This is a genomic window from Pseudozobellia thermophila (assembly GCF_900141855.1).
GTDB classification, from domain to species: domain Bacteria; phylum Bacteroidota; class Bacteroidia; order Flavobacteriales; family Flavobacteriaceae; genus Pseudozobellia; species Pseudozobellia thermophila.
Window position 1 is genome coordinate 57,672 of record NZ_FQYU01000006.1, and the last position, 115,343, is coordinate 173,014.

General features: G+C 48.5%; 86 protein-coding genes, 2 tRNA genes and 1 pseudogene (2 of these 89 cut by a window edge). 56 read left to right on the forward strand and 33 right to left on the reverse strand.

The genetic code is table 11. The annotated features are described in order from the left end of the window. The 6 genes from BUB37_RS14755 to pyrH all read right to left on the reverse strand — a co-directional run. Positions 1–122 carry the 5' end (the start) of a hypothetical protein gene (locus tag BUB37_RS14755; RefSeq protein WP_072994595.1) on the reverse strand. 484 nt of this gene lie to the left of the window's left edge, so 122 of the gene's 606 nt are visible here — the first part of the coding sequence; the start codon lies at positions 120–122; the stop codon falls past the left edge of the window. Continuing rightward, entirely contained in the window at positions 122–1,582 is a 1,461-nt protein-coding gene (gene rpoN, locus BUB37_RS14760; RefSeq protein WP_072994596.1) for an RNA polymerase factor sigma-54, read from the reverse strand. The genes BUB37_RS14755 and rpoN overlap by 1 nt, the downstream gene beginning before the upstream one ends. A gap of 45 nt (positions 1,583–1,627) precedes the next feature. After that, the gene (gene asnS, locus BUB37_RS14765; RefSeq protein WP_072994597.1) at positions 1,628–3,061 is read right to left on the reverse strand and encodes an asparagine--tRNA ligase; all 1,434 of its coding nucleotides are present in this window, start codon (positions 3,059–3,061) and stop codon (positions 1,628–1,630) included. An 89-nt stretch (positions 3,062–3,150) separates the two neighbouring features. Continuing rightward, a complete protein-coding gene (locus BUB37_RS14770) occupies positions 3,151–5,538 on the reverse strand; it encodes an efflux RND transporter permease subunit (protein ID WP_072994598.1) in 2,388 nt (795 codons plus the stop codon). Between the two features lie 153 nt (positions 5,539–5,691). Continuing rightward, a complete protein-coding gene (frr, locus tag BUB37_RS14775; RefSeq protein ID WP_072994599.1) occupies positions 5,692–6,246 on the reverse strand; it encodes a ribosome recycling factor in 555 nt (184 codons plus the stop codon). A gap of 41 nt (positions 6,247–6,287) precedes the next feature. Further along, a complete protein-coding gene (gene pyrH / locus BUB37_RS14780) occupies positions 6,288–6,995 on the reverse strand; it encodes a UMP kinase (RefSeq protein WP_072994600.1) in 708 nt (235 codons plus the stop codon). 175 nt (positions 6,996–7,170) lie between these two features. Here pyrH and BUB37_RS14785 point away from each other — a divergent pair, with 175 nt between their 5' ends. Further along, positions 7,171–9,045, forward strand: a complete 1,875-nt coding sequence (locus BUB37_RS14785) for a M61 family metallopeptidase (RefSeq protein WP_072994601.1) — start codon at positions 7,171–7,173, stop codon at positions 9,043–9,045. A 110-nt stretch (positions 9,046–9,155) separates the two neighbouring features. Here the strand turns inward: BUB37_RS14785 and tsf are convergent, their stop codons facing one another. The 8 genes from tsf to BUB37_RS14825 all read right to left on the reverse strand — a co-directional run bounded on the left by tsf (position 9,156) and on the right by BUB37_RS14825 (position 18,337). Continuing rightward, complete coding sequence (tsf, locus tag BUB37_RS14790) at positions 9,156–9,980, reverse strand: translation elongation factor Ts (protein ID WP_072994602.1); 825 nt, start codon at positions 9,978–9,980, stop codon at positions 9,156–9,158. Between the two features lie 98 nt (positions 9,981–10,078). Next, a complete protein-coding gene (gene rpsB / locus BUB37_RS14795; protein WP_072994603.1) occupies positions 10,079–11,194 on the reverse strand; it encodes a 30S ribosomal protein S2 in 1,116 nt (371 codons plus the stop codon). A gap of 265 nt (positions 11,195–11,459) precedes the next feature. After that, a complete protein-coding gene (gene rpsI / locus BUB37_RS14800) occupies positions 11,460–11,846 on the reverse strand; it encodes a 30S ribosomal protein S9 (protein WP_072994604.1) in 387 nt (128 codons plus the stop codon). Next, complete coding sequence (rplM, locus tag BUB37_RS14805; protein WP_072994605.1) at positions 11,846–12,301, reverse strand: 50S ribosomal protein L13; 456 nt, start codon at positions 12,299–12,301, stop codon at positions 11,846–11,848. The genes rpsI and rplM overlap by 1 nt, the downstream gene beginning before the upstream one ends. A gap of 262 nt (positions 12,302–12,563) precedes the next feature. Then, the gene (locus tag BUB37_RS14810; protein ID WP_072994606.1) at positions 12,564–12,899 is read right to left on the reverse strand and encodes a T9SS type A sorting domain-containing protein; all 336 of its coding nucleotides are present in this window, start codon (positions 12,897–12,899) and stop codon (positions 12,564–12,566) included. 117 nt (positions 12,900–13,016) lie between these two features. Further along, positions 13,017–14,345, reverse strand: coding sequence for a dicarboxylate/amino acid:cation symporter (locus BUB37_RS14815; protein ID WP_072994607.1), 1,329 nt, complete (start codon positions 14,343–14,345; stop codon positions 13,017–13,019). Positions 14,346–14,379: 34 nt separating this feature from the next. Next, a complete protein-coding gene (gene polA, locus BUB37_RS14820) occupies positions 14,380–17,214 on the reverse strand; it encodes a DNA polymerase I (protein WP_072994608.1) in 2,835 nt (944 codons plus the stop codon). Between the two features lie 127 nt (positions 17,215–17,341). After that, positions 17,342–18,337 carry an isoaspartyl peptidase/L-asparaginase family protein gene (locus tag BUB37_RS14825; protein WP_072994609.1) on the reverse strand — a complete coding sequence of 332 codons (996 nt, stop codon included), beginning with the start codon at positions 18,335–18,337 and terminating at the stop codon, positions 17,342–17,344. Positions 18,338–18,374: 37 nt separating this feature from the next. Between BUB37_RS14825 and BUB37_RS14830 the strand changes: the two genes are divergently transcribed. The 3 genes from BUB37_RS14830 (at position 18,375) to BUB37_RS14840 (ending at position 20,764) form a co-directional block, all read left to right on the forward strand. Further along, positions 18,375–19,097 carry a copper homeostasis protein CutC gene (locus tag BUB37_RS14830; protein WP_072994610.1) on the forward strand — a complete coding sequence of 241 codons (723 nt, stop codon included), beginning with the start codon at positions 18,375–18,377 and terminating at the stop codon, positions 19,095–19,097. 48 nt (positions 19,098–19,145) lie between these two features. Further along, a complete protein-coding gene (locus BUB37_RS14835; protein WP_072994611.1) occupies positions 19,146–20,375 on the forward strand; it encodes a metallophosphoesterase in 1,230 nt (409 codons plus the stop codon). Between the two features lie 92 nt (positions 20,376–20,467). After that, on the forward strand, positions 20,468–20,764 hold the full coding sequence (locus BUB37_RS14840; RefSeq protein WP_072994612.1) for a thioredoxin family protein: 297 nt from the start codon (positions 20,468–20,470) through the stop codon (positions 20,762–20,764). Positions 20,765–20,926: 162 nt separating this feature from the next. Here BUB37_RS14840 and BUB37_RS14845 read toward each other — a convergent pair whose 3' ends face one another. Then, positions 20,927–24,307, reverse strand: a complete 3,381-nt coding sequence (locus BUB37_RS14845; RefSeq protein WP_072994613.1) for a glycosyltransferase family 117 protein — start codon at positions 24,305–24,307, stop codon at positions 20,927–20,929. A 306-nt stretch (positions 24,308–24,613) separates the two neighbouring features. On the opposite strand from BUB37_RS14845, the gene BUB37_RS14850 reads away from it, so the two are divergent. Then, positions 24,614–24,685: transfer RNA gene (locus tag BUB37_RS14850), tRNA-Gln, on the forward strand. A gap of 48 nt (positions 24,686–24,733) precedes the next feature. Here the strand turns inward: BUB37_RS14850 and BUB37_RS14855 are convergent. After that, positions 24,734–26,068 carry a cation:proton antiporter domain-containing protein gene (locus tag BUB37_RS14855; RefSeq protein ID WP_072994614.1) on the reverse strand — a complete coding sequence of 445 codons (1,335 nt, stop codon included), beginning with the start codon at positions 26,066–26,068 and terminating at the stop codon, positions 24,734–24,736. 176 nt (positions 26,069–26,244) lie between these two features. Between BUB37_RS14855 and rimP the strand changes: the two genes are divergently transcribed. From rimP to infB, 3 genes are read left to right on the forward strand one after another with little or no spacing between them, the layout of a single operon-like run. Further along, complete coding sequence (gene rimP / locus BUB37_RS14860) at positions 26,245–26,706, forward strand: ribosome assembly cofactor RimP (RefSeq protein ID WP_072994615.1); 462 nt, start codon at positions 26,245–26,247, stop codon at positions 26,704–26,706. Between the two features lie 13 nt (positions 26,707–26,719). After that, positions 26,720–27,952, forward strand: coding sequence for a transcription termination factor NusA (gene nusA / locus BUB37_RS14865; RefSeq protein ID WP_072994616.1), 1,233 nt, complete (start codon positions 26,720–26,722; stop codon positions 27,950–27,952). 43 nt (positions 27,953–27,995) lie between these two features. Next, on the forward strand, positions 27,996–30,758 hold the full coding sequence (infB, locus tag BUB37_RS14870; protein WP_072994617.1) for a translation initiation factor IF-2: 2,763 nt from the start codon (positions 27,996–27,998) through the stop codon (positions 30,756–30,758). Positions 30,759–30,804: 46 nt separating this feature from the next. Here infB and BUB37_RS14875 read toward each other — a convergent pair whose 3' ends face one another. Next, positions 30,805–31,176 (reverse strand): SPOR domain-containing protein, encoded by a 372-nt coding sequence (locus tag BUB37_RS14875; RefSeq protein WP_072994618.1) that lies wholly within the window; start codon positions 31,174–31,176, stop codon positions 30,805–30,807. Between the two features lie 234 nt (positions 31,177–31,410). Here BUB37_RS14875 and BUB37_RS14880 point away from each other — a divergent pair, with 234 nt between their 5' ends. The 9 genes from BUB37_RS14880 (at position 31,411) to BUB37_RS14920 (ending at position 44,187) form a co-directional block, all read left to right on the forward strand. Beyond that, positions 31,411–32,781, forward strand: a complete 1,371-nt coding sequence (locus BUB37_RS14880; RefSeq protein WP_072994619.1) for a c-type cytochrome — start codon at positions 31,411–31,413, stop codon at positions 32,779–32,781. A 36-nt stretch (positions 32,782–32,817) separates the two neighbouring features. Continuing rightward, positions 32,818–35,973: a TAT-variant-translocated molybdopterin oxidoreductase gene (locus BUB37_RS14885; protein ID WP_072994620.1), complete on the forward strand. Its 3,156-nt coding sequence runs from the start codon at positions 32,818–32,820 to the stop codon at positions 35,971–35,973. Between the two features lie 37 nt (positions 35,974–36,010). Then, positions 36,011–37,756, forward strand: coding sequence for an NrfD/PsrC family molybdoenzyme membrane anchor subunit (nrfD, locus tag BUB37_RS14890; protein ID WP_072994621.1), 1,746 nt, complete (start codon positions 36,011–36,013; stop codon positions 37,754–37,756). A gap of 2 nt (positions 37,757–37,758) precedes the next feature. After that, entirely contained in the window at positions 37,759–38,289 is a 531-nt protein-coding gene (locus BUB37_RS14895; protein WP_072994622.1) for a DUF3341 domain-containing protein, read from the forward strand. A gap of 2 nt (positions 38,290–38,291) precedes the next feature. Next, positions 38,292–38,855 (forward strand): c-type cytochrome, encoded by a 564-nt coding sequence (locus tag BUB37_RS14900; RefSeq protein ID WP_072994623.1) that lies wholly within the window; start codon positions 38,292–38,294, stop codon positions 38,853–38,855. Positions 38,856–38,871: 16 nt separating this feature from the next. After that, positions 38,872–40,185 (forward strand): quinol:cytochrome C oxidoreductase, encoded by a 1,314-nt coding sequence (locus BUB37_RS14905; RefSeq protein WP_072994624.1) that lies wholly within the window; start codon positions 38,872–38,874, stop codon positions 40,183–40,185. Between the two features lie 32 nt (positions 40,186–40,217). After that, positions 40,218–41,306, forward strand: a complete 1,089-nt coding sequence (locus BUB37_RS14910; protein ID WP_072994625.1) for a cytochrome c oxidase subunit II — start codon at positions 40,218–40,220, stop codon at positions 41,304–41,306. A gap of 72 nt (positions 41,307–41,378) precedes the next feature. After that, a complete protein-coding gene (locus tag BUB37_RS14915; protein WP_072994626.1) occupies positions 41,379–43,205 on the forward strand; it encodes a cytochrome c oxidase subunit I in 1,827 nt (608 codons plus the stop codon). A gap of 151 nt (positions 43,206–43,356) precedes the next feature. After that, complete coding sequence (locus BUB37_RS14920; RefSeq protein WP_072994627.1) at positions 43,357–44,187, forward strand: GIN domain-containing protein; 831 nt, start codon at positions 43,357–43,359, stop codon at positions 44,185–44,187. 8 nt (positions 44,188–44,195) lie between these two features. On the opposite strand, the gene BUB37_RS14925 is transcribed toward BUB37_RS14920, so the two are convergent. After that, entirely contained in the window at positions 44,196–46,460 is a 2,265-nt protein-coding gene (locus BUB37_RS14925; RefSeq protein WP_072994628.1) for an acyl-CoA dehydrogenase family protein, read from the reverse strand. Between the two features lie 139 nt (positions 46,461–46,599). On the opposite strand from BUB37_RS14925, the gene ruvB reads away from it, so the two are divergent. From ruvB to tsaB, 28 genes are all read left to right on the forward strand, one after another. Further along, positions 46,600–47,622, forward strand: coding sequence for a Holliday junction branch migration DNA helicase RuvB (gene ruvB, locus BUB37_RS14930; protein WP_072994629.1), 1,023 nt, complete (start codon positions 46,600–46,602; stop codon positions 47,620–47,622). A gap of 37 nt (positions 47,623–47,659) precedes the next feature. After that, positions 47,660–48,994 (forward strand): cytochrome P450, encoded by a 1,335-nt coding sequence (locus tag BUB37_RS14935; RefSeq protein WP_072994630.1) that lies wholly within the window; start codon positions 47,660–47,662, stop codon positions 48,992–48,994. Positions 48,995–49,075: 81 nt separating this feature from the next. Next, positions 49,076–49,996 (forward strand): tRNA epoxyqueuosine(34) reductase QueG, encoded by a 921-nt coding sequence (queG, locus tag BUB37_RS14940; protein WP_072994631.1) that lies wholly within the window; start codon positions 49,076–49,078, stop codon positions 49,994–49,996. A gap of 219 nt (positions 49,997–50,215) precedes the next feature. Then, positions 50,216–51,676: a sucrose phosphorylase gene (gene gtfA, locus BUB37_RS14945; RefSeq protein ID WP_072994632.1), complete on the forward strand. Its 1,461-nt coding sequence runs from the start codon at positions 50,216–50,218 to the stop codon at positions 51,674–51,676. A 106-nt stretch (positions 51,677–51,782) separates the two neighbouring features. Next, positions 51,783–53,234 (forward strand): MFS transporter, encoded by a 1,452-nt coding sequence (locus BUB37_RS14950; protein WP_072994633.1) that lies wholly within the window; start codon positions 51,783–51,785, stop codon positions 53,232–53,234. A gap of 186 nt (positions 53,235–53,420) precedes the next feature. Then, on the forward strand, positions 53,421–55,715 hold the full coding sequence (locus BUB37_RS14955) for an NADP-dependent malic enzyme (RefSeq protein ID WP_072994634.1): 2,295 nt from the start codon (positions 53,421–53,423) through the stop codon (positions 55,713–55,715). Positions 55,716–55,738: 23 nt separating this feature from the next. Beyond that, positions 55,739–56,320 (forward strand): Holliday junction branch migration protein RuvA, encoded by a 582-nt coding sequence (gene ruvA / locus BUB37_RS14960; protein WP_072994635.1) that lies wholly within the window; start codon positions 55,739–55,741, stop codon positions 56,318–56,320. Between the two features lie 5 nt (positions 56,321–56,325). Further along, positions 56,326–63,522: a T9SS outer membrane translocon Sov/SprA gene (gene sov / locus BUB37_RS14965; protein ID WP_072994636.1), complete on the forward strand. Its 7,197-nt coding sequence runs from the start codon at positions 56,326–56,328 to the stop codon at positions 63,520–63,522. Between the two features lie 89 nt (positions 63,523–63,611). Next, positions 63,612–63,992 carry a glycine cleavage system protein GcvH gene (gcvH, locus tag BUB37_RS14970; RefSeq protein WP_072994749.1) on the forward strand — a complete coding sequence of 127 codons (381 nt, stop codon included), beginning with the start codon at positions 63,612–63,614 and terminating at the stop codon, positions 63,990–63,992. Between the two features lie 16 nt (positions 63,993–64,008). Continuing rightward, entirely contained in the window at positions 64,009–64,386 is a 378-nt protein-coding gene (locus BUB37_RS14975) for a VanZ family protein (RefSeq protein WP_072994637.1), read from the forward strand. A gap of 54 nt (positions 64,387–64,440) precedes the next feature. Beyond that, complete coding sequence (locus tag BUB37_RS14980; RefSeq protein ID WP_072994638.1) at positions 64,441–65,145, forward strand: energy transducer TonB; 705 nt, start codon at positions 64,441–64,443, stop codon at positions 65,143–65,145. Between the two features lie 183 nt (positions 65,146–65,328). Next, the gene (gene cyoE / locus BUB37_RS14985) at positions 65,329–66,228 is read left to right on the forward strand and encodes a heme o synthase (RefSeq protein ID WP_072994639.1); all 900 of its coding nucleotides are present in this window, start codon (positions 65,329–65,331) and stop codon (positions 66,226–66,228) included. Between the two features lie 4 nt (positions 66,229–66,232). Beyond that, positions 66,233–66,814: a cytochrome c oxidase subunit 3 gene (locus BUB37_RS14990; RefSeq protein ID WP_072994640.1), complete on the forward strand. Its 582-nt coding sequence runs from the start codon at positions 66,233–66,235 to the stop codon at positions 66,812–66,814. A gap of 96 nt (positions 66,815–66,910) precedes the next feature. Then, positions 66,911–67,900 (forward strand): cytochrome c oxidase subunit 3, encoded by a 990-nt coding sequence (locus BUB37_RS14995; RefSeq protein WP_072994641.1) that lies wholly within the window; start codon positions 66,911–66,913, stop codon positions 67,898–67,900. A 32-nt stretch (positions 67,901–67,932) separates the two neighbouring features. Next, the gene (locus BUB37_RS15000; RefSeq protein ID WP_072994642.1) at positions 67,933–68,316 is read left to right on the forward strand and encodes a cytochrome C oxidase subunit IV family protein; all 384 of its coding nucleotides are present in this window, start codon (positions 67,933–67,935) and stop codon (positions 68,314–68,316) included. Between the two features lie 109 nt (positions 68,317–68,425). After that, entirely contained in the window at positions 68,426–69,052 is a 627-nt protein-coding gene (locus BUB37_RS15005; protein WP_072994643.1) for a hypothetical protein, read from the forward strand. 47 nt (positions 69,053–69,099) lie between these two features. Further along, the gene (locus tag BUB37_RS15010; protein ID WP_072994644.1) at positions 69,100–69,828 is read left to right on the forward strand and encodes an SCO family protein; all 729 of its coding nucleotides are present in this window, start codon (positions 69,100–69,102) and stop codon (positions 69,826–69,828) included. Continuing rightward, positions 69,828–70,361: a DUF420 domain-containing protein gene (locus BUB37_RS15015; protein WP_072994645.1), complete on the forward strand. Its 534-nt coding sequence runs from the start codon at positions 69,828–69,830 to the stop codon at positions 70,359–70,361. The genes BUB37_RS15010 and BUB37_RS15015 overlap by 1 nt, the downstream gene beginning before the upstream one ends. 14 nt (positions 70,362–70,375) lie before the next feature. Further along, on the forward strand, positions 70,376–70,603 hold the full coding sequence (locus tag BUB37_RS15020; protein WP_072994646.1) for a hypothetical protein: 228 nt from the start codon (positions 70,376–70,378) through the stop codon (positions 70,601–70,603). Positions 70,604–70,709: 106 nt separating this feature from the next. Next, the gene (locus BUB37_RS15025) at positions 70,710–71,954 is read left to right on the forward strand and encodes an ABC transporter permease (RefSeq protein ID WP_072994647.1); all 1,245 of its coding nucleotides are present in this window, start codon (positions 70,710–70,712) and stop codon (positions 71,952–71,954) included. A gap of 34 nt (positions 71,955–71,988) precedes the next feature. Continuing rightward, a complete protein-coding gene (locus BUB37_RS15030; RefSeq protein WP_072994648.1) occupies positions 71,989–73,248 on the forward strand; it encodes an ABC transporter permease in 1,260 nt (419 codons plus the stop codon). Between the two features lie 60 nt (positions 73,249–73,308). Further along, complete coding sequence (locus BUB37_RS15035; RefSeq protein ID WP_072994649.1) at positions 73,309–74,418, forward strand: efflux RND transporter periplasmic adaptor subunit; 1,110 nt, start codon at positions 73,309–73,311, stop codon at positions 74,416–74,418. 112 nt (positions 74,419–74,530) lie between these two features. Continuing rightward, positions 74,531–75,232, forward strand: coding sequence for an ABC transporter ATP-binding protein (locus BUB37_RS15040; RefSeq protein ID WP_072994650.1), 702 nt, complete (start codon positions 74,531–74,533; stop codon positions 75,230–75,232). Continuing rightward, entirely contained in the window at positions 75,225–76,454 is a 1,230-nt protein-coding gene (locus BUB37_RS15045; protein ID WP_072994651.1) for an ABC transporter permease, read from the forward strand. The genes BUB37_RS15040 and BUB37_RS15045 overlap by 8 nt, the downstream gene beginning before the upstream one ends. A gap of 1 nt (position 76,455) precedes the next feature. Then, positions 76,456–77,718: an ABC transporter permease gene (locus BUB37_RS15050; protein WP_072994652.1), complete on the forward strand. Its 1,263-nt coding sequence runs from the start codon at positions 76,456–76,458 to the stop codon at positions 77,716–77,718. 58 nt (positions 77,719–77,776) lie between these two features. Further along, positions 77,777–78,916: an efflux RND transporter periplasmic adaptor subunit gene (locus tag BUB37_RS15055; protein WP_072994653.1), complete on the forward strand. Its 1,140-nt coding sequence runs from the start codon at positions 77,777–77,779 to the stop codon at positions 78,914–78,916. A gap of 31 nt (positions 78,917–78,947) precedes the next feature. Then, on the forward strand, positions 78,948–80,300 hold the full coding sequence (locus BUB37_RS15060; protein WP_072994654.1) for a TolC family protein: 1,353 nt from the start codon (positions 78,948–78,950) through the stop codon (positions 80,298–80,300). An 87-nt stretch (positions 80,301–80,387) separates the two neighbouring features. Beyond that, positions 80,388–81,062, forward strand: coding sequence for a tRNA (adenosine(37)-N6)-threonylcarbamoyltransferase complex dimerization subunit type 1 TsaB (gene tsaB, locus BUB37_RS15065; RefSeq protein ID WP_072994655.1), 675 nt, complete (start codon positions 80,388–80,390; stop codon positions 81,060–81,062). A 105-nt stretch (positions 81,063–81,167) separates the two neighbouring features. On the opposite strand, the gene BUB37_RS15070 is transcribed toward tsaB, so the two are convergent. From BUB37_RS15070 to BUB37_RS15085, 4 genes and pseudogenes are all read right to left on the reverse strand, one after another. Then, positions 81,168–82,007, reverse strand: coding sequence for a mechanosensitive ion channel family protein (locus BUB37_RS15070; protein ID WP_072994656.1), 840 nt, complete (start codon positions 82,005–82,007; stop codon positions 81,168–81,170). Between the two features lie 571 nt (positions 82,008–82,578). Then, positions 82,579–84,132: pseudogene (locus BUB37_RS15075) on the reverse strand (thioredoxin domain-containing protein); the annotation flags it as partial. 102 nt (positions 84,133–84,234) lie between these two features. After that, positions 84,235–84,435 (reverse strand): dodecin family protein, encoded by a 201-nt coding sequence (locus tag BUB37_RS15080; protein ID WP_072994658.1) that lies wholly within the window; start codon positions 84,433–84,435, stop codon positions 84,235–84,237. Positions 84,436–84,515: 80 nt separating this feature from the next. Beyond that, complete coding sequence (locus BUB37_RS15085; RefSeq protein WP_072994659.1) at positions 84,516–85,424, reverse strand: NifU family protein; 909 nt, start codon at positions 85,422–85,424, stop codon at positions 84,516–84,518. A gap of 205 nt (positions 85,425–85,629) precedes the next feature. Here BUB37_RS15085 and BUB37_RS15090 point away from each other — a divergent pair, with 205 nt between their 5' ends. Beyond that, complete coding sequence (locus BUB37_RS15090; protein WP_072994660.1) at positions 85,630–86,643, forward strand: PorP/SprF family type IX secretion system membrane protein; 1,014 nt, start codon at positions 85,630–85,632, stop codon at positions 86,641–86,643. 57 nt (positions 86,644–86,700) lie between these two features. Here the strand turns inward: BUB37_RS15090 and BUB37_RS15095 are convergent, their stop codons facing one another. Next, positions 86,701–87,885 carry a vWA domain-containing protein gene (locus BUB37_RS15095; protein WP_072994661.1) on the reverse strand — a complete coding sequence of 395 codons (1,185 nt, stop codon included), beginning with the start codon at positions 87,883–87,885 and terminating at the stop codon, positions 86,701–86,703. 260 nt (positions 87,886–88,145) lie between these two features. Here BUB37_RS15095 and BUB37_RS15100 point away from each other — a divergent pair, with 260 nt between their 5' ends. The 7 genes from BUB37_RS15100 to BUB37_RS15130 all read left to right on the forward strand — a co-directional run bounded on the left by BUB37_RS15100 (position 88,146) and on the right by BUB37_RS15130 (position 99,130). Further along, positions 88,146–90,068, forward strand: coding sequence for a histidine kinase (locus BUB37_RS15100; protein ID WP_244526850.1), 1,923 nt, complete (start codon positions 88,146–88,148; stop codon positions 90,066–90,068). Between the two features lie 20 nt (positions 90,069–90,088). Then, on the forward strand, positions 90,089–90,817 hold the full coding sequence (locus BUB37_RS15105) for a LytR/AlgR family response regulator transcription factor (RefSeq protein ID WP_072994663.1): 729 nt from the start codon (positions 90,089–90,091) through the stop codon (positions 90,815–90,817). A gap of 26 nt (positions 90,818–90,843) precedes the next feature. Further along, entirely contained in the window at positions 90,844–91,353 is a 510-nt protein-coding gene (locus tag BUB37_RS15110) for a gamma carbonic anhydrase family protein (protein WP_072994664.1), read from the forward strand. Positions 91,354–91,454: 101 nt separating this feature from the next. After that, positions 91,455–92,342 (forward strand): ACP S-malonyltransferase, encoded by an 888-nt coding sequence (gene fabD / locus BUB37_RS15115; RefSeq protein WP_072994665.1) that lies wholly within the window; start codon positions 91,455–91,457, stop codon positions 92,340–92,342. Positions 92,343–92,497: 155 nt separating this feature from the next. After that, complete coding sequence (locus BUB37_RS15120; RefSeq protein WP_072994666.1) at positions 92,498–96,190, forward strand: T9SS type B sorting domain-containing protein; 3,693 nt, start codon at positions 92,498–92,500, stop codon at positions 96,188–96,190. An 8-nt stretch (positions 96,191–96,198) separates the two neighbouring features. Continuing rightward, the gene (locus BUB37_RS15125; RefSeq protein WP_244526852.1) at positions 96,199–97,182 is read left to right on the forward strand and encodes a PorP/SprF family type IX secretion system membrane protein; all 984 of its coding nucleotides are present in this window, start codon (positions 96,199–96,201) and stop codon (positions 97,180–97,182) included. Positions 97,183–97,192: 10 nt separating this feature from the next. Continuing rightward, the gene (locus tag BUB37_RS15130; protein WP_072994668.1) at positions 97,193–99,130 is read left to right on the forward strand and encodes an OmpA family protein; all 1,938 of its coding nucleotides are present in this window, start codon (positions 97,193–97,195) and stop codon (positions 99,128–99,130) included. Positions 99,131–99,254: 124 nt separating this feature from the next. On the opposite strand, the gene BUB37_RS15135 is transcribed toward BUB37_RS15130, so the two are convergent. From BUB37_RS15135 to BUB37_RS15180, 10 genes are all read right to left on the reverse strand, one after another. Then, entirely contained in the window at positions 99,255–100,508 is a 1,254-nt protein-coding gene (locus BUB37_RS15135; RefSeq protein WP_072994669.1) for an NRAMP family divalent metal transporter, read from the reverse strand. Between the two features lie 52 nt (positions 100,509–100,560). Continuing rightward, the gene (locus BUB37_RS15140; protein ID WP_072994670.1) at positions 100,561–101,196 is read right to left on the reverse strand and encodes a SanA/YdcF family protein; all 636 of its coding nucleotides are present in this window, start codon (positions 101,194–101,196) and stop codon (positions 100,561–100,563) included. Between the two features lie 53 nt (positions 101,197–101,249). Then, positions 101,250–101,555 carry a hypothetical protein gene (locus tag BUB37_RS15145; protein WP_072994671.1) on the reverse strand — a complete coding sequence of 102 codons (306 nt, stop codon included), beginning with the start codon at positions 101,553–101,555 and terminating at the stop codon, positions 101,250–101,252. A gap of 263 nt (positions 101,556–101,818) precedes the next feature. Continuing rightward, entirely contained in the window at positions 101,819–103,048 is a 1,230-nt protein-coding gene (locus BUB37_RS15150) for a hypothetical protein (RefSeq protein WP_139278120.1), read from the reverse strand. 122 nt (positions 103,049–103,170) lie between these two features. Beyond that, on the reverse strand, positions 103,171–103,920 hold the full coding sequence (locus BUB37_RS15155) for a LytR/AlgR family response regulator transcription factor (protein WP_072994673.1): 750 nt from the start codon (positions 103,918–103,920) through the stop codon (positions 103,171–103,173). Between the two features lie 11 nt (positions 103,921–103,931). Continuing rightward, entirely contained in the window at positions 103,932–105,920 is a 1,989-nt protein-coding gene (locus tag BUB37_RS15160; protein ID WP_094766745.1) for a tetratricopeptide repeat-containing sensor histidine kinase, read from the reverse strand. Between the two features lie 219 nt (positions 105,921–106,139). Continuing rightward, on the reverse strand, positions 106,140–106,502 hold the full coding sequence (locus BUB37_RS15165) for a hypothetical protein (RefSeq protein ID WP_072994675.1): 363 nt from the start codon (positions 106,500–106,502) through the stop codon (positions 106,140–106,142). 72 nt (positions 106,503–106,574) lie between these two features. After that, a tRNA-Arg gene (locus BUB37_RS15170) sits at positions 106,575–106,648 on the reverse strand. A 190-nt stretch (positions 106,649–106,838) separates the two neighbouring features. Then, on the reverse strand, positions 106,839–108,920 hold the full coding sequence (gene scpA, locus BUB37_RS15175; RefSeq protein WP_244526855.1) for a methylmalonyl-CoA mutase: 2,082 nt from the start codon (positions 108,918–108,920) through the stop codon (positions 106,839–106,841). Between the two features lie 58 nt (positions 108,921–108,978). Continuing rightward, the gene (locus BUB37_RS15180; RefSeq protein ID WP_072994677.1) at positions 108,979–110,343 is read right to left on the reverse strand and encodes a methylmalonyl-CoA mutase subunit beta; all 1,365 of its coding nucleotides are present in this window, start codon (positions 110,341–110,343) and stop codon (positions 108,979–108,981) included. A gap of 647 nt (positions 110,344–110,990) precedes the next feature. Here BUB37_RS15180 and BUB37_RS15185 point away from each other — a divergent pair. The 3 genes from BUB37_RS15185 to BUB37_RS15195 form a co-directional block, all read left to right on the forward strand. Continuing rightward, positions 110,991–112,382: an exopolysaccharide biosynthesis polyprenyl glycosylphosphotransferase gene (locus BUB37_RS15185; RefSeq protein ID WP_072994678.1), complete on the forward strand. Its 1,392-nt coding sequence runs from the start codon at positions 110,991–110,993 to the stop codon at positions 112,380–112,382. Between the two features lie 56 nt (positions 112,383–112,438). Beyond that, positions 112,439–113,260, forward strand: coding sequence for a polysaccharide biosynthesis/export family protein (locus BUB37_RS15190; protein ID WP_094766746.1), 822 nt, complete (start codon positions 112,439–112,441; stop codon positions 113,258–113,260). 97 nt (positions 113,261–113,357) lie between these two features. Further along, positions 113,358–115,343: the 5' portion of a GumC family protein gene (locus BUB37_RS15195; protein WP_170863172.1), read on the forward strand. Its footprint extends 420 nt past the window's final position; 1,986 of the gene's 2,406 nt are visible here — the first part of the coding sequence; it begins with the start codon at positions 113,358–113,360; the stop codon falls past the right edge of the window.

A 115,343-nucleotide genomic window follows, 5' to 3' on the forward strand; every position in this document is an offset into this window, starting at 1 on the left:
ATGACATTCTGTATGTCGCTCGAGCTGTATTTGGGGGTGGTGATAAAATAGGCGGCGGTGCCGGCCATGGGAATGAACAGCGGGTGGAATATATAGGAAATAAGTTTTAAGAAAAACCTCATCAAATTTGTTTGCGCAATCGGGCAACCGGTATGTCGAGTTGCTCCCTGTATTTTGCAACGGTACGTCTCGCAATGGGATAGCCCTTCTCCTTGAGTATCGCCGCCAACTTGTCGTCGGTGAGGGGTTTCTTTTTCGATTCTTCGCCGATTACCGTCTCCAGGATCTTTTTGATTTCCTTGGTGGAAACGTCTTCCCCTTGGTCGTTTTTCATCGACTCCGAAAAGTATTCCTTGATCAGTTTTGTGCCGTAAGGGGTATCTACGTATTTGCTGTTCGCCACCCGCGAAACGGTCGATACGTCCATGTCTATTTCATCGGCAATGTCCTTTAGGATCATCGGGCGCAGATTGCGCTCGTCACCGGTAAGAAAATACTCCTTCTGGTAGTTCATGATCGCGTTCATGGTAATGAACAGGGTCTGTTGCCTCTGGCGAATCGCATCGATAAACCATTTGGCGGCATCGAGTTTTTGCTTGATAAAAAGAATGGTGTCCTTTTGCGATTTCGACTTGGTCTTGGCGTCCTTATACCCCTTGAGCATATTGGAGTATTCTTTGGATACGTGCAGCTCGGGGGCATTGCGGCCGTTTAACGACAGTTCCAGTTCGCCATCGACGATACGGATGGAAAAATCGGGTACCACGTGCTCTATCATTCTGTTGTTGCCCGAATAGGAGCCGCCGGGTTTCGGGTTCAACTTTTCGATTTCCGAAATGGCCCCCTTTAGCTGTTCTTCCGTGATGTCGTGCCTTTGCAGGAGTTTTTTAAAGTGCTTTTTGGTGAACTGTTCGAACGACTTTTCCAATATGGAAATAGCCAATTCTATGGTCGGAGAAGCTTCTTTTCTTTTGAGCTGTATGATTAGGCATTCTTCGAGAGAACGTGCGGCTACGCCCGGCGGATCGAGTTTTTGGACGATCTTGAGCACCTTTTCGATGGTTTCCTCATCGGTGTAAATGTTTTGGGTAAAGGCCAGGTCGTCCAAAATGTCGCTAAGTGGCCTGCGTATATAGCCACTTTCGTCAACACTGCCTACAAGAAATTCGGCGATGTTCCACTCTTCATCGCTTAGGTAGACGGTGTTGAGCTGGTTCAAAAGGTATTGGTTGAACGATATGCCGGCCGCATAGGGTACGTTCTTTTCCTCGTCGTCGGCACTATAGTTGTTGGCCTTGGTGCGGTATTCGGGTATTTCGTCATCACTGAGGTAGTCGTCTATATTGATGTCCTCGGTGTTGATGGTCTCCCCTTCGCCCTCCTCGTTTTCATAGGGGTCGGCAAACTCGTCCTCGAAATTGTCCGATTCTTCCTTGCCGCTCTCCAATGCGGGGTTTTCTTCCAATTCTTGCTTCAGTCGTTGTTCGAATGCCTGGGTGGGCAGTTGGATCAACTTCATCAGCTGTATCTGCTGAGGCGATAGCTTCTGCGATAATTTGAACTGTAAGTGTTGTTTTAGCATTGGGGTCTTTTGTTGAACAGGCTTTATAAAGTTAACGAATTCTGGTTAAAACTCCGCGTTTTGGGGTGTTCTGGGAAAAGGGATCACATCCCTGATATTGCCCATGCCCGTGGCGAAAAGCACCAGTCTCTCAAAACCGAGCCCGAAACCGCTATGCACCGCCGTACCGAATTTTCTTAGGTCGAGGTACCACCAAAGTTCTTCCTCGGGGATGTTGAGGTCGGCCATCTTTTGCTTGAGCACGTCGAGTCGTTCCTCGCGCTGCGAACCTCCCACGATTTCCCCGATTCCCGGAAAGAGGATGTCCATGGCACGCACGGTTTTTCCGTCCTCGTTCAGTCGCATGTAGAACGCCTTGATCTTTGCCGGATAGTCAAACAGGATGACGGGACATTTAAAGTGTTTCTCGACCAAGAAGCGCTCGTGTTCGCTTTGCAGGTCGGCGCCCCACTCGTCAATGGGGTATTGGAATTTTTTCTTTTTATTGGGTTTGCTGTTCCGCAAAATGTCAATGGCCTCGGTATAGCTGACCCTTTTAAAACTGTTCTCCGAAACGAATTTCAGCTTTTCGATCAGGGCCATATCGCTGCGCTGTGCCTGGGGCTTCGTTTTTTCTTCGTCCAACAACCGTTTTTCGAGAAACTGAAGATCTTCTTGGCAATGCTCCAAGACGTAGCCGATAACACTTTTGATGAAGTCCTCGGCCAGGTCCATGTTGGCATCCAGGTCGTAAAAGGCCATCTCGGGCTCTATCATCCAAAATTCGGCCAGGTGCCTTGAGGTGTTCGAGTTTTCGGCGCGGAAGGTGGGCCCAAAGGTATATACCTTGCCCAATGCCATGGCGTAGGCCTCGGCTTCCAATTGGCCCGATACGGTGAGGTTGGTCTCTTTTCCGAAGAAATCCTCTTTGTAATCGACCTCCCCTTCTTCGGTTAACTTGGGGTTTTTGTCGCTTAGGGTCGTAACCCTGAACATTTCACCGGCGCCTTCGGCATCGGAACCTGTAATGATAGGGGCGTGGAAGTAGTAAAACCCGTTCTCGCGAAAATACTTGTGTATGGCGAATGCCAGTGCCGAGCGAACCCTCATTACGGCCGCGAAGGTATTCGTCCTTACGCGCAGGTGCGCCTTTTCGCGCAGGAATTCCAAAGAGTGTTTTTTGGGCTGTATGGGATATTCTTCGGGATCGGCCTCGCCGTGTATTTTTATTTCGTTTGCCTGGATCTCCACATTTTGGCCCTTGCCCAGGCTCTCTACCAAGGTGCCCGTTACCTTAATGGCCGCCCCGGTGTTGATTTTTTTGAGAAGTTTTTCGTCAAATTTTTCAAAGTCTACCACACATTGGATGTTCGTCAAGGTCGAACCGTCGTTAAGGGCGATAAAACGATTGCTTCTAAATGTCTTTACCCAGCCGTTCACGGCTACCTCCTGTAATAAATGATTTCCTTTGAGCAGTTCCTTTACGCTGTAAGCTTTCATGTTAGGTCACTTGAAAATTGAAGCGCAAAGATAACTTTTTGGTTAAAAACAAACCGATTCGCGACCAGTTAAATCGGTGAAGTTTTGGCTTATCGGTCCAAGTCCTTTTTGGGCAGAATGTCGATTTGGGGTTTCTTGAGTATTTTTTTACTGGCTATCGTCCTTTCCAATGAGAGCAAGAGCGATGGCAACAAGATCAGGTTGGCCAGCATGGCGAACAACAAAGTGGCCGAGACCAGTGCGCCCAGGGCCACCGTACCGCCAAAACTGGAGATGATGAAGACCGAAAAACCGAAAAACAAAACTATGGAGGTATAGAACATACTCACCCCTGTCTCGCGCAAGGCCGCATAAACCGACTTTTTTATGTGCCACTTGTTGGCGATCAGCTCTTGACGGTACTTGGCCAAAAAGTGGATCGTATCGTCGACCGAAATACCAAAAGCGATACTGAAGACCAAAATGGTCGACGGTTTTATGGGTACCCCCGCATAGCCCATGACGCCGGCCGTAATCACCAAGGGCAATAAGTTGGGGATCAACGAGATGACGATCATTCGAAACGAGCGGAACAGATAGGCCATGAACATGGCGATAAGAAATATGGCGAAGGCCAACGACAGGATAAGGTTCTTGACCAAATACTTCGTACCCTTCAAAAAGATAAGGGCGCTGCCCGTCATATAAACGTCGAAGCGATCGGCCGGAAAGAACTTGTCGATGTTCTCCAAAAGCCTTTCCTCTATTTGCTCCATGCGTTCGGTTTTTACATCGCGCATAAAGGTGGTGATCCGGGCGGTCTGTCCGGTACTGTCGACAAAATTCTTTAATAGGTTCTCGTTGCCCGACGAATTTTGGGCCACTTTCATTATAAAGTTGTTCTCCTGCGAAGTGGGCAGTTGGTAGTACTTGGGAATGCCATTGTAGAAGGCCTGTTTCGAATATTTTACCAAGTTCACTATCGAAATGGGACTTGAGAGTTCGGGAATTTCCGTAATGACCTCGCTTAACTGGTCCATACGTCTCAGGTTGGCAGGTTTAAGAACGCCTTTGGGCCTTTTGGTGTCGACTACTATTTCCACCGGCATGATCCCGTCAAATTCCTGTTCAAAGAAGCGGATGTCCTTGAAGAACTGGGCGTTTTTCGGCATGTCTTCTATGGGGCTTCCCGAAATCTCTATTTGGTAGATGCCGATTATACTGGTTATCAAAAGGATCAGTGATACGGTGTAGACCGTAATCCTGCGATGGCGAACTATGCCTTCCATCCAATTGACGAAACCATCGATCCATTTTTTGTTCAAGTGCTTGAGGTGCCTTGTTTTGGGAAGCGATAAAAAGCTGTAAATGATAGGGATGATCAGAAGGGAAAGGATAAAGATACCTATGATGTTTATCGAGGCTACTATGCCGAACTCCTTCAACAATTGGCTATCGGTTATGATAAAGGTGGCAAAACCGGAAGCCGTTGTCATATTGGTCATCAATGTGGCGTTGCCGATTTTTGAAATGACCCGTTGTAGCGACAAGGCCTGGTTGCCGTGTTTTTTTACCTCTTGCTGGTACTTGTTGATCAAAAAGATACAATTCGGTATTCCTATTACTATGATCAAGGGAGGTATTAGGGCGGTCAAAACCGTTATTTCGTACTGTAGCAGTCCGAGTATACCGAAAGCCCACATTACACCAATGATAACGATGCACATCGATATAAGGGTGGCCCGAAAGCTTCTAAAGAAAAAGAAGAATATCAACGAGGTTACGCCCAGGGCGGCCAGAATGAACTTGCCGATCTCGTCGATAATGTTCTGGGAGTTCATCGTACGGATGTAGGGCATGCCCGAAACATGGACGTTCAAGCCCGTTTCCTCTTCGAAATCTTCGACGAGGTTGGTAAGGTCTTGTAGTATAAAGTCTTTTCTTACCGTGGTGTTGACGATATCCTTGTCGAGGTTCGCCACGGTCCTTATCGTCGAACTTTCCTTGTTGAAAAGGAGTTTGTCGTAAAAGGGGAGGTCGTCGAAAAGATGGTTCTTGATGCTGTCGACCTCTTTTTTTGTACTGACCTTTCCGTTGATCAGGGGGCGTAGTTCAAATTCTTGGTTTTCGTTGTCTTTTTTGAGTTCTTGCAGGTTGTCCAAAGACAGGACGAAGTCTATCTCCGGGAAAGCCACGAGCTGCTTGCTGAACTTGTTCCAACGGTTGATGTTCTCGGGTGTGAACAGGGCGGAATCGCGAATGGCGAATACAATGGCATTGCCCTCTTCACCGAACTGTTCCAAAAATTCTTGGTACTTTAGGTTGACCGGGTGATGGTCGGGGAGGAGGTTGGCCTGCGAGCTGCTAAAGCGCATGTTCTCCCATTGCATGCCCAGGAAAACGGTAAGGGCCGCGATCAGGCAAAGTATCAAAATTCGGTTGCGAAGAATGATACGCGCCGTCCTTTCCCAAAAATTTTTCGTGAATTTAGCTGCCATGGTAGGTTTTTACCGTGCGCAAAGGTATTGAATGATCGTGTGTGTTCCTAAAAATGATGACTTGAAATATTGACGGTAGGGGTAAATTTACAGGGCTACCGGTAGAAATGGGAACAATGTAAAAAAAGCGACCCCAAAAAGTCGCTTTTTTCGTTAAACGGTCATGATCTCTTTCTCCTTTAGCGCCAAAAAGTCATCGGTTTTCTTAATGTACTCGTTGGTAAGTTCCTGTACGTCTACCGTGGCATTCTTTTGGAGGTCTTCGGAGGCGTCCAACTCCTTGATTTCCTTGTTCGCTTCTTGGCGGGCACTTCTGATACTGACCTTGCAGTCCTCCGCTTCCGCCTTGGCCTGTTTGGTCAATTGAATTCGACGTTCCTCGGTCAATGGGGGTACGTTTATGATTACCAATTCCCCGTTGTTCATGGGGTTGAAGCCCAAGTTGGAGTTGATAATGGCCTTTTCTATCTCGGGCAGCATGCTCTTTTCCCAAGGTTGTACCGAAATGGTACGTCCGTCGGGGGTATTGATATTGGCAACTTGTGAGAGCGGGGTCTGCGACCCGTAGTATTCGACCATTACGGAAGACAGCATGGCTGGACTTGCCTTGCCGGCCCTTATCTTTACAAATTCCTTCTCTAGGTGCTTTAAAGCGGCTTCCATGCTTTCCTTTGCGGAATCGAGTATAAACTGTACCTCTTCATTCATAGTTCAAATAGTATTTAAGCGTATATCACAAATTAGTACTGTCAGAGGTTAACGACAGTTCCTATGTTCTCTCCTTCGACCAACTTGGTCAGATTGCCTTTTTTGTTCATGTCGAAAACAACGATGGGCAGTTCGTTTTCCTGGCTTAGGGTAAAGGCCGTAGTGTCCATCACCTTTAGTCCTTTCAAGAGAACGTCTGCGAAGGAAATCGAATCGAATTTAGTGGCATTTTTGTCTTTTTCGGGGTCGGAGGTGTAAATTCCATCGACACGGGTACCCTTTAAGATAACATCGGCCTCTATTTCAATGGCACGGAGTACGGCTGCCGAATCGGTGGTAAAATAAGGGTTTCCCGTACCCCCACCGAAAATGACCACCCTGCCTTTTTCCAAATGCCTCATGGCCCTTCTTCGAATAAAGGGCTCGGCCACCTCGTTGATGTGTATGGCCGATTGTAGGCGGGTCTGTATGCCTTTGGCCTCCAAGGCGCTCTGTAGGGCCAGGCCATTGATTACGGTGGCCAACATGCCCATGTGGTCGCCTTGAACACGGTCCATTCCCATTGCAGCTCCTGTAAGGCCCCTAAAAATGTTGCCGCCGCCGATGACTATGGCGATCTCCACTCCCTTTTCGGCCACATTTTTGATTTCTTCGGCATATTCCGCAAGGCGATCGGAGTCTATCCCGTATTGTTTTTTGCCCATTAGCGCTTCGCCGCTAAGTTTTAAAAGAATCCTTTTGTACTGCATCGATTCGAATTTCGTTGCAGCAAAAATAATCAAAAAATGTTAGGGCGGGCAGTTGATGTGCGAGATAAGGTCAACCTTAATTATTTCCTAATAATAGTGGGCCATTCTACTAAATTTTATAATCTTGTGCGATTTTACCGATAAAACACCTTTAAAACGATTAACCCAATTATTTATGAAGCGATTTTATATCTTTTTCTTGACCGTTGCGCTGCTTTACGGTTGTGGCTCGTCAAAGGCCTTGCTTACAGCCGATAAGGCTCCTGTTCTAGTGGCTTTGGATTTGAATGATGTGGTAGACGACAAGGTCAAGGTCTCCGTAGATCCGGGAGCCTTTTCTACCGATGAGGTGGTTTTCCATATTCCGAAAACGGTACCGGGCACCTATAGCGAAGACAATTATGGGAAGTACATAGAAGGCTTTAAGGCCTTTGATTATGAAGGAAGGGAACTGGTTTTCTCCAGGGAGGACGATAATACCTGGAAAATCGAAAACGGAAGGAGTTTGGACAAGCTTACCTATTGGGTAAACGATACCTACGATACCGAAAACGAGGTCGAAGACAAGGTGTTTTCGCCTGCCGGCACCAATATTTTGGCCGGCGAGAACTTTATGCTGAACCTTCATGGTTTTGTGGGCTATTTCAAAGGGTTGAAGGAAGTGCCCTATGAGCTTGTCGTCTCGCATCCGGACAGTTTGGAGGCCACTACTTCCCTGCAGCGGAAAGTAATGGCCGATGCTTCGCCGGAAGGGACCGACATTTTTGTTGCCGACCGGTATTTTGAGGTGATCGATAATCCCATTCAATACACCAAGCCCAATACGGAAACCTTTCAGATCAATGATATAGAGGTTACGATAAGCGTGTATTCGCCGAATGGGGTGTATACCGCGGCCGACCTTAGAGACCGTATGGAACAAATGATGGGGGCTCAAAAGGCCTTTTTGGGAGAAATCGATGGAACAAGAAAATATAACATACTGCTTTATCTATCTACCTATGGCCCGGACGATGCTTCGGGTTTCGGGGCTTTGGAGCACCATACGTCTACAGTCGTGGTCTTGCCGGAAGCCCTGCCCAAGGATCGCTTGGAGGAGGCCATGGTCGATGTTGTTTCGCATGAGTTCTTTCATATTGTGACCCCGTTGAACGTGCATTCGAAAGAGGTGCAGTACTTCGATTTTAACGACCCGAAAATGTCTATGCACTTGTGGATGTACGAGGGTACCACCGAATATTTTGCCAACCTCTTTCAGGTTCAGCAAGGCTTGATCGACGAAAACGGGTTTTATGGGCGGCTCGTTGACAAAATCGAGAATGCCAAGTCTTATGACGACCAAATGTCGTTTACGGTCATGAGCAAGAATATTTTGGAGGAGCCTTACAAGAAAAATTACGCCAATGTCTATGAGAAAGGGGCCTTGATCAATATGGCCTTGGATATTGAACTGAGGAGCTTGAGCAATGGTGAAAAAGGCGTGTTGTGGTTGATGAAGGAACTTTCCAAAAAGTACGGCAACAATACCCCCTTTGACGATGAGCGGTTGATCGATGAGATAGTGGCCATGACCTATCCTGAAATCAGGGACTTTTTCGATACCCATGTGATAGGGGATACGCCCATTGATTACAACGCGTATTTTGCCAAGGTCGGATTGAAAATCGAAACGGTCGAAAGACAGACCGGGTATTTTCTCGATGGCGAAATTCCCTTTATAGATATCGATCCCGACAACAACGATGCGGTATTTATTCGGACCGGTATAGCGCAGAACAGTTTTTTCAATGACCTGGGGGCCCAGGGCGGCGATATCATCAAAAGCATTAACGGCACCCCGATCGACCTGAATGGCATAAGGGCCGTTATAGGGCAAAGTTTTACCTGGTCTCCCGATACCGACATTACGATGGTGGTCGAACGCGGGGGAGAGGAGCTTACCTTGGAGGGAAAAGCCGGTGTGCCTACCTTGCAGGTCAAGACCATAGTTCCCGTTGAGGGTGTAAGTGACCTGCAGGCCCGATTGAGGGAAGCTTGGTTGAAAGGATGATCGGCCCTGTGTCCGAATAAGTGCGTTGGGAGGCAATTTCCAAGGGCCATAAAATTAAAAAACCCGCTATTTGATAGCGGGTTTTTTTGTAATCTATTGTTTCAAGGGGCTTAGCCCAATGCTACTCTTTTGAATCCTGTAACCTCTAGGTTCGGATCGACCGATTTCAAGTATTGGGCAACGCTCTGCTTGTTGTCTTTGATAAAAGCTTGGTTGACCAAGGTGTTGTCTTTAAAGAAACGCTTCAGTTTTCCTTTGGCGATATTGTCCAACATGGCTTCGGGTTTCCCTTCTTGGCGAAGTTGATCCTTGGCAATCTCGATTTCCTTGTCGATAACCGATTGGTCAACGCCATCTTCGTTCAAGGCAACGGGGTTCATGGCTGCAGCTTGCATGGCAACATCCTTGGCGGCAGTTTCGGCACCGTCAACGGCAGCTGACAATCCGGTAAGAACGGCTATTTTGTTTCCTGCATGTATGTAGGAGCCAACAAAGGGGGCGCTTAATTTTTCAAAACCGCCGATCTCTATTTTCTCGCCGATAACACCGGTTTGCTCGGTTAGCTTGTCCTGTACGGTCATACCGTTAAAGTCGGCCGCCAAAAAAGCTTCCTTGTTGTCGTAGTTAAGGGCCAAATCGGCCAAATCGTTCGCCAAGGTAACGAAAGTATCGTTTTTGGCAACGAAGTCCGTTTCGCAATTTAGCGAGATGATCACGCCTTCGGTCTTGTCTGCGTTCACCTTGGCGATGGCGGCACCTTCCGAAGAGTCCCTGTCGGCTCTTTTGGCGGCCACCTTTTGACCCTTTTTGCGTAGGATCTCGATTGCCTTGTCAAAATCGCCTTCGGCTTCTACCAAGGCTTTTTTGCAGTCCATCATACCTGCGCCTGTGGTCTTTCTAAGTTTATTTACTTCTGCGGCTGTAATTTTTGCCATTTTATTTCCTGTTTTGCAATTGGCCTGAAGGTAGAAACGTTTTTTCTATAAAGTTTCAGGTCAATGTTATGTTATATTTAATTCTCTGGGATAATAGATTATTCGACGCCTCCCTTAACGCTGTCTTGCCATTCCTTAAGCTCGTCCCACTTGCCATCGGCTGCCATCTGGGCTTGCTTTGGCCAGGATGTGGGGTCTAGGTGGGCCATTCTGGAACTTGCCTCTGTCAAGATTTCCTTGATTTTCTCGGGGTCGCCCTTTGCCAAGTCTGCATAAGTGGCCATGCCTGCATTGGCCAATGCCTCTGCGGCTTTTGGCCCAACGCCTTCTATTTTGGTCAGGTCGTCGCCTGCGGCATCTGATTTTGCTACCTCTTCCTTGGTGGCCTCTACATCGACCTTGGGTTCTGGGGTTTTTTCCACAACGGGAGGGGCCTTGGTTTCCACGGTTTCGGGAGTGGGCTCAACGGCTGCCTTTTTTTCTTTTTTGGGCTCGTCGGCACCTTCCTTGTCCGACTGTTTTTCAGATTTGCGTTCGGCAAGGCCTTCGGCTATGGCCTCGGTTACTTGGGTCATGATGATGTCGATGGATTTCGAGGCATCGTCATTGGATGGGATCAAGTAATCGACGTCCCTGGGATCCGAGTTGGTATCGACCATGGCAAAGATAGGGATGTTCAATTTTTGGGCCTCCTTGACGGCGATGTGCTCGCGCATGGTATCAACGACGAACAAAGCGCCCGGCAAACGGGTCATATCGGAAATGGAACCTAGGTTTTTTTCCAATTTGGCACGCAAACGGTCTACTTGTAGGCGTTCTTTTTTAGATAGCGTATTGAACGTACCGTCTTTTTTCATTCGGTCGATGGAAGCCATTTTCTTTACCGCCTTTCTAATGGTAACGAAATTGGTCAGCATCCCGCCGGGCCATCTTTCCGTAATGTAGGGCATGTTTACGTTTGAAACCTTTTCGGCAACAATGTCCTTGGCTTGCTTTTTTGTGGCGACGAAAAGAATTTTTCGTCCAGAAGCTGCAATTTTCTTTAGGGCCTCTTTCGACTCCTCCAGTTTTGCAACGGTTTTGTAAAGGTTGATTACGTGGATTCCATTGCGCTCCATGTAGATGTAGGGCGCCATGTTAGGGTTCCACTTTCGTGTTAGGTGGCCAAAATGCACACCGGCTTCCAATAATTGTTTTACTTCGACTTTCGCCATTTTAAATTTAGTTTACGTTCTGTTGAATAGGCAATGATAGAGTGGTACCCCAATTGTTATGGAACAATCGGAGAGCCTCTGACATTTAGATGCTAAACTAACGGTGCCCGGCCGACTTGGGTGTCTTTAGGGTCTCCCGATAACCATTCCCCTCAAAGGAAATAGCCTTAATTTATTCGCCAAGCGGCGAACTTTCAATGAACTTGGGTTAAAAATATAATAAGCATCCTCCCAAATAAGGAGGACGCCTTGTATGCTGTTCTTCTTAACGTTTGGAGAACTGGAATTTCTTACGGGCTTTCTTCTGACCGAATTTCTTACGCTCCACCATTCTCGGGTCGCGGGTAAGAAGGCCTTCGGGCTTAAGGATCGAACGGTTTTCGGCATCTACTTCGCAAATGGCCCTCGACAAGGCAAGGCGAATCGCCTCGGCCTGGCCGGTAATTCCACCGCCGTATACATTTACCTTTACATCGTAGGCATCTTCATTTTCGGTCAAAGCAAAAGGTTGCTTTACTTTGTATTGAAGTGTAGCGGTTGGAAAGTAGTCGTTCAAATCCCTTTGGTTTACCGTAATGTTTCCTGTACCTGGGGAAACATAGACACGGGCAACAGCCGTTTTTCTTCTTCCAATTTTGTGAATAGTCTCCATTACTTGAATTCTTTTAAGTTGATAACCGTTGGTTTTTGTGCTTCGTGGTTGTGCTCGGCACCAACATACACCTTAAGGTTTCTAAAAAGCTCGGCACCCAATCTGTTTTTGGGAAGCATTCCTTTGACCGCTTTTTCCACAATTCGGGCAGGGTCTTTGGCCAAAAGTTCCTTGGCGGAAGTAGATCGCTGTCCTCCAGGGTAACCTGTGTACCTCAAATAGACTTTATCTTGCCATTTGTTGCCTGTCATATCGACCTTTTCGGCATTGATGATGATTACGTTGTCACCACAATCTACGTGTGGTGTAAAGCTCGGCTTATGTTTTCCCCTTAGCATTTTGGCCACTTTTGAAGCCATGCGGCCCAAAGTTTCCCCTTCGGCATCAACCAATAGCCACTGCTTTTCAACAGTCGATTTATTGGCTGAAACGGTCTTATAACTTAATGTATCCACTACGGTTACTTTTTAATTAAACACTTCAATCCCGATAAACGGGCTGCAAATGTACACTAATTCTATTGAATTACAAATGGTTATTCAATAATATTTTTTGATGTTTTTTACCGGTGCTTTTGTGGTCTTCCGGCAAGGAACTTGAGGTCTGGATGCCAAGGTTGGGGTTTCGAGGGCGTAGGGGATTTATCGATGGACCGGCTACGTATCGCCGTGTGGATGTGTAATGTGGAATAGGGGGCGGGGACTGTTCCTTAAGCGTTTATTTCTTGTAGAACTTGGTGCGTATTTGTTGTTCGTCGGAACGAATGGTAATGATGTAGGCTCCCGGTGCTAGGGTGTTAACGGGTATGTTAACGGCGTTGCGCCTAATTTCCCATTGTCGCGATAGGGCCAAATTGCCATAGATGTCGAAAATGGAAATAGCGGCCTTGCGGCTGTTTTTGAGTCCGAGAATGTTGACGACGTTCGTGGCGGGATTGGGAAAGACCTTTACGTTTTCAAAGGTGGCGGTGTCGGAAGGCTTTGGGGTCGATTGCCCATGGCCCATGGCGATTGCACCCATCGTTAAAACCCATAAGACCAGTATCTTTTTCATTCCTTTGTCAGCCGTACCTAGTAACGTATATCACACAACGTAGTATATGTCCGTTTTAGTCTAACATTAGGAGCGATTTAACAGTTTTTCTATAAAATTGACAACGGTGCACCAGACTCACTCTTGTTTTTTCAAGGGGACTTGGTTCGATGTGTTTCCGTAGAACCTGTTAAAGATGAGGCAGGCGGTCAGGTCCCCGGTTACGTTTACCGAAGTTCTGAACATGCCCAAAATGCGGTCTATGCCTATGATGACGATCAGGCCGTCCAAGGGTATCCCCGAACCCTGTAGTACCGAGGCAAGGACGATGACCCCGCCACCCGGAATGGCGGGCGTTCCGATAGAGGCCGCCACAACGGTAAACGTGATCAGCAATAGGTTCATGATGGTCAGTTCCATGCCATAGGCCTGGGCCATGAACAAAGTGGTTACACATTGAAACAGGGCCGTTCCGTCCATATTGATCGTAGCCCCGACGGGAATTACAAAATCACGGATATAGGAGGAAATTCCTAATTTTTCATCCGCCGTCTTCATCGATAAAGGCATCACGGCAGCCGAACTGGCGGTAGAGAAGGCCAATAATTGCGGTTCCTTAATGGCTTTAAGGAATTTTAGGGGACTTTTTTTGCCGACTACCAAGACCATGAGCAAATAGAAGGCCAGCAAGAGTATCAGCCCCAAGATCACGACCCCCATGTAGTAGCCGAGCCCCAAGAATATTTCGAATCCCGTTCTGGACAGTAAGGCGGCTATGAGGCCGAAAACGGCATAAGGTACCAGGGCCATGGCCCACGATACCACGATCATGCATATTTTCTGCACCGCTTCGGAAAAACGGATAATGGGCCTTGCGATCTCGTCCTGGAGTTGGGTAATGGCCACACCTATTATTATGGTAAAGATCACAACGCCGAGCATCTCTCCCGTTAGAATGGACTCCAATGGATTGTTGGGTATGAGATTGGAGATTGTATTCGGAATATTGTCCATAAGGTCGGTCTCTTCCACCGGTATGCTTTGGCTGTCATCGCTATGGGGAAATCCGCCCAACGACAATACGTATTGGCCAGGTTTAAAGATGAGGGTTACGATTAAGCCTAGGACTATGGCGACGACGGTGGTAAAAATAAAATAGAGTAATAGGCGGAGGCCAAAAGATTTCAGGTTCTCCGAGGTGTTGCTTACGATTCCGGTCAATATCGAGGTAAATATCAGGGGAATCATGATCATTTGGACGAGGCGCATAAAAATCTGGCCGGGCAGATCTAGCCAATCGGCCAACCGTAGGCTTATTTCTTCCGATAAAAGTCCCGTGGATGGATTGAGCAAAACGCCGGCCCCGGCCCCCAATACGAGTCCTACGATTACCTTGAGCCATAGCTGCCCCTTGATGAGGCGGTCTAAGTGGGTGGATAAATGGTTGATAGGTCTAAATTCTATCATGGCACTTGCACTGTTTGACGGCTCGGGGGTCTAATCAATGCGCCTCGAGCCAATTTTGGCCTATGCCTACCTCTACGTCCAAGGGAACCGGTAGTTCAAAGGCATTTTGCATTTCGGACTGTATCATGGTCTTAAGTTCGTCCAGTTCGGGCTTATAGATGTCAAAGACCAATTCATCGTGTACCTGCAAGAGCATTTTAGATTTAAAATTGCCCTCCGCAAGCTTTTTGTGGATGTTGATCATGGCTATTTTTATAATATCGGCGGCACTTCCTTGAATAGGGGCGTTGACGGCATTTCGTTCGGCCGCCCCGCGTACAATGGCATTGCTGCCGTTGATGTCCTTTAAATACCTGCGTCTGCCCAAAACGGTTTGCACATAGCCGTGTTCGCGGGCAAAATCGATTTGCTCGCTGATGTAGTTTCTCAGTTTCGGGTAGGTTTTGTAATAGGTATCTATGAGTTCCTTGGCTTCCGAACGCGAGAGGTCCGTTTGGTTGCTGAGGCCAAAGGCCGAAACGCCATAAATGATTCCGAAATTGACGGTTTTGGCGTTGCTACGCTGTTCACGGGTCACTTCCTCAAGAGGTACGTTGAATACTTTTGAAGCGGTGGAGGCGTGGATGTCCTCACCGTTTTTAAAGGCTTCGATCATCGTGGTCTCCTCACTTAGGGCGGCAATGATCCGCAATTCGATCTGCGAGTAATCCGCGGCCAATAGAACGTAGTTTTCGTCCCTGGGTACAAAGGCCTTGCGCACCTGTCTACCGCGTTCGGTCCGTATCGGAATGTTTTGGAGGTTGGGGTTGTTACTACTTAAGCGGCCCGTGGCGGCAACGGTCTGCATGTAGTCGGTGTGTATGCGGCCGGTGGCGGGCTGTACTTGCTCGGGCAATGCGTCGACATAGGTGCTTTTAAGTTTTGCCAGCCCACGGTATTCCAATACGTCCCTGATGATCTGGTGGTCTTTGGCCAAATAGGAAAGTACGTCCTCCGAGGTGGAATATTGTCCTGTCTTGGTCTTCTTGGGCTTGTCCACCAATTTCATTTTGTTGAAGAGGATCTCTCCCAATTGCTTTGGTGATCCGATGTTGAACTCCTCACCGGCGGCCTCGTAAATTTTTCCTTCAAGGTCTTTAATATCGTTGTTTAGGTCTTCGGACAGGGAGTTCAGGAATTTTTCGTCGAGCCTGATTCCTTCCAGTTCCATATCCGCCAGAACCCTCAGTAGTGGAATCTCTATATTGTTAAAAAGGTCTTCCGTTTTGGCTTCGGCCAGTTCGGGCCTAAAATGAGCTGCCAACTGAAGCGTAATGTCGGCATCCTCTACGGCATATTCCGTTTGTTGCTCCAAGGGAACATCGCGCATGTTCAACTGGTTCTTGCCCTTTTTGCCTATCAGCTCGGTGATGGATACAGGCGTGTAGTTGAGATAGGTTTCCGATAACACATCCATATTATGGCGCATATCGGGGTTGATCAGGTAGTGGGCCAACATGGTATCGAAAAGTTTTCCCTTGACCTGTATGTTGTATTTGTGCAGCACCTTGATGTCGTACTTCAGGTTCTGTCCGACTTTTTCGATACCTTCCGATTCAAAGAAGGGCCGTAGTTGTTCTATAAGCTGTTGGGCTTCCTCTTTGTCTTCAGGAAAAGGAATGTAAAAACCTTTGGTAGCTTCCCATGAAAAGGCGATACCGACCAAGTGGGCTTCCAAGGGGTTGATCGAGGTGGTTTCCGTATCAAAACATACCGAGGTCTGCTTCATCAAATTTTGGAGAAAGAGTTTCATGGCCATCCCCGGGGTCACACTTTGATAGGCGTGCGCCACGTCTTTAATGGTTTTTCGGCTCGAGCTGTCTTTGATGGTGGCCGGTGATGCCCCGTCGCCTCCAAACAGGGAAAACTGGCCGCTGCCTGCCGATGAAGATGCTTTTTTTGTGGTAGGGGTGCCATTTTCTTGTGATGGGTCGGCTGCTTCTTCTTGGGAAAATAATTTTATGAATTGGTCCTTGAGCCTTCTAAATTCGAGCTCCTCAAAAATTTCCTGTACTTTTTCGGCATCGGGTACCGACAATTCATAGTCCTTGGCATCAAAGGTAACATCGCAATCGGTACAGATGGTGGCCAGTTTTTTGGAAAGCAGGCCGAGCTCTTTGTGCTCTTCCACTTTTTCCTTCATTTTGCCCTTTAGCTGGTCGGTATTTTCAAGAAGTCCTTCCATGGAGCCAAACTGGGCAATGAATTTTTTGGCGGTCTTGTCGCCCACACCGGGTAACCCGGGAATGTTGTCACTGGCGTCTCCCATCATGCCCAAGTAATCGATCACCTGTTCGGGGCGTTCGACGCCAAAACGTTTCTGGACTTCGGGAATGCCCCAAATTTCGATGCCGTTGCCCATTCTGGCAGGGCGGTACATAAAGATGTTTTCGGATACCAATTGCCCAAAATCCTTATCGGGGGTTACCATATATACCTTATAGTCTTCCTTTTCGGCCTGTTTGGCCAAAGTACCTATGATATCATCGGCTTCCCAGCCTTCCAGAACGACCGAGGGAATATGCATGGCCTTAAGAATGTCTTGAATATAGGGCACCGCAATGCGGATGGCATCGGGGGTTTCGTCCCTGTTGGCCTTGTATTCAGGGAAAAGTTCGGTACGCTCGGCACTTCCGCCCTTGTCGAAACAAACGGCGAGGTGGTCGGGTTTTTCACGTCTGATCACATCAAAAAGAGAATTCATAAAACCCATAATGGCACTGGTGTCCATTCCTTTGGAATTGATCCTGGGGTTCTTTATAAGGGCGTAATATCCACGGAAAATCAGCGCATATGCGTCTAATAGAAAAAGTCTTTTTTGATCGGACATGTGTTCTGTGTTTATAGTGCGAAGTTAGAAATACAAAATAGGAAAACCTGTAAAAAAATACGGTACTTCTCGAAAAGAAAACAAAAAGAGCAGGTTGTGCCCGCTCTTTTTGAGGTTGTTTTGCGGCCTAGTTTTTCTGATAAAAACTGTTGACCGGAACATTTTCGTGTCCGGCCTCGGTGTACTGTCGGTAGGTGAAGCCGGGGTGTACGCAATATCCGCCCGTCTCGCCTTGTTTGTTGATGGCCAAAAAGCCGATTTGGAAGTCCTTTCTGTCCTTGTTCTTTTTCATGATGCGCTTGACGCCTTCTTCACAGGCTTTTTGCGGACTCATACCTTGGCGCATCAACTCGACGATCAAGAAACTGCCTACGGTGCGGATCACTTCTTCGCCCACGCCCGTGGCGGTAGCCCCGCCCACTTCGTTGTCTACAAAAAGGCCGGCACCGATAATGGGGGAGTCGCCCACTCTTCCGGCCACTTTATAGGCCATGCCGCTGGTCGTGCAGGCGCCGGCAATGTCCCCGTTTTTGTCAATGGCCAGCATGCCTATGGTATCGTGGTTTTCGATATTGATGGTGGTTTCGTATTTAGAGGTTTTTTTCCACTCTTCGTATTGCTTACGGGTACTCTCGGTAAGCAGGTCCTCTTTCTTAAAGCCTTGTTCGTAGGCGAATTTTTCGGCGCCCCTTCCTGCCAGTATGATGTGGGGGGTCTCTTCCATTACCTTTCTGGCCACCGATACCGGATGTGCGATGTTCTGCAGGTAAACCACCGAGCCACAGTTACCGTCCTTGTCCATGATACAGGCGTCAAGGGTAACGTTGCCGTCGCGGTCGGGCCTTCCTCCCTTGCCGACCGTTTCATTGGTAACATCGGCCTCCTCCACGCGAACGCCCTGTTCGACGGCATCCAATGAAGAGCCTCCGGCTTGCAAGACCTCCCACGATTTGGCCGTGGCGTTTTTAAAGTTCCAGGTGCAAACGGTAATGGGGCGAACGGCTGCTTTTTTAACGTCTTTGTTGCTTTCCTCCATTTCATTGCTGTACGACGAGAGAATAGGTGCGGAAAGGGCCCCGGCAGCGGTGAGGCCTGAATTTTTTAAGAATTTTCTCCTTTTCATTCGAGGTTGTTTAATTTAGTGCCCTAAATATACATATATGTTGGTAGAAGTATGTGCCAATTCACTGCAATCTGCCCTCAATGCGGAAAGGGGGAATGCCGACCGCATAGAGCTTTGTTCGGAGCTGGCCGTAGGGGGGGTTACGCCTTCCTATGGCTTGTTGAAGGCCGTGAGGGAGCAGGTCTCGATTCCCGTACATGTCTTGATACGCCCTAGAAGCGGCGATTTTACCTATTCCGATGTTGAGTTCGATATCATGCTGGAGGATATCAGGCTCTGCGTCGACTTGGGTTTTGACGGTATCGTTTCAGGGGCCTTGCACAAGGATTTTCAAGTAGACCGGGAACGTACCGGACGCTTGGTCGAAGCGGCCGGAAAGCTCCGTTTTACCTTTCACCGTGCCTTTGATTGGGTGGTCGATCCCATCGAGGCCCTGAAGGAGCTCGAAGGGCTCGGGGTAGACACCATCCTTAGCTCAGGGCAGCGTCAATCGGCCCTGGAGGGCATGCCCCTCTTGCGGGCGCTTCACGAAAATGCCGTCAACTGCACGATCATGCCCGGGGGAGGTATTAGGGTCGAAAACGCCGAAAACTTTAAAAATGCAGGGTTTGCGGCAGTGCACCTATCCGGCACCTCATTTTTGCCGACCTTGGGGAGGGCTCCGAAGGTGTCGATGAATTCGCCGGCCTTTCTTAGGGATGGCGAGATAGCCGTTTCCGATGATGCTGCCATAGCGCAAATAGTGAAAGTGGTTAAATAATATGTAAAGGGGCCGCGCCCTTTGATTTTTCCCAATACCTTTGTTGTTATGCTACGTTGGATTCTATTCATTATTATTTATACGGTTTTGGGCCTGTATACCTTACAGGCGCTGCGAACGGTAACCAGACACCCGTGGGTGCACTACCTCTTTATCGCCATTTCGGTATTGGTGTTGGGCAATTTTATCTACCAATTCACCTTTGGCGAGGCCGAGGGCCGGGTGTTGAGCCGGCCGAAGAGTTATGCCTTCGGACTCCTGTTGACCGTTTTGGTGTTTCAATTGGTAACCATTCTGTTTTTGTTTTCCGAGGATATTTTTAGGCTGGTGGCCGCATGGTACCAGAAACTGTCCGGTAGCGAAAAGAGCTTTACCCTGCCCGAAAGACGGCGGTTCATAAGCCTTTTGGGTCTGGGGCTGGCAGCTGTTCCCTTTGGGGCCCTGCTCTATGGGATGTACCGTGGGAAATACAATTTTCAGGTGCTGAGGTACAGTCTCGAGTTCGATGACCTGCCCGATGGGTTTGATGGCTACCAGATCACGCAGATTTCCGACATACACAGTGGAAGCTTCGACAATAGAAAGAAAATAGAATACGCGGTCGACCTGGTCAACCGTCAGAAAAGCGATGTTATTCTTTTTACGGGCGACATGGTCAACAACAAGACCGAGGAGATGTTGCCCTGGGCGGAGCTTTTCTCGTCCCTTGAGGCCAAGGACGGTAAGTTTTCGGTACTCGGAAACCACGATTATGGCGACTATATCGAATGGGATACGGAAGAGTCGAAGCGCCAAAACCTGGAAGATTTAAAAAGCTTGCAGCGCCAAATGGGCTTTGATCTTTTGCTGAACGAAAACCGCTACCTAAAGAAAGGGGCAGACAAAATAGCCTTGATAGGCGTCGAAAATTGGGGCCGGGGCGGTTTTAAGAAGGCCGGTGACCTGAAAAAGGCCACCTCGCAGGTCGCTGAGGACGATTTTAAGATTTTAATGAGCCACGATCCCTCGCATTGGGAAGATGTTGTGCTGAAAGACGGGCTTCACTATCATTTGACCTTGAGCGGACATACCCATGGGATGCAGTTTGGGATCGAGATACCCGGATGGGTCAAGTGGAGTCCCGTCAAATGGCGTTACAAGTACTGGGCGGGTATCTACAAGGAAATGGGCCAGTATATCAACGTCAACCGGGGATTCGGCTTTTTGGGCTATCCGGGTCGGGTAGGAATTTGGCCCGAAATAACCGTCATAACCCTAAAAAAGAAGTCCTTAACATGATTTTAACTAGGCTTGGGGGCCACAATACTAAGCACTTAGATGGTATTTTGGCATTTTTTACTACATTTGGCGAATAACGTAAAGCCGATTATATGTCTAAATTTGGTGAACTTATAGATTTGAAAGTCCCTGTTCTATTGGATTTCTATGCCGAATGGAGCGAACAGTCTACCGCCATGCACCCTGTTCTTAGAGACGTTGCGGCTGCCTTGGGCGATAAGGGAAAGGTTATCAAAATTGATGTGGACAAAAACAAGGAGCTTTCGCAGGCATTGCGGGTGAAAGGACTTCCTACCTTGATGATATACAAGAAAGGCGAAATGGTCTGGCGCCAAAGTGGCGAGCAAGACGCCAATACGCTGATAGGCATCCTTAACGAATACATCTAGTAGTTCGCCATGCCGCCGATTCCCTTCGGCCGGCCCTTCCAACAAAACACAACGGTATTGGGTACATCCACTGCGGCGTGTACGCTTTGCATTTTGATGGTTGCCATATGGCCTGCCCGAGGGTTCTGACTTGGGCAGGCCGATTATTTTTAAATGTGTGTTTTATTCCCCTTGCTCGGTGTCCGCTACCGGCTTGGCGGTAGTGGTCCCATCCTTGGCGCTCGTGTCCGAAATGGGCGTGCTGTCCGAAAGGTCGGGGTCGCTTTCGGGGCTGGGGATGTCCTCTTCCTCTAGGAGGTTGTCCCTGTAGAAATGTTCGAATTTTTCGATGTATTCATTGAAGATCAAGGTTTCTTTTTCGGCTTTTTCGCGGTCGTTGTTGCCGATAAGGATATCGATGTTCCTTCGGTAGCCTTCCATGTCGGCAATGATCTCGTCTATGTTCTCGTATTGTTCGGCCAGGGGTATGCCGGCGTAGTACTCCAATCGATCTTGGTAGATGTATTTCAACTTTTCGAACAGTTCCCTGGCCTTGGTGGTTTCGCCCACCTTGTAGTAGCCGTCGACGAAGGGCTCGACAAAGGTGTAGTATTTAAAGTATTCGACCGGTAGGTTTTCCATGGCCAGGTCGATGATGTCCTTGGCCTTTTCGATTTTTCCTTCCGACAGCAGGGCCTCCACCAATCGGGCCAAATTGCTTCGGTACGACAGGCCTTGGATCCTGGTTTGGGGGTCGTGGTAGATATCGGGGCTTCCCGAGTTGCCCCAATACCAATTGGTGACGATGTCGTACATCAGGTCGCTGTCGATGCGGCCCATCTCGTAGGCGCTTTTGCGTTCGGTCCTTATCGGTACCAGCTTATAGGCCATACCGTCGAGCTGCAGGTATTCCTTCATCCAAATAAACTCGGCATCGTCAAAACTTCCTCCTGAGAAATAGATGGGGCGCTTCCAGTCGTTGTTGGCAATGATGTCGAGCATCATCATGCTCTTTTTGGTGATGGCGCTTTTGGGGAGGTCGATGTCGATGTAGTCGACGATCAAGGCAGAGTCTTTTGGCTTCACCAGGCCTGTCTCCAGAACATTTTTCTTGTTGACCGGTATCCGGATTTTGTTGGTGGGGTAGTAGACGATGTTTTGGCTGCTTTCCGAATAGGCGTCCATATCGATGTTTTCCTGTCTTTCAAGAATAAACTTCAGCTTGGTCTTCGGTTCGTCGCTATCTACCCATTTGATAAAGTCTTGAATCGTCCATCGGCTTTCGGATATCTTTTTGTTGAACAGGGCATCGACCGTTTGGTAGTACAGTACGTCGCGCGAGCCCCAACGGTATTTGTCGTGTTCTATCTGCGAGGGTATGGCCTCCGATTCATAGGCCTTGCGCTTCATCTGGTCGATGTACCAATCCGTTTCGAAAAGGCTGGTACAGATGATGCGTACGTCGGTCCTGTAGCCCTCGATTTCTTGGGCATACCAAAGCGGGAAGGTGTCGTTGTCGCCAATGGTAAACAGAATGGCCCCCGCATCCTTTTGGCACGAATCGAGATAGGCCTTTGCCGAGGCATTGGCCGTATAGCGGTTGGAGCGATCGTGGTCGTCCCAGTTTTGAACGGCCATGACCGTAGGTACCGCCAATAGGCAGACCACCGTAATGACCGGGGCCAATATTTTCGGGGCCAGAAACTTTTTGAACTCCTCGAAAAGCCCGTAAACGCCCAGGCCGATCCATATGGCGAAAATATAGAACGAACCTACCAGCGAATAGTCCCTTTCCCTAGGTTGAAAGATGTAGGGGTTGGTATAGAACTGAATGGCCAGGCCGGTAAACAGGAAGAATACCAAAAGCACCCAGAACTGTTTCGGGTTCTTCGATATTTGAAAGAGTATACCGATGATGCCGAGTATGAGCGGTAAAAAGAAATAGGTGTTTCGGGCCTTGTCGTTCTTTACCTCGTCGGGCAGGTTGTCTTGGCTGCCCAGGCGCAAACTGTCGATAAAGCCGATACCGCTCAACCATTCGCCGTTGCCGTTGTACCGCCCTTGTACGTCGTTGTTCTTTCCGGTAAAGTTCCACATAAAATAACGCCAGTACATATAACCGAACTGAAACTGCACCATGTATTTGATGTTTTGCCAGACCGAGGGGGGCTCGACCTCGATATAGTCGCTGAACCTTCGAAGGAAGCTTATGTACTGCTCCGCATCGATATCGCCGTTGGCATAGCCTTCCTTGACTTGGTTGGCGGCCCTGCGGAGTTCTTGGTTCGATTGCTTCAACCTAAAGTCCAACGGCCCGAAATAGCGCATATAGTTTTCGGCGTGCTGTCCGCTCCACATTCGGGGCAAAAAACCTCTGTGCTTGGGGTCGTCGCCGGGTACGGCGCCCTTGTAGTGGTTTACGATGACGTACTTGCCCAGTTCCTCGTCCTTTTCGTATTTAGGGGCCTCGTCCTTGTCCTCTCCCTGTTCGCCGAAAATACTCGAATAGTAGGTGCCGTATATGGGGCTGTCGACACCGGGGTACTGTTCGCGGTTGTAATAGGCCAATAGGGCGCGGGCGTCCTCGGGGTTGTTTTCATTGATGACCACCCGGGCATTGGCCCGTATGGGCAGCATGAGCCAGGTGGAAAAGCCCAAAAACAGGAACATAAGGCATAGTACGACGGTGTTTGCCGTTTTAAAGTTGTTCTTTCGCGTGTAGCTCAGGCCGAAATAGAAGGCCGCTATAAACAGGAGGCCCATGATAATGGATCCCGAATTGAAGGGCAGGCCGATGCTGTTGATGAAGAAAATCTCGCTCCATCCGAAAAGTTTGAGCACATAGGTCAGCGAAAATTTATAGACCAGCATGAGGATGGCGATTACCGCGATGTTGGCGATCAAGAAGTTTTTTACCGTAGTGGTCTTGTAGGTCTTGAAATAATAGAGCAGTCCGATGGAAGGGATGGCCAGGAAGCCCATGAACTGCACCCCGAACGTTAGTCCGATTACGAAAAATATAAGTACAAGCCAACGATTGCCGCGGGGTTCGTGAAGGTGGTCCGTCCATTTGAGGCCGAGCCATAGTTGTAGGGCCATGATCAAACTGGCCGTGGCGTATACTTCCGTTTCAACGGCATTGAACCAAAAACTGTCGGAGTAGGTAAAGGCCAATGATCCAACAAGGGCGCTTCCGAATATGGCAATGGCCTTGCTGTTCGAAATGGCCTCGTCTTTCTTGTTGACCAATTTCCGCACAAGGTTGGTGATCGTCCAGAACATGAACAGAATGGTAAAGGCGCTGGAAACACCGGATACGTAGTTGACCATACGGGCCACTTGTTCGGGTTCGAGGGCGAACATGGCAAAAAAAGCGCCGATCATTTGCAAGAGGGGTGCCCCGGGAGGGTGGCCGACCTGAAGCTTCGCCGAGGTGGCAATGTACTCGCCGGCATCCCAAAAACTATTGGTGGGCTCTACGGTAATGGCATAGGTGATAAGGGCTATTGAAAATACGGTCCACCCCAGTAGGGTGTCCCATTTTTGGAAATTCTTTGCGAACATTTACTTAAGGGTTTAACCAACTGCGGCGAATTTACTAATTTAAATAGATATCTGGCTTCCTTTTTCATAAACGTTTAACAGGGCTCCGGCGTATTGGCCGACGCGTTTTGGTTCGCTTAAAGTGCTTGGCAATGTTGGCTTTAGGTCTCTTTTTGGGGGCAAGGGGCCAAGGGGGCGGCGTCGCGACGCAGCAAGGCGGAATTTTATTTTTTGTGATTATTGAGGTGTAAAATATTTGTGCAAACCAAACTTTGTTTTAAATTTGCACGCTCTAATACGAAACTGGTTTCTTTTAGAGAACGGTATTGGCCTATGGTGTAATTGGCAACACAGCTGGTTTTGGTCCAGTCGTTCTAGGTTCGAGTCCTAGTAGGCCAACAGGAAGTAAGGATCCCGATATGATAAGTATCGGGATTTTTTTTGTGCCTATGCCTGGGGGGCTTGTTTGTCGCTTTCTTCAACCGGCCCTTTCCTTAGAACGGCCATGCGGGGCTCCAGGGGGTGTGCGTCTTCGGTCCCGTGGCAGGCCGCCGGCCCTTCGTCGGCTTCATCGGGTAGGGTTTCCGTTTGCTTCTTGTCCTTGATCATGGCCCAGGTCATCACCAAGCTGGTGGCGATGATGACGAACAAAAGAATGCCCGATTCGAAATGACGGACCTGGGCTTCGGCGGGGATCGCGTAAAAAAGGAGGATGGTGATCAAGCCCCTGGGTGCGATAAAGACCTGGGGCAGGATGTCCTTTCCGATAAAAATTCTCAGTATAAGATAACGGATGCCGTAAATCGACCCTATGATAAGCAGGCTCACCAAGGCCACGTTAAGGCTTAAAAGGGAGGATAGGACTATGGTGATCCCGAAGATCACAAAGAAAAAAGTGCGTACCACAAAAGCGGTCTCCAGGGTTATGATGTGTAGTTCGTGGTAGATCTGTTGTATTTTTTCCTCTTGGAGGAAAACGGATGTCTTTCCCCGAAAGAACAGCTTTACGTTGGCGATGACGAGGCCGAAGACCAATATTATGATAAGCGATGAAAGGTGCATTTTTTTGCCGATGGCGTAAAGCAGCAAGAGTACGGCGATTAACAAAAATTGCTTCGCTTGGCTCTTGATCTTTTGAAAAATGAGCACGAGGGTATAACTGGCAACAATCGCGATGGCAATGGTCAAGACCAGGTTGCCGGCAAAGCCTATCGCCCCGGAATCGGTTTTGGGGTCTAGGCTTCCGGTCAAAAAATAGAACATCATGATGCCCATGATGTCGGAAAAGGTGCTTTCGTAAATATGGAATTCTTTCTTGTCGTCCCTTAGGCCGCTAACGCTGGGTATGATGATCGCACTCGACAGGATGGATAAGGGGGTGGCGTAGAGCCAGGCGCTTTGCATGTCCATGCCCTCAATGAATTGGTGCAAGATCAGGGCGGCGACCCAGGCCGATCCCACAAGGCCGATAAGGGCTATGGCCATCGATTTAAGGATGGGGATCAGTTTTTCGCGCTTCAGTTCAAGCTCCAAGGCCGCCTCGAGCACGATCATGATCAAACCGACCGTACCGATGATCTCCAAGGTGCCCCTAAGTTTTTTTTCGAAATCCATTCCGTCCCCTAGCACAAACTTAAGGCCGAACTGTAAGGCAAGGCCCAAAACGATAAGCATGAGCACCGAGGGAATGTTGGTTTTTTTTGAAATGCCGTTGAACCAAAAGGAGATGATTACGATGGAGGCGGCACCGATTATTAGGTTGTAAGACGAGATGTTTTCCATGGCGGTCTTAAAAAATTGAGGCTTTGTTCGTGCGATTCGGCTAAGGCCGTCATTTAAAACGGGATAAGCCCAATACCTATTGTGGGAACCAAAAAAAATGTATATTTGCAGTACTGAAAGGATATAAAAGTATTCATGAGGGGACAATATAGTCCTCTTTTTTATTTCTAAAGGGTATGTTTAAGGAGAAGGTAGCGACACTTTTGGAAGATGTGCTGGAAGAAAATAAATCATTATTTTTAATTGATTTTTCCGTTGCTTCCGACAACTCCATCAAGGTGGTGTTGGACGGGGATCACGGGGTTACTTTGCAGGATTGCATGAAGGTCAGTAGGGCAATTGAGCACAACTTGGACCGTGAGGAGCAGGATTTTTCGCTGGAAGTTACCTCTGCGGGGGCCACTTCGCCGATAGTATTGCCGAGGCAATACGCCAAGAACATCGGGAGAAAACTAAAAGTGCGTACGGAAACCGGCACTTTTGAGGGAAATTTGACGGCTACCACCGATAAGGGCATAGTTTTGGAGTGGAAAGCACGGGAGCCCAAACCCGTAGGAAAAGGGAAAGTAACGGTTCAAAAAAAAGAAGAAATCGATTTTTCCGATATAAAAGAAGCAAAGGTCATAATAACATTTTAACGGTAAGAGAGTAATGGAAAATATTGCGTTAATTGAGTCTTTTTCAGAATTCAAAGACGATAAGTTCATAGACAGGGTAACGCTTATGGCTATTTTGGAGGACGTTTTTAGAAATGCCCTCAAAAAGAAATTTGGATCCGACGACAATTTTGATATCATCATCAACCCCGACAAGGGGGATTTGGAGATATGGAGAAACCGGGTAGTGGTCGAAGATGGGCAGGTAGTAGAGCCCAACGAGGAGATTTCCTTGTCCGACGCCCGTAAGATCGAGCCCGATTTTGAGGTAGGCGAGGATGTGTCGGAAGAGGTGAAGTTGATCGATTTGGGCCGCAGGGCCATATTGGCTTTGAGGCAGAACCTTATATCGAAGATCCACGAGCACGACAATACGACCATCTACAAGCAGTTTAAAGACCTCGAGGGGGAAATTTATACCGCAGAGGTGCACCATATTCGTCATAAGGCCATAATTTTGTTGGATGACGAAGGCAATGAGATCATTCTGCCGAAAGATCGTCAGATTCCGTCCGATTTCTTTCGTAAGGGAGATAATGTGCGGGGTATCATCGAAAGTGTGGAACTTAAGGGGAGCAAGCCGACCATAATCATGTCGCGAAGCTCGCCCAAGTTTTTGGAACAGTTGTTCTTTCAAGAGATCCCCGAGGTGTACGACGGTTTGATCACCATTAAGAAGGCGGTCCGTATACCTGGCGAAAAGGCCAAGGTGGCCGTTGATTCCTACGACGATCGTATTGATCCCGTAGGGGCCTGTGTGGGCATGAAGGGTTCGCGTATCCACGGCATTGTCCGTGAGTTGGGCAACGAGAACATCGATGTGATCAACTGGACGGCCAATCCACAGTTGATGGTGACCCGGGCCTTGAGTCCGGCAAGGGTGTCGTCGGTAAAACTGAACGACGAGAAGATGACGGCACAGGTTTACCTGAGGCCCGAGGAGGTGTCAAAGGCGATCGGCCGTGGCGGGCATAACATTCGTTTGGCGGGGCAGTTGACCGGCTACGAGATAGACGTGTTCCGCGAAGGGGTCGAAGAAGATGTGGAGTTGACCGAGTTTGTCGATGAGATCGATGCTTGGATCATTGAGGAATTTAAGAAAATAGGTCTCGATACGGCTCGAAGTATACTTGAGCAAGATGTCGACGATCTTGTAAAACGTACCGATTTGGAAGAGGAAACAATTTTGGAAGTTGTGCGTATACTCAAAGAAGAATTGGAAGATTAGCTATATATTAGCAGCGATTAAATAGAATTAGCAGAAGATATTTATGGCAGACATTGCAAAAATAAGACTCAATAAGGTCCTCAAGGAGTTTAATATTTCTTTGGATAGGGCGGTGGATTTCTTGGCCTCAAAGGGACATGAGATCGAGGCGCGCCCTACTACCAAGATTTCCGATGAGGTCTATGAGGTGCTTCAGGAGGAGTTCCAAACCGATAAAAGCAAGAAGGTTGCTTCGAAAAAGGTCGGTGAGGAAAAGCGTGAGGAAAAAGAAGCTTTGCGTCTGCAATTGGAGCAAGAACAAGAAGAAAGGCGCTTGGCCCGCGAAAAACGGGCCGCTGCCGCCGAAAGGGAAAAGCCCCTGCTCGGCAAGGTGGAGCTTACCGGGCCCAAAACGGTCGGTAAAATTGACCTGGAGCCCAAGAAAAAGCCCAAAGTAGAGGAAAAACCCCCCAAGCCGGAAACTCCGGCCGAAAAAGCGCCCGAGCCCGTCAAGGAGCCGGTTCCCGAAGAAAAGGCGCCCGAACCTGCCAAGCAGGCGGAGCCCGTAAAGGAGGAACCCAAGGTCGAGGCCGGGGCCAAAAAGGAGGAAGGAAAGAAACCCGAGGAAGAGAAAAAGCCGGAGGCCCAGGAAGGCGGCGACGTTTTGGCTACCCAGTACAAGAAGCTTACAGGGCCCAAGATCACGGCCAAAATCGACCTTTCACAGTTCAATAAGCCCAAGAAGAAGAAAGAAGAATCAAAATCGGCTTCCGATAGTTCGGGCGATCGCAAAAAACGCAGAAAGCGTATTGTATCTAAGCCCGGAGGCAATACCGGCGGGGCGGCACGTGGCCGAGGACCCGGTGGTGGAACGCGAAAAGGAGGAAATCGCTTCGGTGCACCTAAGGTGGAGCCGAGTGAGGAAGATGTACAAAAGCAGATTCGGGAGACCCTTGAAAAACTTCAGGGGAAATCGAAAAAAGGCAAGGGGGCCAAGTACAGAAGGGATAAAAGGGATCAGCACCGCCAACAGACGGAAAAAGATCTCGAGCAGCAAGAACTGGAAAGCAAGGTGCTCAAGGTGACCGAGTTTGTGACCGTCGGGGAGGTGGCCACTATGATGGACGTCTCGACAACGGAGATTATCTCGGCCTGTATGTCCCTCGGTATCATGGTTACCATGAACCAGCGCCTCGATGCCGAAACCCTGTCCATAGTTGCCGACGAATTCGGCTATGAGGTGGAGTTTGTTACGGCCGAGCTCGAAGAGGCGATAGAGATCGAGGAGGATGCGCCCGAAGACTTGAAGCCCAGGGCCCCGATTGTGACGGTCATGGGACATGTCGATCACGGTAAGACCTCATTGCTCGATTACATCCGCGAAGCGAACGTAATAGCCGGTGAAAGTGGGGGTATAACCCAGCACATCGGTGCTTATGGGGTAACCTTGGAAGATGGGCAGAAGATTACCTTTTTGGATACGCCCGGTCACGAGGCCTTTACCGCCATGCGTGCCAGGGGTGCCCAGGTTACCGATATAGCGGTCATTGTAATAGCGGCCGATGATGATATCATGCCCCAGACGAAGGAGGCCATCAGCCATGCGCAGGCCGCAGGGGTGCCCATAGTCTTTGCCATCAACAAAATAGACAGGCCTACCGCCAATCCGGATAAGATCAAGGAGGGCTTGGCCCAGATGAACCTGTTGGTCGAAGACTGGGGAGGTAAGATCCAGTCGCACGACATTTCCGCGAAGACCGGGGAAGGGGTTAAGGAATTATTGGAAAAAGTATTGCTGGAGGCCGAGTTGTTGGAGCTTAAGGCCAATCCCGATAAAATGGCCAACGGTACGGTGGTCGAAGCCTTCCTGGACAAGGGCCGTGGCTATGTCTCCACCATATTGGTGCAGGGCGGAACCTTGAAGATCGGCGACTACGTATTGGCCGGAACCCATAGTGGCAAGGTCAAGGCCATGCACGACGAACGGGGAAAAATAGTCAAGACCGCAGGTCCCGCCACCCCGGTTTCCATTTTGGGACTCGACGGCGCGCCACAGGCCGGCGATAAATTCCACGTGCTCGAAGATGAGCGCGAGGCCAAGCAGATCGCAACCAAGCGTTCGCAACTCCAACGCGAACAGTCGGTGCGTACACAGCGCCATATAACACTGGACGAAATCGGAAGAAGGATCGCACTGGGCGACTTCAAGGAATTGAACATTATTCTCAAGGGTGATGTTGACGGTTCCGTAGAGGCCTTGACCGACTCCTTCCAGAAATTGTCCACCGAAGAAATACAGGTCAATATCATCCATAAGGGGGTAGGGGCCATTACCGAATCCGACGTCCTGTTGGCCTCGGCATCGGACGCAATTATTATCGGCTTTAACGTTAGGCCGATGGGCAACGCAAGGGATGTGGCCGATAAGGAGGAGATCGATATCAGAATGTACTCCATCATCTACGATGCCATCAACGACCTGAAGGATGCGATGGAAGGAATGCTCTCTCCGGAAATCAAGGAAGAGATCACCGGTACGGCCGAGATCAGGGAGACCTTTAAGATTTCGAAAGTGGGTACCATTGCCGGATGTATGGTGACCAACGGAAAAATCATGAGAAACAGCGGCATACGCCTAATTCGCGACGGCGTTGTGGTCTATACGGGCGAATTGGCCTCCTTAAAGCGATTTAAGGATGATGTGAAGGAAGTTTCCAAAGGGTACGACTGCGGTCTTCAGGTGAAAAATTACAACGATATCAAGGAAGGGGATATCATTGAGGCCTTCCAAGAGGTAGCCGTTAAGAAGAAGCTAAAGACCAAGTAGGGAGAACATACGGAAGCTTAAATAGCTATAGCAAAAAAAAATCGACCTATCGGGTCGATTTTTTTGGTTGTAGCAACATCGCATCGGGATATTTTTTCCGCACTTCGGCAAATTTTCGCTCCGCTGTCAATTTGTCCTTAAAGCGCCCGACCCTGACCCGGTAGGTGGGTGAGTCGAAATCTATTTTTGAAAACAGTTCGGGAAAATCTTCCTGAACCTTGGCCTGGATGTTCTGCGCCGTCGCATAGGAACCGAATCCTACTTGAATGCGATAGTAGTCGGAACTTTCGTTCGCCGTCTTGTAAATTTTCAACAATTCCGTAATTTTTTGGTCCTGCACAATATTGACATTGCCTTGTTGTGCAGAAATTGCCGCAACCGAAAAAAAGCTGATTATGGAAATAAAAGTCGTTTTCATTTGAGGGAAATTATTGGGTCTTACCGTTTTATGCAAAAGTAGATTTTTATCGAACAAACAATGGTGTTCGCAAGTTATTTAGAATAATTATAAATTATCAATTATCAATCCTTTAACATTTTCAAAATAAAGTCAATGTCGTATTTTTGCCATCAATTTTAGCACCGATAAAATAAAGGATATTCAGATGTACCTGAAATTATCGTGCCAAAATGTGATAGAAATAAAATCCATATGAAAAAGGTTCCGTACCGCCATCCAATTTCTAAGATTCTAGGTATAACTGTATTATTTTTCCTACTGCTTTCCACTTCTATCTTTGCTCAGGAAGAGGCTTCGTCAGAAGGAGGCTCTGAACAAACCGAGGCAGCTGCCGCGACTGGTGGCGATCCGGCTGCCGGAAAGGCGCTTTTTAATCAAAACTGCGCCGCTTGTCACTCCTTGACCCGTAAGATGACCGGTCCCGCCTTGGCCAATGTCGAATCGCGGCTGGCGGAAGACGAAGGTTTGGACCGTGAGTGGTTGTACAGCTGGATAAAGAACAGTCCGGGTCTGATCGCTTCCGGTGACGCATATGCCAATAAGATCTATAATGAATACAACCAGGCGGCCATGACGCCGTTCCCGACTTTGTCGAATGAGGATATAGATAATATTTTGGCCTATACCGCAGCTCCGCCACCGGCTCCGGCCGCTACTGCGACGGCGACCGATGCTGCAGCAGGTGGTCAAGGTTCCGGCGATGGTTCCGGAATATCCAATGAGCTTGTCCTAGGGGCCTTGGTCCTGGTCTTCGGTCTGTTGGTGGTGATGTTGCTTTTGGTGAACAGGACACTGCGCCGTATTGCCGAGGCGAACGGGGTGGTTCTCGAAAAGGAATTGTCCGAAAAGCGCAAGCCCTTGTGGAAGGCGTTTGCCGATAACCAGTTTTTGGTATTGGTCACGGTGGTCATATTGCTTTTGGGCAGTGCTTACTTCGTGTACGGTTGGATGATGCAGGTGGGTGTGGATCAAGGTTATCAGCCTGTTCAGCCCATACATTATTCGCATAGGATCCATGCTGGGGACAATAAGATAGAGTGTAAGTATTGCCACTCTTCCGCACGGGTTTCCAAGACTTCCGGAATTCCTTCCCTTAACGTTTGTATGAACTGTCATAAGTCGATCTATCAGGTTTCCGACGAGACCTTGGCCGAAGGAAAGGCCGAGTACGGGGTCGATTACAATAAGGAAATCCAAAAACTATACGCCGCAGTGGGTTGGGACGAAGAGAACCAAAGGTATACGGGGGAGACCCAGCCGGTCGAGTGGGTGCGGATCCACAACCTTCCCGATTTTGCATACTTTAACCATTCGCAGCACGTGAGTGTGGCCGGAATCGAGTGTCAGCAATGTCATGGGCCTGTCGAGGAAATGGAGGTCATGTACCAGTACGCTCCTTTGACCATGGGATGGTGTGTCAATTGTCACAGGGAAACCAATGTGAAGATCGAAGGTAACGAGTACTATGAGAAAATCCATGCCGAGCTTTCCAAAAAGTACGGTGTAGAGCAGTTGACCGCTGCGCAAATGGGTGGACTTGAATGTGGAAAATGCCACTATTAATCGAATAAGAAAGAGTAGCTAATTACATAGAGACGTATGGCATCAAACAAAAGATATTGGAAAAGCGAGGCGGAGTTAAATCCCGACGATTCCATTGTTGAGGCGCTAAGGCAAGACGAGTTCGTGGAAGAGATTCCGGTCGATGACTTCTTGGGTGATAAGGAGAACTTGTCGGAAACCACTACCAATAGGAGGGATTTTCTCAAGTATGTTGGTTTCAGTACCGCAGCGGCTTCCTTGGCGGCTTGCCAAGGACCGGTGAACAAGTCTATTCCTTACGTAGTGCAACCGGAAAACATTGTGCCGGGGGTGGCAAATTATTATGCTACTTCCATTGCCGATGGATTTGACTTTGCGAGTATTTTGATAAAAACCCGTGAGGGTAGGCCTATCAAGGTCGAGAACAATAAGGATGCCGTAGTCGGCGCCGCCGCCAATGCGCGCGTGCAGGCTTCCGTACTTTCTTTGTACGATAGCACCCGACTGCAGGGTCCCCTGGCCAATGGGGAGCCCGTCGAGTGGAGTGCCATCGATGCGGCCGTCAAGGCCAAACTGGGAAGTTTGAGGGACTCGGGTCAGCAGATCGCTTTGTTGACGCAGACCTATGCAAGTCCGTCAACGGCCCGTCTAATCGCCGAGTTCAAGGCGGCCTACGGTAACGTAAACCATGTGGTTTACGATGCTATCTCCGAGAGTTCTGCATTGGATGCCTTTGAGGCGAAGTATGGTGAACGTGCCTTGGCCGATTACGATTTTGGGAAGGCAGGATTGATTGTTTCCTTCGGGGCCGATTTCCTTGGGGATTGGCAAGGAGGGGGCTATGATGCCGGTTATGCCAAGGGCCGGGTGCCCAAAAACGGAAAGATGTCCCGACATGTTCAGTTCGAGGCCAATATGACGCTTTCCGGGGCAAATGCCGACAAGCGTATTCGCCTGACCCCGATGCAGCAAAAGATTGCCTTGGCCCAATTGTATGCCAAGCTGAACAATACAAGCGTCGGCGGAGAGCTTCCTAATGAAGTGCAGGCCGCAATAGATGCTGTTGTCAAGCAGATAAAAAGTAATGAAAGCAATGCGGTGGTGGTAACGGGTCTTGACGACGTCGATGCCCAAACCGTGGTCTTGGCCATTAACGAGATGTTGGGTAGTAAGGCTTTCGATCCCGCTTCGCCCCGTTACGTTAGACAGGGCAAGGCCGAGGCTGTAAAAACCCTTATTGCCGATATGAATGCCGGTAAGGTAGGTGCCTTGATCATGGATGGTGTTAATCCGATGTATACCCTGCCCAATGCCGCCGAGTTTAAGGCCGGAATCGAAAAGGTCGGTCTTTCGCTTGCCTTTTCTACAAACTGGAACGAAACGACGGAGGTCGTACAATATACCGCCGCGGCCAACCACTATTTGGAGTCTTGGGGCGACCTGCAGATCAAAAAGGGACAATTTAGTTTGATGCAGCCAACCATTAGGGAGCTGTTCGATACACGACAGTTTCAAGCTTCCTTGTTGAAATGGTTGGGCTCCGACAAAACGTACTACGAGTATATAAAGGACACTTGGAATACCGATGTCTTGAACGGAGGTGACTGGAACAAGGCCCTTCATGACGGGGTGTTTGTCGCAGGTTCGGGCGCCGTGGCCCCTGAGACCGATGCCGATCCGCAAGATGCCAGCCCCGAGGCAGGGGACAAGGAAGGACAGGAGTCGGCCGGGGAAAGCGCCGTAGGTGTGGTTTCTATTGCAAGTGCGATTAAAAACCTGACCAATGCCACCAGTGGGGGCGGTATGGAACTGACCTTGTACCCTAAGACGGGTATGGGCGATGGTCGTCAGGCCAGCAACCCTTGGTTGCAAGAGTTTCCCGATCCGATTACCAGGGTTTCATGGGATAACTATGTGACCGTTTCCAAGGCCGATGCCGAACGTATCGGTTTGGAGAACTACCACGTGGCCAACGGTGGCCTGAACGGTAGTTATGCGAATATTACCGTGAACGGGGTTACGTTGAGCAATGTGCCCGTGATTATACAGCCGGGTCAAGCGGTGGGTTCTATCGGACTTTCATTTGGCTATGGCAAGAAAGTGGGCATGAAACCCGAGATGCAGACCGGTGTAAATGCCTATCAGCTGTATCAGGATTTTAAAAGTGTCCAGGCGGCCACAATAGAGAAGGCGTCCGGTACCCACGAATTTGCTTGTCTGCAGCTTCACAAGACATTGATGGGTAGGGGTGACATCATTAAGGAAACTACCCTTGAAATATTCAACACCAAAGACCATGCGGAATGGAACCCCGTTCCACAGGTTTCTTTGGACCACCAGGAAGTGCCGGCCACCTCGGTCGACCTATGGGATAGTTTCGACCGCTCCATAGGGCATCACTTCAACCTGTCAATAGACCTTAATGCCTGTACCGGTTGTGGTGCATGTGTTATTGCCTGTCATGCCGAGAACAACGTTCCCGTTGTAGGAAAGCAGGAAGTGAGAAAGAGTAGGGATATGCACTGGTTGCGTATCGATAGGTACTATTCGTCCGAAGATACTTTCGAGGAAGACAATATCAAAAAGGACGGATTCGAAGGTCTTAGTGGCGATAATGGTTCCTTGGGCGGATTTGGCCAATTGGAAGATCCCGCCGATAATCCCCAAGTGGCTTTTCAGCCGGTAATGTGCCAGCACTGTAACCACGCTCCGTGTGAGACGGTTTGTCCTGTTGCCGCAACCTCACATAGCCGTCAGGGGCAGAACCATATGGCGTACAACAGGTGTGTGGGTACAAGGTATTGTGCCAACAACTGCCCGTACAAAGTTCGTCGCTTCAACTGGTTCTTGTACAACAATAACGATGAGTTCGATTTTCATATGAACAACGACCTGGGTAAAATGGTATTGAACCCCGACGTCAATGTTCGGTCGCGCGGTGTTATCGAGAAATGTTCGATGTGTATCCAGAAAACACAGAAGACCATACTCGACGCCAAGCGGGATGGTAGGACGGTCAAGGATGGCGAATTCCAAACCGCATGTTCCGCGGCCTGTAGCACTGGGGCAATGGTTTTCGGAGACGTTAACGACAAGGAAAGCAAGGTTGCCGAATTGGCAGGGAGCGATCGCATGTACCATTTGTTGGAGCATGTGGGTACTCAACCAAATGTGTTCTATCACGTAAAAGTGAGAAATACGAACGAAGCATAACAACCCGTATTTAAGTAAACAACTATAACAGAATTATATGGCGTCGCATTACGAAGCACCTATACGAAAACCCTTAGTGATCGGGGACAAAGGCTACCATGATGTAAGTGTGGACATTTCCGCTCCGGTTGAAGGAAGGGCCAATAAGCACTGGTGGATAGTTTTTTCCATTGCATTCGTGGCATTTTTGTGGGGTATTGGTTGCATAATCTATACTATATCTACCGGTATCGGTACATGGGGTCTTAACAAGACCGTCAACTGGGCTTGGGATATTACCAACTTCGTATGGTGGGTTGGTATCGGTCATGCCGGTACCTTGATTTCTGCCGTACTATTGTTGTTCCGTCAAAAATGGAGAATGGCCATCAACCGTTCGGCGGAGGCGATGACGATTTTCTCGGTGGTTCAGGCTGGTTTGTTCCCAATCATTCACATGGGGCGCCCCTGGTTGGCGTACTGGGTATTGCCCATACCCAACCAATTCGGTTCGTTGTGGGTGAACTTTAACTCGCCCTTGCTTTGGGACGTGTTCGCGATATCGACCTACCTATCGGTGTCGTTGGTGTTCTGGTGGACAGGCCTCTTGCCCGATTTCGCCATGATCCGTGACCGTGCGGTGCTTCCCTTTCAAAAGAAGATATACAGTTTGTTGAGCTTTGGATGGAGCGGTCGTGCAAAAGATTGGCAACGTTTTGAAGAGGTGTCTTTGGTATTGGCCGGTTTGGCTACGCCACTGGTACTTTCGGTACACACCATCGTATCCTTTGACTTTGCTACCTCGGTAATACCCGGTTGGCATACGACCATTTTCCCTCCCTACTTTGTGGCGGGTGCGATTTTCTCCGGATTCGCCATGGTGAACACGCTGCTGATCATCATGAGAAAGGTGTGTAGCCTGGAGGCCTATATTACCCTACAGCACATAGAACTGATGAACATTGTGATCATGATTACGGGGTCTATTGTAGGATGTGCCTACATTACCGAGCTCTTCGTGGCTTGGTACTCCGGAGTCGAATACGAGCAGTATGCGTTCTTGAACAGGGCGACCGGACCTTATTGGTGGGCCTATTGGTCGATGATGACCTGTAACGTGTTCTCTCCACAGTTTATGTGGTTCAAGAAGTTGAGAACCAGTATTATGTTCTCTTTCTTTATCTCCATCGTGGTGAACATAGGGATGTGGTTCGAGCGGTTCGTGATCATCGTAACCTCGCTTCACAGGGATTACCTACCGTCTTCTTGGACGATGTTCTCCCCAACCTTTGTCGATATCGGAATATTTATTGGTACCATAGGATTCTTCTTTGTGTTGTTCCTTCTATATTCACGTACCTTCCCGGTTATCGCACAGGCAGAGGTGAAGTCTATCTTGAAATCCTCCGGAGACCGATATAAGAAGTTGAGGGATGCCGGTGAGCCCTTGTACAAGATCGAAAGAACCCCGGCTTCGGCTGTCAAGGTTGTGGCTGCCCATGATGCGGCAAGCGATGAAGTTCCTCCCGTGGTGGTCGATAAATCCGGTGTAAACGATTTGTTGAGCTCCATCGGTACCTTTGATGCGGCAACGGAAACCCCTGACGACCTTAAGAAAATAAAGGGAATAGGCCCCCAAATGGAAGCCACCCTTAACGAAATAGGGATATATACCTTCGCCCAAGTGGGTAGAATGACCGAAAAGGAATACGATCTATTGGATTCGATAACGGGTTCCTTCCCAGGAAGGGCACAACGCGATGATTGGGCCGGTCAGGCCATATTGTTAAACAATAAGAAATAGCTATGGCGTCTAAAATGATACATGCATATTACAACGATGATGATGTATTGATGCATGCAGTTAAAAAAGTAAAAGCAGCTAAGCATCACATCGAGGAGGTCTATTGTCCCTTTCCGGTACACGGCTTGGACAAGGCCATGGGGCTTGCCCCGACGAGAATTGCGATTACATCCTTCCTGTACGGCTGTGTTGGTTTGACCGTTGCGATTACGATGATGAACTACATCATGATCGAGGATTGGCCACAGGATATCGGGGGTAAACCGAGCTTTAGCTATTTGGAGAACTTGCCGGCATTCGTGCCTATTATGTTCGAGTTGACCGTATTTTTTGCGGCGCACTTAATGGTGATCACCTTCTATTTGAGAAGTAGGCTTTGGCCCTTCAAAAAGGCCGAAAATCCGGATGTGCGTACTACCGACGATCACTTTTTGATGGAAATCGAGGTACACGGTAGCGAAAAGGAATTAACCGAATTGTTGATGGATACCGGAGCAGTTGAGATCAACGTAATGGAAAAAAACAGTCATTGAGTATGAACAGTTTTAGTAAAATAGCGCTTGCTTTTGCCAGTTTATTCTTATTGGTATCCTGCTGGAGCGATAAACAAGAGCCGAACTTTCAATATATGCCCAACATGTATGAAGCGGTTGGCTACGAACCATACGCCAAGGTAGATTTTTTGCCAAATAGCCAAGAGGCCATGCTTCCCCCTGATCATACGATTCCCAGGGGATGGATGCCCTATCCGTATGAAAATACCTTGGAAGGCAAGGAACTGGCCCGTTTGGCCACAAGTCCGCTCGACTCCTTGAAGCGCGACGAGAATTTGGCAAAGGGAGCCGAGTTGTACACCATTTATTGTGCCATCTGCCACGGTGACAAAGGCGACGGCCAGGGTACTTTGGTAAAACGCGAAAAGATTTTGGGTGTTCCCAGCTACGCGGATGCGGCCAGGAACATTACCGTTGGAACCGCCATGCACACCGTTCAATACGGCTTGAATTCCATGGGCTCGTATGCCTCGCAATTGAGCACCGAGGAAATGTGGCAGGTTTCCGAGTATGTAATGGAATTGAAAGGAGAATTAACGAAATAATACCTAGAAAGACGATATGTATACGTTTTCAAACAGATTAAAGATAGGTTCCTTTATTTTAATGGCAGTGGGCTTTTTGGGAATTGCCATAGGCTTTATCAGTGCACCCACTACCGTCGAAGAGGCAAAGGCCATAGTGGCCAGTCATGACGATGGCCATGGTGGCCACGGCGCCGAAGCGGGACACGGGGATGCGGCCGCTGCACATGGCGGGGAGCACGATGCCTCTCACGACGAGCACCTGTTGCACCAGTTGATGAACAAGCCTTGGGCCGCACTGTACGTGGGCGCCTTCTTTTTCTTTATGATCGCCTTGGGGGTATTGGCCTTTTATGCCATTCAACGGGCCGCACAGGCCGGATGGTCTCCCTTGTTGTTCAGGGTTATGGAAGGTATAACGGCTTATCTGGTGCCGGGCGGCATCATAGTGTTCGTCATCTTGGTGCTTTCCGTGTTGCACATGAACCATCTTTTTGTTTGGATGGATCCCGATGTCGTTGCACACGATGAGCTGATCCAGGGCAAGGTGGGCTACCTTAACCCTACCTTCTTCCTGATCAGGGCTGCATTGTTCCTGGGCGGATGGATATTTTACCGCGAATACTCGCGAAAGTTGTCATTGCGTCAGGATGAGTCGGACGACAATACCAATTTTAAACTGAATTTTAGGTGGTCTGCAGGTTTCTTGGTCTTCTATTTGGTGACCGAGTCGATGATGTCGTGGGATTGGATCATGAGCGTCGATCCACACTGGTTCAGTACGCTCTTCGGTTGGTACGTGTTCGCAAGTATGTTCGTGTCGGGCATTACCGTTATCGCCATGGTGACCATTTACTTGAAGTCAAAGGGCTTGTTGCCCGATGTTAACGATAGCCATATCCACGACTTGGCCAAGTTTATGTTCGGTATCAGTATCTTCTGGACCTACCTGTGGTTCTCGCAGTTTATGTTGATCTGGTATTCCAACATTCCGGAAGAGGTAACGTATTACGTTACTAGAATAGCCGATTACCGATTGCCTTTCTTCGGCATGGTGGCCATGAACTTCGTATTCCCGCTATTGTTGCTTATGAACAGCGATTACAAGCGTATTAACTGGTTCGTGGTTTTGGCAGGAATCGTTATCCTTGCAGGACATTATTTGGATATTTTCAATATGATTATGCCGGCGACCGTAGGGGACCAATGGTCGATCGGTATTTCGGAATTGGGTGCCATATTGTTCTTTGCCGGTCTGTTTATCTTTTGGGTATTCAGGGCACTTGCTTCGGCACCGTTACAGCCTAAACGTAATCCGTTTATCGAAGAGAGCAGGCATTTTCATTATTAAAGTAATTTTAACGTATAATAGTAGAGCATACGATGACTACAGTATTGATTTTAGCGGTTTTGGCATTAGTGGCAATTGCGATTTGGCAAATGACCAAAATTTTCGAATTGTCTCAACTTAAGGCCGAATCCTCCCAAATTGCCAACGATTCCGATAACAAGACCAATGGTTATCTGTTGTTTGCTTTCTTGATATTCATTTACGGGATTACCATCTTCAGCTTTTGGAATTATTCCAAGTTTTTGTTGCCCGAAGCGGCTTCGGAACACGGACAGGATTACGATGGACTCTTGTTGGTATCCATGGTCATTATCTTTATAGTACAGACCATTACCCAGGCCCTGTTGCACTATTTCGGCTTCAAATACCGCGGTAAGGAAGGAAGAAAGGCCTTGTTCTACGCCGATAATGATCGTTTGGAGTTTATCTGGACCATTATTCCCGTAATCGTACTGGCCGGACTTATCCTTTGGGGACTCTACACATGGACCACCATTATGGATATTAATGACGAGGACGATCCGATCGTGGTCGAATTGTACGCACAGCAGTTTAGTTGGACGGCAAGGTATGCGGGCAACGATAATGTCTTGGGCGATGCCAACGTTAGAATGATCGATATCGACAAGGCCAACGTACTGGGTGTCGACGAATCCGATACCTATGCAGCCGATGATATCATTGTAAAGGAAATACATCTGCCCGTAGGTAGAAAGGTCAATTTCAAGATGCGTTCGCAAGACGTGCTCCACTCGGCCTATATGCCACACTTTAGGGCACAGATGAACTGTGTTCCGGGTATGATTACGGAGTTCTCCTTTACCCCGATCTACACCACCGAAGAGATGCGCCAGAATCCCGACGTGCGCGATAAGGTGAAACGCACCAACGAGATCAGGGCCGAAAGGGCGGCCAACGGGGAAGATAATTCCGACCCATGGGAATTTGATTATATTTTGTTGTGTAACAAGATTTGCGGTAAATCGCACTACAATATGCAAATGAAGATTATAGTTGAAACACAAGAGGAATACGACGCCTGGATGGCCGAACAAAAGACCTTTGCGGAAACGGTTTTAAAACAAAACACGGCCCAAACCGCAATGAATACGGTTGACTAATTGAAATTGTTGAAGTAGAGTAGGTTCCTATTGGTAGTTAAGCTATAAAAGAAAATTAATAAAATAGAGATTATGTCCGTTACAGCACATGCACACGTAGATGACCATGCACATGATGACCATGCGCACCATCACAAACAAACCTTTGTGACCAAATATATTTTCAGCCAGGATCATAAAATGATTTCTAGACAGTTTTTGATTACTGGTTTGATAATGGGGGTCGTGGGTATTGCAATGTCTATTTTGTTCCGCATGCAATTGGCATGGCCGGGAGAATCCTTTGGTGTGTTCGAGGCCCTATTGGGTAAATGGGCACCGGAAGGGGTTATGGATGCCGATGTGTATCTCGCCTTGGTCACCATTCACGGTACCTTAATGGTTTTCTTCGTTCTTACACAGGGTTTGAGCGGTACCTTCAGTAACTTGTTGATTCCGTTGCAGATCGGTGCGCGCGATATGGCTTCCGGATTTTTGAACATGGTCTCGTATTGGCTGTTCTTTATCTCCTCGGTCATTATGGTGTGTTCCCTGTTCGTTGAGGCGGGTCCGGCCGCCGCTGGATGGACGATTTATCCACCTTTGAGCGCCCTGCCCATGGCCCAGCCGGGTTCGGGTATGGGTATGACCCTTTGGTTGGTGTCGATGGCCATATTCATCGCTTCGTCCTTATTGGGGTCGTTGAACTACATTGTAACGGTACTTAACCTCAGGACCAAGGGAATGTCGATGACAAGGTTGCCCTTGACCATTTGGGCATTTTTCGTTACGGCCATTATCGGTGTGGTTTCCTTCCCGGTTCTTTTGTCGGCCGCCTTGTTGTTGATCATGGATAGAAGTTTCGGTACATCGTTCTTCCTTTCCGATATATTTATTCAAGGCGAAGTACTTCACTATCAGGGAGGTTCTCCGGTATTGTACGAGCACCTGTTCTGGTTCTTGGGCCACCCAGAGGTATATATTGTAATCTTGCCGGCGATGGGTATCGTTTCCGAAGTAATGGCTGTTAATGCCAGAAAACCCATATTCGGTTACCGTGCCATGATCGCCTCGATTTTGGCCATTGCCTTCCTGTCTACCATTGTTTGGGGTCACCACATGTTTGTTTCGGGTATGAATCCGTTTTTGGGATCTGTGTTTACCTTTACTACCTTGTTGATCGCCATACCTTCAGCGGTAAAGGCCTTTAACTGGATTACCACGCTTTGGAAGGGTAACCTGCAAATGAACCCCGCAATGCTGTTCTCCATCGGTATGGTATCTACATTTATTACCGGAGGTCTTACGGGTATCATCTTGGGTGATAGTACCCTCGATATCAACGTGCACGATACGTATTTCGTAATTGCACACTTCCACTTGGTAATGGGTATCTCCGCCCTTTATGGAATGTTTGCGGGCATCTATCACTGGTTCCCTAAAATGTTCGAGGGTAAGATGATGAACAAGAATTTGGGCTATGTCCACTTTTGGGTCACTGCAATCGGCTCCTACGGGGTATTCTTCCCGATGCACTTCGTGGGTATGGCAGGGGTGCCGAGACGTTATTACGAAAACACGGCGTTCCCGATGTTTGACGAGTTGACCGATATTCAGGTTTTAATGACGGTATTTGCCATTATTACGGCCTTGGTACAACTGGTATTCGCCTTTAACTTTGTAAGAAGTATTTTTTACGGTAAGGTCGGTCCGAAAAACCCATGGAAAGCCAACTCCCTGGAATGGACGACCCCACAGGAACACATTCACGGTAACTGGCCCGGTGCCATACCCGAGGTTCATCGTTGGGCCTACGATTACAGTAAGGTCGATGAGAACGGGGAATACGTAATTGCGGGACAGGACTTTATTCCACAGACCGTTCCGCTTCAGGAAGGTGAAGAGGAATTGCAACATTAGAAATTCACTAACTCAAATAATAATGTCCAGCTTTAACAGTTGGGCATTTTTTTTGATATCTTAGTTTGTCCGCGCTACGATGGGCAATGGGTCTAAGGGGGCAGGCTGCCGTTGGTGCGATGCTCAACGGCTTTACAATACGATATACGCTATGAAAATGATGAGATATTTGGTTTTGGGTATGGCTTTGGCCCTTTGCCTGCAGGCAAGCGCCCAGCGTAAACCCAAGATAAAGGGTAATAAAAATGTAATGGATTATCAGGTAGACCTGCCGCCCTTCAACGCTATCGAGCTAAAGGACGACCTCGAGATCCGCTTGCAGGACGGTGCCCGGGAGGGGTATGCGGTTACCGCCGACGACAACCTTATCGATGTGCTCAAGTTCAGTGTAGAGGACAGTACCTTGGTAATTAGCGCCTACTACAAAATCACTCGTAAAAAGAAACTCGATATTACCGTATACTATAATTATCTGGAGGCGATTACCCTTTACGACGGACGTGTCGTCATGGAGGGGACCATCAATTCGGACGAACTTTATGTCAATACCTATGATTCGGCGAAACTTCAACTCAATGCCGACGCCCAAATTGTCAACATAAACATGGAGGGCAACAGCTCGGGGGAGTTTAACCTGGACGCCGGGGAAACGAACCTTGTATTAAAAGATAGAATCGATGTTAAAATCTATTCGGTGAGCGATGTAAGCAGTGTGAAAATGTATAAGAATGCATCGGTCAAAATGGAAGGCACGACTGATGAACTTCATCTCAACCTTTTTGAAAGTTCCAGTTTTAAGGGAGAAAAACTCGAGGGCAACAGGGTCTATCTGAATTTACAGGACGGTTCCAAGGCCTATGTCAACGCCCAAGAAGAACTTGAATTGAGTTCGAAGGGTTCTTCCGAAACCCATCTGTACGGAAGCCCGGCGATTACGATACATGGGTTTGGCGATACATCAAAACTGCTCAAGGAGAAATAACGGCCCTTTCAACGGGCTATCGGGGCGCTCATACAGTGTTCGGGTATGCCAAAGCCATCTACCAACACTTCGATATGGGGGCGAAGTTCGGTACATAGGCGCTCTACCCGCTGACGGATCGCCTTCGATTTGTTCCCGCCCAAATAACCCTGCTCGAGAAACCATTCGGCATCTTTTCTAATTTCGTGCAAGGCGTAGAGGGTGCCCAATTTTTCAAATAGGTTTCTGTACTTGCCCTCGGGCATTTGGCCCACGTAATCGGTGAAGGTGTTGTAGGCCAGTTCTACACTATAGGCCTTGCCAAGGGCCAGCAAATGCGTCTGCACCTTTAAGAAGGCCTGGTAAGAGGGCATGCCCTGTTTGATGTAGTTGCGTATGCGCATGGCCAAGGTATAGGTCAGTCGCTTGGTGCGATAGTTAAAGGCGTGTTTGTGGAACTTCGGGTTGTACAGATGCTCCTTGTCGACCTTGTTTGTGTAAACGGGGTTGATCGTGGTCAGGGTGTCGTTCAGTTGCATGCCCAAAATTTTGAGCACCGATGTAAAACCGGCACTGTTGAATTCTGCCTTGAAATCAGATAGCACCCCCTTGGCCGCCAACAAGAGCAGTACGGTATTGTCGCCCTCGAAGGTGGTAAAGATGTCAACATCGCCCTTGAGGTCGGCTATGCGGTTCTCTAAAAGATAACCCTTGCCACCACAGGCTTCACGGCACTCCTGAATGCTTTGGTTGGCATACCAGGTGATGATCGACTTGAGTCCGGCGACCTGGGTCTCGACCACCCGCTTGTCGGGTTGTCCCTCGTCGCAATACAATTCCATCATTTTGTCCAATGTGAAGTGGTAGACGTACGCGCTGGCCACCAGGGGGGTAAGGCGCAGTTGATGCGAAGGGTAGTCCATCAGCAGGTCTTCCTGTATCTTGATGCTGTCGTTGAACTGTCGTCGTCTCAGGGCGTGCTTTACCGCCACGCCCAAGGCGAATTTTGCACCGCCCAATCCTGCGCGTGCTACACAAATTCGCCCGCCTACCAAAGTGCCCAACATGGTGAAGAACCTTTTGTTCGGATTTTTTATATGGGAGTGGTAGTTACCTTCTTTATCAATATCGCCATAGTTGTTCAAAAGGTTTTCCCGGGGTACGGCGACCTGGTCGAACCAGATCTTGCCATTGTCGACCCCGTTGAGTCCCAATTTGTATCCATTGTCCTCAACGGTAATCCCGGGTAAAAGCTCATGGGCCTCATTCCTTAAAGGAACGAGGATGGCATGGACGCCTTGGTTCTTTCCGTTGACGATCAATTGGGCAAAGACCGATGCCATCTTCGAGTGAAGCGCGTTGCCGATGTATTCTTTGTTGTCGTTCTTACCGGGGGTGTGGATCACGATGCTGTCGGTCGCGGGGTCGTACGTGGCCGTGGTCCTTATACCGCGTACGTTCGAACCGTGCCCGGTTTCCGTCATGGCAAAGCAGCCTAGAAGCTCGGCTTTTCCGGCCTCGTTCAAATACTTGTCGTGATGTTTTTTGGTGCCCAGTTTTTGAATGCTGCCACCAAAAAGGCCGAACTGTACCCCGAACTTGATGGTAAGGCTTCCGTCGACGTACATCAAGTTTTCGAACATATGGGCATAGCCTTCCATATCGTACGTGCCCCCGTACGCTTCGGGGTAGGCCAGGGCCCCATAGTCTCTACGGGCCAAAAATTTTACTTGGTCCAGTACCACCTCCCTGAAATCTTCCTTGTCCCGGTGTATGTCCCATTCGAAAATAGGGTCGTTCAAGGTCGCCCTAAAGCCGTCGATAAGTTTGGCGTGCTTCCCCTTGAGCAAGGTATCGATCTCGCGGGCACTGTAATAATCGGAATTAGGGTTGTGCGCTACCTCGACATCGAATAAATGCTTGTAGTGGTTGGGCTGTATGCCGAGGTGGATTTCTATTTGCTTTAGGTGTTCGTTAAAGGGATGCTCGTGGTAGTAATGCGCTGTCAGCCGCTGACTGAAAATGGCCAGTGGAAAATTGACGCTTTCGACCAATTTTACCCGTGAGCTTGAAATGGTCTGCTTCCAATTTTTCATTTCGGCGGCTTTCGGCGGCCTTTCCGGATCTAACCAACCCAACAGTTGGTCTTTTTGTTCCTTTGATAAGGATGGATCTTTCTTTAGGGCATTTTGAACCACGTTGATTTCGGAAGCGGTTACCAGGTCGTCGGACCAGATGACATAAAAGAAAGGGATGTATTGTAAAAGTTGGGCGGAGTAGGTTTTCTTTTGCATAAATTGAAATTACGATTTTTTGTCTAATTTCAAACAAGCCCACCGATCCAACCGATAAGGGTGCCCTTGGTATACCTAGGTTTTGATTTGATGGTAGTTTGTGTAAACTATGCTTCCTTTCTGTTATCTTTGTTAGCGTATGAACGAGTATTTAGACCCCACTGGCGATAATTTTTCCCCTGAGGAAATCGATATTGAAAAGGCGCTCAGGCCCATAAGTTTTGACGATTTTACGGGGCAGCAGCAGGTTTTGGAAAACCTCAAGATATTTGTTCAGGCTGCCAATCAACGGGGCGAGGCGCTGGACCATACCCTTTTTCACGGCCCTCCGGGATTGGGTAAGACGACCTTGGCCCATATTCTCGCCAATGAGCTCGGGGTAGGTATCAAGGTGACCTCGGGACCCGTTTTGGACAAGCCCGGCGACCTGGCCGGACTACTGACCAACCTCGATGAGCGCGATGTGCTCTTTATTGACGAAATACACCGGTTGAGTCCCATCGTCGAAGAGTACCTCTACTCGGCCATGGAAGACTACAAGATCGATATCATGATCGAAACGGGGCCGAATGCCCGGTCGGTACAGATCAACCTGAACCCCTTTACCCTGATAGGCGCCACTACCCGATCGGGATTGTTGACGGCCCCCATGAGGGCACGGTTCGGAATTTCGAGCCGCTTGCAGTATTACGATACCGAGCTGCTTTCGACCATAGTACAGCGCAGTGCCGAAATCTTGAAGGTGCCGATTACCAATGAGGCGGCCATTGAAATTGCCGGACGTAGCCGGGGTACACCGCGAATCTCCAATGCCCTGCTTCGTCGGGTACGCGATTTTGCGCAGATCAAGGGCAACGGTAGTATCGATATCGAGATTTCGAGGTTCGGGCTGCAGGCCTTGAACGTAGATGCCCACGGATTGGACGAAATGGACAACAAGATATTGACCACGATCATCGATAAGTTCAAGGGCGGCCCCGTGGGGATCACCACTTTGGCGACCGCCGTATCGGAAAGCGCAGAAACCATTGAAGAGGTATACGAACCTTTTTTGATACAGCAAGGCTTTATCATGAGAACGCCGCGTGGACGCGAAGTCACCGAACTTGCCTATAGGCATTTGGGAAAGACCCGTCCCGGTACCCAGCCAGGCTTGTTTTAATTCACACGGGCAATAGCCTGCTTTATAGTTACCGTCAATGGCCGAAAAGAAAAAAACCTTGGTTACCGTTTCCCAATGGGAGGTTTTTAAAAATCGCCGGCGGATACTTCAGAACCCCCTTCCCTTTCATAAGGAGAATTTCGAAAAGCACGGCGATACCTTTTTGGTCAATATCGGTATGGGCGGCAAGGTGGTCTTTACACGGGATGCCGAAACCATAAAGTACATCCTCCAACAAAACCATAAGAATTATTACAAATCGTCTTTGCAGACCAAGGACCTGGCCAAATATATAGGCCATGGTATACTCACGGCCAACGGTGATTTTTGGCGGGTTCACCGCCGCATGGTGCAACCGGCCTTTCACAAGAAGAAGTTGGAAGGGCTCCTGCAGATTATGTACAAGGGTATCGAAGGGGAGCTACAGCGCATCGAGGCAGGCCGAACCTTTGATGTTTTTCCCTTGATGGGCGACCTGGCTTTTCAAGTGGTGGCCCGATCCCTGTTTAGTGCCGATGATATCAGGGACCGTATGCGCAGGCTACAGCATATAACCGGGACAAACCAAGAGATGCTGATCAAAGAGATGAGGCAGCCTTTTAAAAAGTGGTGGTTTTACCTCTCCGGGCAGGTTGGAAGGCATCTCGGTCTGGCCAAGGAGGCCCGCGAAATACTGAATGCCATTATTCAGGAAAGGGTAGACTCGGGCGACGATAAAGACGATCTTTTGGATATGCTCTTAAAGGCCAGGTACGAAAATGGAGGGGCCATGTCGCGAAAACAACTGATCGACGAAGTCTTGATCCTGTTTACCGCCGGCCATGAGACCACGGCCAATGCCCTTAGTTTTACCCTGTTTTTATTGGCCGGGCACAAGGCGGTGCAGGAACGGCTCTACGAAGAGGTCGGGAAAATCGATTTCAATGGGGACATGATGGCATTCTTAAACGGATTGCGCTATACAAGGCAGTGTGTCGAGGAAGCCATGCGCCTCTATCCTCCGGTCTATGTAATAGATCGGGTAGCCCTCGAAACCGACACCGTTGCCGGCCATGGGTACAAGAAGGGAACGGTGTGGTTGATGAGCATATACGAGCTGCACCGCCATAAAGGGTTTTGGAAGAACCCCGGGGAGTTCGTTCCCGAACGCTTTGATGCCACGAACAAGAAAGACTGTTCCAACTACTACTATCCCTTTGGGGCCGGTCCGCGGATGTGCGTGGGCAACAATTTCGCCATGTACGAAATGTTGATGGTCGTAGCGCTGGTGGTAAGGCGCTACAGGCTGGCGACGCCCCTGGAAAACATAGAGCTGAACCCATTGATTTCGTTGAAGCCCGTACAGGTACCGATAAAATTCGAACCCCGCTAGTTTTTTGAAGAATGGACCGGGCCTAGTTTTTTGCCCACCCACATTAATCGTAACTTCACCCCGTGTTAAATTGGGAGCATCTTGAATAAAAAAGCCGACTACAGCAAGTTGATAAAGGACGAGGCCAAACGCCTTGGCTTTCTGTCGTGCGGTATATCCAAGGCCGATTTTTTGGAAGAGGAGGCTCCCCGGTTGGAAACCTGGCTCAAAAAGGGGATGCACGGTGAAATGGGGTATATGGAGAACCATTTTGATAAGCGGTTGGATCCCCGTTTATTGGTCGATGGCGCCCAATCGGTCATATCGCTCCTGCTCAACTACTATCCTGAAAAAAAGCAGGACGAGGGCAGCTACAAAATTTCAAAATATGCCTACGGGCAAGATTACCACCATGTCATCAAGTCGAAATTAAGGCAGTTGCAAGAATTTATTTCGAGCGAAATCGGTGAGGTGAACGGCCGGGCCTTTGTCGATTCGGCCCCGGTTCTCGACAAGGCCTGGGCCGCCAAAAGCGGTTTGGGCTGGGTGGGCAAGAACAGCAACCTAATCACCCAAAAAGTGGGGTCGTTTTATTTTATAGCGGAACTTATCGTCGATTTGGAATTGGCCTATGACACCCCGGTCACCGACCATTGCGGTACATGTACCGCCTGCATCGATGCCTGCCCGACCCAGGCCATTGTCGAACCTTATGTGGTCGATGGCAGCAAGTGTATCTCTTATTTTACCATAGAGCTCAAGAACGAGATTCCGGAGGACTACCGGGGTAAGTTCGACGATTGGGCCTTTGGTTGTGATGTATGCCAGGATGTTTGTCCGTGGAACCGATTTTCCAAACCGCACAGCGAACCCTTGTTCGACCCGCATCCGGATCTGCTCGATATGACAAGGCAGGATTGGGAGGAAATAACCGAAGAGGTGTTTCGCAAGGTCTTTAAAAAGTCGGCCGTTAAACGTACTAAATATACGGGTCTTAAGCGAAATATCGATTTCCTAAAATAGCTCCCCCGTCCCTTTTTCCTTATCGTTCCGTCTCCGGTTCTTTGCTCAAACGAAGCCGTGAAACACCTTTTTTTCACCTCTAACGTTTTCGGTTGATATCTTTTTTTTTGTCGCTGAGGATTGGTGTCCGAGTTTTCTATCTTGCCCCGAAGATGTCGGTAAATGCCCGTGTCGGGTTTTTTTGGACACGGCCCGAATCAAGTATTATTTCTTTGGCCTATGCAAAACAAAGTACAGCTGATCACTTACGTTGACCGTTTGGGCTGCGACAATATTTCAGAACTAAATGCATTGTTGCAAACCGAGCTCAAGGGACTTTTCGGAGGGGTTCACATCCTTCCTTTTTTTACCCCCATTGATGGGCAAGACGCGGGATTTGACCCCATTGACCATACACGGATAGATCCGCGAATCGGGGATTGGGACGATTTAAGGCAAGTTAGTGGGCATACCGATATTATGGCCGATATGATCGTCAACCATATTTCGGCGGAATCGGTCCAGTTTCAAGACTATTTGCAAAGAGGAAAGGCCTCGGAGTTCTACGACCTGATCCTTACCGAAGATAAGGTGTTTCCCCATGGCCCTACCCAAGAGGAGCTGGCCAAGATATACCGGCCTAGGCCGGGGCTGCCGTTTACGAGGTTTACGTTGAGCGATGGCACCGAGAAAAATGTCTGGACGACCTTTACCCCAAACCAAATCGATATCGATGTGCGTTCCGAACAAGGGAAAAAGTATCTCGACGCCATATTACGGGTTTTTCAAGGAGCAGGGGTCTCCATGGTCCGCTTGGATGCTGTCGGCTATGCCATCAAAAAGGCGGGTACCTCTTGCTTTATGATCGACGAGACCTTTGATTTTATCGCTTCGATTGGCGAGAAGGCACGGCGCATGGGCATTTCGGTATTGGTAGAGATCCATTCGCACTACAAAACGCAAATAGAAATAGCGAAACGCGTAGATTATGTTTACGATTTTGCCCTGCCGGTGCTAGTCCTAGACACCCTGTTCAACCGCAATGCCTCCAATCTTAAGAAATGGCTCCACGTGGCCCCGCGCAATGTGATTACCGTGCTCGATACCCACGACGGCATAGGTATTGTCGACGTGGCTTCGGAAGGAGGGAAAGCCGGTCTTATCGAAGATGGTGCATTAGGCCGGATAGTCGATAAGATACATGGGAACAGCAAGGGCACTAGCCGAAGGGCCACGGGCGGATCGGCCTCCAATCTCGACCTGTACCAGGTAAATTGCACGTACTTTGAGGCTTTGGGTCGGAGCGAAAAAAGCTATTTGATGGCCAGGGCCATACAATTTTTTGTTCCTGGGGTGCCCCAGGTGTATTATGTAGGCCTTTTTGGGGTCGGGAACGATATGGAGCTGCTTGAAAAGACCAATGTTGGAAGGGATATCAACAGGCACTACTTTACCAAAAGGGAAATATCGGAAAGGGTTGACAGCGAATTTTTTGATAGGTTTAGGAAACTTATGCTGTTGCGAAACGACCATCCCGCCTTCGACGGGGTATTTGAAATGATGGAGACACCGTCTTATACCCTTCACCTTAAATGGAGCAATTCGGGGGATTGGGCCGAGCTCTTCATCGATCTGGAAGCTATGGAAATGCGAATACGTTTCTCCCGTAAGGGGAAGGCCGCCGAATTGAAACTGTGGTAAGTCGGCAAGGGGACTTTTTGAATTTTGCCCCTACTAACCCTAGGTAAATGGCTTAAAATAAAATAGTATCTTGTTGAGGTAAATAGAGCCATCAAACCTTTAAAAGATGAAAATAGGGAAGCCATCCTTGAGCTTTTGGCAAATTTGGAACATGAACGTGGGTTTTTTCGGGATCCAGTTCAGTTTCGGCCTGCAACAAACGGCGATCAACCCTATTTTTTCCTTTCTTGGGGCGCACCACGAAGAATTGCCCTTGCTCAATCTCGCCGGACCCGTTACCGGGCTGTTGGTCCAACCGATTATAGGGGCCATTTCCGATAAGACCTGGTCGCCTCGATGGGGCAGGAGAAAACCCTTTTTCTTGATAGGGGCCATAGTGGCCAGCCTATGCCTGTTCGCCTTTCCCTTTAGTTCGCATCTGTGGTTTGCCGTGGGGCTCTTGTGGATTTTGGATGCGGCCAACAACACGGCCATGGAACCCTACAGGGCCTTTGTCGGCGACAAGCTGCCCGACAGGCAGTTGACCTACGGTTTTCAGATGCAGAGCCTGTTCGTGGGGGCGGGCATTACCTTGGCCAATTTTTCCCTCTTCCTCTTCCAAGACTGGTTCAGTGTGCCCAATGAGGGTTCGGGCTTGTGCTCTACGGCCACCGAGGTGGTGTCGGCCATACCCGTTTGGGTATACTACTCCTTTTTTCTGGGGGGCATGGCCTCACTGGGTACCATCTTGTGGTCCGTTTGGAAAACTCCCGAAATCCCGCCCACGCCCAATGAACTGGAACATATTAACGAACATGCGGGCCAACCCTTGGCGAAAAGGGTCCTTGTCCCGTTTGTGGAAATCTACAAGGCCATCGGCCAGATGCCCAAGCTGATGTGGCGATTGGCCGGCGTTTATCTGTTCCAATGGTACGCCCTTTTCGTGTATTGGCAGTTTATTACCCCCATGCTAAGATCGAGTATGTTCGGTATTGACGGGGCCGATACCGAAAGGTTCGATTCGATAATGGCCGCGTGCAACGCAGGTAGCCCCATAGGGAGCGACGATATGGCCTTTGCCCAGAATATCCAGGCCCTATCGGAACAAGCTTTGGCGCAAACCGGACTCATGAACGGTACCTATAACCTGGTGACCATGGTAGTGGCCCTGGCCCTGGTGCCCCTCGCTGGCAGGCACGGTTCAAAAAGGGTGTATGTACTTAGTCTGGCCCTGACCGGTATGGCCATGTTGAGCATGCCCTACATCGACGATCCCTATGTCTTACTGTTGCCCATGGTTTTGTTCGGCATCGGCTGGGCGGCCATGATGGGCATACCCTATGCCATGGTTTCAAGGGTAATTCCCGAAGAGCGGAGAGGGGTTTACATGGGTATTGTCAATATGATGATCGTTATTCCCATGCTCATACAAACGGTAACCTTCGGCCCGATAATAAAAAACCTCTTGGACAACGAGGCGGTAAACGCCATACTTTTCGGAGGGGTTTTCTTTATGGTCGCCGCGATTTTGGCCATGCGCCTACAGCTGCTACCGCAAGGGGATACGATTGTTGATTAGCCCCATGGCCTTGGTTGTAAGGAAGTGTCCTGGTCGGGCCATCCCTGTCGTCGGGCATGCTTTCCGGAAAGGAAGCCTGGGGTGCCGCCCGGAGACCAAAAGCCTTGGCGAGGCCAAACTGGAAATCTTTTTGTGCCATATCCGAAGAAATACCCTTAAATTTGAATCCCGAACTAAAAGAACACTATGAGCAACCAAAAACAAAGGAGGGAGGCCTTGGTCTACCATGCAAAGCCTCAGCCCGGCAAGATAAAGATCGTACCTACGAAGCCCTATGCTACCCAGCGCGACTTGGCCTTGGCCTATTCGCCCGGGGTTGCCGAACCCTGCCTGGAGATCGAAAAAGACAAGGCCAATGCCTATAAATATACCTCCAAGGGGAACTTGGTGGCCGTAATTTCAAACGGTACCGCCGTTTTGGGCCTCGGAAACATCGGGCCCGAAGCGTCAAAGCCCGTTATGGAGGGGAAGGGACTTTTGTTCAAGATCTTTGCCGATATAGACGGAATGGATATCGAGGTCGATACCGAGGATGTCGACGAATTTGTACAGACGGTCAAAATGATCGCCCCGACCTTTGGGGGGATCAACCTAGAGGATATTAAGGCACCGGAAGCCTTCGAGATCGAGCGAAGGTTAAAGGAAGAGCTCAATATTCCCGTAATGCACGACGATCAGCATGGTACGGCCATTATCTCCGCGGCGGCATTGTTGAATGCCTTGGAGCTTGCGAACAAAAAGATAGACGAGGTACAGATTGTGATCAGCGGGGCCGGGGCCGCCGCGGTGTCCTGTACCAAATTGTACAAGGCCTTTGGGGCCAAGGCCGAGAATATCGTAATGTTGGATAGTAAAGGGGTAATCCGAAAGGATGCCGAAAACCTGTCCCCTTCAAAACTCGAATTCGCTACCGATAAGGACGTCCGCACGCTTGAGGAGGCCATGCGGGGTTGCGACGTTTTCATCGGACTCTCGATTGCCGATATCGTTACGCCCGAAATGTTGCTTTCGATGGCCGATAACCCCATCGTTTTTGCCATGGCCAACCCCAATCCCGAGATCAACTATGACCTGGCCTGTAAAACGAGAAAGGATATTATTATGGCCACCGGCCGTTCCGACCATCCGAACCAGGTAAACAACGTGCTGGGCTTTCCCTTTATTTTCAGGGGGGCTTTGGACGTGCGTGCGACGGCCATCAACGAAGCCATGAAAATGGCGGCGGTAAAGGCCCTGGCCGATTTGGCAAAACAGCCCGTGCCCGAGCAGGTGAACATCGCCTATGGCGAGACCCGATTGACCTTTAACAAAGAGTACATCATACCCAAGCCCTTTGATCCCAGGCTTATAACCGAAATTCCCCCCGCCGTGGCCAAGGCCGCCATGGAGAGCGGTATCGCGGAACAGCCCATAGAGGATTGGGACAGGTACAGGGAAGAACTATTGCAGCGCTCGGGTAACGATAACAAGGTGGTCCGCCTTTTGCACAACCGTGCCAAGCTGAACGCCAAACGCATTATTTTTGCCGAAGCCGATCACCTAGACGTACTTAAGGCGGCCCAAATCGTTTACGAGGAAGGTATTGCCGAACCGATTCTTTTAGGGAACAAGGAAATTATTCTAGAACTTAAAAAGGAGCTCGAGTTCGATGCCGATATCGCTATCATAGATCCGACATCCGATGAGTTTTTGGATAAGCATATTCGTTATGCCACTAAGTTTTGGGAAAAAAGAAAGCGGAGCGGTACCACATTGTACAGTGCCAAGATAAAGATGCGCGAACGCAACTATTTCGGGGCGATGATGGTGCTTGAAGGTGATGCGGACGGAATGATCTCGGGCTACTCGAGGGCTTACCCCACGGTGGTAAAGCCGATTTTCGAGGTGATAGGAAGGGCTTCTAACGTAAAGAAAGTGGCCACGGTAAATATCATGATCACCGACATGGGCCCCTTGTTCCTGGCCGATACCTCGATCAATATCGATCCGACCGCCGAAGAACTTGCCGAGATAGCCAGAAACACGGCCAATGTGGCGGCGACCTTCGGTTTTGAACCCGTGATGGCCCTGCTTTCCTATGCCAACTATGGGTCGTCGAGCCACCCCCATGCCAAGAAAGTCAGGGAGGCCGTCCGCATTCTGCACGAGACCCATCCCGATTTGATCGTCGACGGGGAAATACAGACCGACTTTGCCCTGAACAAGGAGCTGCTTCAAAGCCAGTTCCCTTTTTCAAAGTTGGCGGGTAGAAAAGTGAATACCCTTATATTCCCCAATCTCGAATCGGCGAACATTACCTACAAATTGCTCAAGGAGCTCAATAAGGCCGATTCCATTGGGCCGATTATGGTCGGTTTGCGAAGGTCGGTGCATATATTGCAGCTGGGCGCCAGTGTAGACGAAATGGTGAATATGACCGCCGTAGCCGTAATAGACGCCCAAGAACGGGAAAAACGCAGAAGGGCCAAATCAGGAAAATAAAAAGCGAAAGAAAAACGCTGACCATGATCCATCATCTCAAAGGAAGATTAGTAGAAAAGGCCCCGACCTACGTCGTTGTCGAATGTGGCGGGGTAGGGTATTTTGTGAATATCTCCCTGCACACCTTTTCAAAGCTATCCGATGCCGAGAACATACACCTGTATACCCATTTGCAGGTAAAGGAAGATGCGCATACCCTGTTCGGTTTTTCCGAGCGTTCGGAGCGTGAAATTTTTCGCTTGTTGATCTCAGTATCGGGCATCGGTTCAAGTATCGCCCGAACCATGTTGTCTTCATTGGATCCGGCCCAAATTCGAGATGCCATAGCCAACGGCGATGTGGCTACGATCCAATCGATAAAGGGCATCGGGGCCAAAACGGCCCAGCGCGTTATACTGGACCTTAGGGACAAGATTCTTAAAGTTTACGATATTGGCGAAGTTTCCGCATCGACAAACAATACAAATAAAGAAGAAGCGTTATCTGCTTTAGAGGTTCTTGGATTCGCAAGAAGACCTGCCGAAAAAGTGGTGGACAAGGTACTTGCCCAAGACCCTTCTCTTAGCGTAGAGAACATTATTAAACTTGCGCTTAAAAATTTGTAACAAGTTTGAAAACAGGGGCAGAACTAATTCTTAAATTGTCATTTAAGCGTATTCTCCTATTCTCGGTTTTCTTTGTTTCGATGGGTGTTTTATCGGCCCAGGAAACGGAGGACGAGGGGGCGGAAGAGCGGCAGGTAGACTCGGTCAAAACCGGATTCTCGCTGGGTAGGCTACGTATGGAGAATCCTGAGAGCATTGTTTCAAAATACATTTACGACCCCAAACTGAAAATGTACATCTACTCCGAAAAGGTAGGTGATTTCGATATTGGCTATCCCATAATCCTGACCCCCGAACAGTATTACAAACTTGTCGAACAAGAGGGTATCAAAGACTATTTCAAGGAAAAGTCGGACGCCTTCTCCGGTAAAAAGGAGGGAAGCGAAGAGGCGCGCAAGAACCTGCTGCCCAATTTTTACGTCAACAACAACTTCTTTCAATCCGTTTTCGGCGGAAATACCATAGAGGTCATCCCACAGGGATCCGTAGCTATGGATCTGGGCGTAATCTGGCAAAAGAACGACAACCCTTCCCTGTCTCCTAGAAACCGTACGAACACGTCCTTTGATTTTGACCAGCGGATCAGTTTGAGCATGTTGGGCAAAATAGGCGAACGCTTACAGGTAACGGCCAATTACGACACCGAGGCCACTTTCGATTTTCAGAATATCGTCAAGTTGGACTATACGCCCACCGAAGACGATATCATTCAATCTATTGAGGTGGGTAATGTGTCAATGCCCTTGAACAGTTCCCTGATCCAAGGTTCGCAAAGCCTTTTCGGGGTCAAGACGCAGCTTCAATTTGGCAAAACAAGGGTAACGGCGGTTTTTTCCCAACAACAATCGCAAAGCAATACCGTGGTGGCCCAAGGTGGGGGTACGGTCAACGAATTTTCGGTCACGGCCCTCGATTACGATGAAGACCGCCACTTCTTCCTGGCTCAATACTTTAGGGATCATTACGATGAGGCCCTGGCCAATTACCCCTTTATCAAAAGCCAGGTGCAAATAACCCGCTTGGAAGTGTGGGTAACCAATAGCAGCCAGCAGACCTTGAACGTGAGAAATATTGTAGGAATCCAAGATTTGGGCGAATTCGACCCCTTGACCAGCGACCCCGACAATAAAAAAACAAGGATTTACAACAATGCCCCGGCCGGTTTTTTCAATATGAACACGGGCGGGCAGCCCAATGCCCTGCCCCGAAACAATGCCAACGATTATGACCCCGCATTGTTGGGCACCGCCAATGGGGCACTCAACGAAAATATCCGCGACGTGTCGACCGTCGAGCAGGGTTTCAGTATTGCGGGCTACCAGCCCAACCAAGGGTTCGACTATGCCTTTTTGGAGAACGCACGAAAATTGGTGCAGGGCAGCGATTACACGTTTAACTCACAGTTGGGCTATATTTCATTGAACCAACGGTTGAGCAATGACGAGGTACTGGCCGTGGCCTTCCAGTATACCTATAATGGCAATGTATACCAAGTAGGTGAGTTCGCCAACGGTAGTTTGGATGCGACCACCGTATCAGGCGATGTCGATAATTTGGTGATCAACAACAATACGCTCATCCTTAAGTTGCTAAAAAGCAATATTACCAATGTTTCGGACCCTATATGGGACCTGATGATGAAAAACATCTATGCCACCGGTGCCTACAGCCTTAGCCAGGATGATTTTAAGATGAACATCCTATATAGCAATCCGACACCGAGAAACTATATCACCCCGGTCGACGATGCCACTTGGCCCGACGGACTGCAAGACCGGATATTGCTGAACGTATTCAATTTCGACCGGCTTAATACCTATAACGATGTGCAGTCGGGAGGCGATGGTTTTTTCGACTTCGTCTCGGGGATAACCGTAAATACCCAAAACGGCCAAATTATATTCACCAAAGTGGAACCTTTCGGTGAATACCTCTTCGAGGAATTGGGCGGCGGCGACTACGATAACGAGAACGGCTATAACCCCAACCAGGAAAAATACGTGTTTAGGGACATGTACGAGCTGACCAAGTCGGCCGCCCTCCAAGATCCCGAAAAGAACAAGTTTTTATTGAAGGGAACCTACAAGTCGGAAGGCAGCAACGGGATATCGATCGGGGCCTTTAACGTGCCCAGGGGATCGGTAACGGTTACCGCCGGCGGGCGCCAACTGCAGGAGGGAATCGATTATACGGTAAACTATCAGGCGGGAACGGTTCAGATATTGGACCCTAGTCTCGAAGCCTCGAATACCCCCATCAATATTTCCGTGGAGAACAATGCGGTCTTCGGTCAGCAGACTCGGACATTCTCGGGTGTTAACGTCGAACATCAGTTCAATGATAATTTTGTTTTGGGGGCCACCCTTTTGAATTTGAACGAAAGGCCCCTCACCCAAAAGTCGAATTACGGGGTAGAACCGGTAAACAATACCATTTTCGGGATCAATGGCAACTTCTCTACCGAGGTTCCGTTCTTGACGCGACTGGTGAATAAGCTGCCCAATATCGATACCGATGTGCCCTCTAACCTATCGGTACGGGGTGAAATAGCCTGGTTGAAGGCCAATTCGTCGAAAAATGCCGATTTTGAGGGAGAAACCACCACCTATTTGGACGACTTTGAAGGGGCCCAGGCCCTGATCGATGTAAGGTCTTCCTTAGGGTGGGCCATGGCCAGTACCCCCTTGGAATTTTTGGACAACCCTACCCAAAAAGGGTTGGAAACGGGTTTTAACAGGGCCAAGTTGGCTTGGTATACCATCGATCCGGTATTCTACACCAACCAGCGGCCCTCGGGTATTACCGATAGCGATATTTCGACGAACGCCACCCGAAGAATATATGTGGACGAGGTTTTTCCGAATGTCGAGATAGCCCAAGGCCAAACACGACAGCAAACCACCCTGGATCTAGCCTACTATCCCAACCTGAAAGGCCCATACAATGCCAATGAAAATTTCGACGATGTGCCGGCCGATGAGAAATGGGGCGGTATTATGCGCTCGTTGAGCAGTACGAACTTTGAACAGTCGAACGTTGAGTTTGTCCAGTTTTGGGTGATGGATCCCTATGTCGACGGCACGGCCACGAGTTCGGGTGAGCTCGTCATCAACCTGGGCAATATCTCCGAAGACATCCTGGCCGATGGCCTGAAGCAATATGAAAACGGACTTCCCGTGGACGGGGAAGGGTCGACCAAGCCCGAGAACCCGGTTTGGGGGCCGGTACCGGCCACACAGGCACTGGTATACGCCTTTGATGTCGACGAAGGGGCCAGGGCACAGCAAGATCTGGGCTTCGATGGTCTTGACGATTCCGGGGAGGCCGAAATCTATGGCGACCAAAACGGCGACGACCCGGCATTGGACAATTACGAATATTTCCTACAGCGCGATGGCGACATTCTTAACCGGTACTTGAACTACAATAACCCCCAAGGAAATTCACCCGTTCAGGTAACCGACGACAACAGGGGCTCGACGACCTTGCCCGATGTCGAGGATATCGACCGGGACCTTACCATGAATACGGTAAACAGCTACTACGAATACCGCATCCCCATTAAACCGAATACCACGATCAACGATTTGTACGTGACCGATATACGCGATTCGTTGGAACTTTCGGGCGCCCGTATTCCCGACGGAAGCACCGTGAGGACCCGATGGATCCAATACAAGGTGCCCTTGAGCCAATTTACCGATGCCATCGGCGGTATTGCCGATTTTCGGTCTATCAGTAGCATGCGCATGTACTTGACCGGTTTTGACAGTGAGGTGCTCTTGCGTTTTGCGACCTTGGACCTGGTTCGCGGGGATTGGCGTACGTACACCAAAACCCTCGACGACGACGATCCGAATGTAGACGACGATGCGACCATTGTGGATGTGAGCGCCGTAAATATCGAAGAGAACGAGAACCGAAGCCCCATCCCGTATGTGTTGCCACCCGGTGTGGTACGAGAGCAACTGAACAACAACAACACGATAGTACAGCAGAACGAACAGTCTTTGTCATTGGTAATAGAAGACCTCGAACCCGAGGATTCGAGAGGTGTTTTTAAAAACATCGATATCGATGTTCGGCAGTACGAGAAGCTGAAGATGTTCATGCACGCCGAAAAAATACAGGAAAGCGATACCTATGACGTAGAGCACCCCTTGGTCGGCTTTCTGCGTATCGGCACCGATTTCACGGAGAACTTCTACCAACTGGAACTGCCTTTGGAATTTACCCCTTTTAACTCCGTGTCCGAAGAGGCCATTTGGCCCGACAACAACGAGATGGAAGTGGTCTTGGCCGATCTGAACAAGGTGAAGTCGGTTTGGATCACCGGGAGCGACCTGACCGAAATACGCTACTTTGAGGTGGTCGACGGTGAGGTGGTGCCGGTTGATGAATTTGCCCCTCGAACACCGGGAACCCTAAGGATCGGGATCAAAGGTAACCCGTCTTTGGGCAGTATAAGAAGTATGATGGTAGGGGTAAAGAACGCCAGTAGTCTTCCGGCTCGGGGCGAGGTCTGGTTCAACGAGCTTCGATTGGCCGGATTGGACAACGAGGGAGGATGGGCCGCCGTTGCTGCCGTCGATGCCAACATTGCCGATTTTGCCAGCGTTTCGGCCACGGGAAGTACCAGCACCTCCGGCTTTGGGTCGATCGATCAAATGCCTACCGAGAGGTCGAGGGAAGATGCGATCTCGTACGACTTGGTGACCAATGTGAACATAGGACAGTTGCTTCCTCCCAAATGGGGTGTCCAGATTCCGTTCAACTATGGTATTTCCGAAGAATTGATCACCCCCGAATTCGACCCGGTTTACGACGATTTGAAACTGGAAGACCGAATTGCCGCGGCCGAAAGCGAACAGGCCGCCGACGACATTAGGACCCAGGCCGAGGAATATACCAAGCGCACCAGCCTGAACCTGATCGGGGTGCGAAAGGACCGTGGGGAGGAGGCAGATGCCAATTTTTACGATATCGAAAACTTTACCTTCAACTATTCGTACAACGAAACCAACCACCGCGATTTTGAAATTGCCGCCCTCGAGGACAAGAACGTAACCACGGGTTTTGTGTACAACCACAATTTCGATCCCCTTGAGGTGGCCCCCTTTGCCAAGAACGATTCGCTTTTTACCGGCCAGTACCTGCAATGGTTAAAGGAATTGAACTTGAACCTGTTGCCCACCAGTGTCTCGGTCAATTCGAATTTTGATAGGCAGTTCAACCAACAGCGCTTTAGGGACGTTGTTGAGGAAGGGGTAGATAAACTTGAACTGCCGACACTGCAGCAGCGCAATTATACGTTCAATTGGCAGTACGCCATTAATTACAACCTGACCAAGTCGTTGCGCCTGAACATGTCGGGAAGCAACAACCGCATCGTACGCAATTATTTGGAAGATCCGTCCGATCCCAATTCGGAAATCGACGAAACACTCGGGCTGTGGGACGGCTTCTGGGACCTCGGAGAACCCAATCGGCACTCCCAGCAGCTGGAGCTTAACTACGAACTGCCCTTCAACAAGATTCCCGTGCTCGATTTTATCAATGCCCAGTATAGCTATACCAGTAACTTCGACTGGCAGCGGGGCGGCGATGCCCTGAACCTGGCCATTGCCGAGGAGCAAAACTCCGACGAGATATCGTCGGTAAATACGATACAGAACGCCAGCACCCACAACCTGACCGCCAACCTGAACATGCAGCGCTTCTATGATATGATAGGGCTTAAAAAGCGCGATGGAAAATCGAAGGCCAGTGCCGCACCCGTTCGCAAGGACAAGGCGGGCAACCCCGTCAAGGGAAGCAGAAAATCGGAAGGCAAGACCAGTGGTCTTTTCAATACGGCCGTCGATGTACTGACCATGGTAAAACGCCTTAATGTAAACTACAATGAAAGTAGTGGTAAAGTGTTGCCGGGCTATACCCAATCCGTTGGTTTTATCGGCTCGTTAAGGCCTTCCTTCGGTTTTGTCTTCGGAAGCCAGGCCGATGTGCGTTTTGAGGCGGCACGTAAAGGGTGGCTTGTCGATTTTGATGGATTTAACGAACAGTATATCGACAATATAAATAGGCAGTTGAACATCACGGCCACCGCCCAACCGATCAAGGACTTGACCATAGACCTTTCCGCCGACCGCCAGTATTCGAACAGCTATCAAGAAAATTACGACATAGACCTATGGTCGCGCAACGAAATACCCTTGGGTAACCAATACGGTAACTTCAGCATTTCGACGGTAATGATCGGTACGGTCTTCAACAAAAGCGACGAGTTCGATTCAAAGACCTTTGAGCAGTTCAAGCAGAACCGCTTGGTCATCGCGAACAGGCTTGAGGCCGACAGGGGGTTCAAATCAAAAGGCGAGGTCGACGAGGAGAGCTTTCCCGAACTTTACGGAAAAACCCAGCAAGAGGTCCTCTTACCCGCTTTCTTTGCAGCTTATACGGGGCAAGATCCCGAACGGGTGAATTTGGATGCCTTCCGACAGATTCCCATCCCCAACTGGAGTTTGAAATATACCGGGTTGATGCGCAACAAGTGGTTCAAGAAGAAGTTTCAGCGGTTCTCCGTCAGCCACGGGTATCGTGCGGCCTATAGTATAAACTCCTTCCAGACCAACCTCGAAAAAGTTCAACTTGAAAATGAAGGGCTTTCAACGGTCGATTCGGAAACAGGCGATATTATGCCCGACCTTATTCTGAACAACGTGGTCTTGAACGACGAGTTCAACCCTTTGGTGCGGCTCGATTTTGAGATGAAAAACTCGGTAAGCGTATTGGCCGAAATGCGCAAAAGCCGTATTCTGGCCCTGAGCTTCGACAACAACCTAATGACAGAGACCAATGGTAGCGAGTATACCTTGGGCTTGGGCTACCGCTTTAAGGATGTCAAGTTCGTTACCAATATCGGGGGCAATAAAACACGCCTGAAAGGAGACCTTAACCTTAAGGCCGACCTAACGTTGCGCGATAACATTACCATAATAAGGAACCTCGATATCGACAACAACCAGATTACCTCGGGCCAGAACCTGCTGTCGATCAAGTTTACGGCCGATTACGCCCTCACCAAAAACCTGAACGCCCTGTTCTTCTACGACCATTCGTTCTCGAAGTTTGCCGTTTCAACCGCCTATCCACAGACGACGATAAACACCGGCTTTACCATAAGGTATAACTTTGGAAACTAAGCCGGGCTTGGCCCCTGCACCTACTAGGTCATATTTTTTTGAAAACCATAGGGGAATCCTTTACATTTGCTGCAATTAAAACGAAAATTATGAATATTCCATCAGAATTAAAGTATACCAAAGACCATGAATGGGTAAGGTTGGACGGGGATGTAGCCACGGTGGGCATTACCGATTTTGCACAGGGAGAGTTGGGCGATATCGTATATGTGGAAGTGGAAACGCTCGATGAAACCTTGGGGAAGGAAGAGGTTTTTGGTACGGTCGAGGCCGTAAAGACCGTGTCGGATCTGTTCCTGCCCCTGAGCGGTGAGATTATCGAGTTCAACGAAGCTTTGGAGGACGCCCCCGAAAATGTAAATACGGACCCTTACGGTACAGGTTGGATGATCAAGGTCAAAATCAGTGATGCTTCCGAGGTCGATGGCCTAATGTCGGCCGACGAGTATAAAGAGCTCATCGGTGCTTAAAAAAAGAAAGTTCACTATGGCATTTGTAAGCTGGATGGTATTTGTCACCTTTTCCAGCTTATCTTCTTTTAAAGGGGACGATACCCCGAAATTCGATATCCCGCATTTGGATAAGGCGGTGCACTTTACCTTCTACTTTGTGGCGGCCGTTTTGGCCGTCTTCTTTATCAGGGAGCAAAGCCGTGGAAAGTTTCCCTTTGGCAAGGCCCTCCGGATTTCGGTGCTGGGAGCCATAGGGTTTGGTATAGTTATTGAGGTATTACAGATGACCTTAACATCTGATAGACAGGGCGATGTGCTTGATGCCGTCGCCAATAGTTTGGGAGCACTGGGCGGAATGGCGGCCCTGAAATTCCTGTTTTCCAAAGTAGAGCGGTTAAAATGGGAAATTTAATTGCTTTTTAAAGGAATATTTAATTAAATTAGCAAACATTAAAATCGAACAATTATGGAACCGAAAAAGAATCCGAAAGCGGATATAGGTCGTAACAGTGGCCTCTATTTTGTTATTGGGCTGGCCTTGACCATGGCTTTGGTCTATGGTGCATTAGAGTGGAAAACGTATGATGAGGTAAACGATTACGATATTTCCATGAATGTTGATGAGGAGTTGGACGAAGAAGTTCCGATGACCGAACAGATAAAGACCCCACCGCCACCACCGCCACCGGCAGCACCCGAAATCATCGAGGTAGTTGAGGATGAGGAAGAAGTGGAGGAAACCGTAATCGAGTCGACCGAGACCAGTCAAGAAGAAGAGATTATCGAGGTCGAGGACGTTGAGGTCGAGGAAGAGGTGGAAGATGTAGACGTTCCTTTTGCCGTTATTGAAGATGTGCCTGTGTTTCCCGGTTGCGAGAACGAATCCGATAAAAGGGCCTGTTTCCAGAAAATGATGCAGAAGCACATCAGCAAAAACTTCCGTTACCCCGAAATCGCCCAAGAAATGGGTATACAAGGTAGGGTGAGCGTCATGTTCACCATTCAAAAGGACGGTAGTATAGGCAATGTAAGAATGCGTGGTCCGGACAAGAACTTGGAAAAAGAGGCTGCCCGAATTATCAGCAAGCTTCCCAAAATGACTCCCGGTAAACAAAGGGGAAGACCGGTAAGGGTTCCATTCAGTATTCCTATTACCTTTAAGCTTCAATAACGACCATTCGGATTTTTCCTTGATCGGAAATCCCTTTAAGATATAGAAGTCCCGTTTGCTAATACGCGAACGGGACTTTTTTGTTTTCCGCTCCCATAGCCTTTGGGGGCTTTGTATTAAAGATGCCCAATTCGTTGCAAGAAAAGCTGTTGGGGCCTATCTTTGCAGTCCGAAAAGAGATAAATGAAAACTGCTGTTAATACGGCTACCCGTCCCACGTTAACGTTGGCCATAGCCGATTTTAAGGAAATTACCAAGGCTCGACTGGCGATCAGCGTGGTGTTCTCGTCGATAGCAGGCTATTTATTGGGGGCCCAGCAGGTAGATGTCGTATCCCTTTTGCTTTTGGCCTTCGGGGGCTATTGTATGGTCGGGGCGTCCAATGCCTACAACCAGGTGATAGAGCGCGACTTGGACGCGTTGATGAAACGCACGGCCAACAGGCCGATTCCTTCGGGTCGCATGTCGGTAAGGACGGCAATGGCCATCGCCGTGGTACTCACCCTTCTCGGTGTGGTGACCCTGTACCAGCTCAACCCGAAAACCGCCATGTTCGGGGCCATTTCCATTTTTTTGTATACAAGTGTCTATACCCCCTTAAAGACAAAGACCCCCTTGGCCGTATTCGTAGGTGCCTTTCCGGGAGCCATTCCGTTTATGTTGGGATGGGTGGCCGCGACCAATGAATTCGGTATCGAGCCGGGAACCCTGTTCATGATTCAGTTCTTTTGGCAGTTCCCGCATTTTTGGGCCTTGGGCTGGATGCTCGATGACGACTATAAAAGGGGCGGGTTTAAAATGCTTCCTACCGGGAAAAAGGACAAGGGTACCGCACTTCAAATAATTATGTACACCATTTGGATGCTGGTCATTTCGATCGTACCGGCCTTCGGTATCACCGGCCTCCTCGAACTGTCCGTGCCGGCGGCGGTCATTATTTTCCTGATGGGAATGGTGATGTTGGTGTTCGCCTTCCGGCTTTATGAAAAACGCGATAACCTTACGGCCAAAAAGCTTATGCTCGCAAGCGTTAGCTATATAACATTGATGCAGATCGTTTACGTAATAGATAAGTTTATTTAAGCAGATGGATTTAACACAGGGAACATTAAAGGAAAAGAACGACAGGGCGAAGAAAATGATGCTTTGGTTCGGTATCGTGAGTCTGGTTATGGGCTTCGCCGGATGGACGAGTGCCTACATCGTCAGTAGTTCGCGGGAAGACTGGATCAGCGAACTTCAGCTGCCGACCTCCTTCTTTGTCAGCACCGCTGTCATTATTATAAGTAGTTTCACCTATATCCTGGCCAAGAAATCGATCCGACAAGACAAGGGTAAGATGACGACCAATTGGCTTTTGGTCACTTTGGGGCTGGGCGTGGCCTTTATTCTTTTGCAGTTTAACGGTTTTTCGCAAATGGTGGCCCAAGGCTATTACTTTACGGGGCCGACCAGCAACATAAAACTGTCCTATGTGTTCTTGATCGCCATGGTGCATATCGTCCACGTTGTGGCGGGAATAATCTCGTTATTGGTGGTTTTATACAATCAATTGAAGTCGAAATACTCGTCGAAGGAGTACTTGGGCCTCTCCCTAGGCGCTACTTTTTGGCATTTTTTAGACCTCTTATGGATTTATTTATTGGGTTTTATGTATTTCGTTGGATAATAAAATGGAATTATGTCGGTTTTCATTGGCAATCGGCTTTCGTTTCAAGTGAGAAAACTATAAATTTGTGCAAATTTTAACCATACTTTAAATTAAATGGATACTACGGTAACAACAGGTACGGCGAAAGAAAGCGTATGGGGAGGCGGTAATCAACCTCTTGGTGCGAGTTATGGCAAAATGATGATGTGGTTTTTCATCGTTTCCGATGCTTTGACTTTTTCTGGCTTTTTGGCCTCTTATGGCTTCTCTAGATTTAAATTCATAGAAACTTGGCCCATAGCGGACGAGGTGTTTACCCACGTTCCGTTTTTTCATGGCAATTATCCCATGATCTATGTGGCCTTTATGACCTTTATCCTTATTATGTCTTCCGTGACCATGGTGTTGGCCGTGGATGCCGGCCATAAGATGAAGCAGAACGCCGTAATCTGGTATATGTTCCTGACCATTATCGGGGGTGCCATATTCCTTGGATCACAGGCTTGGGAATGGGCGACCTTTATCAAGGGCGACTATGGGGCTGTCGAGACCAATGGTGGACGAATTTTACAATTCGTAAATGCCGAAACGGGCGAACGCGCGGCATTGGCCGATTTCGCCAAAATATTGCCTTCCGAAAGGGCACATCACGAACGTAAGAACGGCGTTTGGTTTTACGAGGAAGGATATAAACCGAGCTTTTCGCTGGACGAGGTAAGGGAAGGCTTTTTGGCCAACCCGAACATCTTGATCAGGACGGAGGCCATTGTGCAAGAAGGTGAACGGGAAGGCCATAAGACCTTGTTGACCCGTGAACAGTCCTTGGAAAAGATCAAGGACGCCAAATTGGTGGTCGAAGGCGCCAACCTGATCAGAAACGAGTACGGTAGCCGATTGTTCGCCGATTTCTTCTTCTTTATTACCGGTTTTCACGGATTCCACGTATTCTCCGGTGTGGTCATCAATGTGATTATATTTTTCAATGTTATATTGGGTACCTATGAGCGCAGGGGCCATTACGAGATGGTAGAGAAGGTAGGGCTGTACTGGCACTTTGTAGACTTGGTCTGGGTATTCGTATTTACATTCTTCTATTTGGTATAATTGGTTAACGGTAATTGGAAAAATTGATATAAATGGCACACGCACACAAACTTGAAATATTTAGGGGGCTATTGAAATTTAAGAGCAATACCCAAAAAATCTGGGGCGTACTCATATTCTTGTCCATTGTTACGGCAATCGAGGTGGTATTGGGTATATACAAACCCCGTGTTTTGACACACTCCTATTTTCTGGGCATGAAACTGCTCAACTGGATATTTATTATCTTGACCTTGGTTAAGGCGTATTACATCGCTTGGGATTTTATGCACTTAAGGGACGAGAAAACCTCTTTGCGTAGGGCCATCGTATGGGTGCCGGTCTTTTTGGCCTCGTATCTGGTCTTTATCCTATTGTTCGAAGCCGATTACGTCTATACCGTTTATAGGGACGGCTTTATTAAATGGAATTTCTAGTACCGGGATGAACATAAATTAACAGCTTGCTAAGACGGTTTCATAACCGTCTTTTTTATTTTTGTACTCGCCGCGTTGCAACATGCCGCGGTCTCACGCAATTCTCCCTATGAAAAAGACCATAGTTCTTGTCGTCCTCTTTGTACTTCCCATAGTGGCCTATTTGTTTTTTGCTTCCGGGGTGAACAATTTTGGCAAGCTTCCCGTGCTTACCGAAGGTATTTCAGACCTGACGGCGTATAAGGAAGGGGTTTCCTTAAAGGACAAGATTACCGTTTTGGGGTTTTTGGGCTACGACCTTGACGGCAAAAAGGGAAACAGTTTCAATCTCAACGAAAAGATCTATAAACGGTTCTATGAATTCAAGGATTTTCAATTGGTAATGGTCTTGCCGGAAGGCGAGGAGCAGCGGGTGCCCGAAATCAGGAAAGAGCTGGGCAAGTACAGCGATATGTCCAAATGGAAGTTCGTCTTTATGGACGAAAGGAGTATTGCAAGCTTCTTTTCATCGCTGGGTACCAATATCGATTTGGACGAAAACCTAAGTACGCCCTATGTGTTTATAGTGGATAAGGAGATACGCTTGAGGGGAAGGCTCGATGATGAGGACGAGGGTACCAAGTACGGTTACGACACCAGTTCGGTAGCCGAATTGAACAATAAAATGGTAGATGATACCAAAATTATATTGGCCGAATACCGGATGGCACTCAAGAAGAACAGTGCCGATCGTTAGAAAGGGCAATCGGGGTAAATGGACTTTAATCGAGAAATAAGAATACCGTGAACAAAGCGAAGTACACATATGTTTGGGTCTCTTTGGTTATTTTGGTCTTTGGAATCATATTTGTTCCGAGGATCATCGAAAGGGTAAAAGGGCATTCCATTGTCGAAAATGATCGCATTAGTGTTAAGGACAACTCCGATCGCTTGGCCTATATCATGCTCGATGGTAAAAAAAGAAGGGTGCCTTCCTTTGAGTTTATCGACCAAGATAGCTTGTTGGTTACCGAGGCCGACTACAAGGGAAAGGTTTTTGTCGTCGACTTTTTCTTTACCAGTTGCCCGTCCATCTGTCCCCTTATGACCAAAAACCTGGTCGCACTTCAAAACGAGTTCAAGGACGAAAGGGATTTTGGGATCGCCTCTTTTACCATTACCCCCAAAACCGATACCCCGTCCGTCTTGAAGGCCTATGCCGAGAAAAACGGGATCTCGCATCTCGACTGGCATCTTATGACGGGCGATAGGGAAAAGATTTACGAATTGGCCAACACCGGATTCAATATTTTTGCGGCCGAAATGCCCGATGCCCCGGGGGGCTTTGAACATTCGGGACTTTTTGCCCTGGTCGACAAGAAGGGCTACCTGAGGTCAAGGGTCGATGAATTCGGTAATCCCATTGTTTACTACAGGGGGGCCATAACCGAGGAGCAAGGTCAAAACGACCACGGTGAAACGGAGCAGATTTCGGCCTTGAAGGAAGACATTAAAAAATTATTGGTTGAGTAATGGAAAGTATTGCTATAAGGGAAAAACGGTTGAACAGATTGATAACGGTCGTATCTATTGTGGTACCGATCGTAGTGGCCCTTTTGTTCGGTGTTAAGATACCCAATGTGGAGCGCCTTGGGTTCTTGCCGCCAATCTATGCCGCGATAAACGGTCTAACGGCCTTGTTGCTTTGTGGGGCCGTATGGGCCATACGCCGGGGAAAACGAAAATGGCATCAAAATTTGGTAAATGCCTGTGTAGGCCTGTCGTTGCTGTTTCTTTTGATGTATATTGCCTATCACATGACCTCGGAGTCTACCCCATTCGGGGGCGAGGGCCTGGTGAAATACGTATACTATTTTATTCTGGTCTCGCACATCGTATTGTCGATCGTTATCATTCCCTTGGTGCTCAAAACCTATACCTTTGCCTATTTGGGCAAATTTAAGGTCCACCGCAAATGGGCCACTATAACATTTCCGATTTGGCTCTATGTGGCCATCACCGGGGTTGTGGTATATTTGATGATATCGCCTTATTATCCTGTTTAGAAATACATTGCCGTATGAGACCTGTTACATTTGTTTTCCTGCTTTTTTTTGTTGTGCTGATGCCCGAGGTGGCCGATGCCCAATGCGCCATGTGCCGGGCAGTGTTGGAGAGTGGTGGCGATACCAAGGCGGCGGAGGGCATTAACAATGGGATAGTTTACCTCATGGCGGTACCTTATATACTTGTGGCCGGCCTTTTTTACTTTATCTACCGAAAAATGAGGGCCAGGGCCTCCAAGTAATTTTAACATTATTTTTAGTTGATTTGTGTAACAATAAGACTTCACAATAGTCTTATGGATGCACGGTTGCCCCCACATCGTGCTCATCAATCAATAAATCAATCATATGTTCGACATCGAAAGGTGGCAAGAAATCCTTGACACCATCCGTAAAAATAAATTGCGGACCTTTCTTACGGGACTGTCGGTTGCTTCCGGAATTTTTATTCTCGTTATTTTATTGGGGTTTGGACAGGGCTTTCGCAATGGTATAGCCCATGAGTTTGCCCAAGATGCCGCCACCAGCGTATGGGTGTGGCCGGGCACGACCACCAAGGAATACAAGGGGCTGAACCCTGGAAGGAATATAGAACTTCGCAATGCCGATTTTGAATTTTCCGGAGAGCTCCTAAAGGAAGACATCGAGCTGAAATCACCGAGGATCTTCGTGCGGAATGTTTCCGTCAATTATGGGAACGAGGCCTTGGTCTATTCGGTGCAGGGGGTGTCGTACCAATTTCAACAGATCGAAAACGAGAAAATTTCCGATGGCCGTTTTATCAGCTATCAAGATGAGGTGAACACGGCCAAGGTGGCCGTAATCGGAAACAAGATCGCAAGGGACGTTTTTCACGACCTCGATACCCCCGTTGGTGAGTTTATCGATATTTCGGGTATTCCCTTTAAGATTATTGGATCCTTCACCGAAACCGAAGACCGCGAGGAAGAACGGATTTTTATTCCCGTAACCACGGCCCAAAGGGTTTTTAATGGCGGCGACCGATTGAACAACTTGGCCTATACCCTGCCCATGGCCCAAAGTTTTGACGAAGCCGTGGCCCGTTCGGTCAAATTTAGAAGCAGGCTGTTGGCCTACCTGCAGCAAGTGCATACGGTACACCCCGACGATTCGAACGCCATTTTTATCTGGAGCGCCCTGGAGGAGGCCAAACGCTATTACAGCCTTACCGACAACATTAAGCTTTTTTTCTGGTTCGTAGGTATTTGTACCATTATTGCCGGGGTGGTCGGGGTTAGCAACATTATGCTGATCGTGGTGCGCGAGCGTACCAAGGAAATCGGTATCCGCAAGGCACTGGGGGCGAGGCCGTGGTCTATTGTGGGCATGATTTTGCACGAATCGATCTTTATAACGGCCATTTCGGGTTTCGCGGGGCTCATCCTGAGCATGGGGCTCCTGGAAATTTTGGGTCCACATATCGAAGTCGATTATATAATGAACCCCTCGGTCAACTTTTCGGTTGCCGTTTCCACCGTTTTCGTGTTGGTCTTGGCCGGTGCCGTTGCAGGATTTTTTCCTGCCTGGCGGGCCGCCAACATACATACGATAGACGCCCTGAGGGACGAATAGGATTTGTGTAGACAAGAAGATAATAGAAAGCCATATGTTTAACAAAGATCGTTGGAAGGAAATTTTGGAGGTGCTGACCGGTAATTGGTTCCGGACCGTTCTCACCGCCTTTGGCGTGTTCTGGGGCATCTTTATCCTGATTTTGCTGTTGTCGGCCGGTAAGGGGCTTGAGAACGGTATTATGCAAGACTTTGGTGACATTGCCACGAATACCATGTTCATGTGGTCGCGGGCAACCACAAAGGCCTATAAAGGCCTGCCCAAAGGGCGCAGTTTTCTCTTTAATACAGACGATGTCGAGGCCATTCGCGAAAAGGTGCCCAACCTCCGCTTTATCAGTCCAAGAAACCAATTGGGCGGTTTTGGAGGGGCGAACAATGTGGTGCGGGGATTGAAAACCGGGGCATACAATGTCTATGGCGATTATCCGGAAATCATCAGGCAAGACCCCATGAGCATAATCGATGGCCGCTTTATCAACTACAGCGACATTAACGAAAGACGAAAGGTGGCCGTAATCGGCGAGGGGGTCAAGACCGGACTCTATGATAACGATGAGCAGGTACTCGGAACCTATATCAAGATCCAAGGGGTGAACTTTATGGTGGTTGGGGTATACAAAAAGAAAAGTAACAATGGGGACGGGGAGGAAGGCCAGAAACAGATTTTTGTGCCCTTTACTTCCTTTTCCCAGGCCTTTAATAGGGGGGACGATGTGGGTTGGATGGCCATAACCGCCAATGATGGTACGTCCATCACAAGTATCAAGAACGATATTATGGCAGTGGTCAAGGAGAACCACAAGGTACATCCCGACGATCAACGCGCAGTGGGCCATTTCGACCTGTACGAACAGTTTCAACGTGTTCAGAGTCTTTTTACGGCCCTTCGGTTTATCGCCTATTTCGTGGGGATACTCGTATTGCTATCGGGCGTCATCGGCGTAAGCAACATCATGCTTATCGTGGTCAAGGAACGTACCAAGGAAATCGGCATCCGCCGGGCGTTGGGCGAAGACCCGTGGTCGATCAAATTGCAGATCTTGATGGAGTCCCTTTTTCTGACCATCATTTCCGGGATGGCCGGTATTACCTTTGGGGCCCTTTTTATCTATGGTATAAATACCCTGCTCGATATGAACGGTCCCGTCGATATGTTCGCAAACCCCAGTGTCGGGCTGGGCGTGGTAATGGGGGCACTGGCCATATTGATCGTATCGGGCCTGTTGGCAGGGTTTATTCCCGCACAAAGTGCCATCAAGGTAAAACCCATCGATGCACTGCGGACCGAGTAAGGCTTTATGACGTAAACGACGCTAATCAACAATGGATTTAAGTAATAAACATCAATCGAAATGAAAAAGACCGTAACCCGAATCATTCTTCTGCTTATTGTAGCAAGTTTTGGTGCAGCTATGTATTATTTATATCGGAAAAATGCGGAAGATCCGGTTACTTACGAAACCGAGCAGCCTTCCATAAAGACCATCGTAAAAAAAACGGTGGCCACCGGTAGCATTCTTCCTTTGGAAGAGGTGCTCATCAAACCCAATATCTCGGGGGTAATCGAAGAAATTTTTGTCGAAGGGGGCGATTATGTGAAGTCGGGTGACCTGATCTGTCGGATCAAGGTCGTGCCCAACCTCTCGGCACTGAACGACGCCCGCACGGCCATAGACGAGGCCAAAATAAATCTAGATGACCAGTTGAGAAACCTAGGCCGTCAAAAAGCTCTTTTTGGCAAAGGGGTCATTTCACAGGTCGATTTGGAGCGGGCCCAGGTGGCCTATGATCAGGCCAAGCAGGCCTATACCGCGGCCAATAAAAGGTTCGAGATAATCAAGACCGGAACGGCAAGGGGTTACGGCGAAGCGGCCAATACCCAGATCCGGGCCACGGTTAGCGGTATGGTACTCGAGGTGCCCGTTGAGGTGGGCAACCAGGTTATCGAAAGCAACAATTTTAACGAAGGTACGACCATCGCCGCCATTGCCGATGTGGATAAAATGATCTTTGAGGGAAAGGTCGACGAAAGCGAGGTGGGCAAGATCAAAGAGAACCTGCCCCTGGAAATTACCGTTGGAGCCCTGGAGGACAGGACCTTCGATGCCGTGTTGGATTATATAGCCCCCAAGGGCAAGGAAGAAAACGGGGCCATACAGTTTGAGATAAAGGGAACCTTAAAAAAACAAGACTCGGTTTTTATACGTGCCGGACTGAGTGCCAATGCCTCGGTCATACTGGCCCGGGCCGATAGCGTCCTGGCCATCAAGGAGGGCTTGGTGCAATACGACGGTGAAACCAAAAAGCCCTATGTCGAAGTAGAAAACGGAAACGGTCTATTTGAGCGAAGGGATATCGAATTGGGCATTAGCGACGGTATTTATGTAGAGGTCAAATCCGGGGTCGGGGAAGAGGATAAAATAAAGGTTTGGAACGCCATTGTCAAAGATGAAACCATGTAACGTCCATTATTTAACACAAAATTTGGACAATGTGTTGTAACAATTCAACAACTTGAAGGTCAAATTGCTGAATTGGTATTCAAATCCAAAAAAATAACTAACAAAACTTCAGATGATCGAAATTAAAGAGCTTCACAAGTCGTATAAGATGGGAGCCAATTCGCTGCATGTCCTTAAAGGTTTGAACTTTAGCATAAAGGAAGGTGAGCTCGTAGCCATCATGGGGTCTTCCGGTTCGGGAAAATCAACCTTGTTGAATATTCTCGGAATGCTCGATGAGGCCGATTCAGGTGAGTATACGTTGGATGGGGTGCCCATTAAAAACCTAAACGAAACCAAGGCGGCCAAGTACAGGAACAAATTTTTGGGCTTTGTATTTCAGTCGTTCAACCTCATTAACTATAAAAGTGCCCTTGAAAATGTGGCGCTTCCGCTTTACTACCAGAAAGTCCCAAGAAAACAGCGCGAAGAAAAGGCCCTGAAATATTTGGAGCAGGTGGGGTTAAAAGAGTGGGCCGAACATCTGCCCAACGAGCTTTCGGGGGGACAAAAACAACGTGTGGCAATTGCCAGGGCCATGGCTGCGGAACCCAAGGTGCTTTTGGCCGATGAGCCGACCGGGGCATTGGATAGCAAGACTTCCTATGAAGTAATGGACCTGATCCAAAAAATTAACGACCAAGGCAACACCATTCTCGTGGTTACCCACGAAGAGGATATTGCCCATATGTGCAAGCGCATTGTTCATCTAAAAGACGGTGTTATTGTCGAAGACAAGAAAGTAGAACAAGTTAGGGCCTCACAGTATGTTTAGTAGGGACAACTGGAAAGAAATCTTCGAGACGATTCAAAAGAATAAGCTCCGTACCTTTTTGTCGGGTTTCACGGTGGCCCTGGGTATCCTGATCTTCGTCGTTCTCTTTGGGTTCGGCAATGGGCTTATCAATACCTTCGACGATTTCTTTTCCGACGACGCTACCAATGTTTTTATGGTTTTTACGGGCCGTACCACCATGCCCTACAAAGGCTACAAGGCCAATCGGAACATCGAGTTCGACAACAGCGATATCGCGGATATCGAGAAGAATTTTCCCCTGTTTCTCGAATACATCAGTCCTAGGATCGTCAGGCAAGATACGGTGGCCTATAAAAACGAGTCGAACAATTATTCCATATATGCCGTGGCACCATCGCATCAGTTTAGCGAAATGACGATAATGATGAAGGGGCGCTACCTTGATGTACTTGATATCAAGAACAAGACCAAGAATGCCGTCATAGGCAGGCTTGTGGAACAGGATTTGTTCGGGGGCAGAAACGCCGTGGGCAAATACATAGACATTGGGGGGAGCTCCTTTAAGGTAATCGGGGTCTTTCAGGATGACGGGGGCGACCGCGAGGAAAGAAATATTTTTATACCCTATACCACCCGGCAACTGATCGAAAGGAATACCGACAAAATCGATGCCATCGTTATCGGCTTTAAACCACAGATAGGCTACGCCGGGGCCATGGCCTTTGAGAAGAGCCTCGATAAGTTTATCCGCGAAAAAAAGTACATCAACCCACAAGACCAAAACGGCATTTTTATCCGAAATGTGGCCGACCAGTTGAGGCAGAACCAACAGTTCGCGCGCGTACTTCAGATCATAGTCGCCTTTGTGGCCTTTGGTACCATCATCGCAGGGATCATCGGGATAAGCAATATTATGGTCTTCGTGGTGAAAGAGCGTACCAAAGAACTCGGTATCCGAAAGGCCTTGGGGGCCACTCCCCGTGCCGTAATCGGTACGATTTTGTTGGAATCGGTTTTTATTACTACCGTTTCGGGCTTTGTAGGGATGCTGATCGGTATTGTGATCTTGGGCTCTATAGATGAAAAACTCGAGGACTTTTTCATTACCAACCCGTATATCGATATACCTATGGCAATTTTTGCCACCATTGTACTTATAATTTTCGGGGCCATAGCGGGGTACGTACCCGCCAGACGGGCGGCACGGATAAAGCCCATTGTGGCCTTAAGAGACGAATAATATGCGATTTATACTCGATAGAAATACATGGCAAGAGATTTTCGGATCGATCAGTAAAAACAAGGTCCGGACGGTTATTACGGTAATCGGGGTCCTTTGGGGCATCTTTATTTATATCGCCCTTTCGGGTGCGGCCAAGGGCATGGACAATGGTTTCGAGAGCATGTTCGAGCAAATCGCCAAGAACAGTTTGTTCGTCTGGGCACAGAATACCAGCATGCCCTATGAGGGATATAAGACCGGGCGGCCCATGCAGCTCAAACTGGAAGACGCTACCATGATAGAAAACCGTATCCCCGAAGTGGAGTACATCGCACCTAGGAACGTAAGGGGCTTCTTTGGGTCTACCCCACCCAGTATAGGCCGGGGCAATAAAATGGGTAGTTACCCCCTGTTCGGCGACTTTCCGGCATTCACCAAGATCGCTCCCAAAAAGATATATGACGGTGGCCGGTTTATCAACGACGAAGACATCGCCCAGGCCCGAAAGGTGGCCGTGATCGGCGAGCGGACCCAAAAGGAACTGTTCGACAAAGGGGAAAACCCCATAGGCGGTTTTATTAAGATCGACGACGTATACTTTCAGGTGGTAGGTGTCCATAAATTCGACCAAAGCGGTGGTTTTGGGGGCGATGGCGATATCTTTATTCCCTTTACCACATTTAGGAGATTGTACAATACCGGGGAAAACGTAGGTTGGTTTTCCATTGCGGCCTATGACGATGCCGATGTGGTTCAGGTCGAAGAGAACATCATCGACCTGTTGAAGAATATACATCAGGTGCACCCCGATGACGAAAGGGCCTTTGGCTCGTTTAACTTGGGTGAGCAGTTCAATAAAATAGTGGGCTTTGCCAATGGCATTACCTTTCTCTCCCTGGTCGTGGGGATCGCCACCATCTTGGCAGGGGTTATTGGCATAGGCAACATACTCTTGATCTCCGTAAAGGAACGCACCAAGGAACTCGGGGTGCGCCGGGCATTGGGGGCCACTCCCGCCGAAGTGCGCAACCAGATCATTCTCGAATCGGTCTTTTTGACCGTCGTGGCCGGGGTCATGGGGATTATTCTGGGGGCCATGACGCTTGCGGGAATCAATAACCTGACACAAGACATCGATTTTCCATATACCAATCCCACCGTTCCCATCCCCTATGTATTGGGGGCCTTGGTCATAATGGTGGTCTTGGGTACGCTCATCGGCCTTATACCGGCCCAAAGGGCTGTAAGCATAAAACCCATCGATGCCCTGAGGGAAGAATAAGGAAATTAAGGTAACAAAAGCAGAAACAACTATACCAATAGACAAACACAACTTAGAAATGAACAAGATCGTAAAGTATATTTTAATCGGATTGTTAATACTAGGGGCCCTTTGGGCGGCCGTTTTTTTTATCAAGTCGAACAGTAAGGAGGCCATTACCTACGAAACCATGAAGCCGTTTATATCGAATATCGAGAAAAAGACGGTGGCCACCGGCAAGGTGATACCTGAAGATGAAATAGAGATCAAGCCCCAGATTTCGGGAATCATAAGTAAAATCTTTCTGGAGGAAGGGCAAAAGGTAAAATCGGGAGACCTGATCGCCACGATCAAGGTGGTACCGAACGAACAGTCGCTCAACCAAGCCCGGGGCCGGGTAAGGAACGCCGAGTTGGCCCTGAACAATACCAAGATCGAGTACAATAGAAACAAGGCGCTTTTCGATAAAGGGGTAATTTCAAGCCAAGATTTCAACAACCTTCAATTGCAGTACGACCAGGCCATACAAGAATTGGAAAACGCCAGGGCCGATTACCAGATCATCCGCCTCGGGTCGGCCGGAGGGTCTACCAGCGCCAATACCAATATCCGGGCCACGGTCGATGGTACCATCTTGGAAATTCCCGTAGAGGAAGGAGACCAGGTAATCCAAAGCAACAACTTCAACGACGGTACCACGATCGCCACCATAGCCGACTTGGGCAAAATGATCTTCGAGGGGATGGTCGATGAGGGCGAAGTGGCCAAGCTTAAGGTCGGTACCCCGTTAAAAATCAGTTTGGGCGCCGTGGAAGGGGTAGAATTGGATGCCAAATTGCGCTTTATCGCGCCCAAGGGCATCGAGGAAACCGGTGCCGTACAGTTCAAGATCGAAGGTGATGTCGATATTAAGGACGATGTCTTCGTCAGGGCCGGTTATAGTGCGAACGCCTCTCTCGTTCTTGAAAGGAAGGATGATATTCTGGTGCTGCCCGAAGCCTTGCTGCAATTCGATAGAAAGACCGACAAGCCCTATGTAGAGGTGGCTACGGGCGATCAGAAATTTGAGCGCAGGGATATCGAGATAGGGATTTCCGATGGGGTGAACGTCGAAATCGTCTCAGGACTCAGCGAATCGGACGAAGTCAAGGTCTGGAACAAGACCGAGCCGATCAAACGCGGGGAGGAAGACGAGGCATCCGGGGAAAGCGAAGAATAACAATCATCAATCATAATCAAAAAAACGAAAAATGAACTTAAAACTAATGGTTTTACTCCTCCTCTGTGGGGTTGGGAGTCTCTCTGCACAGAACAAAAAATGGACGCTCGAAGAGTGTGTCGAGTATGCGGTGGAGAACAACCTTACCGTAGAGCAATACGAACTCGATCTTGAAAATGCCCTGATCGACCGTTCCGATGCCCTGGGGGGCTTGTTGCCGAGTGTTAACAGTACCCTCAGTACCTCCGGTAATACCGGACTGTCGTTCGACCCGACGACCAACCAACCCGTCACTACGACCATTCTAACCGCAAGCGGGGGCGTTACCTCCTCCTTGACCCTTTTTGACGGTCTCAGGAATATCCATCGCCTCAACCGGGCCAAGTTGAACGAAATGGCGAACCGGTACCGCCTCGATGACCTGAAGGACGATATACGGTTGAGCGTGGCCAACGCTTACCTGCAGATCTTGTCGAACAAGGAAACCCTAAAGGTTTACAAGGCCCAATACGCCGTTACCGAACAAGATCTGAAACGCACCAAGGAACTGGTGGCGGCAGGGGTCCTGCCCCAAGGCGACCTATTGGAAATAGAGGCAACCGCGGCAGGACTTGAACAGCAGATCGTAAACAGTGAAAACCAGGTGCTGATATCGAGAATTGGCCTGGCCCAACTTTTACAGATCACCGATTATGAAAATTTCGATGTTTCCGACGTCGATTACGAGGTGCCCCCATCCGATGTCCTCAACAGGTCGCCCAAGGAGATATTCGCCGAGGCCGTTACCTTTCGCAACGACATCAAGTTTTCCCAGTCGAATATCGACCTGGCCAAGGAAGACCTTAAGATTTCCAAAGGGGCCCTTTATCCGACCCTAGGAGCGTTCTTCAACTACAATACCCGGTATTCCGACCAAGGGGGCTTCGATAGCGGTACCGGAAACTTTGTGCCGGCCGAGAGCTTTGGCAACCAGTTGTGGATCAACGACGGTATTTCGTACGGTGCCCAATTGAACATACCCGTTTTTAACGGTTTTAGCGTAAGAAACAACATTAAGCGGTCACAGATTACCTTGGAGAAGGCAAAACTTCAATTGGAGCAGGATAAGTTGGATCTGGAGACCAATATCAATCAGGCCTATGTCGATGTCAAAAGTGCCTCGAAGGCGTATGAGGCGGCCCTAAAGACCTTGGAGGCAAGACAACTGGCCTACGACTACTCCAAAGAGCGGTATGAGGTAGGGCTCATGAACGCCTTCGATTTCAGCCAGGCACAGGCAAGGGTAGACGACGCCGCGGCCGAGGTGGTACGGACCAAGTACGACTACATTTTTAGATTAAAGGTCTTGGAGTTTTATTTCGGACTTCCATTGCAATTGAAATAGGTTGATGACGGCCTATTGGAGGGGCCTGTTCCGCCAAGTGGGGGAACAGGCTTTTTTTTATGGATTAAGGATTATCTTTGCAGCCGTATGGCCACACTATTGAACTTAGAGACTGCGACGACCAATTGCTCGGTCAGCGTAGCAAGGGACGGGGAGCTTCTAGCGATCAAAGAACACGATACTCCCAACTATTCGCATTCCGAACAGCTTCACATTTTTATCGAAGACGTTATTGAAGAGGCCGGGATGTCCTTGGCCGAATTGGATGCCATCGCCGTAAGTAAGGGCCCGGGCTCCTATACGGGACTGCGTATCGGAGTGTCGGCAGCCAAGGGACTTTGTTTCTCCTTGGACGTCCCCCTCATTTCGGTGGCTACCTTGACAAGTATGGCCCATCAGGCAAAAAGGCAGGGCATCGACTACATTATCCCCCTTCTCGACGCCCGTCGTATGGAAGTGTATTCGGCGGTTTTCGATAAAAATTACCGGCAAATCAGGGCTACCGAAGCCGAAATTATCGATGAAAACTCTTTTTGCGAATACTTTAAAGACGGACGGGTGCTATTGGGCGGCCCGGGAGCTGAAAAATGCAAGGGGGTATTGAAAACCGACCAGGTCGAATTCGCCGTCTCAATGGTGCCCTCGGCACGGGAAATGGCCCAATTGTCGTATGCGAAGTTCAGGGAGCGCGATTTTGAGGACGTGGCCTACTTCGAACCCTATTACCTAAAGGATTTTATTCTCCAACAAGGGAAAAAATAAGCCGACCAAGCATTTTTCGGCCTTCCCTTGGGCGGGGAGACCCATAAAAAAAGGGGTGCCCTATAAACGGACAACCCCCGATATGAGGTTCGTGTAGTTTCGCCCTTACTCGCTTTGGACTTGCTGTGGAATACCATGTACCACCCTTTGCGGAAAAGGGATTTCAATGCCCGCCTCGTCGAAGCGTTTTTTCGTTTCTTCGATGACATGAAAATGCGCGGCCCAAAAGACACTGTTTTCGGCCCAGAACCTAAGGCTTAGATTGACCGAGCTATCCGCTAGGGCATCTACGTAGACTTCCGGGGCCGGGTCTTTCAGTATGTCCTTGTTTTCGGCACAGATTTGTAGCATGATCTCCTTGGCCAATTTGATGTCCGAACTGTAGCCGATACCCACTTTAATATTGTCTCTTCGGGTGGGCATGGCGTTGTAGTTGATTACATTGTTGTTCGAGAGCTGTCCGTTGGGTATTACGGCGACTTGATTGCCGAAGGTGTTCAGTTTGGTATAGAAAATGGTGATTTCCTTTACCGAGCCGTCGACCCCTTGGGCCGAAATCCAATCCCCGACCTTAAAGGGCTTGAAAAGCAGTATCAGTACCCCACCGGCAAAATTCGACAGCGAGCCCTGTAGGGCCAGGCCGATGGCCAGACCGGCCGCACCGATCATGGCTATCAGGGACGACGACTGCACTCCCAGCTGGGTGATTACCAATACAAAGAGAACGATCTTTAGGGCGATGCTGATAAAGCTTTGCAAAAAGCTTTCCAAGGCCAGGTCATAATCGCGATGTTCAAAGAACTTTCGGACCATCCGGTTAAGGAAGCGGATGATATAAAGACCGAGCACCAGTATAATCAAGGCCAAAATAAGATTGGGTAAAATTCTCCAAGCGAAATCTATCGCTTTGTCAACATGTTCTTCAAGATTTGTGAATTCTATCATACTTCTAAAGTTTTTAAGCCCGCAACTTATTAAAAATCGTATCCTCTGTCAAAGGATGAAAACTAAACTATTGTTAATGCGTGTCGGATGGAAGCAATTGCGTCAAAACTTCTTCCGTTCGGGTCAGTGGCAGCTGACACCTTCCTTTTTCGCAGAGGTGGAACTGGGTCGTATTGCCCGTTGACCTATCTTGGAGAATGGGTAGCCCGGTGTCGTGACCGCCGCCCGCAAAAAGGCAATGGGGGAGGTAGTGGGGCAAGAGGGCTTCTGCCTGGCCCCTGTAGTCCTCGCCTGCAATGACCACTTCGTAGAACGGAAGGTTGGCATACAGGGCCAATTGCATCCAATTGGCATAGCTCTGGCCGTTTTGCTTGATCTGCCCTTGTACGTTTCTCAGTTGTTGAAGGGCCAGATCCTCAAATTCGGATATTGAAAAATACCGCGAAAGCTTGAACAGGTTTTTGGCCATTATCGAGTTCGAGGCCGGTACTACGTTGTCGGTGGTCTCGATCGTTCTCCTGATTACATAGCTGTCGGCGACCGAGGTAAAAAAGAACATCTTGCTTTCTTCGTCATAAAAATGGGCCAGGCAGTATTCGGTAAGCTCCTTGGAGCGCCTTAGCCACTTTTCGTCGAAGGTGGCTTCATAAAGGGCGATAAAGGCCTCGATTACCGAGGCATAGTCCTCCAGGTAGCCGTTTAACGTACTTTTGCCCTCCTTGTGGTTGTGGTAAAGCCCTCCGTCGGGCTTGCTGAGGTTCTCGTTTATAAACGTGGCGTTCTTCAAGGCCAGGTCTAAAAACCGGGTATCCTTCAGGTATCGGTAGGCATCGGCAAGGCCTTTGAGCATCAACCCGTTCCACGAGGTGAGTATCTTGTCGTCCAGTCGTGGTCTCGGCCTTTGGTCCCTTTCCCCTTTAAGGATCTCGAGCATGCCCTTTATCGAACGATCCAATTGGTCGGCTTCGATGTCGTATTTCTTACAGAGGGCCTCGGTAGGGGCGTTTCGGATAAGGACATAGTTCCCCTCTTCCCAATGGCCGTACTCGTTAATGTTGAAATAGTCTCTGAAAAGGCTGAAATCAGCCCCCAAAAGTTTTCTTAGGTCGTCTTCCTTCCAGACGTAGAAAGCACCTTCTTGAAGTGTTCCGTTTTCGTTTATGCTGTCGGCATCCAACGAAGAATAAAACCCGAACCCGCTGTTCATCAGTTCGCTCCCTATGAAGTCGACCGTACGTTCGACTACCTTTCTGTAAAGCCCATTTTGTGTCGCTGCGTAGGCTTGGGCGTAAAGGCTTACCAATTGGCCGTTGTCGTAGAGCATTTTTTCAAAGTGGGGTACGTGCCATTTGGTATCGACCGAGTATCTCGAAAACCCTCCGCCCACATGGTCGAAAATGCCGCCCCAGGCCATTTTGGTGAGGGTCGTATCGACGTAATCGAGAATGTCTTTTTTCTTTGTTACGGTGCCGTAGTGCAGTAGAAAGTTGAGGTTGACCGGCATCATAAATTTCGGGGCACGTCTGTACCCGCCCATGGACAGGTCGAAGTGCCTGGATAGGTTGTTTACCGAGGTTTCGATATCGGAAAGGGTTATGGGAGGGTCGACTTCGTTGTTTTCGACAAGGTTGATGGCCTGAATGCCCTCGGCCATGTTCCGGGCATAGCCCAAGACCTTGTCAGGGTCTTTTTTATAAAGGTCGGCCAATTGTAAAAGCACTTTTTTCCAGTCCTCCTTCCTTACGTAGGTGGCTCCCCAAAAAGGTCTCCCGTCGGGTAGGGCCACAATGTTCAGGGGCCAGCCTCCGCTACCGGTCATCATTTGAAGGGCATCCATGTAAATGTGGTCGACATCGGGGCGTTCTTCGCGGTCGACCTTTATGTTGACAAAGTTTGCGTTCATTACTTGGGCTACCTCGAGGTCTTCGAAGCACTCGTGTTCCATAACATGGCACCAATGGCAGGCAGCATAGCCTATACTTATCAAAAGAAGTTGGTTTTTTTCTTGTGCCCTTTCTAGAATTTCGTCACTCCAAGCTTTCCAGTCTACCGGGTTGTGGGCATGCTGAAGTAGGTACGGACTGCTCTCGTGGATCAGGTCGTTGGTGTAGGTGGTGTTGTTCATTGATGTGGCGTTTGAGGTTGAAAGTACAAAACATCCTTCGGAAAAAAAGCTAAAAAAAAGCGCCCCGAAACGAGGGCGCTTTTTGCTGTTCGTCGAAGTGGATTACTTTACTTCGAACGTGATTTTTACGTTGACGCGAAAATTGTCCATTTTTCCATCCTTGACGGTGGCGCTCTGCTCGTTGATGTAGACCGACTTGATGTTCTTTACCGATTTCGAGGCTTCCTTTACCGCGTTGTTGGCGGCATCCTCCCAACTCTTGTCGGAGTTCGCCAGTATTTCTATAACTTTTAAAACTGCCATAATATTTTGATTTTTAGATTCTTATCAAGATACAAAATATGGCAGTGATTATTGACGGAAACCTTTAAAATGTGTGCTCTTTAGCCATTTAGGGCTATTACCTCGTTCACTTTGTCGCCCATCATGTTTTTGAGCATGGTCTCGATTCCGTTCTTTAAGGTAAAGGTCGACGACGGGCAACCGCTGCAGGCCCCTTGTAAGATGACGTTTACCGTTTTGCTTTCCTTTTCGTAAGACTGAAACAAGATATTGCCCCCGTCACTTGCAACGGCCGGTTTGACATATTCTTCGAGTATGTCTACGATCTGTTGTGAGGTGTCGTCTAGATCGGATTCGGCCTTAGTGGTATCGGGGGTACTGTTTCCGGGCGCATCCTGGGATACGGCATTTTCGGAGACCACTTCCTTTCCGTCGGCCAAATGATCGCGTACCAATTCGCGTAAGGTCATCGTGATGTCGTCCCATTCGGCTACATCGTATTTGGTAACCGAGACATAATTGAGGTCAAAAAACACCTCTTTTACGTACGGGAACTGAAAAAGGGCCTTGGCCAATTCCGAATCCTTGGCTTCGTCAATGTTTTTATACTCAAAGGTACCGGGTACGATACGCTTGTTGGCGACGAACTTCATTACCGATGGGTTGGGGGTAACCTCGGCATAAACGGTAACGGCCACCTTCTGCTTGGTTTCTTCTTCGTGTACGATGGGTTCGCCGGCGTTGAGGTATTCTACCAATTGCTGGGCCACCTCGTCTTTTACATCGTCCCACTCCACAATATCAAAACGTTCGAGGCCGATAAAGTTTCCCGATATATATACGGTTTTTATAAAGGGAAGGTAAAAAAGCTGTTGGGCCAAAGGTGAGATTTTGGCATCGTCGATATTCTTAAACTCATAGTTGACGCCCTTGGTGAGCAAATGATTGGTCTCGAATTTAAGTATTTTGGGGTTGTGGGTCTTGACGACCGTTATGTGGTATTCCTTCATCGCTGTTTATTTGGTGCAAAAATACGATAATTAAAGTTGAGGTTCAATTCAGAATCGCTTATGAAATACGATTTTATGGGGATGGGGCTGCCATTTTGGTCTGTTTCGGCGCAGGGGCATATCGCATTGGTACATAATATTGTGGTATTTCATCCGTTATACCATATGTTTAGTCGATACTTTGTACCCAGCCATACGTTATATAATGAAACATCGGTTTTTTTTGTTGCTCCTTTCCTTGTTTTACGGATTTCAAGCCCATGCACAGGAAGGCATTCCCGTTTATTTTGATTATTTGGCAGACAATTACTACCTGGTCTACCCATCGATGGCTGGTATTAGTGAAGGTGGGAAAATCAGGGCCACGGCCCGAATGCAATGGTTCAGTGTAGAGGATGCACCGAACATGCAGACCTTGAATGCCAATTTTAGATTGGGGGACAGCAATAGCGGGGTCGGTGCCATTTTCTTCAACGATGCCAATGGTTACCATGCCCAAACGGGGATCAAATTGACCTATGCCCATCACCTGAAGCTCGGCGGCGATGCGCGATACCTGAACCAGGTTTCCTTCGGTCTGAGTCCGACCTACCTGCAGAGCAGTTTGGATGAGACCGAATTTCAGTCGGTATTGCCCGATGATGCCATAACCGGAACCAAATTGAGCGAAAGTTATTTTAACGTAGATCTCGGGATCTCGTACAGCCTTATGGAGTTTTATGCCCATTTTGCCATTAACAACCTGTTGGCAAGTGAGCGGAACCTTTACCGTTACGGTAAGGGCAACGACAATATTCCCGTTATCGATAACCTTAGGCGTTATCTGATATCGGCCGGGTATATCTTCGGAAAACAGGAATGGCAGTTCGAACCTTCGGTGCTTTTTCAAATGACGGACTTTACCAGCGAGAAGACCATCGACCTGAACGCCAAGGTGTACAGGGACGTCGACTTTGGCCGGATCTGGGGAGGTATCTCGTACCGAAGAAGTATGGACGGCACCCCTTTTGTTACCGACGATAGTTTCGGCGAACAACGTCTCCAGCTCTTTACGCCGATCGTCGGGGCCAATATCAATAACTTTATGGTTTCGTATAATTATTCGTACCAGTCGGGCGACATCCGTTTCGACAGCGGTGGTTTTCACCAAATAACCATTGGTTACGACTTTGGGCAATCGGAGAGAAAATACGACTGTTACTGTCCCGCAGCGCAATAAAAAACAAAAAGAAAAAAGCCCCGGCCGTTCAACGGCCGGGGCTTTTTTATGTCATCTTCACTCCCAACGGTAATCCTTTTGGGCGGCTTGTTTTTTAATGGCATTGATCATGGCACTCTCCAGTTCGCCCGTTTCGTCCTGGCCTTGGTTTTGGGCGATGAACATTTCGCGTTTCCTGTTGAGCTCTTGGATCTCTTTTTGAATTTGAATCCGTTCCTTTTTCTTTTGGGCGATATATAGTTCGATTTCTTTTGCCGTTTTTTCCCGAAGTTCTTGGGGAAGGTCTTTTTGTTCGATCGAGGAAAGGTCAAATTCTTCTTCGTCAGAGGCATCTACCAAATCCCAATCTTGGTTTTTGTACAAACGCGAGCTTTTGCTTACGGCCCGTTTTACCACGACCACCTCCTCAAGTTCTTGGGCGTTGTAATCCTGTGCGGCCTGTTTTTCTTTTTTCGACCTTCCCATACTGCCATAGGAAACATAGGTAGTGTTCAGTTTTGAGTTTAGATCGATAATGGCGTCGTCGTAGGGCGTATCGATATGTACCACTTGGCGGTTGTGGTCAATGGCCATGTAGTCGCCTCCCGTAAGGAGTGCCCCTTCCTTCCATTTGCCATAGATTCCCTGGTCATAGTTTCCGCAGAACACGGTGTTGACGATTACCCCTTTCTCCTTGGCGTCGATTGCGGCATTTTTGTAGTGCGTCCTGCCCTGGTCGAAAGGCTCGTTTCCTGCAATGAGGATGATTTTTAAGTGATCGGGGTTTTTGCCCCAATCCAATTGTTTAAGGGAGCGCTGTATTACCGTGCCGCAGAATTCTTCCCCGCCGTTCGTAGTGAGCGAGAACAGTTTTTCGGATATTTCATCGAGGTCGCTCGTAAAGTTCAGCACTTGCTGAACGTAGCCCTCACGCGACGAAAGGCCGTCGTTTCCGTATTGGTAGAGGGCAATTTGCAGTTCGGGTTGCGTACCGTTGCCGCATTTGGCACGGGTGAATTTGTTAACTACGTCCCAAAGTTGGGCCTTTGCTTGGTTGATAAGTCCGTCCATGCTATTGCTGGTGTCGAGCAACAGGGCGATCTTGACCGTGTTCCTTTCGGGTTCGGTATCCTTTTTTTTCTGGGGCACCACTTGTGCAATTAACGCGCCGGAGGTACTTTTTTTGGGTGCCGGGTCGCAGCCGGGGGAGCTTAGGGCAACTGCCGACATAAGGCCTGTAAAGATCAATTGTATAGCTTTCATCTTATTGGGTTTTGTTTTCCTGACCGTCCCAAATTTTTTCGGACGGTTTGCGGAAAGGGTTATGCTTAGGGTGTGAAATTAGTTCCGTCTTTTTTATGCTAAAAGGGGGAATGAGCGAAGCGGCGGTTCGGGTTAGTTAACGGGCCAAATGGTTTCGTAAAGTGGTCGAAATGCCATGTTTGGGGTGGTTTTTGGGGCGATATCCATTTTTTTTGACCGCATAGATCCACTAAGTTTACGTTATAATCGTCCCTATGCAAATGTCGCGTTACGTATTGTTTTTGTTTTTGGCAACAGGCTCCCTCGCTTTTGCGCAAACGCGCGATAACCGGTTGTTGATGCATAGGGCCTATCTCGATTCGGCCAATACCTACAAGCAAACCGATTTGGAAAAAAGCATCGATTTTATCGCCCAATCGATTGCCGAACTCGGCAAAGGGGCTGGCACCAAGGAATTGGCCGAGTCGCTTACCGCCTTGGGCGAAGTCTATCAATACCACCATCAGTACGACCTGGCCATTACCAATTACGAAGATGCCCTTGAAGCCAACAAAACCTCGAGGACCACCTTGCTGCTTGGGGATGCCTTTGTGCAGAACGGGCAGTTCGACAAAGCCCGCGATCTGTTGTCGCCCCTATTGGAAATAAGGGGCCTGGTGCCGTACCAAAAGGTGATGCTTTACGAAACCTTGGGCGATGCGAACAAAGGTCTGGGGCACATCGATCAGGCGGTGGCCTTCTACGAAGAAGGGGCGAAGGTGGCACAAATGAACCAGATTACCCCCAAGCTGGCGGATCTGAACTCCAAGATTGCCGACGCCTACGCCCAAGAAAATATGTTGATCGAAGCCGATGCCTATTACAAGAGCGCTTTAAAACTGTCAAAGAGCCTGCCTCCGGAAAGGGCCTTGCAGGAAAAGGAGAAGGTGGCCGACTATTATAATAAGAAAAGCCAGTACGGGGCAGAGATCGAGCTGCGCAAGGAAAGCCTTGGCGATCTGGTGCAATTGCCGAAAAACGAGACCCCACGTCAACGGAGTTCCGTTAAGGCCGATTCGATAACGGCCCAACGCATCAATTATAAGATTGCGAATGCCTATATAGCCCAAGACAAGTACGATGAGGCCATTCCCTATCTTAAGGAGAGTATCGAGCAGGCGGGTTCCGACGACGATATAGTCGTTCAAAAGGATGCCACCCGAAAACTTTCGGAAGTATTTGAATACAAGGGCGACTATACCAAGGCCTTTGAAACCTATCGCAATTACGTGGCATTGGTCGATACGTTGTATGCAAGAAAAGAGCAGGAAATTTCGAGGGCGGCACGGCTTAATCGGGAGATTGCGGCCAAGCAGAGCCGAATTTCGGGCCTGGAACAGGAAAGGGAACTCTCACAGAGCAAGTATGCCCTGGCCCGCACCGAACGAGAACTGGCACAAGAGACCAATAAAAGGCAAAGATGGGTAATCTATTCGCTTTTGGTGGGGATATTGCTTTTGGGCGTGGCTACCTTCTTTTTCTATAGGAGCAACCAACAACAAAAATTGGCCAATAACCTGCTGGCCTTAAAGTCGTTGCGCTCCCAAATGAATCCGCATTTTATATTTAACGCCTTGAACTCGGTCAACAATTACATCGCCAAAAACGACGAAAGAAGCGCCAATAGGTACCTTAGCGAGTTTTCTACTTTGATGCGTTCGGTACTCGAAAATTCGGAGGAAGACTTTATACCCTTGGCCAAGGAACTGGAACTGCTGCGGCTCTACTTAAAACTTGAGCATTCCCGTTTTCCGGAAAAATTCGATTATGAGATCGATACGGGCCAGGCAACGGATATCGAGGCCTTTGAGATTCCGCCGATGCTGTTGCAGCCCTATATCGAGAATGCGATTTGGCACGGACTTAGATACAAAGGTGAAAAAGGGTTCTTACATATCGGTTTAAGGCAGGGCGACAAGAACGTTTTGGTGATAACCATTACCGACAATGGTATAGGCAGAACGAAATCGGCCGAGCTAAAGACGGACAATCAGAAGAAACGGAAGTCAAAGGGCATGGGCAATATAAAAAAGAGGATCGCCATTTTAAACGATATGTACAAAAACAAGCTGGACGTTCGGATCTTTGACCTCGAAGCGGACGGGTCGGGAACCAAGGTGGTCTTTACGCTACGAAAGGATTAAGGCCAATAAAAGGAACAAGGATGAAACTAAACGCAATATTGATAGAGGACGAAAGCAACAGCCGGGAGATTTTACGCAATTATCTGGCGAAGTACTGCCCGAACGTACAGTTGGTGGGAGAGGCCGATTCGATCGGCAAGGGACTTGACCTGATCGAGGCCCAGCCCCTAGATCTGGTTTTTTTGGATGTCGAAATGCCCTTTGGCAACGCCTTCGACCTCTTGGACCAACTTCCCGAACGTACCTTCGAGACCGTTTTTGTTACGGCCTACGACCACTATGCCAAAGACGCCCTTAACCACCATGCGGCCTATTACCTGACGAAGCCCATCAATATCGATGAACTGGTCAAGGCGGTCGAATATGTCGTTGAGGTAAGACAGAGGGAAAATGCCTTGGGGAACGAGGTACTGCAATCGAAGGCAAAACCCGCCAACGGAAAGATCACCCTGCCGCAGCAAGACGGGTTTCAGGTGTTGGACGTATCCGATATTATCTATTGCAAGGCCGACGACAATTATACCGAAATCTTTTTGGAACGTAAGAAAATAGTGGTCAGCAAGACCTTGAAATATTTTGAGGAAGCCTTATCGGGCTATGCTTTTGCACGCATCCACAAGTCGTACTTGGTAAACATCAACGAGGTCGTTAAATACCGAAAAGGAAAAGGGGGTAGCGTTATCGTCTCCAATGGAAAGGAACTTTTGGTTTCGGCATCAAGGAAAAAGGAACTTTTGTCCTATTTTTAGGCCCAATCAATACTAAACCAGTTGCTATGATTAAATCGGTAAGGGGGAAGAGTCCCAAGATGGGAAAAGACTGTTTTGTTGCCGAAAATGCCACCATCGTGGGCGAGGTGGAGATGGGCGACCAATGCAGTGTATGGTTCAATGCCGTGATCCGGGGCGACGTACATTTTATCCGGATGGGGAACAAGGTCAATGTGCAGGACGGGGCCGTGATCCATTGTACCTATCAAAAATCGCCGACCACCATCGGTAACCGTGTTTCGATCGGGCACAATGCCATCGTCCACGGTTGTACCATCAAAGACAATGTGCTTATCGGTATGGGGAGCATCGTGATGGACGATTGCCTAGTGGAAAGCAATAGCATCATTGCGGCCGGGGCCGTGGTGACCAAGGGCACCCATGTACCCTCGGGAAGCGTTTTTGCCGGTACGCCGGCCCGAAAGATCAAGGATATCGATACGGAATTGAGCTCGGGCGAGATAGACCGTATAGCCGAAAACTATGTGCTATACTCGTCGTGGTTCAAGGAGTAGGCGCCGAGGGCGTTTGGTAGGGACTGTGCTTTTAGTTTTGATAGCGTCATGGCCCTGATCACTATTTTTATATTTTTGTCGCACTTTAAAGACAAGCAAAGATGAAAGCATATATATTTCCCGGTCAGGGTGCCCAGTTTGTGGGCATGGGCCTAGACCTTTATGAAAACTACCCCATAGCAAAGGAATTGTTCGAGCAGGCCAATGCCATTCTCGGGTTCCCGATAACCGACATCATGTTCGAAGGGGCCGCCGAAGACCTCAAGCAGACGAAAGTCACACAACCGGCCATTTTTCTGCACTCGGTAATCTTGAGCAAGGTATTGGGCGATAGTTTTAAGCCCGATATGGTGGCGGGCCATTCCTTGGGCGAGTTTTCGGCCTTGGTGGCCAACGGGACCTTGAATTTTGAGGATGGCCTGAAATTGGTTTCGAAACGGGCCTTGGCCATGCAGAAGGCCTGTGAATTGCAACCGAGTACCATGGCGGCCGTTTTGGGACTGGATGATGCCGTGGTGGAAAAAATATGTGAAGAAACCCCGGGGACCGTGGTCGCCGCCAATTATAATTGTCCGGGCCAATTGGTGATTTCGGGCGAAGTGGCCGCCGTGGAGGCCGCCTGTGAAAAGATGAAGGAAGCCGGGGCGAGAAGGGCCCTCGTGCTTCCGGTGGGCGGGGCCTTCCATTCCCCGTTGATGGAGCCCGCGCGCGAAGAACTGGCCGAGGCCATAGAGCATACCGTTTTCAGTGCGCCGCAGTGTCCGGTGTACCAAAATGTGACGACGGTGGCCGTTAGCGACGCTACCGAGGTAAAGAAAAACCTGATCTTGCAGTTGACCGCTCCCGTAAAATGGACACAAAGTGTCGAAAACATGGTAAAGGACGGGGCGAGGGAGTTTATCGAGGTAGGCCCGGGCAAGGTCTTGCAAGGCTTGGTAAGAAAAATTGCAAAAGACGTAGAAAGTCGTTCTGCAGATATCCCAAAGTAGGGTTTTTTACGTATAAATTGTATTTAATCTAGACAAAACCCGATTTAACCCCATATTTACGGGCATAGATTATTTTTTTAGTAATATTGAGGCCCATTTTGCAAGAACCTACTTGTTTGCTGTGTATTGAATTTTATTGAATTCAAAGGCAGTTTATGAAAATGAAAAAGAAAATACATCGTTTTGCCAATGACCTGAGAACCATTGGCAAAATATTTTTATGGTCGGTCTTGCTTTGTTTCGGCCCTTCTTTGATGGCCCAGACCATTTCCATTACTTCGTCGGATGACCAGGCGGCCGAGACCGACGGGGCTCCCAATGGGGCGAGTTTTACCATCTCAAGAAGCCCTAACCCTTTTGGGGTTGTTAATCAGGTGACTTATAGTGTAGTAGGTAGTACGGCCACAGCGGGCGACGATTATCAGGTCCTATCGGGAAGTGTAACCTTAAACGCCTTGAACTCCTCGGAAACCGTTGATGTCAATATCGCCGACGATGACTTGATCGAGGGCACCGAAACCCTTGTGGTTACCCTTACCAATGGGGGAGGAGGTACCATTGATCCGAACAATAATTCCGTTACCATCAACATTGCCGATAATGATGATGCGATTTTTACCTTGGAGACCTTGGACGCCAATGCCGCGGAAGTGGAAGCTCCGGCGACGGGCAATCCGGGCCAATATGTACTTAAGTTAAATTATAACAATGGGACCGGTACGCCCATTACGGTGCCCTATTCCTTTGCTGCGTCCAGTACCGCTACCCGTAATACGGATTACTCGGTTCGCCCGGTGACGAATCTAACCCAAGGCCAATTTTCGTTTCCCGCTGGGGCAACCCAGGTCAACCTTTTTATCGACGTAATCGACGATACGGAAGCCGAGGATAACGAAACCGTGATCCTTCAATTGGGTACGCCTATTTTCAATAGAGATGTGTCGTATACAATTAATCAGCCCGATGTCGCGGGGAGAACGGTGACCATAGCCGACAATGACTGTAATGCCGGTTCCACGGCTCCCGTGATCAACGGCAATGCTAAAAGCTTTTGTACCGATGACAACCCCTCGGTGGCCCTGAACACCTTTGTTAACGGCAACCCTCCGGCAGGGGCGCAATTGAGATGGAGCATCAACGCCAACCCTACGGCCCAAGGCCAGCTGTTGGCCAACAACTATTCGGCATCGGCATCGGGTACCTTTTATGCCGTTTATTGGGACAATATCAATAAATGCGCAAGTCCCCCTTCCACCGCCCTGCAAATTACCTTTAACGATGCTCCGAATGCGGGTACCGCCCAAAATGCTGCCAGTTGCAACGATTCTTCGGTATCCAGTACGGTAGTCGATTTGGACGATAGGCTGACCGGGGCCGATGCCAACGGTTCGTGGCAATTGCTTAGCGGGCCTAGTGGTAACGGGATAAACATTCCGGCCAACGGGAGTGTCAATTTTGATGGTGAACCGATAGGCAACTATGTCTTTCGGTATACGGTAACCGGCAATGGTGCTTGCGATGACGATACGGTCGACGTTACCATTGATGTAAGCACGTGCTGCGATGCCAATGAGGCGCCCGTCTGGGATACCAATGTACCCACCATCTTTTGTGATGAGATTACGACCTCGCTGAACGATTATGCCCCGAACGACGACGGCAATGGCCATGAGCTGCGATGGGCAAGTAGTGCCAGTGACCCCCTTAATACGGAAGTCCCCTCCAATAGGATAGCCAACCCCTTGCCGGGTACGTATTACGGGTATTATTACGATGCCGCCAATGATTGTGCAGGGCCGGTAACGCCCTTGACCTTGATATTGCACGAGACTCCTGAAGTCTTAAGTGTAGAAGGGGCCCAACAGTGCGGATCCGGAAAATTGACCTTGAAGGCCACTGTCACCCAAGATGCCACTGTTAGGTGGTATACCCAGCCTACGGGAGGCAGTTCTGTCGGAACGGGTTCCAGTTATACGACCCCCAGCCTCAACCAATCCAGGACCTATTATGTAGAGGCGACCTCCAACAATTGTACTTCGGAAAGGGTGGCCGTCGAGGCTATCATCTCAATAGAGCCAACCACCGGGTCTCCACAAGACGCCTCGTCATGTAACGACTCTCGGTATGGCACGACCTTTCTCGATCTTGACGACCTGTTTACCGCGGCCGCAAGTGAAGGGGTGTGGGCCTTTGTCGACGGGCCGGCCAATGTCGCACCCAATTCAAGCAATATCATAGATTTTGAGGGACTGCCCGATGGCGATTACCTATTTTCATATACCACCACCGGGGCGGAACAACCTTGCGAGAACAGTTCGGATCAAATAACCGTTTCGGTCAGCAGTTGCGATACCGACGACGATGGCGATGGCCTGTTGGGCGGTACCGAGGCCGCTTTGGGCACCGACCCCGACAACCCCGATAGCGATGGCGACGGTATAAATGATGGGGAAGAAGTGGGGGACGACCCCAATAATCCCATCGATACCGATGGCGATGGTATTATTGATGCCCTGGAATCCAATATCGACGATGCGGATAACGACGGTACCGTCGATCAATTGGATCCGGGGAACACCAACCCATGTGTGCCCGATAATTCCATTGGGCTTTGCGATACCGATGAAGACGGTATTTCCGATGGGGACGAAGAGGTGGCAGGTAGCGACCCCTTCGATGCCTGTGACCCCAACATCAACCACGAAAATTGTGATCCGACCCCTATTGACCTAGAGGTGGTCAAAACCCTTGATAAGCCCGATGCCGTTGTGGGCGATGAGGTGGTCTTTACCGTGGATATAAACAACTTATCGGCCCGAAAGGCCAGGAATATTATCGTGGGCGATTTGCTCGAGGCCGGCTTTGCCTATAAGAGGCATACGACCTCGCTCGGAACCTATAACCTGGAAGACGGTATGTGGACGATCTTTGAAATTCCCGCCGAAGGTACGGCAACCATGACCATTACCGTCGATGTGCTCGAAGGAGGGCCTTACACGAACAAGGCCGAACTTTTGCAGTCTTTTCCCAATGACGAGACCCTGGTCAACAATGTTGCGGAAGTGGCCCTAGACGTGGATCTGCCCGAAGGGATCGATCTGGAGCTGGAAAAATGGGCCCGGATCGTCGATGCCAACGATACCTTGAATAGTTTGTCGAACAGAAACCTGTCGGAGGTCAACCCCTTAGTGGGGCAGGAAGTGGTCTTTACCCTAAGGCTTACCAATGCATCGGAACAAGACGCGGTCTCCAACATTCAAGTGTTGGATACCATCCCAGAGGGCTTTGAATACCTTTCGCATGAGACAATAACGGGCGAGTACAATGTACAGACCGGATTATGGGTGGTTCCCGAACTTCTGCGAAACGAGGTGGCGGAACTGCAAATACGGGTTTCCGTTCCCGAGGAGGGCACTTTTGTCAACAGGGCCGAAATTGTACGTTCGTCCCCCTTGGACAGCGAGGGCAAATACGACAACAACTCCGACGAGGTAACCGTCAACGTTTCGATGCGTACCCAGGCCGATTTCGGTATTATCTTCAACCAGTTCTCGCCCAATAACGACGGGGTGAACGATTATTTAAAAATCAACAGGATCCTGACCGATGAAAATGGGGACGAACGTGAAATAGATATGCTATACGATATAAAGATTTTTAATAGATACGGTAGCTTGGTGTTCGAAGGAAACGATATGACCGACGAAATTATTTGGGACGGAAGCTGGGAAGGCAAGGATGCACCGGACGGAACCTATTTTTATGTTCTGAACCTTGCCTTGCAGGAAGAGGTGGATGGAGTTGATACGAACACGACCAAAAAAGGATGGATCCAGCTCATAAGATAATGCTCAGAATGAGATACAGAACACTGAAATACACATATATCCATTCCATTGTATGGATTGGCTTTTTACTACTGGCCGTGGGGCTGCAGGCACAAAAAGAACCGCATTACACCCAGTACATGTATAATATCGGAAGTTTTAACCCGGCCTATGTAGGCTCGGTGCAGACTCCCGAAATAGCCGGCTTATATCGGGCCCAGTGGCTGGACGTTACCGGGGCGCCCCGAACGATCCGATTGGGTACGAACATTCCCTTTGCGAACGAGAAAATGGGTATGGGACTCAATATCATAAACGATGAGATCGGCCCGTCGACCCAAACCTATGTCGAGTTGGCCTACTCGTACCAGTTCAACGTGTCGGAAAATGCCAAACTTTCCTTTGGTATGGATCTGGGCGGGTCGTTCTTGAACGTAGATTTTTCGAAGGGTACCTTTGAAAATCCGGGCGAACCGATCTTGGACAGGGAAACCATCAAAAAATTCTATCCTACCTTGGGGGCCGGACTCTTTTTGTACGAGGATGAGATTTGGTATTTGGGGGTCTCGATTCCCAATTTTTTGACCGACGGTATCTACAACGACGATGTGGCCACCATTATTGAGGACAAGATGCAGCTTAACTTTATCGGCGGCTACGTGTTCGACCTTTCGGAAACCCTTAAGTTCAAACCGGCGTTTTTGCTGAATTACATCAATGGGGCACCGATCAGTACCAATCTTTCGACCAATTTTCTGTTCAATGATCGTTTTACCTTGGGTGCGGGCTACCGTTTCGGTAACTCGTTGAGCGCCTTGGCCGGTTTTCAGATCAGCAGCAGCACCTATATCGGGTATAGCTATGATTACAACACCCAGCCCTTGGGGGAGTTCAGCAGCGGTTCGCACGAGGTCATACTTAAATTCTACCTGGGCAAGGGAGACGGTTCCAACGGCAATAACAAAAACCTAAGAGGAAAACCCAAGCAAATCGACACGCCAAGATTTTTCTAACAGCTATCGTATGAAACTTAAATTATTCATATCATTTTTCATTTTAACGGCTACGGTGTCTCTGGCTCAGGAATTTGCATCCAAAGGCGATCAGTACTTTTATAGCTACGCCTATGAAGATGCCATTAGGGAATATCACAAGCAAATGGCCGAGGGCAAGTTGATGAGCAACCACCAGTTGCTCAATTTGGCCGATTCGTATTTTAAGACCCGTCAGTACGACAAGGCCGCCAAGCTTTATGTCGATATTAATAAGAACGACACGATCATGTCGAACCATCGCTTCAACAAGATGTTGCAGAGCTTGGCCAAGACCTCCGAGAAAGAGCGGGTCAAGGCCTTTTTGAGGTCGAAGGGCGACAAGTTGGCCAATGAACTGATCGAAAACGCGGAATTCAATTACCAATTGTTGGAATCCCCTGCAGAGGCCGCGGCCGGCTTTTTTATCTTTACGGTCAATGCGAACAGCGAGCACGCCGATTTTTCACCATCCTTCTATAAGGACAAGGTACTCTTCAGCAGCAGCCGAAAATCGAAGGCAAAGAAGGTATATGGGCCCTCGGGCGAGTCGTATCTCGACATTTATGTGGCCGACCGTGATAAAAGTGACAACTTGAACAACGTATCCCTTTTCAAGGGCATACCCAATTCACCTTTTCACAAATCGACCCCTTATTATGTGGCGAATGCAGGGAGTATCTATTACGTGCTTTCGAATAGCGACGGAAAAAACCTGGTCTTTGACGACAAGGGCAAAAATGCCTTGGCCATCGGTATGGCCTACGACAACGGTTATTTCCGATTTTTGCTCAAAGACCTAAGCACCTCGTTTTACTATCCTTTTTACGACGAGAAGTCCGAACGCCTATATTTTTCGGCTAATTTTGAGGACAGTTACGGGGGTACCGATATTTACTACGTGGTGACGAATAACGGTCAGGTGATGTCGCAGCCCATCAACTTGGGACCAAGGATCAATACCCCGGGCAATGAAATAGCCCCATACGTCTACGATAACAGTCTTTACTTTTCTTCCGACGTTTTTTATGGCCTGGGGGGTATGGATGTTTATCGCAGCAATATCCTCTCCGACGACACCTTTAGCATTCCCGTTAATCTGGGTGCGGGCATCAATACAAAATACGACGAATTCGGTTTTATCATTGAGGAAAGCGAACATGGCGGCCTGGCCGGATATTTTTCATCGAACCGTCCCGGAGGTAAGGGCGGCGATGATATCTATGGATTCAAGGTAGGTGAAAAACCGGGTCCCCGTACCTTGGTTTTTAGGGGCAAGGTGGTCAAGCCCCAGTACGATGTGCCCATTGCCGATGTTGATGTAAGTCTGGTCGATGCCGAGGGCAAGGTGTTGACACAATCGGTTACGGACAAGAATGGCGACTACCATATGGAAATACCCTATACCGATAGGGTAAGCTTGAAAATCGCGAAGAAGGCCTATGCCTCGTTTGAGGAAACCTATAATCCGAAGAGTTTGGCCGAAATACAAAAGGCCCCGCTACTGGTTAGACTGGAGGCCATAGAGGATGTCTTACGGGAACGGGAAGGTAAAACGGTTCTCGATATCAACGATTTCTATTTTGCAAGTGGCAGAAGCGAGATTACGCCCGAAATAGGCCTGGCCTTGGACGAAGTGGTCAAGATTGTTACCATGTTCCCCGAGATACGCTTGTCCATCGAGACCCATACCGATAGTAGGGGAGGAAGGTATTCGAACAAGAGGATATCCGAAAAAAGGTCGGAGGCCATCAAGAAGTACCTGCTCGAACACGGGGTGGCGGATAGCAATATTACAAAGGTAGTGGGCTATGGCGAAGAGAAAATTTTGAACAACTGTACAGATGGCGTGTATTGCCTTGACTTCCTGCACCGACAGAATTTGCGAACCCTTTTCGTTGTCGAAAACTACGAAGAATTAACTCAATAAGGGGCCGTTTTAGGTGTGGAAAACTTCTTTTAGGACAAACGGGCTTGGTCTTAAATTCGAAAACACGGTAAGGAGGGTAAGCCCGTAATCGGTGACTGTGCTCTGCAGTGAGGCGCATGTAGGCCTAAAATACCATGATCCAAAAGTAATACAGGGAAAAGCAGGTTAAGAATACGATGCCGGCGTATGTGAGGTATTGTAACCAAATATGGGGCCGGTGCTGTAATGGGATCTCTTCGCTCATGACGTTTTTGAGGTTCATGTACCCGACTATCGGCGCGACTACAAACGATACAAAGGTGGCCAAGGCTACGAGCTGGCCCATGTTGGCGCTGAATACCGATACCACGGTGTAGTTGATCAGGGCAAGCAGTACAATGGCCAGGGCAAAATAAGCCTTGTTTCCGGTGATCCGCACCTTGGGCAACAAGAGGTCGAGGGTATCAAGACTTACCCGGGCCACCGCATCGTGGGCCGTCATACAGGTACTGAACATGGTGGCGAAAGCCGATACGGCGATGAAGATGTAAGCCCAAGGGCCTATGTGGGTAGTGAACAATTGTACCACTTGATCGGCAAAGGTGACCGCGTTTCCGCTCAGTTCGGTCTGGGTGCCGTAGAGGGTGGCCCATCCTATCACAAGAAAGAAAACGGCCAAGAGGGCCGTCATGATATAGCCCGTGTTAAATTCCGTAAGGGATTCGCGCAAGGAAGGTTTCTGTTTTTCACTTTTCCATTTTTCGATGCTCCACAAACTTACCCAGCTCGAGGCCTCTACCGTGGTCGGCATCCAGCCCATAAGACTGATCAAAAAGAGAATCCCGGCATCGTTGAAAACAGAAGGCGGGGTAAAATCCGCTGCCGCTGCGACATTTCCTTTTACAAGCACCATTACCGTTGTGATTAGCAGTGCCAGAAACAGGATCGAAACCAGGTATTTTAAGGAAACCTCCATGAATTTGTAGCGGCCAATGATCAGTACAAGGCTAATGAATACGAACAGACCCAGGGCTACATGGGCAATGGCTATGTCGGTCACCTTAAAAAGGTTGATAAAAAGGCCTGCCGTTACCGTATACAGGGCCGCCAATATGGTAAAGGTGGAAATTAGGGTGATAAGGGCGTAAAACCACAGGTAGGCCTTACCTCGGTCGAGATAGCCCTCAATCAGCGTTTTTTCGGTGATGTTGGTATAACGCACGCCGAACTCGAAAAAGGGATATTTGAACAGGTTGGCCAGTATTATCGGAACGACCATGATCCAACCATACTGGGCACCGGCCTTTGTCGACAGCACCAGATGCGATGTGCCAATGGCCATACCGGCAAACAACAGGCCCGGGCCCAAGTTTTTTAAAAGCGACTTTAGGGAAGACATGTCGGTTATTTTAGCCTTCTAAAATAAGGTATTTTATGGGATGAAGCGGATCTTATTTTATTTCGATGCGTTCTCCAAAGAATTTGGGTTGGGTGTTGAACAGTAGGTCTATAAACACCTTTACCCGTGCCAGATACTCCCGAAATTGTACTTTTAGGCCTTGGTTGCCAGCCACGGTTCGGGCATTGAAACCGATGGCCGAAAGTCCTTTTTTTTCGGCCAGGTAGATGGCCCGTTGGTTGTGGAATTCCTGTGAAATGACCGTAACACTGTCCAAACCGAAGATTTCCTTGGCCCTGACCATTGAGTCGAGGGTGCGGAAACCGGCAAAGTCCAAAAAGATCTTTTCCGCGGGAATCCCACCTGCGATCAAATCTTTCTTAATGGTATTGGGTTCGTTATAGTAGCGTGTGCCATTGTCACCACTTACGAGGACAAATTCTATTTTTCCGGCCTTGTACAGCTTTATGGTCGCTTCGATGCGATAGGAGTAATAAGGGTTGGGAAGTCCGCCAATCAGTTTTTTCGATGTACCCAATACCAAGCCTACCCTGTTTTTTTCAATGTCTTGCGGACTGGTAAATGTTTTTCCTTCCGCGGCATTGGTAATGGTCAGATTGCAGAGAAAGATGACCATAGCCAGCGCAGCGCAAAGCAGTGCGATAATCTTAATACCCTTCATTTTCATTCGGTTCGGTATAGGTAGTGTAAAGATAGATAAAAGAATATCTTCGTCCCGGTCTATGAGATTAAGATGCCCAGTTGTTCTTCAAGTTGGTCGATTTGTTTTTTTATGCGTTCCCGATTGTTGCTAGGTCCTTGAAAATGGGTCCCTTGTAAATGGCGTAGCCTGTTGACCTCGAACAAGGTGGCGGCCAGGTCGATGTTAAAGCTTCTGGCCATTTCGTATTTGTCATAACCCGATATGCGGTAGTATTTGTTCTCAAATTTTTCCTTTAGGCGGTACAGTTTGTCCACAAATTTTTTAAGACCGTATTCTTGGGGCGTTTCCATGTTGGTAGCTTGTTGGGTTTCAGTTGAGTGCATTTTTCTGCTTTTTATCCCTTAAGTTCGTCATTTGTTGAGAGGGGACGCTTTATTTTCGATAAAGGGTAGAAACAAATTGCCTAGAGGTAGGGACGCCAATAGGGCGGTGGAAGCGGTGGGTACGACCTTGTGGCCTTTTGGGGAGGATGCCGCACTACATTTTGGATAAACTTCCTTGGTCTTCAGTTCTTTCTTGGGCCCCTCTTTTAGCCGGCTTGTCCCATTTGCCCTTTAAAGCCACCAATAATGTACCGGTCTTGGGATCAGTCGTACCATTTTAGTGTATTGGTGCGTCTTTCGTATATTCGCTCGAGCGTAGCATCGACACTTCGGGTTTCTTTTAAGAAATGCGGACTTAAAAATTCGTACTGCGAAGCAGGACTGGTTCCGACATATACTGGCCGTGGAACATCTGCGATAAAGTCTCCATTGGGAGCGTAAATGGCGTCGGTAAGTCCCTCGATTGAATCAATGGTGAGTGAACAGTCGGGGTTAAAAGTATACTTTCCGTTATAAATGTTATACGTATTGCGTCTCATGTATCCCGCATTGCCACCGCAAAAATCGGTATTGCCTACATCCAGGTTTTGGGTATACTGAAAGAGCTCCCCACCAAGATGGCCATGGGAATAAAATTTCAGGTATTCCAATTCTACCGTAAAAATGGTTTCATAATCAACCGACCGTTGTGATGATGTTTTACAATTGACCGTGTAGGAGCTTATTCCATTCTCACAGCAACCCAATACTGAACCCGATGTTATTTGGGGATACATGGGGGCCAAGTAAAACGTTTTATCCTGTATGGTGGCTATCCATTCCCACAATACCGAATCATCGGGTTTAAAATTGCAGTTACCGTTGGTGTCTTCAATTCCTACATCAATAGAAGTTGTGTCCACCACTGTTCCCTCGGAATCTTGGGGTAAAATTTCTAGGTCGAAGTTTAGCGGGAGTTCCAAATCCGTGGTCTCGAGGCCGAAGTTCAAAATGGCCAAGGTGTCTTCCTCCTCTTCCTTTTGTTGCTTCCCTGCTTCTTGAAAGGAACCCTGTATATAAAAATCGCTCCCTACGACACGGGCCAAGAAGGTTGGTAGGGAACGGTTTGGCGATTTTCTGACCCTTACACGTTTTGTAAGCCCGTCTATATAGAAAAGTGTGTCGGTATCGAATTTTAGGTCTTCTAGGATGCTTTCCCCATTCTTGATGTTGTTGGGCAAATCGCCCGGTAAGATGACCTTATCGTCAATGACTAGGTTTTCGGTAATCTTGTTGGCCGTTTCCGCGTCGAGCACCGTGTTCGTAGCCTTCGAGTCATCCGCCTCTTCATCGGACGAATCGGGAACGGAGTCCAAAACATCTTCTTGTTCATCGGTCTGTTCCTCGATGGGGGCTTCCATATCGTCGGGGGTTTCGGAACATAGGGATAATCCCGTCATCAGTACTAAGGCAAGGAATAATTGAATCCATTTTTTCATTGTTGTCTTTGTCATGGCCGTGCAATGAATTGGTTTATAATGTGCCAATCTACACTGTGCCCCTTTGGAAAAAAAACAACAATTGGTATGTGGTAGCTTTAGGTTTGTAAATGGTTGAAGCGGATCGGTAGCTGGAATTAAAATTTATGCAGTAGTTTGATGAAGTGCTCTTTTTTTCGTCGGGAAACATCGAGATGACCTCCCCCCGTAATCACCACATAACCTCCATCCCCCTTCACATATCTTGTGACATGGTCCATGTTTACCAGGGTGGCGTGATGAATACGGCAAAATTGGTCGGCCGGGAGTAGTTTTTCGTATTCTTTAAGGGTTTTGGCTACGGTAATCTTTTTTTTATCGGTGAGATGTATAACGGTATAGCCTCCATCGGCCTCCATAAAAACAATTTCATTTAATTCCTTCAGAATAATTTCCTTGTCGGAATGAATGGCCAATCGCGTAAGTCGTTCCCGGTTGTATCGGATGTTTCTTATCTGGGCCTGGTAGGCCCCGTTGTCCATTTTTAGACTTATATGCGCCTTAACTTTTTGCACGGCGCTAACCAGGTCGTCTATATCCACTGGTTTTAGCAAGTAGTCCAAGGCACTGAACCGGATGGCCTTTATGGCATACCGGTCGAAGGCAGTTACAAAGATGACCTTGAAATCGATTTTTTCCACTCTATCGAGCAAATCAAAACCCGACATTTGGGGCATTTGAACATCGAGAAAAATAAGGTCGGGCCCAAGTTCATCGATTTTTTTCAATCCGATCAACGGACTTTCGCATAGCGCCAAGACTTCCACATCTGGGCAAAATCTAGCGAGGGCGATACTGAGGGCTACCCGTGAATCTTCTTCGTCGTCGATAATAAGGGTTCTGATCATAGGTAAAAGGCTTATATGGGAATCAAAATATCTACTTGTGTGCCCAAGGCCCTGTTTTTGTTTTTGAGGTCCTTGATTGTTATAAGATTGACCATTTTCGACTTTGACAATAGATGCAATCGCTTTTCGGTGATTTTAATTCCCATTGGTTTTTTCTTGACAAGGTAATGGGATTGGAGTTTCAGGGAAGCTTCGCGCCCTATGCCATTGTCGATAATATGGCAGTGTAGAAACCGGTCTTTTTCGAGAACCTCGATGATAAGTCGGCCATCTTTTTCGAGATGCGATAATCCATGCCAGATGGCATTTTCTACAAAAGGTTGCAAGATCATCGAAGGAATTAGTGTCGCCTCTTGGTCGACCGACTCGTCTACGCTTATATCGCAAATGATTCTTCCCTTAAGTCGGAGTGATTCCATTTCGATGTACGCTTCAAGCATTTCCAGTTCTTCTTTCAGGCTAACCTTGGGATTTTCGGAGTTCTCTAGCATCAAACGGACCAATTTTGAGAATTTGGCAAGGTAACGGCTGGCATTTTCATTGTCGGAGGAAAGGATCATTCGGTTGATGGAGTTCATACAGTTAAAAAGAAAGTGCGGATTCATTTGTGCCCTTAAGGCCTTTAGCTCCAATGTGCTGAGTTCTTCCCTCAGTTCGGTAAGTTTGATTTCCTCGTTTTTGGCAGCTATCAGCTTTTGGTTTTTTAGGCGCTGTCTGAGCGAATTTATTATCAACCAGGCTATCAGGGAACTTAGTAAAAAGATGCCTATCAGAAAGTTGCGAATAAGGACCTGGCGGCGGTTTTTGGTTTCCTGAAGTTCTTTGTCGCGGTTCAAAAGCTCAATTTTATGGTCTTTTTGTTCCGTTTCGTAGCGGGTTTCCAGTTCGTGGAGTTGCTTTAGGGTCTGGGCGTTCAAAATCGAGTCTTTTGTAACCATATAGCGCCTTTGGTACTCGTATGCCCTTTTGTAATTCCCCTTACGCTCGTTCAGGGCCATCAGTGCTTCATAGTTGTTCAAAAGTATGGTTTTGGCGTCAATGGTCTCGGCAAGGGCCAAGCTTTTGGCGAGGTAAGGCTCGGCCTTGGTGGTGTTTTGCAATTTTAGATATGTGGAGCCTACTTTGTTTAGACTTAGTGCACGATCTTTCTTTGAAGGCAATCCGTTTCTAATGTTCAAGGCGTCTAAATGATAATTAAGCGCCTTTTGGAAATTTCCTTTGTCTTCGAAGAGGTTGCCTAGGTTTTCGGTAACCGAGGCAATCCCATAGTCCCGATTTTCATCCCGTGCATAATCCAGGGCACGTTGCAGATGAATTTCCGCTTTGTCGTATTGTCCCATTTCCCGGTAGGTGTTGCCCAAGCTTTCGTAATTCATGGAGAGCCCCGTTATATTATTGATTTTTTCATTGATGCCGATGGATTCCATATAGGTTTTGAGGGCCTCCCGGGGTTTGCCGAGCTTTCGTTGGATATGTCCGATGGAATGGAGCGTGGTGGCCGTGCTTTCGTCCATGTTCAGGGACCTGTAGATTTTGAGAATACGAAGGTAATTGGTGAGGCTGGCCGACCAGTCGCCCATGTTATTTTGGATGGTGGCGATCTGGAAGAGGCCGGCGGTCATTTTCAGGCTGTCGCCCTTTTTTTCGTGAAATGCCACATAGCGGTCAAGATGTTTCAAGCCTTCTGAAAATTCACCTTTAAAACGTTCGATGACCCCATAGTAGAAGGCCGCCAAATTTTCTGCTTCCCTATCCTTGTTGATGCTTGCCAAGTAGCTAATGCTATCGGCATACATTTGGGCGGTATCCAGTTTGGAGCGGGTAATGGCATATTCCCATGTGAGGTTGGCGTAGGCCCGTATTCTGGTCGAATCGTCCAGGGCGGCCCTAAGCTGCTGTTTGAGGCTGTCGATGACCTGCGGGTTTTGGGCGGCTGCCAACCGATGACCGAGAATGTATGCGGCCAAGCATAGCAGGACAATATGAGAACTGAATTTCATTAAAGGTCACCTTTTTATGAATTGAGCTTCTCGACACGGTCTTTGTTACCTTTTAAAGGTCATTGTTATGCTTAAGTTACAATAAACATGGATTATACGCAATTTTTTTGTGGGAGTTAACGATGGTAATAGGGAGGTTGGAGCCGTTGTCCCGGATGTTCTGCTTTTAGTCTGTCCGGTTTAACAGGTGGAGTTCAGGCACAGGCGTTGGTCCTGACTTTAGTCGGGATGCTCTATCCAGCTTGTGCGGCCTTGGTCTGTCCTGTTACGCTTTTTCCAAAAACAAAAAACCACGCTCTTGCGGGCATGGTTTTCTGAGTGTCGTGATCGCGGAAGGATTACCTGCGGTGTTCCTTTTTTATCAATGGTGCAAATAGAAAACCACGGGCTGCCGCCCTGGTCCCTTGTTTTTTCCAAAATCCAAAACTTCGTTTCGCTTTTCCAAAAACAAAAAACCACGCCTTTGCGGGCATGGTTTTCTGAGTGTCGTGATCGCGGAAGGATTACCTGCGGTGTTCCTTTTTTATCAATGGTGCAAATAGAAAACCACGGGCTGCCGCCCTGGTCCCTTGTTTTTTCCAAAATCCAAAACTTCGTTTCGCTTTTCCAAAAACAAAAAACCACGCCCTTGCGGACATGGTTTTCTGAGTGTCGTGATCGCGGAAGGATTCGAACCTTCGACCGTCTGCTTAGAAGGCAGATGCTCTATCCAGCTGAGCTACGCGACCATTCCCTTACAAACATCGAAATCCACGATAATCACGGGGTTCCGAAGCCATAAAAAGCCTCTGGGAACAAGGCTTTTTTATTTGTGCGTGCAAACTTACTAAAAAATATAGATTTGGAAAGGGTAAAAAAGCCCAAACTTTGGATTTTAATCGGGAGCTTGGAGTGCGTACGGACCTGTCTGGGCGGTCCTTAATCCAACAATACCTCCAAAACTTGGATGGCGGCGTCGGCGATCTTGGTGCCCGGTCCGAAGATGGCCACGGTTCCCGCGTCAAAAAGGAAGGGGTAATCCTGCTTGGGGATAACCCCGCCAACGACGACCATAATATCTTCCCTGCCGTAGGCCTTGAGTTCCTCAATGACCTGGGGCACCAAGGTCTTGTGCCCCCCTGCCAAGGAAGAAATGCCCAAAATATGTACATCGTTCTCAACGGCCTGTTTGGCCACTTCCTTGGGCGTCTGGAAGAGCGGGGCGATATCGACGTCGAAACCCAGGTCGGCATAACCTGTGGCCACCACCCTGGCTCCCCGGTCATGTCCGTCCTGGCCCATTTTGGCAATCAAGATCCGGGGTCTTCTTCCGTCCTGTTCCGCGAAACAGTCGGACAGTTCGAGCGCCCTTTTAAAACTTTTGTCGTTTTTGATTTCTCTTGAATACACGCCGGTTACCGATTGAACGTTGGCCTTATGCCGACCAAAGGCAGCTTCGAGGGCTCCGCTGATTTCTCCTAGGGTCGCCCTGACCCTGGCGGCTTTTATCGATAAAGCTAACAAATTTTCCGCATCGTCGGTATTCTGGTTTTTGTGGCCGGGGGCCATTCTTTCTTTCGCAACGGCGGTTATCTTCTGCAACACGCCTTCCACGGCTCGGGGGTCGCGTTTTTCCCTTATGTCCCTCAGTCTCGAAACCTGACGTCTTCGCACTTCGTTATTGTCAACTTCCAGGAGTGGCAGTTCACCTTCATCGTCGACCTGGTACTTGTTGACACCCACGATGATATCCCTGCCGGTATCTATACGGGCCTGTTTTTGGGCGGCTGCCTCCTCGATCCGCATTTTGGGAATACCGGCGCCAATGGCCTTGGTCATTCCTCCCAAATTCTCAATTTCTTCGATGAGCTCCCAGGCCTTACGGGCCAAGTCGTGGGTGCGTTTTTCTACATAATGGCTTCCGCCCCAAGGGTCTACGGTCTTGGTAATTTTGGTCTCTTCCCTGAGAAAGAGTTGGGTGTCGCGGGCAATACGCGCCGAAAAATCGGTAGGCAGGGCAATGGCTTCGTCCAAGGCGTTGGTGTGTAGGCTTTGGGTCCCTCCAAAGACCGCCGCTGCCGCCTCGATGGTGGTGCGGGTAACGTTGTTATAGGGGTCTTGTTCGGTAAGGCTCCAGCCGCTGGTCTGGCAGTGGGTGCGCAAGGCCATCGATTTTTGGTTTTTGGGTCTAAACGATTTTACGATTTTGGCCCATAGCATACGTGCGGCCCGTAGTTTGGCAATTTCGATAAAATGGTCCATGCCGATTCCCCAGAAGAACGACAACCTCGGGGCAAAGTCGTCGATATCCAATCCGGCGTTGAGTCCTGTTCGAATGTATTCCCATCCGTCGGCCAGCGTATAGGCCAATTCGATTTCGGCCGTGGCCCCGGCTTCGTGCATGTGGTATCCCGAAATACTGATACTGTTGAACTTGGGCATGTGCTTGCTGGTATACCGAAAAATATCGGAAACGATTTGCATGGAAGGTTCCGGCGGATAGATATAGGTATTCCGGACCATAAATTCTTTAAGAATGTCGTTTTGGATGGTTCCGGTAAGCTTGTCTGGGGAAACGCCCTGTTCTTCGGCCGCCACGATATAAAAGGCCATAATGGGCAGAACGGCCCCGTTCATGGTCATCGACACCGACATTTTGTCGAGGGGAATTTCATCGAACAGCACCTTCATGTCTTCGACGCTGTCTATGGCCACCCCGGCCTTGCCGACATCACCTGCCACCCGCTCGTGGTCGCTATCATAGCCTCGGTGCGTGGCCAGGTCAAAGGCGATCGACAAACCTTTTTGGCCGGCCTTTAGGTTGCGTTTGTAAAAGGCATTGCTTTCTTCCGCCGTCGAAAAGCCCGCATATTGCCTAATGGTCCAAGGCTTTCGGATGTACATGGTACTATAGGGGCCACGTAGGTACGGCGGAAAGCCCGCGGCAAAGTGGAGGTGTTCCCATTCAGGGTCGTTTGAACGGGCTAAGGGGTCACGTGGGCTTGCATCGTTTTGCCCCAAACTAAGGTGCTGTATGTCTTTTCGATTTTTCAATGTTGCTGTATAATTGGTGTTGGGGTCAACCTTCCTTTTTCAATCTATCGATTTCCGATTTTTCGGCCAAACGTTTGGCGATCAGGGGTTCGATACGTGTTTTTTTCCTATTCTGTTTGGCAAAGGGGCCCGTCTTTGGGTCGCACTTTATTTTGTCTTTGGTATTGCGATAGGCATTGATGCCCACGAGCACCTCTTCGCCCTTGTCGAAGCGTTGTTGTTCCTTTTGGGCGCTTTCCCTGATTTTTTTCTGGATGGTACCGGCTTTGAGCTGTTTTAGAAATCCGCCCGAGGCCTCAATTTGCTTGAACAACGCTAGGGCCTTTTGCGCCAATTGTTCCGTGAGCGATTCGATGTAATAAGACCCTGTGGCGGGGTTTTCGCAAGTATCAAAGTGGCTTTCATTTTTCAATAGCAGCAATTGGTTCAGGGCGATCCGGTCAGAGAAATTATCCGTTTGGTCGTACACCGAATCGTAGGGCTGTGGACAGAGGGTGTCGGCACCTCCCAATATGGCCGCCATATACTCGGTCGTGGTGCGCAAGATATTGGTTTTGGGGGCATATAGCGTCTTGTTTCTTAAAGTAGGGCCTGCGATGATATGGCACTGATCGGGTATGCCGTACGCTTCGGTAAGTACCTTCCATAATTTTCGAAGGGCCTTTAATTTGGAAATCTCAAAAAAATAGTTGCCGCCCACGGCTACTTTAAAAATTGCCTTTTCCACCGATTTTCCCTCTGCCAAGTTGAGGTATTCGTTGGCGTGGGCCAGGGCATAGGCCAATTGTTGTACCATATGTGCCCCGGCATTCTGGTAGCGGGTAGAATCGATGCAGAGGTTGGAGGTAAGGCTTAAACACGAATCGAATTCTGCCAAGTCTTCCTTTTGGGAAGCGTACCAGTTGCCCGTTTGGGACAGATGTGCGATCGGGTCAAAATGGATGTGGTACGATGCGCCGTGGCCCTGCAGATGCTTCCTTAAGCTGTTAATGTGGCCCGATGGCGGAACGGTGAGGTTAAAATGCAGGACGACCTTGTTGAAATCGAGGTCGGCCAAAAGCTTTTTGAGGTCTATATTATTGGCGGATAGGTCGAAAATGAGGCTTTCGGCCCCCATGGCAATATACCGATGGGCCCTGGTGTTCATTTCCTTCTCGTTGCCGTCCCCGACTAGTTGCGCGATTTTCCAGGCTAAGGGGGAGGCCGCTGCGGAGGCTTGTCGGTCCGCCAAATAGTCCTCAGGGGTATAGAAGGGCTTTACCTTGATTCCCTCAGGTGATTCCCATACCATTTTTGCATTATAGTCCGCTCCCTTCAATTCGTATTGAATCTTTTGCTTCCATTCCTTTGCGGAAACCGGGGAAAAGTCGTCGAACAGCCTTTTTTGCATTTTTCGAATTTTAACTAAAGGTAAAATTAATATCACTAATTATCTAAATCGATGACAGAAGCTTCTTGGTTTGTAGTAAAGCTATGTTGTCCATCGAACAATTATACGGTTTGGTCTAAAATGTCAAGGTTTACTTGCCTATCGCGGTCGATAAGATATATATTTGGGTTCAAATTGTTTTTGATTACCTTGTAAATGACCTATTGTGTTGTAAGTCAATGGTTTTTAAGATCAATTGTTTATTTGGTTTTAAAATATTTAAACATGCAAACGGCAACTAGGTTCATTCGATCCACACCTTCTTTTTGACTAAAATAGCCCCCGATTTTTTTAGTAAGGAAAGGGCAAAATTGAGAGAAGCCTATGTGCAATTTTGAAAGAATTCAAAAGCTTGTCCGATATGTTGGGGGGGTGTGTGCCGGGTGTGGAACCCTATGTTTTTGGAATAATAAAGGAATGTTAAATTTTCCGGCCTAAAAGCTACAGTATGAATAAAATATTGAAGGTTTTTTTAAAGATTTAGATCGCGATATTTTCGATATCCTCTATATCTTGCGGATTTAAGTGCCGCCATGCAGTTGTTGAATGCTTGAAGCCGAAATGGGCAGTATATTTTGAACCACCAACCAATTTGAAGTCAAACACCAATGAATTTCAAGAATAGATATATACTCATCAATTTACTGGCGTTCGAGTTCGTACTTCTGAATTTGGTTTTGTTGATATATCTCTATTTGACGCATACCGACTTTTCGATATTCGACTTGTTTTTCTTGAAGAAAGTAGCTGCACTCGCGGTGATTTACAACCTCAGTTGGCTGTTCATAATTTTATATATCAGGGGCGAAGAGTTCTACTTTACGGTCAATAAGATCTATCTTAAGAGTTTGGTGACCTCCACCTTCTTTTTTGTCGGCTTTGTTACGGTGTTGATCGTTGTTTTGAAAATCAATTTTTTCAGACCTTCCGCCTTTATTGTTCCGATATTTATCTTCTCGTATTTGAACCTGATCAGCCACAAGTACTTGCTGAGGTTCTTACGTAAAAGGGCCTCCCACCTATTTTCGAATACCCTATTGATCGGTTCGGGTCACGAACGGACCGATATCAAGAGTTTCGTTAATGCCATGACCCAATATGGGTACAATATCGTGGGGTACTTGGAAGAGGGTGAGGAAAACCCTGCCAATACCATGGGCCTTGCGGTCACGGGGTCGGTCAGGGAACTGAGAAATGTTTTGGCGTCCCATTCGATTGACGAGATTTTTATCGATACCTGCGATTTTGAGAGGGAGGCCATTTTGGATGCCATCAAGATAGCCGATAGTTTTGGTACTCGGGTGAAGCTCATTCCTGAGAATCCCTATCTGTTGGCCAAGAATTATAAGGCGGTAACTATCGGTGACTTGGCCATTTTTAAGTTACGCCAGTCCCCATTGGACAATTTTAGCAAGACCATTTTAAAAAGGCTGTTCGATTTTTGCTTTGCCTTGGTGGTCTTGGTCTTGTTGTCACCGCTATTCCTTTTATTGGCGCTGTTGATCGTTATCGATTCCAAAGGCCCGGTATTTTATACGCCGTACAGAAAGGGCGAGGCAGGGAAGACATTTAAGTGCTATAAGTTTAGGACTATGTCGGTCTGTGAAGATCCTCTGAACGGGACTAAGTCTACAGTTGTAAACGACCCAAGGATTACCCGTGTGGGCAAAATTCTCAGAAAGGCCGATCTGGATGAGCTGCCCCAGTTTTTTAATGTCTTGAAAGGTGAGATGAGTGTCATCGGCCCTAGGCCGCATCGCATTACCCTGCAGGACGATTTGAGAAAAAGTGTAAACGATTATATGGTTCGCAGTTATGTAAAGCCCGGTATATCGGGATGGGCCCAAGTCAACGGATGGCGGGGTCCCACCCAGACCAAGGAGCAAAAGACGGAACGGATCAAACACGACCTGTGGTACATCGAAAATTGGAGTTTTTGGCTCGATATTAAAATTATATTTATGACCGTTTTCGGGAACCACCATAAAAAAGCCTTCTGAAACCAAAATACCCCGAGAGCTATTTACCTTTTTAAAAACCAATAATAACCAAGTTTATGAATATAACGAACCTAAAGGACATCTATGGAACCGAGCTTTGGCCTAGGGCATTACGAGCCAGGTCGATGTCCGCTTTTTACGTTCTGGTCCTAAGCCTTTTGTTGTCATCGTGTTACTCCTCGAAAAACATCGATTATTTGCAGAGTGAAAGCCAGGAAATGTTGGTGAATCTGAGCAAGTCGGAGTATTTGGTACAACCCAATGACGTATTGAGTGTCAAGGTGCAAAGCCGGGATCCCGACCAAGCCGCATTTTTTAACATCACCACGGTCGAGAACCGAAATTTACAGGCCAATCCGGCCTCCCTGTTTCTCAATGGGTATACGGTAGACTCGCAGGGGACGATCAACTTGGCCATTGTCGGTGAGTTAAAGGTGGCCAACAAAACCGTTGAGGAAATCAGGAACATGGTACAGCAAGAAATAGACAAGTACCTATTGAATGCCTTGGTGACCGTTAAACTGACCAGTTTTAAGGTGTCGGTGCTCGGGGATGTGAAAAATCCGGGAACCAACTATATCTACAACACCCAGGCTACGATTTTTGAGGCCTTGAGTGCGGCGGGCGACTTGAATATCTCGGCAAAGCGGAAGAAGGTAAAACTGATCCGCCAATTGGGGGAGAAGTCCATCGTCGTCAATCTCGACCTTACCGATCCGGCCATTATCAATTCGCCGTACTACTTTTTGCACCCTAACGACGTATTGTATGTAGAAACGTCAAAGGCCAATGTTTTTCAGAGCAACTTAGGGGTGTTCAGCCTAATTTTGTCGGCTATTTCAACCACTATTTTGGTATTGAGCTTTAATTCGAACTAAATTCGGTTCGGTCAGCAAATGAATGAGGTAAGGTAAAACAAGTATTTCGATGGGACACCGTTGATCGGTATTATTTTGAATGAAGCAAATAATTAAAATGAAAGAGAATAGATACAATATAGCCGAAGGGCAGCAAGAACTTAACCTTAAGGCACTTTTGAGCAGGGTCTATAAGTTTAAATTTCTTTTTTTAATCAGTATAGGTGCCTTTGTGGCCATCGCGGTACTTTATTTATTGTTCGTAACACCTATCTACGAAGCATCTACCTCGATACTCATAGATTCGAAGGGAAGAAACCGGGTGTTGGGTGACAGCGAGTATGTCGAAGGCGGGGTAAGCCTTATCGAAATGGAAAAAAACCTCTTTAACGAAATTGGCATCATAAAATCCTTTAGTTTGATAAGGCAGACTGTTGAGGATTTGAATTTCAACGTAACATACCACACTGAAAACGTCCTGAAAAGAAAGGAACACTATGGGTATTTTCCATTTGAAGTGACATTGGACAAGGGTTCTGCCCAAATGTACGAAGTGCCGTTCGAGGTGACCGTACTTTCCGATTCGACCTATCGGCTGTCCGTGGAAAGTGATGAGTTTACCGTGTCGAATCCCTCCAAATCGTACAGTACGACCATCGATTCGAAGTTCAGTTTCAACAAGGAGTATGCCTTTGGGGAGCCTGTTGAGCACGATTTTTTCTCCTTTACCCTCAACAAGCCGTCCTATGAGGTGAACGCCGATAGTTTTAATGACACGCAGTTGAGCTTTGTCGTACATGATATAGACGCCATCGCCAATAATTTCATGACCGACATTTCCGTTAGCAATATCGACGTACAGGCCAGTATTTTTAAAATAACCTCCTCAGGCCCCATCGTTGGCAAGCTGGTCGATTTTTTGAATAAGTTGACCGAGAATTACATGAAGAACGAGTTGGGGTCGCGTATGGAAATAGCTTCGGGCAAGGAAGAATTTATAAGGAATCAATTAAGGGTCATATCCGACTCTTTGTCCAAATTCGAGTTTGAACTGGAGAATTTTAAGAAGGACAAAAAAGCCGTGAACCTTGGGGCCACCGCTTCCAACGCCCTTAGCCAAACCAGCGATCTGCAGGTGCAGGCGGCCAAATTGAGAATGGATATCAATTACTACAATTCGGTCATCAATACCGTGGAAAGCAACAGAAACAGCGATGAATTTATCATGCCATCTGGAGTCGGTATCGACGACCCCTTGATCAACCAGAATATTCTTGATCTTAAGGCTCTGTATGCCGAACGATCCAAAAAGAAGTTTTACGTCACCGCCAACAACCAGGAGATGGCGATCTTGAACAAACAGGTGCAGGAAGCCACGGAAGTGTTGTTGAGCAACTTGCGCAGCGCCGTGCGTTCTTCGCAGATCGCCCTGGGAGGAATCAGCTCCCGAATGTCGAGTATCGATAGCGAGATCAGTTCCCTGCCGACCACCGAAATCGAATTGCTCAACATACAGCGGCAGAGTACCCTTTACGAGAACCTTTTTAAGTATTTGAGCGAAGAATTGGCCAAAACGGGTATTGCCCGAGCAGAAAGCACCTCGGATACCCGAGTCATAGATGAGGCTAGAATGGAGGGTAACGGTCCGGTCTCTCCGATAAAGAAGCTCTATTTAGGTCTGGCTGTTATAATTGGCTTTTTGTTACCTCTAGTATGGGTCGCATTTTTTTCCAATTCGGATACAATTGAAAGTGTTCAACAAATTGTGTCCAACACCGAAATTCCTGTTATTGCCAGTGTTGTTAATTACGATGAAAAGAAAAAGAATGGAGGAGGCGAAGTCGGGCTTTGGAAATTAAAGGAGTCGTTCCGCGACCTAGTCGCCAAATTAAAGCTGGTCAACGCCAGTGGAAAAGGGGTAATTGGTATAACCTCGATTATGCCCGAGGAAGGCAAGACCTACAATGCCATCAACTTGGGCATAACGCTTGCCGAGGCAGGTAAAAAGACCATTATTGTCGATGCCGACCTGAGAAACCCCAGTTTGGTGGGGCGGGTAAACGAAATCAAGGGAAAAGGCCTGGCCAGTTATTTGAACGGTGAA

Bases quoted from the DNA above. Each gene is read 5' to 3' on its own strand.
- BUB37_RS15135 (WP_072994669.1), bottom strand. From the start codon at position 100,508: ATGTCTTCCCTAAAGTCGCTTTTAAAAAACTTGGGCCCGGGCCTGTTG.
- BUB37_RS14910 (WP_072994625.1), top strand. From the start codon at position 40,218: ATGACTACAGTATTGATTTTAGCGGTTTTGGCATTAGTGGCAATTGCG.
- gcvH (WP_072994749.1), top strand. From the start codon at position 63,612: ATGAATATTCCATCAGAATTAAAGTATACCAAAGACCATGAATGGGTA.
- BUB37_RS15095 (WP_072994661.1), bottom strand. From the start codon at position 87,885: ATGAAAGCTATACAATTGATCTTTACAGGCCTTATGTCGGCAGTTGCC.
- ruvA (WP_072994635.1), top strand. From the start codon at position 55,739: ATGATCCATCATCTCAAAGGAAGATTAGTAGAAAAGGCCCCGACCTAC.
- BUB37_RS14770 (WP_072994598.1), bottom strand. From the start codon at position 5,538: ATGGCAGCTAAATTCACGAAAAATTTTTGGGAAAGGACGGCGCGTATC.
- BUB37_RS14990 (WP_072994640.1), top strand. From the start codon at position 66,233: ATGGATTTAACACAGGGAACATTAAAGGAAAAGAACGACAGGGCGAAG.
- BUB37_RS14825 (WP_072994609.1), bottom strand. From the start codon at position 18,337: ATGAAAAGGAGAAAATTCTTAAAAAATTCAGGCCTCACCGCTGCCGGG.
- BUB37_RS15155 (WP_072994673.1), bottom strand. From the start codon at position 103,920: ATGATCAGAACCCTTATTATCGACGACGAAGAAGATTCACGGGTAGCC.
- BUB37_RS14955 (WP_072994634.1), top strand. From the start codon at position 53,421: ATGAGCAACCAAAAACAAAGGAGGGAGGCCTTGGTCTACCATGCAAAG.
- BUB37_RS14815 (WP_072994607.1), bottom strand. From the start codon at position 14,345: ATGATAGAATTTAGACCTATCAACCATTTATCCACCCACTTAGACCGC.
- ruvB (WP_072994629.1), top strand. From the start codon at position 46,600: ATGAACGAGTATTTAGACCCCACTGGCGATAATTTTTCCCCTGAGGAA.
- BUB37_RS14915 (WP_072994626.1), top strand. From the start codon at position 41,379: ATGTCCGTTACAGCACATGCACACGTAGATGACCATGCACATGATGAC.
- infB (WP_072994617.1), top strand. From the start codon at position 27,996: ATGGCAGACATTGCAAAAATAAGACTCAATAAGGTCCTCAAGGAGTTT.
- tsaB (WP_072994655.1), top strand. From the start codon at position 80,388: ATGGCCACACTATTGAACTTAGAGACTGCGACGACCAATTGCTCGGTC.
- BUB37_RS14995 (WP_072994641.1), top strand. From the start codon at position 66,911: ATGGATACTACGGTAACAACAGGTACGGCGAAAGAAAGCGTATGGGGA.
- BUB37_RS15030 (WP_072994648.1), top strand. From the start codon at position 71,989: ATGTTTAACAAAGATCGTTGGAAGGAAATTTTGGAGGTGCTGACCGGT.
- BUB37_RS15125 (WP_244526852.1), top strand. From the start codon at position 96,199: ATGAGATACAGAACACTGAAATACACATATATCCATTCCATTGTATGG.
- rpoN (WP_072994596.1), bottom strand. From the start codon at position 1,582: ATGCTAAAACAACACTTACAGTTCAAATTATCGCAGAAGCTATCGCCT.
- BUB37_RS14975 (WP_072994637.1), top strand. From the start codon at position 64,009: ATGGCATTTGTAAGCTGGATGGTATTTGTCACCTTTTCCAGCTTATCT.
- BUB37_RS15105 (WP_072994663.1), top strand. From the start codon at position 90,089: ATGAAACTAAACGCAATATTGATAGAGGACGAAAGCAACAGCCGGGAG.
- BUB37_RS15035 (WP_072994649.1), top strand. From the start codon at position 73,309: ATGAAAAAGACCGTAACCCGAATCATTCTTCTGCTTATTGTAGCAAGT.
- BUB37_RS14830 (WP_072994610.1), top strand. From the start codon at position 18,375: ATGTTGGTAGAAGTATGTGCCAATTCACTGCAATCTGCCCTCAATGCG.
- BUB37_RS14835 (WP_072994611.1), top strand. From the start codon at position 19,146: ATGCTACGTTGGATTCTATTCATTATTATTTATACGGTTTTGGGCCTG.
- BUB37_RS15020 (WP_072994646.1), top strand. From the start codon at position 70,376: ATGAGACCTGTTACATTTGTTTTCCTGCTTTTTTTTGTTGTGCTGATG.
- BUB37_RS15050 (WP_072994652.1), top strand. From the start codon at position 76,456: ATGCGATTTATACTCGATAGAAATACATGGCAAGAGATTTTCGGATCG.
- pyrH (WP_072994600.1), bottom strand. From the start codon at position 6,995: ATGCAGTACAAAAGGATTCTTTTAAAACTTAGCGGCGAAGCGCTAATG.
- BUB37_RS15060 (WP_072994654.1), top strand. From the start codon at position 78,948: ATGAACTTAAAACTAATGGTTTTACTCCTCCTCTGTGGGGTTGGGAGT.
- BUB37_RS15015 (WP_072994645.1), top strand. From the start codon at position 69,828: ATGGAAAGTATTGCTATAAGGGAAAAACGGTTGAACAGATTGATAACG.
- BUB37_RS15160 (WP_094766745.1), bottom strand. From the start codon at position 105,920: ATGAAATTCAGTTCTCATATTGTCCTGCTATGCTTGGCCGCATACATT.
- BUB37_RS15150 (WP_139278120.1), bottom strand. From the start codon at position 103,048: ATGACAAAGACAACAATGAAAAAATGGATTCAATTATTCCTTGCCTTA.
- BUB37_RS14880 (WP_072994619.1), top strand. From the start codon at position 31,411: ATGAAAAAGGTTCCGTACCGCCATCCAATTTCTAAGATTCTAGGTATA.
- BUB37_RS14885 (WP_072994620.1), top strand. From the start codon at position 32,818: ATGGCATCAAACAAAAGATATTGGAAAAGCGAGGCGGAGTTAAATCCC.
- BUB37_RS14840 (WP_072994612.1), top strand. From the start codon at position 20,468: ATGTCTAAATTTGGTGAACTTATAGATTTGAAAGTCCCTGTTCTATTG.
- asnS (WP_072994597.1), bottom strand. From the start codon at position 3,061: ATGAAAGCTTACAGCGTAAAGGAACTGCTCAAAGGAAATCATTTATTA.
- tsf (WP_072994602.1), bottom strand. From the start codon at position 9,980: ATGGCAAAAATTACAGCCGCAGAAGTAAATAAACTTAGAAAGACCACA.
- BUB37_RS15055 (WP_072994653.1), top strand. From the start codon at position 77,777: ATGAACAAGATCGTAAAGTATATTTTAATCGGATTGTTAATACTAGGG.
- BUB37_RS15110 (WP_072994664.1), top strand. From the start codon at position 90,844: ATGATTAAATCGGTAAGGGGGAAGAGTCCCAAGATGGGAAAAGACTGT.
- rimP (WP_072994615.1), top strand. From the start codon at position 26,245: ATGTTTAAGGAGAAGGTAGCGACACTTTTGGAAGATGTGCTGGAAGAA.
- BUB37_RS14875 (WP_072994618.1), bottom strand. From the start codon at position 31,176: ATGAAAACGACTTTTATTTCCATAATCAGCTTTTTTTCGGTTGCGGCA.
- BUB37_RS15045 (WP_072994651.1), top strand. From the start codon at position 75,225: ATGTTTAGTAGGGACAACTGGAAAGAAATCTTCGAGACGATTCAAAAG.
- BUB37_RS14855 (WP_072994614.1), bottom strand. From the start codon at position 26,068: ATGGAAAACATCTCGTCTTACAACCTAATAATCGGTGCCGCCTCCATC.
- gtfA (WP_072994632.1), top strand. From the start codon at position 50,216: ATGCAAAACAAAGTACAGCTGATCACTTACGTTGACCGTTTGGGCTGC.
- BUB37_RS14900 (WP_072994623.1), top strand. From the start codon at position 38,292: ATGAACAGTTTTAGTAAAATAGCGCTTGCTTTTGCCAGTTTATTCTTA.
- polA (WP_072994608.1), bottom strand. From the start codon at position 17,214: ATGTCCGATCAAAAAAGACTTTTTCTATTAGACGCATATGCGCTGATT.
- BUB37_RS14925 (WP_072994628.1), bottom strand. From the start codon at position 46,460: ATGCAAAAGAAAACCTACTCCGCCCAACTTTTACAATACATCCCTTTC.
- BUB37_RS14895 (WP_072994622.1), top strand. From the start codon at position 37,759: ATGGCGTCTAAAATGATACATGCATATTACAACGATGATGATGTATTG.
- BUB37_RS14905 (WP_072994624.1), top strand. From the start codon at position 38,872: ATGTATACGTTTTCAAACAGATTAAAGATAGGTTCCTTTATTTTAATG.
- BUB37_RS15090 (WP_072994660.1), top strand. From the start codon at position 85,630: ATGAAACATCGGTTTTTTTTGTTGCTCCTTTCCTTGTTTTACGGATTT.
- rpsB (WP_072994603.1), bottom strand. From the start codon at position 11,194: ATGGCGAAAGTCGAAGTAAAACAATTATTGGAAGCCGGTGTGCATTTT.
- cyoE (WP_072994639.1), top strand. From the start codon at position 65,329: ATGAAAACTGCTGTTAATACGGCTACCCGTCCCACGTTAACGTTGGCC.
- nrfD (WP_072994621.1), top strand. From the start codon at position 36,011: ATGGCGTCGCATTACGAAGCACCTATACGAAAACCCTTAGTGATCGGG.
- BUB37_RS15000 (WP_072994642.1), top strand. From the start codon at position 67,933: ATGGCACACGCACACAAACTTGAAATATTTAGGGGGCTATTGAAATTT.
- BUB37_RS15145 (WP_072994671.1), bottom strand. From the start codon at position 101,555: ATGCACTCAACTGAAACCCAACAAGCTACCAACATGGAAACGCCCCAA.
- BUB37_RS15130 (WP_072994668.1), top strand. From the start codon at position 97,193: ATGAAACTTAAATTATTCATATCATTTTTCATTTTAACGGCTACGGTG.
- BUB37_RS14920 (WP_072994627.1), top strand. From the start codon at position 43,357: ATGAAAATGATGAGATATTTGGTTTTGGGTATGGCTTTGGCCCTTTGC.
- BUB37_RS15070 (WP_072994656.1), bottom strand. From the start codon at position 82,007: ATGATAGAATTCACAAATCTTGAAGAACATGTTGACAAAGCGATAGAT.
- BUB37_RS14935 (WP_072994630.1), top strand. From the start codon at position 47,660: ATGGCCGAAAAGAAAAAAACCTTGGTTACCGTTTCCCAATGGGAGGTT.
- BUB37_RS15080 (WP_072994658.1), bottom strand. From the start codon at position 84,435: ATGGCAGTTTTAAAAGTTATAGAAATACTGGCGAACTCCGACAAGAGT.
- frr (WP_072994599.1), bottom strand. From the start codon at position 6,246: ATGAATGAAGAGGTACAGTTTATACTCGATTCCGCAAAGGAAAGCATG.
- BUB37_RS14810 (WP_072994606.1), bottom strand. From the start codon at position 12,899: ATGAAAAAGATACTGGTCTTATGGGTTTTAACGATGGGTGCAATCGCC.
- BUB37_RS14950 (WP_072994633.1), top strand. From the start codon at position 51,783: ATGAAAATAGGGAAGCCATCCTTGAGCTTTTGGCAAATTTGGAACATG.
- BUB37_RS14845 (WP_072994613.1), bottom strand. From the start codon at position 24,307: ATGTTCGCAAAGAATTTCCAAAAATGGGACACCCTACTGGGGTGGACC.
- BUB37_RS15190 (WP_094766746.1), top strand. From the start codon at position 112,439: ATGAATATAACGAACCTAAAGGACATCTATGGAACCGAGCTTTGGCCT.
- BUB37_RS15085 (WP_072994659.1), bottom strand. From the start codon at position 85,424: ATGAAGGAATACCACATAACGGTCGTCAAGACCCACAACCCCAAAATA.
- BUB37_RS15140 (WP_072994670.1), bottom strand. From the start codon at position 101,196: ATGAAAATGAAGGGTATTAAGATTATCGCACTGCTTTGCGCTGCGCTG.
- BUB37_RS15120 (WP_072994666.1), top strand. From the start codon at position 92,498: ATGAAAATGAAAAAGAAAATACATCGTTTTGCCAATGACCTGAGAACC.
- BUB37_RS15025 (WP_072994647.1), top strand. From the start codon at position 70,710: ATGTTCGACATCGAAAGGTGGCAAGAAATCCTTGACACCATCCGTAAA.
- fabD (WP_072994665.1), top strand. From the start codon at position 91,455: ATGAAAGCATATATATTTCCCGGTCAGGGTGCCCAGTTTGTGGGCATG.
- BUB37_RS15185 (WP_072994678.1), top strand. From the start codon at position 110,991: ATGAATTTCAAGAATAGATATATACTCATCAATTTACTGGCGTTCGAG.
- BUB37_RS14785 (WP_072994601.1), top strand. From the start codon at position 7,171: ATGAAGCGATTTTATATCTTTTTCTTGACCGTTGCGCTGCTTTACGGT.
- BUB37_RS15040 (WP_072994650.1), top strand. From the start codon at position 74,531: ATGATCGAAATTAAAGAGCTTCACAAGTCGTATAAGATGGGAGCCAAT.
- nusA (WP_072994616.1), top strand. From the start codon at position 26,720: ATGGAAAATATTGCGTTAATTGAGTCTTTTTCAGAATTCAAAGACGAT.
- BUB37_RS15005 (WP_072994643.1), top strand. From the start codon at position 68,426: ATGAAAAAGACCATAGTTCTTGTCGTCCTCTTTGTACTTCCCATAGTG.
- BUB37_RS15180 (WP_072994677.1), bottom strand. From the start codon at position 110,343: ATGCAAAAAAGGCTGTTCGACGACTTTTCCCCGGTTTCCGCAAAGGAA.
- BUB37_RS15100 (WP_244526850.1), top strand. From the start codon at position 88,146: ATGTCGCGTTACGTATTGTTTTTGTTTTTGGCAACAGGCTCCCTCGCT.
- rpsI (WP_072994604.1), bottom strand. From the start codon at position 11,846: ATGGAGACTATTCACAAAATTGGAAGAAGAAAAACGGCTGTTGCCCGT.
- BUB37_RS14980 (WP_072994638.1), top strand. From the start codon at position 64,441: ATGGAACCGAAAAAGAATCCGAAAGCGGATATAGGTCGTAACAGTGGC.